Raw genomic sequence first — 98,953 nt, 5'->3', positions numbered from 1 at the left:
CGTTGGGCCGCCGGGCCCCGCCCAGCCACACGTCGAAACGCCCGCCGAGGACACGCGACACCCCGTCGGCGTAACCAGCGGGTATCAGCGCGACGGTGGTGTCGTGCGGGGCGATCCATTCGTGCCCGTAGGAAACCCCCTCACCGATAGCAACCTGCTTGACCAGCGCGACCTCGGCTTGGAAGGTCATCGCGGGCCGCAACCCGAATTCCCCGATATCGGGCACCGGTGTCAGCCCGTACACGGCGATACCGGGACGGACCATATCGAAAGCCAGATCGGGGCGGGTCAGGGTCGCGGCCGAATTGGCCAGATGCACCAGCTCCGGTTCCACACCGTGTTCCTTAGCGGCGGCGATGGCGTCCAGGAAGCGATCACGCTGCACGTCGATCACCGGATGGTGCGGTTGGTCGGCGTGCGCCAGATGGGAGAAGATCGCGCGGAACCGGACGGCGCCCTCGTCGACGAGGGTGCGCAGCAACGCGAGGACCACGGGATATTCGGTGACGGATACGCCGTTGCGGTTGAGCCCGGTGTCGACCTTGAGGGAGACGATCGCGGTCCGGCCGATCCGGCGCGCGGCCGCAGCCACCGCCTCGAGTTGCGCGGCCGAGGACACTCCGATCTCGATATCTGCGGCGATCGCCGCGGCGTAATCGGAGTCGTAGGTGTTGAGCCAGCACAGGATGGGCGCGGTGATCCCGGCCTCGCGCAGCAGCACCGCCTCGTGCACCGTGGTCACGCCGAGCTCGGCCGCGCCTGCGCCCAGCGCCGCCCGGGCCACCTCGACTGCACCGTGGTTGTACGCGTCGGCCTTCACCACCACCATCACTGCCGCATCGCCTGCGTACTCGCGCAGGACCCGCACGTTATGAGCGATGGCATCCAGATCGACGACGGTTTCCACTTGCGCGTTCACGGTGCAAATCCTGCCATCTCCGACAGCGCCTGCGACGCGCCCACCCCTCAGCGCGGCATTGCGCCGAAGCCGGTGACGACCTCGTAGATCGCGGTGTTGGGGGTGGCTTGCGCTCGCGCCGCCTCGGTCGCCGCGGTCATCGGCGAGCTCTGCGCGGCTTTGCGCCATACCTGCACGCTGTCCCAGTGGGCGATATTGACGAGCCGAAAACGCGCGTCGGAGGTCAGCGAACGATGTAACCGGACGTTGCGGAAACCGGCGGAGCGTTGCATATGCCGGGCTCGGTCGGCCCAGTTGGCGGCGAATTCTGTGACAACCCCGGGTTCGATCTCGAAGATGTTCATGAACGTGACACCGGGCCCGGTGAACACACGATCTTCAGGCGAGCGGAAGTCGTGCACCGTCTCATACGTTGCGGAGGAGGCGCGTACCTCGGCGGGCAGGATATCGATATCTTCGGCTACGACCTGCTCTGCGCTGTCCCAGTGCGCGACGGCGACCACTGGGAAACGGGCTTCGGCATCGATGGACCGGTGCAACCACACATCACGGAAGCCGGGCGCTGCGCGCAGCGGCTCGGCGTCGGCACGCCACGAGTCGGCGAACTCATCGATCCGCGATACCGGCATTTCGAAGACGGTGACGACGGTGGCTTCCTGGTCGGTCATGTCGACAGTCTTCACCGCCAACTCCCCCATGGGTCAATGCTTTTCCTGTCTACTGTCGGGAATATCGCACACGTGGACTGTGGTCTGCCCGTCGTCTACGATTCGCCACCGATCCAGGGTTTACCCGGGCCGAGCCTACGGTCACCACGCACCGAGCCGGATCACCGAACGTTCAGTCGCTCTCGAGCCCCTGAGCTCCGCCGTCGATACGCCCGGCGAGGGCACGCAGTATCCGGATCGCGGCGGGTAACTGTCGCAGCAGCGGGGTGGCGGAAATGGGGGCGGCCGCGGGGTGGCCTTCCTTGGCGGCGAGGTTGGCGGCCAAGGCATGCGCGCGAGCGGCAGCCGCGGCCGCCCAAGCAGGTTTGCGGCCGGCGGCGAGCAGCGCCCCGATGATGCCGGACAGCACATCCCCTGCGCCCGCCGTCGCAGCCCATGATCCTCCGGCCTCGTTGACCAGCACCGGCGCACCGGGGGCGGCGACGAGCGTGGCTCGGCCTTTCAACAGCACGGTGACCCGCCAGGACTCGGCGAATTCCCGCACCGCCGCCACCCGGTCGGCGCCCACGTCGCGACCGGCGAGCCGAGCGAATTCCCCCGCATGCGGGGTGAGCACGGTCGGCGCGGTGCGCGACCGCACCAACTCGGGTTCGGCTGCCAGCAGTGTCAGGCCGTCGGCGTCGATCACCACCGGCAGATCGGTGGCCAGGATGCGCGCCAACCGGTCGCGGGCATCGTCGTCGGTGCCCGCGCCAGGACCCGTGACCCACGCCTGTACCCGCCCGGTGGACGGGATGTCGTGCGCGGTGACAACCTCCGGGAAATGCTCGAGCACCTGGTCGGTCGCGGTCCCCGTGTAGCGGACCATGCCCGAGGTGGCGGTGACCGCGCCGCCCGTGCACAGAACGGCCGCGCCCGGGTAGCGGGCGCTGCCCGCGCAGATCCCGGTAACTCCCTGGGTGTACTTGTCGTCGGTGGGAGCAGGCACCGGCCAGCCCGCCCCCACCTCCGCGGGCTCCAAAGCAGCCAACCCTGGTTGCGGCAGCCGTAACCCGATAGGCACCACATCGATTCGGCCGCACCAGGGCGCGGCCAGCGCGTGCACCGGCTTGCGAGCGCCGAAAGCGACGGTGACCTGCGCCCGGACCGCGGGCCCCGAGACCGTCCCGGTATCGGGGTCCACCCCGCTGGGCAGATCGGCGGCCACGATCGGCGCGTCCAATCCGGCAATGATTTCCGCCGCGCGCGGACGTAGCGGGCCGCGCCCAGAGATGCCGACGATCCCGTCTATCACCAGATCCGGGCGGCCTGCTTCCGCCTGCACCCGTCCCCCAGCTTTCCGCAACGCCGCCAGCCCTTCCTGATGAGCGCGCTGCGGGTTCAGCAGTACTGCGGTGACCGCGACACCGCGGCGCCGCAGCGACATACCCGCCCACAGCGCGTCGCCGCCGTTGTCACCGGAACCGACGAGCAACGTCACGGAACGCCCCGCGACCCCTCCGGTGCGGACACGCAATTCTTCGGCCGCCACCCTGGCCAGCCCGTGCGCAGCCCGGCGCATCGGCACTCCCGCCGCCACCCGGGTGAACAGCTCCGCTTCGGCCGCTCGCACCTCGTCGACGGTGAAGTATCCACGCTGACCGGCCATGGGCTCGCACCTCCACTGGTTGATCGGGCGACGACGAATGCAGACTACGCTTGGCGGTCATGCTGTTTCGCCACCACGCCGCGTCTCTTCCGATCGCCGGGCTCGTCCTGGTAGCGGCACTGCTGTCCGGTTGCGGATCCGACTCCGACGCACCCGCCCCGGCAACGACCAGCACTTCGGCAGGCGCGCCCGCACCGGCCCCGGCGGACAGTTCCGCCCGGACCGTCACTGTCGATGTCTCCGATATGAGCTTTGCGCCCGCCGATATCACCATCTCCGCCGGCGACACCGTCACCTGGAAGTTCGACGACCGCTTCCCGCACGGCGTGCAGGGCATCGGCGACAAGGCGATGGCGATCAACAGCCCGCTGTTCGAGCAGGGCGAGTGGAGCCATACATTCACCCACCCGGGCACTTATCGCTACCTGTGCCCCCTACACCCCGATATGCGCGGAACCGTTACCGTCGAATAGTCCCAAACGAGCTCCAAGCCGAGGCGGACCACCCGCGCAGGCGGATCCATCGTTACGACGACAACGACCAGCAGCGACAACGCACAAGGCAGCTGCGCGCAGTGAATCGATGGCACCGCAGCGGGCCCCGACACGAAGCCGGGGTCCGCTTGCCGGTATATCGCCTACTAAACCCGACGCCGCGTGCCTCCCCTGTTCCCCGTTATTCGACGGTGACTGATTTCGCCAGGTTGCGCGGCTTGTCCACGTCGTAACCGCGGGCTTGGGCGACCTCGGCCGCGAATATCTGCAGCGGAACGGTCGACAGCAGCGGCTGGAACAGGGTGGGCGCGGACGGGATCTCGATGAGGTCGTCGGCGAACGGGCGAACCGTTTCGTCGCCTTCCTCGGCGATCACGATGGTGCGCGCACCGCGGGCCTGGATCTCGCGGATATTGCTGAGCAGTTTCGAATGCAGTACCGCTCGGCCCTTCGGGGACGGCATCACCACGATCACCGGCAGACCGTCCTCGATCAACGCGATCGGGCCGTGCTTGAGCTCGCCCGCGGCGAAACCCTCCGCATGCATATACGCCAGCTCTTTGAGCTTGAGCGCACCCTCCAACGCCACCGGGTAACCGACATGGCGGCCGAGGAACAGCACTGTGGGCACCTGCGCAAGTTCGCGGGCGATGGACCGCACCTGCTGAGCGGTCTCCAGCACGCGGCTGACCAGTTTCGGCATCGCCTCCAGCTCGGCGAACTCGCGTGCCACCTCATCGGGGTACTTGGTGCCGCGTGCCTGTGCCAACGCCAAACCCACCAGATAGTTCGCGGTGACCTGCGCCAGGAACGCCTTGGTGGACGCGACACCGATCTCCGGCCCGGCCCTGGTGTAGAGCACAGCATCGGATTCACGGGGGATCTGCGCGCCGTTGGTGTTGCAGATCGCCAACACCCGCGCCTTCTGCTCCTTGGCGTGGCGCACCGCTTCCAGGGTGTCGGCGGTCTCACCGGACTGGGAAATGGCCACGACCAGCGTCGACCGGTCCAGCACCGGGTCGCGGTAGCGGAACTCGCTGGCCAGCTCCACCTCGACCGGCAGCCGCGTCCAGTGTTCGATCGCGTATTTGGCGAGCAGACCGGAGTGGTAGGCGCTGCCGCAGGCGACGACGAACACCTTGTCCACATCGCGCAGTTCCTGATCGGACAGGCGCTGCTCGTCGAGGACGATCCGGCCGGACCCGCCGGGCCGCTGATCGAAATGCCCCATCAACGTGTCCGCGACGGCGGCGGGCTGCTCCTCGATCTCCTTGAGCATGAAGTAATCGTGCCCGCCTTTTTCGGCGGCGGCCAGATCCCAGTCGATGGTGAACGGGCGGGTGCGCACACCGTCGCGGGCCCCGGCGAAATCGGTGACACGGTAACTGTCGGCGGTGATCACCACGGCCTGGTCCTGGCCCAGCTCGACGGCCTCGCGGGTGTGTTCGATGAACGCGGTCACATCCGAGGCGAGGAACATCTCGCCGCGGCCAACACCGACCACCAGCGGGGTGGACCGGCGGCCGGCAATGATCTTGTCCGGATGGTCGGCGTGCGTGAAGACCAGCGTGAACGCGCCCTCCAGCCGCCGCAGCACGGCCAGCGCGCTCGCCTCGAAATCACCCGCGGTAGGGCCTTCGGCGTAGGCGCGGGCAACCAGGTGCACGGCGACCTCGGTATCGGTGTCGCTACCCAGTTCGATACCGGCTTCTTCGAGTTCCCGCCGCAACGGGGCGAAGTTCTCGATGATCCCGTTGTGCACGACGGCGACCTTGCCCGCGGCGTCGCGATGCGGGTGCGCATTGCGGTCCGTCGGCGCGCCGTGGGTGGCCCAACGGGTATGGCCCATACCGGTGGTGCCCGCGAAGCTCCCTGGTTCGGCTTCGCCGAGCTCGGCCTCCAGATTCGCCAGCCGACCCGCCCGGCGTTCCACCGAGATCTCACCGTTACCGTCGAGGATCGCCACACCCGCCGAGTCGTAGCCGCGGTACTCCATGCGGCGCAAGGCATCAACGACAACGCCCAACGCGTCCCGGTACCCGACGTACCCAACGATTCCGCACATGGATCACCAGACTACTTATCGGATAACGTTCACGTTGTGTCGGCGTCTGTGAAATCGCTATTGAGCATCCTGACCAGCCGTGGCCCGCACCGGGTGTTGCGCGGCAACCTGGCCATCGCAGGCCAGCCGGGCGTGGTGTACACCCCGGAATCGGGTCGGGACCTGCCCGCTGTCGCGTTCGGGCACGGCTGGCTGACCGGCGCAAACAACTACCGGACCCTGCTCGAGCATCTCGCGTCGTGGGGTTTCGTGGTGGCCGCCCCAGATACCGAGCACGGGCCGATTCCGTCACATCTGGGGCTGGCGACCGATTTGCTCACCTCCCTCGATATCTGTACCGGTGTCCGGCTCGGTGACGGCACGATCAGCGTGCACCCGGACCGTCTGGCGCTCGCCGGACACGGCATGGGCGCGGGCGCGGCCGTCATCGCGGCGTCGCAACGGCGTGTCGGCGCGGTCGCCGCCCTCTTCCCTGCCCCCACCGCGCCCAGCGCCGAAACCATCGCCCCCGATATCGACGCCCCGGCGCTCGTCCTCGCCGGCACCGGCGATATCGATTCGATGAACTCCAACGCCATCGCGCTGGCCGCCGCCTGGCGTGGGCCGCGCGTCCTGCGTGCCCTCGACGGTGCGGGGCGCAACGGTCTCATCGAAGGCCGCCGCGTCCTGTCCGCACTGGGGGCGGGCAAACACGAAGGCAAGACCACCCGCCTCACCCGGGCCCTGCTCACCGGCTACCTGCTGCACACCCTGCTCGGCGACAAAACCTATGCGGCGTTCAGCGACCCGGAAGCATCGATCCCGCACACCCGCCTGGTCGACCCGCTGGCCGAGCCCGAAGAACCGACCACCCCCAGCCCCGCCACTATCGGTCAGCTGGTCTCGCTGCTACGGAAGTAGGCTGTCGGCGCCATCGCTCCGGGAGCCCGGTCGGCTCGGTCTTCGCTGCGGCCGACCGCTGCGGTAAAGGTCGCCCGCAGCATCAGACCAGCCAGCTCTTGCGCTGGTAGTAGGCCGCCTCCTCGTCATCGTCCTCATCGATGGGTGTGACCACATCTTTGGCGCGACGCGCCGCAACAGAACGCGCGATGGCGTCACGTTGCTCACGCGCCTGGGCCGCGAGCCTCTCCTGCTCCTCGGCTTCCAGGCGCGCCTGCTCGGCATCGGCCTCGGCCTGACGCGCCTTCGCCAGCAACTCCTCGCCGTGCTCCTCCCAGAACTGCCGCGCGGCTGCCTCCGACTGTTCTGTCAGCTCTTTACTCTTGGCTGCGGTGCGCTGTTTGATCTCCGCGATTTCTTCGATCAGTCGCGCCGCACGCCGACGGCTTTCCTCACCGATACGCTCTATCTCCGCGGCGTAATCCACCATGCTGCCCCTCCTCGATCGCGAGTTTCCCAGGCTTCACCGTTCACTGACCCATACACCGTGAGGCCGGTACCCACCACGTCCTTCGCCCCGGAACCGGATTTCACCTGGTCACCGCCGGTTCCTTCCGGAGAACCAATTTGCCGATCAGCTCGGCCGAACCAGACCCGCTGGCGCTTGCTTCCGGGTACAGCGAGGGGCTGTTCACAGGGGGCCCGCCTCGGCGAGCCGGGCGCCGATGTCGACATACGGTTCGGTGTCCGGCTCGGACTCGGGTTCCTGCTGGGGTTCGGGTTCCGGCTCAGGTGGTGGGTAGTTCTGCGGCTGATGCTCGCCGTCTTCCTCGCGTTTGCCGTTCGGCGCTCCTGGTATCGATGGTTGTCCGGTTGACTGCGGTTGCTCATCTTCCGGCGTCCCCGGCTCGGACTCATCGCCTTCCGTGGCCTCGTCTGTCTCGTCGGTCACGATTACCGGCCGACCTTGGTCGTCCAACTCCAGCTTGTACTCCTGGGCTCGGCCGTCCTCGCCGGTCACCACCATCTTCAGCTGGCCGTCCGGCCCCATCTCTAGCTTGACCTGCTTACCTTCCAGGTCAAGTCCTTTGTCCTCCTCCGGTTTTCCGTCACCATCAGCGTCCGTATCGGGCTTGCCGTCGCCGTCTTTGTCGGCTTCGCCCTCGATATTCGCCTGTAGTTGTTCGATCGCCTTTTCGACGCCCTCGGTGACCGTGCCGGTCAGCGCACTCAAACCTTGTTCCACTGCCTGGGCAGCCGTGGTCATCAATGGGGTGAGCTGGCTGGTCAACTGTCCGAGTGCGCCGAGACCGTCCAGTAGATTTCCGATCGACGGGGTCTGCGTAGTGGATGGGACCGTGGTCTGAGGTGCGCCGGGTGTGCTCGGCGTTCCCGGCGTGGAGGGAGTCCCTGGCGACGATGGAGTTCCCGGCGTCGATGGGTTTCCGGTCGTGGTCGTTGTGCCTGGCTGGTTCTGGGGCGGCCCCTGTGGGCATGGATATGGAGCTTCGGACAGCTCCCCGAAGGAGTCGATCAGTCTGCCGTAGATGCCCTTGATGTCCTGATCGGCCAAATCGCATGCCTCGCGGAACTTTGCGGTCTTGTCCGGATAGTCCTTCTTGAAGACCTCGTTGAGCCACCGGTGACAGCGGTCTTTGATGGCATCCTCGGCCGGCCCCCACGCCAGGAAACTGCCACCTGCCGTATCGAGGGTTACTGTGAGTCCTTCCATGGAGGTATACGAACCCAGTTCAGGGAATATACGCCTGATCTTTGTCAGCTCACTCTGGTCGGAACCCCACGAGAATCCCATTCCTTCCGCCCCTTGGATGATGACATCAACATCCTCTGGGGTCTTTCCATCAATTCTGACTTCGATTCCGTTCTCCAGGATCTGGAGCACGACTTCCGCTTTACGCTTGACGGCGTCGCGCAACTCTTTCGGGGCCGCATCCATGGCTTTCCATATTTTCTGGACTGCGGTGATATCCGCTGATGCCATGGCCAGTTGCGTAGCCATCATGTCCGAGGCATTTGTAGCCGCCGCCCCTTCCCACACCGATGGGAGCCGTTGCGCGAGCTGCTGTTGCTGTCCGTGCTGTGCTGTCGCTCCGTCCAACGCCTCTTTCAGCGCGCCGGCCGCGTTGCGAATCTTGTCCTCGTCGAGGCCGTTCTGTTCATAGAACCGCTTGTGCAAAGCCTGGTAATCAAGGAAATCCGCGGGCAGATCCGAAAATGCCCTTCTATATCGCGACTCGAAATTCTCGAAATAGAGCAGACTCCGGGAGCCGATATCGAGAAGCTGAGTGACGGTGCCGTCCACAGGAACATGAAACCCGTTGTCTGCCATCGGGTCAGCTCCCGGCGTTGGTGGTGTTGGTGGCGTTCTCCTGGTCCACATTGGAGTAGATGACCTCGGAGGCGCCCACCGCATGTCCGGTGTTGGTGGTGGCCTCGGCCCAGTCCTCCAGCCAGGCACGTACCGCTTCGAGGCCGGTTTGGATCTTCTTGCCCTGCTCGGAGTAGTTCGCCCCCACTTCGCCTGGGCCGACCATATTGTTGGACACCTTCTCGGCCTGGTCTTTCACCACCGATGCGGAACTGTTCAGCTCGTTGCCGAGCTTGCCGAGCTCACCGGTCTGCACCCCTGTGGTCATCGTTCCCCTCCATCGCGCTCTGCCTCGTCGGCCCTGACAGATTCTGGTACCGCCTACTTGATTCGACGCACCTGCAGGCGTTTCGGTTCCATACGATTTCAGCGCCATCGGGTGGGCGAGGGACAGGCGATGCGAGAGATTCGATCACAACGCCGGACGGAGTGCCTACTGGGCGTGAGGCACTACCGTCTGCTCTGGCGACCGGAACCCCTACTCTCCCACTTTCCCCTGATCGGTGCGCACCCATTCCGACGTCCCGTCCGGATGCCGGTGGTACTCCCAGGCCGAGTAGTCGCCGTCTTTCTCGACGGTGGTGGCCTGGTCGGCGTAGCCGTCGAGGTCGGTGTCGGTCCAGACGTTCATGGCGTCGGCGGTGGTGTCGGTGTAGGTGTCGAGGACACCGTCGCCATCGATGTCCTGGGTGGGGTCGGTGAGTTCCACCGGGCCGAGGCCGTCGAGGGACGAGGATGCGTCGAGGTCGGGCATATCCAGGCCGGGGAACTCACCCGAAGTGACCATGGCTCCTCCTGAACGGGACTCGTGTGCGCGCCAGCGTACTTCAGCGGGGTTTCTATCCTGTCATCCATATCTCCCGTGCGCAGCCCCGGCTCAGCGCTGCTTGGGGATGATCAGCCACAGCGCCAAGTACAGGATGAACTGCGGGCCTGGCAGCAGGCAGGACAGCACGAACAGCAGCCGGACCACTCCGGCGCTCCAACCGAAATATTCGGCGATGCCGCCGCATACTCCGGCGATCCATTTGTCGGTGGTCGAGCGGGTGAAGCGGCGGGCAGGGGCGGTCATGTCGGTCTCCCTTTCGGTGTCGATCACTACAACGTCCATGGTCCGCGGATGCACGGGGCGCGGCATCGGTCCCGTTACCGATACCCACCCTGAATTCGGCACGACCGGACTCAGGGTGTTCCCCGGAGCAGGGCAGACTGTTGCGGGTGAGCACCACTTTGCAGGCGCGCGGGCTGTCCGCCGCGCACGGGGAACGCGTCCTGTTCAGCGACCTCGATCTCACCCTCGCCCCCGGGGACGTGATCGGCCTGGTCGGCGCAAACGGGGCGGGCAAATCCACCCTGTTGCGGATGCTCGCCCAACGGCATGGCGTGATCACGCTCAGCCCGCCGGACGCGACGATCGGCTACCTGGCGCAGGAACCGGAGCGGATGCCGGGCGAGACAGTGCTCGAATTCCTCGGCAGACGCACCGGTGTCGCTGCCGCGCAACAGGCGATGGACGACGCAGCCGAACGGCTCGGCAGTGGCGACGACGGCGACGGCGACGGCGACGGCGACGAATACTCGCCCGCGCTGGAACGCTGGCTGGCGCTGGGCGGCGCGGATTTCGAACAGCGCGCCGGGCAGGTCGCCGTGAGTCTGGGCCTGCACGACAGCCTCCCTGATGGGTTGCGCACCCCGATGACGGTGCTGTCCGGCGGTCAGGCCGCCCGGGCGGGCCTGGCGTCGGTGTTGTTGTCCCGCTTCGACATTCTGTTGCTTGACGAGCCGACCAACGATCTGGATCTGGACGGCCTGGCCCGGCTGGAACAGTTCGTGACCTCGGTGCGGGTGCCGTTGATGGTGATCAGCCACGATCGGGAGTTCCTGGCGCGCTGCGTGAACCGGGTCGTCGAACTCGATCTGGCGCAGCAGCAAGTGGGCGTGTACGACGGCGGCTACGAGGCCTATCTGACCGAACGGGAGATCGCCCGCAGGCATGCGCGCGAGGCGTACGAAGAGTACGCCGACACCAAGGCGGGGCTCGAAGCCCGCGCGCAGATGCAGCGCAACTGGCTCGAGCACGGAGTGCGCAACGCACGCCGCACAACCCGCGACCCCAGAAAGCTCGATTCCGACAAGGCCGGGCGCAGAATGCGCGCGGAAGCCACCGAGAAGCAGGCGGCGAAGGCGCGGCAAACGCAGCGGCGGATAGAACGACTGGAAGAGGTGACCGAACCGCGTAAGGAATGGGAACTGCGGATGACCATCGCCGCGGCGCCGCGCAGCGGGTCGGTGGTCGTCACGGCCTCGAACGCGACTGTGACGCGCGGAGATTTCCGGCTCGGGCCGATCACCACCCAGATCGACTTCGCCGACCGGATCGTGCTGACCGGGGTGAACGGGGCAGGTAAGTCGACACTGCTCGCCCTGCTACTCGGGCGAATCACGCCGGAGACCGGCAGCTGTGCGCTCGGTTCGGGTGTGCTGGTGGGCGAGGTCGACCAGGCACGCGGGCGTTTCCGCGGAACCGACACGCTGGCACATGCTTTCGGCACCCAGATGCCCGACTGGCCCGACGCCGATGTGCGCACCCTGCTCGCGAAATTCGGTCTACGCGGCCAGCACGTGCACCGCGCCTGCGACATCCTGTCCCCCGGCGAACGCACCCGCGCCGCACTCGCACTGCTGCAGGCACGCGGAGTCAACCTGCTCGTCCTCGACGAACCGACCAACCACCTCGACCTGCCCGCGATCCAACAGTTGGAGCAGGCCGTAGCGTCCTTCACCGGCACAATGCTGCTGGTCACCCACGACCGCCGCATGCTCGATTCAGTACACGCGACCCGCCGCTGGCACCTGGACAGCGGGCGCCTCACCGAAACCTGATTCCCGATACCGCCTCCAGCGACAGCGGAACATGTGCAGTACATGCCTCAGTTGGCGGCCCGGCTCGCGTTTCAGCCCTCACAGCTGGGAGCGCCGGGACGGACGAACGTCCGACACTCGCGCGTGCACCGCAGGCGCAAGTCGCGAGGGCTGAAACGCGAGCCATCAGGGGCCGCGAACCCGCCGCGACAAAGCCGCGGCCAATATACACAGCATGTACGAGGCTTTGCTCCAGCAGCTACCTGTCCTACGCGTGAGTGTCCTCGCGCACGCCGGTACCGCAGCCGAAGCACCATTCGAGCTCGGTATCGACACTCGCCTGGCACTGGCCGCTGCGGGTCTGATCTTCCTGTCCGCGCTGGTCCTCGGTGTGTGGAAATACCACGGCATGCGCACCTCGCCCGACGGGACCGCGCACGTGTACGTCGATATCGCCCACCGCGCTGCACTCATGTACTCGTTCGCCACCCTGCTGCTGGCGGTGTTCACCGAGCTCAGTGGTTGGCCGACCGCGGTGAATCTGGTAGCCGCCGCGATCGTCGTGGCGTTTTTCGCCGGTGCGATCGCGACCTATGCCTGGCATGGTTACCGCCGCGACACCACCAACCAGTTCCATGGCGAGATCGGGCAGCCGTTGCGGTGGACCATGGTCGCCCTCATTGCGGGAGAAATCGGCGGTTTCCTGGTGCTGTTCACCGGTTTTGTCGCGGAGCAGTTCTGAATCGAGCAGCTCGGCCGCGGAATCAGGCCGTAGCGACTCGTTTGGCAAGATCGTCGGCGAGGTACTGTGCCTGGGTCAGGTCGGTTGCTTCGACCATCACGCGCACGAGCTGCTCGGTGCCGCTCGGACGCAGCAGGACGCGGCCGGTGGCGCCGAGTATCCGTTCGGCCTCTGCGACGGCGTCACGCACATCGGCCGCGGAGGTGGCGGCGGCCTTGTCGGTGACCGGGACGTTCACCAGGACCTGCGGGACCGTCCGCAGCACGGACGCCAGATCGGCGAGGGTGCAGCCGGTGGCGCTCATCCGGGCCATCAGTTTCAGGCCGGTGAGGACGCCGTCGCCGGTGGTGCCGTAGCGCGGGAAGACCACGTGCCCGGACTGTTCCCCGCCGAGCGCGAAACCGCCGCGACGCAATTCCTCCAGCACATAGCGGTCGCCGACCGCGGTGGTGCGGACCGTTATCCCCGCCTCCCGCATGGCGATATGCAGGCCGAGGTTGCTCATCACGGTCGCGACCAGGGTGTTGTCGGTGAGGTCGCCGTCGGCGTGCATGGCAAGGGCGAGGATCGCCAGGATGGCGTCGCCGTCGACGATATTGCCCGCTGCGTCCACGGCCAGGCAGCGGTCGGCGTCGCCGTCGTGGGCGAGGCCGAGGTCGGCGCCGTGCTCGAGCACTGCGCGGCGGACCTGGTCCAGATGGGTGGAACCGCATCCGTCGTTGATATTGAGGCCGTCGGGTTCGGCGTTGATCGCGATCACGGTCGCACCGGCCTCCTGGTAGGCGGCGGGCCCTACTTCCGCGGCCGCTCCGTGCGCGCAATCGACGACAACGGTCAGCCCATTCAGGTCCTGGCCGGTCGCCTCGACCAGGTGTTCGACGTATCGTTCGTGGGTTCCGGCGACGCTGTACTGGTCGGGAACAACCAAACCGTGCTCGGGGGCGCCGACCGCGTTGAGGACCCGGCCGATACCGGCCCCGGTGGGACGCGCTGGGGTTCCGTCGGCCATCAGGGCCTCGATCCGGTCCTCCACTGCGTCGTCGAGTTTGTGCCCGCCCGCGGCGAAGATCTTGATCCCGTTGTCCGGCATCGGGTTGTGCGAGGCGGAGATCATCACGCCAAGGCACGCGTCGTACAAGCCGGTGAGGTAGGCGACGGCGGGCGTCGGAAGCACACCCACCGAAAGCACATCCACACCCGCAGCGGTCAGGCCTGCGGTGATGGCGGCCTCCAGCATCTCGCCGCTGGCACGCGGGTCGCGGCCGACGACCGCGAGCTTGCGTCTGCGGCCGCGATCGCCGCCGAGAACCTGCGCGGCCGCTCCGGAAACCCGTAGCGCCAGTTCCGGGCTCAACGAATCGTTGGCGAGCCCGCGTACCCCATCGGTGCCGAACAAACGTCCCATACTTCGCCCCTCATCGGTGATTCCGCGACGTGCGCGACGCGCCTGGATGCGGTCCGGACCACCGCCGAAGGACCCCACGACGCACCGCAGCAAGTTCATACAGCACGAGAGCAGGCGACCAGCCGGGCTGGAAGCCTGCTCTCGTACAGGTGCCGTATCGGCCTGACCGCGTTTTCCGAATAACACCAGAATGCGGTGGCAGCCGATGCGGCGATGCCGAAATCAGCGCTTCGAGTACTGCGGCGCCTTACGCGCCTTCTTCAGACCGTACTTCTTGCGCTCGGTGGCGCGCGGGTCACGGGTGAGGAACCCGGCCCGCTTCAGCGCGGGACGATCCTCGGGGGTGGCCTGGATCAGCGCGCGGGCGATAGCCAGCCGCAATGCACCGGCCTGGCCCGACGGGCCACCGCCGACCAGGCGGGCGTGGATATCGAAGGACTCGGTGCGCTCGACGGTCACCAGCGGTGACTTGACCAGCTGCTGGTGCACCTTGTTCGGGAAGTAGTCCTCGATGGAGCGGCCGTTCAGCACGAAGTTGCCGGTACCCGGCACCAGCTGCACGCGGACAACGGCCTCCTTGCGGCGGCCGACGCTCTGCACGGGGCGCTCGACCAGCGACGGGACGTAGGTGGCTTCGTATTCGACCTCGTACCCTTCGCCGTCCTCGATCGGCTCGGCCGCGGCGTCTTCGACGACCGCTTCGTCGTACTCGTTGTATTCCTCGGGAGCGGTCACTGGGCCACCTGCTTGATCTCGAACGGAACGGGCTGCTGCGCCGCATGCGGATGGGTCGGTCCCGCGTAGACCTTCAGCTTGCCTGCGATGGCGTTGCCGAGCTTGTTCTTGGGGATCATGCCCTTGACGGCCTTCTCCACCAGACGCTCGGGACGGGTTTCGAGCACCTGTCCGACAGTGCGGGTCTTCAGACCGCCCGGATGCCCGGAGTGACGGTGGATCAGCTTGTCCTGCCGCTTGTTGCCGCTGATGGCGACCTTGTCGGCGTTGATGATGATGACGAAATCGCCACCATCGACGTGCGGGGCGTAGGTCGGCTTGTTCTTGCCACGCAGCAGAGTCGCTGCCTGGACGGCAAGACGGCCGAGCACTACGTCAGTGGCGTCGATGACGTACCACTTCCGGGTAACGTCACCCGCCTTCGGGCTGTACGTAGGCACAGTTCTTCCCTGTCTGTCGTCGGTGCTGCCGGCCCGGTGCGCAACCGAGGTGACTCCCGGCGGCCGGTTGAGACCCGGGCCCCGTCGCTGTCGCACACCAGCTGATCACGATACCAGCCGGGTAGCGCACCGGAGTAACTGGTCAGATATCGATGGGCGGACCCGGATCGACTGCGCCGGGCGGGCCGGGAATCAGGAAACGCAGGGTGTCGATGTCCGGGTGCGCGCAGTCGGGGGTAGCCGTGTCATCGGTGGCCGACGAGGCCCGTTCCCGCAGCGGCGCACCCTGGTCGTCGAGCTGTGCCCTTGCATGTACCGGGGTGGAGCCCGTCTCGCCGGGAGCCTCTGCCCGTTCCTCGGGGGCGGGGTCCACCTGTGGTTGAAGTGAGATCCGCGGTGTCAGTGCGCAGCCGGCCGCACTGTAGCCGAATCCGGAGACCGCGCTGGCCAGCTCGATGGTTTCGCCTTCCGGCAAGCTCGCACCGACTGCTCCCAGGGTCAGAGCGACCGCCCCCGCCACCGCTGGGGCGCCGAACACATTGCCCTTCATTTTGTTCCAGATCATGCCTCTGCCCTGCGAAGCCTCGCCCTCGGCGTGGCTGCTGCGGCCTTGCTCGCCCGTTCCCGGCCGGCCAGTACGACCGGGCGCAGTGCGCTGATCGTCGGGTGCGGTACCGGGCGGGCGGGTGAACCGGCTACCCAGTTGGGCCAGATTCGGCGGTAGGCCGCGGGAGGTATCGCCCGACCCGACCTTGACCGTCATCTCGCTGTCCGGTCCCGACGCGGGCGCGGCGGGCGGCTGCGCCGCGACCGAACTGTAGGACGTCGGACCGGTATGCGGGCCAGGACCGGTGGGACCGCCGCCTTCCTGCCCGGTTAGCGGTGGATACGACGGCCCGCCCGGCGGAAAATTCTGTCCCGGTGGTCCGGCATCGGGTCCAGCCGGGCGTTGAGCAGGCCCGTTCCCGGCTCCGGGGATGCGGCCGCCTTCCGGGCCGTGGGGGTGTGGTCCCCCCGGATCAGGGGCGGGGCGCATCGCTTCCGGTCCCGGCGCAGGCGGCTGCGGCGGACCGGGCGGGTGTTGCGGCGGGTGCGGCGCGGCGTCGGGACGAACCGGTGGGGGCGCAGCCGGTTCGGCATGCCTACCCGTCGACGCCGGCTCAGCCGAGTCGTTCTCGCTCAGCAGGAGATGTGCCGCGCCGAGCACCAGTGCGTGAATGGCATGGTCGGCGTGCTGGAACCGATGCCCCAGATGGTTGCGGAAGGCGTGCCACAGCGGTTCGTTGAAGCGCGCGTTGCCCGCGAGCAGCACGGTCGAGGTGTCCGCGCCGATGGAGCGCGCTGCGGCCATTACCTCCAGCACCGCGTCGTCGGCGGCCTGCGCGGTGCCGGTGGCCTCCCGAGACAGCGGCAGCTCGACCGATTCGGTCGGCTGCTGATCGTCCCCGTGCACCGCGACCACCAGCGCTGTGTGGCCATCGGAGTACACCCCGGTAGCGCCGATACCCTGCGGGTTGCCCGCATCGGGGGACCGCACCAGGCCCAGCGCCCGCACATATCCCGACAGCGCGATCGATTCCGGGATCGGCTCGACCTCCACGTCGAGCTGTTCCACCAGCGCGCAGTAGAGGTCGACCTTCTCGTCCGGCCAGCCATCCGGATACGGCAGCGCGACCACATCGGGTTTACCGCGCAGGTAGTCGCCCATGCTCGCCAGCGGGTTGTACAGCCTGGCGCGGAACACCAGTTCAGCAGGCCAGGTCGCGCCCGCGATCACGATCCGTGGGTGGCCGATGATGTCGCGCACGTCATCGATCGCCCGTCCCAAACCCTGCTGCTGCCGACCCACCCCGGCGGTGTGCAACCGTCCGGACGAATCGGCGAGCAGATAGGCGGGGGTTATGTAGCTACCCTCGACCCGCACCGGGCGGATGGGCACTCGGCCACCGCCCGCGGCCACGGACACCACATCCCGCCCGAGATGTACCGCCCCAACTCGCACCATCACAGGCATCAGTGTGCCTGCTGCGCGCAAGATACGCTCGCCGCCCCGGCGGTCGCGTACCGGCCGGGGCGCGCTCGCTCGGTGACCGGGTTCACGCCGAAGTCTTCTTCAACCGCAACCGCTGCCAGGTCACCACCGACATCACCACGGTGAGCAGCACCAGGACGCCTATGTCGAGAGCCCAGATCTCCTTGCTGTGCTCCCACAGACCATCTGGTTGGGCAGCGGGAAACAGCTCGCGGATATTGACGGTGGACGCCCCCGCCGCATAACCCCAGCGGGACGGGAACAGCCACGACACCTGTTCGAGGACAATCCGGTCGGTGACCGGGATCATACCGCCCGCCATCACCAGCTGGCACATGATCATCACCACTAGCAGCGGCATAACCTGCTCGTTGGATTTGGCCAGTGTGGACAGCAGCAACCCGACCACGACGCAGGAGATTGCGGTCACCGCGATATCGATATAGAGCTCGGCGCTGCCCAAGGCGAGCACCGACCCTTGATCCGGCCGCTTCTTCGCCGCGAGCACGATCCCGACCAGCACCGCCGACTGCACCAGCGCTGCGAGGCTGAACACCACGATCTTGGCCATCAGATACGCCGAAGGCAGGAGGCCGACCGCACGCTCACGATGGAAGATGGTGCGTTCGCCGACCAGGTCACGCACAGTGAGGGTGCAGCCCATGAAGCAGGCGCCCAGGATCAACACCACCAGCAGTTGCTGGGTTTCCCCGCCGCCGTCGCGGACGAAGAAACCCTCCTCGGTCTGCCGCAGCGGCCCCGGCGCGAGCCCGTTGTCGCCAGGCACGACCAGTGTCAGTCCACCGAGCACGAACGGCATCAACACCAGGAACACCAGATATCCCCGGTCGGCCAGGATCAACCGCAACTGTCGTCTGGCCAGTGTGGAGAACTGTTTCCAGCCGCTGGACTGCGGTGGTGAACCCATCGAGCCCTGGCGCGCCGGTGGTGGTGGGGGCGGTATGAACGCCTGCCGCGACCGGTAGGCCGCGAACGCCTGATCAGGGTTCGCGGCGACATCGGCGAAGATCTGCGCCCAGTCGCTGGTGCCGAGGGCTCCCTCGACCCCGGCCGGGTTGCCCGCGTAGGCGGTTTTACCGCCCGGTGCGAGCAACACCACCTGGTCGCACATATCCAGGCAGGCCACCGAGTGGGTCACCACGATCACCACGCGGCCCGCGTCGGCCAGCTCCCGCAGCATCATCATGACCTGACGATCCAGCGCGGGGTCCAGGCCGGAGGTCGGCTCGTCCAGGATCAGCAGCGAAGGGCCGGTGAGCAGTTCCAACGCCACCGACGCACGTTTGCGCTGACCACCGGAGAGCCGGTCTACCCTGGTGCCCGCATGCTCGGTGAGCGAAAGTTCGCGCAGCACACCGTCGATCACCTGCTGCCGGTCGGCCTTGGAGGTATCCGGAGGCAGACGCAGTTCGGCGGCGAAACCGAGGGCCTGGCGCACTGTGAGCTGACGGTGCAGCACATCGTCCTGCGGCACCATACCGATACGGGAGCGCAGCGCTTCGTATTCGGCGTGCAGATTACGGCCCTCGAAAGTGACTACACCCCCGGAGGGCTGGGTGTTACCCGCGACCAACTTCGACAGGGTCGATTTACCCGCGCCGGACGGGCCGATCAGCGCGGTCAGGGTGCCGCGCCCCGCCTGCATGTTCACGTCGACGAGCAGCTGCTTGTTGCCTTCGACGGTGAACCCGACGCCGTGGACGTGCAGGCCTTGTTCGGCGACCGGACGCTGCCGGTGCACGAGCGTGCCCTGCTGCACGACGAAGTCGATATTGCCGATGGTGATGATGTCGCGCTCGCGCAGCACGGTGCGCTGCTGGCGGTGGCCGTTGACGAAGGTGCCGTTGGCCGAACCGAGGTCCTCGATGGTCAGGCCCTCGCTGCCCGCGATCAGGCGGGCGTGTTTACGGGAGGCCAGCGGATCGTTGACGACGATCTGGTTGTCGGAGGTACGGCCGATGGCCAGGCCACCGGGCGGCAACCGGTCGGCGCGGGCGATCGGTTCGGAGGATGCACGGGCGCGCACGGGCGGCACGGCGGCGGTGCTCGCCTTGGCGGTCATGTTGACGTTCGGTTCGGGCGGTTGCGGCGGTGCGGGCGGCGTCGGGGGACCGCCGTGCGGCGGCCTGCCTCCGCCGTGGGGTGGCTGTCCCCCGCCGTGCTGCGGACCCGCGTACTGCCCGGCGCTCTGCTGGGGACCGCTGTGCTGCGGCTGCGGATGCGGTCCGCTGCGGTGTCCCGGTACCCGCTGGCCGCCGGAATGCTGAGGATGAGCGGGATGCGGTTGATGAACCGGCGGACGCGCGTGTGGTGCGGCGGGCTGCTGCGCCGCAGGCTGGTTCGTGGCCTGCCAGTGCGGCTGGGCCGGTCGCTGCTGGGGTGCTGCGGGTGCGGAAACGGGCAATAAATGCAGCAACGGCCCGGTGATCGCGTCACCGAGCCGGATTTGGGTCGGGCGGTCGATCGGGACCGGTTGACCGATCCGCGTCGCGTTGACGAATACGCCGTTGGTACTGCCGTTGTCGGTGAGTACCCACCCTCCCCGTTGAAAGGTCAACGTCGCGTGGATTCGGGAAACCAGCGGACTGTCTACGAACAGCGTCACTTCCGGCGCGCGGCCCATCGTGACGTGCTGGCTCGAATCAAAGACTCGTTCAGTTCCATCATGGCGCACGGTGATGGTCTGCGCCCCCGGTGTAGACATGCAGCGGATACTATTCCATCACCCGGATCCCAGCGGTGCCCCCAGTACTGGCGTCTGCCCCCGGTCCGGCGCGTGAAATGGACGTTTACCCCGGTCGGGGAAGGGGAGGAACCAATGCCGAAACTCCGTGCTGCCGCGCTCATCTCCGCGGCCGTGTGCGCGGTGCTGCTGGTTGCCGGATGCACGCGGTCGGTGGACGGGCGGGCAGTTTCCATCTACGACGATCCTTTTCAGGTCGCGGGCCTTCCCACCACCGGTGGGCCTAACGGGCCGCGCCCCGATGTCCCCGACAGCGAATTGAGTGCCCGCAACGGCGACGGCGGCGAAGTGGACGCCCTGGCACTCAACGCCGTCGAGGACATCCAGACCTACTGGAGTGAGCGTTTCGACCAGGAGTTCGAGGGCAAGTTCACCCCGGTCACCGAACTGGTCTCGTGGAGCGCGAAGGCCTCGCGCGCAGATTCGGTGGAGTTCTGCACCGAAACGACCTACCGCATGGTCAACGCGGGCTACTGCAGGCTGGACAATTCCATTGGTTGGGACCGGGCGCTGCTGTTACCTGCCATGACGGACAGTTTCGGACCGATGGCGGTGGTGATGGTGCTGGCTCATGAATACGGGCATGCCATCCAGAACATGGCAGGCATCGTCGCACGAGACGACCCGGTGATCGTCAAGGAACAGCAGGCCGACTGCTTCGCCGGCGCGTTCATGCGTTATGTCGCCGAGGGCAAGTCGAAGCATTTCACCATCAACACCTCCGATGGCCTGAACTCGGTGCTCGCCGCGACCGTCGCCATCCGCGATTCCGATCCCGACGACCCCGACAGCGTGCACGGTTCGGCGTTCGAGCGGGTTACCGCGGTGCAGATCGGTTTCACCGATGGCCCCAAGGGCTGCAAGGCCATCGATATGGACGAGATCGAGCAGCGTCGTGGTGATCTGCCGCAGAGTTTCGCTTATGACACCGGGCGCGGTGAATACCCGATCACCAAGCAGACCCTGATCGAGCTCAGTAAGGCGCTTGCGGCGATCCTGCCGATCGACGAGGACCCGACCTACAGCTACGACGGCGCGAAGATCGACTGCTCCGACGGCACGAGCACCGCTCCGGTGTCGTACTGCCCGTCCAGTAACACCATCGCAACCGATATCGACGGCCTGGCCGAACGCGGGACCGCCGAAAACGACCTCGATGACCCGCTGCCGGTGAAGGTGACCGGCGATTACAACGGCTACCTCGTCTTCATCGCCCGTTACTCGCTGGCCGTACAACGCGATCAGGGGCTGCGTCTGGTGGGCGCCAAAGCCGGTTTGCGGGCGGCGTGCCTGTCCGGTGTGGTGACCGGGAAGCTCGCCCAGCCCGGCCGCCCGCCCTCACAGGGCGATATCACCTTGGCCGCAGGTGATCTGGACGAGGCGGTTTCCGGCCTGCTCACCGATGGCCTGGCCGCCAGCGATGTGGAGGGCAAAACGGTGCCCAGTGGTTTCGCCCGGGTGGATGCCTTCCGCGCCGGGGTGTTCAACGGGGAAGCCACCTGCATGTCCCGGTATTCGTGACCGGCGCGGCACCGGCCGGTCAGCCGAACGGCGGCGGAGCCAGCGGTTCGAAACGCAGCACACGGTTACCGATCAGGATCTCGGTGCCGGGAACCAGCACCATCGGCTGGTTGGGTGTCAGCCGCACCCAGTCGCGATAGCCGGCCATCCGGATGCGGGTGCCGTTGGTCGAACCGCGGTCCAGCAGGGTCACATCCCAGTCGATGAGCAGCAGCTCGGCATGCGCCCGCGACATCCCACCCGAGCTGTCGTCCACTTTCAGCGGCGCAAGTCCCCGCATGGCTTGCTCGGAATGCTCGGGGTCGCGGCCGAGAACGGTATCCACGGTCAGCACATGGGAGGAACCGTCGTCGAGGACCAGCATGCCCAGCGGTGGCCGCACCACTTCGAGCAGCGGCTGGGTCTGGTCCACCGGCATACCGCACACCGAGCAGAACGCCGAGCGAGGATCGGTGGGATGGGCTCGGGCGCAGGTGAACCCGAGCACCTTCGCGGTGAGCGCTGCGCCCTTCGCGGTCGCTTCCGTCCGCCTGCGCAGCTCGGGGTCCGGCTGCGGCACGAGCTCGGGGCCGCCCTGTTCGGTAGGGGCGTGATGCGGGTCGGGGGCCGATTCCCCCGCCATATCCAGTAGCGAGGTGGCGGCTTCGGTCGGTGTCGCGTCCGGATCGACCGGCTGGTTCGGGGCGGCGGGGCGTTCCCGCGGCTGCGCCGGGTCCAGGCGGGCGGTAGGCACCGGGCCGGTGTCGTCGCGGTCTGCCGGGCGCGGCGAGTGATCGGCCGGAGCGGCCGGGGACGGCGGACGGTGCCGGGCCGCCTCCGTCCAGACGATCACGCCGCGACCCGGCGCGATTCCTTCGACAAGCCAGCCGATTCCGCGTTCGGCGGGCAGATCCGGTATCCGGCCGTCGGAGTCGTCGGCGAACAGGGCGACCGCGTGCGCCGGCGTCGGCACGGCACGGTCGACGGTGAACGCGGCGTCGCTGCCGCGGTAGTGTTCGACCTGCTCGCCGGCTACGACGGCGGTGACCGCGCCATACAGGAAGATCGCTACCTGCTCTGTTCCGGCCGGGGACAGAATGCCGAACTCTATGGCAAGCCCGGGGCTTATCCGCTCGGCATGCTTCGTCAGCCAGCGGGCCGCCTCGCGGGCGATGACCGCGCCGGGTTCGTCCGGACGCTGTTCGACTGCTGCACGCACCAGACCGGCCAGCGATTCCAGGGCGAGCACAGCGGGCGAGTCCGCGGTCGGATCATTACCGTCGCGATGCGCGACCAGCAGTACCGCCCCGGCGACCCGGGCGACGACGTGCCCACCGGCGACAACCTCGACCTGCCGATCCTTCATCGAGCTCGGTCTCTGCCACGGAGCTGGTTCGGGGTGCGCACCACCTGTCCAGGGTATTGCAACAACGACAGCAATGGCCGTCGATACCGGTCTTGGCCGGGTAACTTCGAAAGGGCTGGAGAACGCCGATGTCCGGCAGAACATCGCGGCGCAGTACGCACTACTGGCCAACAGTCTCTGCTCGGGCCTGCCTGCCGCCGTGCCCCTAGCTATGGCGAGGTGCCGGACACGGTATGACCGGGTTGTAGTGATGCGTGTGGTATGCAGATCACAGCGCTGGGCGGCGGTGAAGGCTCCCACAGCGGCGAAACCGATGCACCGGAGGAACAAGCCAGGCGGTCGAAGCCGGCACAGGACGCGTTCCCCGAGCTGCCCGCTGATTGCCGAACCTGTTGTGCGGAAACATGTTCCCATGACGACACGCTGATTTGTCCACATCAGACAGGCGAGGCTAACCTAAGCTTGCTCTATGTGACCGAGCGCGCGATGCGCCGGAAACCACGCTACACCCAACCGCCTACACATGGCTCGAGTTATGCTTTCTCGCTATCTATGCGCGGCGGTTAGGTAAGCCTTGCCCTAGCCCCAACGGAAGCACTAGCTTCGCAGATCGAATCGTCATCGCCCGCTTTTCGACCCGATGCGAAGAAGGGAATGCCTGGTGAAAAGCGTTCTCCCCGAACGTAAGACGTTTCACCCACCCGCGATGGAACATCGCGAACTGTCCGCAGCCGCCGGGCGCGCCGTCCGCGAAATCGCTCATGACATATCACTCGAATTCCTCTCTGCACCAAGCGAAGTTGCGCATACACTGACCGAACCTGCGCTGATCCACCAGATTGCGCGGCGCGCCGGTGAGCTGCCCGTCGAAGCGCGCGCGGTGATGCGACCACCCAGCACCGCAGCGGGCGCCACGATCGTGCACCGCATCCCACTGACCGACGACGAATGCGGGCCCACACCCGCCGACTGGCGCCAAGCGGCACACTGGAGCGGCGAACCGGGCAGGCGCGCCTGCTCTTTCGAACTCGATATCGCGATGCTGCTCCTCGCCGCCTGCGCCGGTGAGCCGTTCGGCTGGCAGGGACAACAGGGCGGCCGACTGGTGAACAACATCGTGCCCGCGGCCGGTCACGAAGACGAACAGTCAGGCGCAAGCAGCTCAACCCTGCTCAGCCCGCATACCGAAGACGCCTTCCACCCGAAACGCGCCAATCTGCTTGCGCTGCTGTGCCTGCGCAATCCGGACCGCATCGGCACCACGGTGTCGTCGGTGCGCAGGGTGGAATTGAGCGCCGGGCAACGCAGCCAACTCAGCATGCCGGTGCTGCCGATCCTGCCCGACGTCTCCTACGGTTCCGGCTACGACCGGGCCACCGCGATGCCCGTTCCCACTCTATGGTCGACGTCCGAAACAACCTCGGATACACAACATATGACCATTCGCTACGACCCGGCATACACCCCACTGGAAGACGCCGACCGCGAATACCGCGACGCCTACGCACAACTCACCGCCGAACTGGAACGCGTCTGCGTCACCGCAGCCCTGCAGCCAGGGGAAATCCTGTTGCTGGACAACGATGTCGCAGTACACGGCCGGGTCCCTTTCATCGCCCGCTACGACGGGACCGACCGCTGGCTCAAACGAGTGAACATCCGGCTACCCCAACGACAGCGCCGCAGTGCCGAATCCGAGGAGAATGGATACGGGCAAGAGCTGGTCGCCCCATTCGGGGCAGCCGGACCGGAGACGGTCGCGGCAGGAGTAGAGCGGGACAGCACAGATGATCGAGGATCCCATGGGCACACGTGACCGGGCGACCCCGCTGCGGGTGCTGAGTCGCAGCGACCTCGCCGATGTACCGGTATCCCCCGCCGAGGTGGTCCGCGCCGTGGAGGACGCCTATCTGGCGCTCGCCGCAGGCGAATCCGACAACCCGCGCAAACTCAGCGTCGCCAACCCGGACGGCTGGTCGGTCGCCTATGCGATGCTCGGCCGCGACGGCCGCCGCCGCGTGGTCGCGATGAAAACCTCCTACAAATTCGATCCGGGTCACGACCGCAGCACCAAGCGGTACTACACCACCATCACCCTCTACGACGACACCACCGGCGCCCCCATCGCGATGATGGACTGTGCCAGGGTCGGCGCGCTGCGCACCCCAGCGGTCTCGGCACTGCTGGTACGGGAAACGATTCGCCGCGACGCCGAAAGTGTGCTGTTGATCGGCACCGGCACCCAGGGCCGCAACGCTCTGCCGCATCTGCTGGCGGCCAATCCGCAACTGCGCACACTGATGCTGTACGGCACCCATCCCGAAGGTATCGAGGCGGTGCACCGGCAGCTGGCCGCATATCAGCCGCACGCGGTGCTGGAGAACGTCGACGATCCACAGGCCGCCGCACGCGCCGCCGACGTGGTACTGGCCACGGCGGGACCGGGCACCGAGGTCGCCCTGGAATCCGAGGATCTGAAACCAGGGTCGGTGGCGGTGCTGGTCGGCTACGGCCTAGCCCCGTCCACCCTGGGCGACGCCGACCGGGTGGTCGCCACCAGTGCCGAGCAGATGGCATTGACCGGTGTCGATATGGCCGATGAGCACGGCGTGCTGCGCGGCGTGGACGCCGAGCTGCCGCAGATCCTCAACCGCCGCGCCGTAGCCAGGCGTAGTCAGGACGAGCGCATCTTCGTCTACAACAGCGGCCTGGTGCTCACCGATGTCGCTGTCGCACATGCCCTGGCCCAGCGTGCCATCGCCGAAGGCCGCGGCACGGAGGTGGCACTGTGGGATTGACCGGAGCCGACGAGGTGACGCCCGATGCCAGGGCGCACCGCCCGGCATCCGACGCGGGCACCGTCGCCGCACCCCTGCCCGCGTACCGCGACGAATGGGAGCGGCGGGCGTTCGACGACCCGAACCTGCTCGGGGACATCGCGTTCGCGGTGAACGGCCCGTTCCATCTGATGTACCCCGAGCGCGTTGGCCGGAATATCCGCGGCTTCCAGGAGGTATTCGCGCAGTCGGGTGTGGCGGGGTCCATCTACTTCGGCAAGAAGGCGAACAAGGCGGCGTGCGTGGCTCGTGCCTGCGCCGAACACGACACCGGTGTGGACGTCGCCAGCGTCGGCGAGCTGACCGCAGCGCTGGCCCAGGGTGTGCGCGGCAGCGACCTGATGGTCACCGGGCCGGAGAAATCCGGCGAGCTGCTCTGGCTGGCGGCCCGGCACGGCGCCCTGATCGCCATGGACAGCATGAGCGAACTCGATCGGGTCGCCGCACTGGGTGTTCCGGTACGAGTGTTGCTGCGGGTGCTGCCGACGGCCTCCGCCAGCCGGTTCGGTATGTCGCCCGAGGAGCTGGAGCAGGCGCAGCGCACCGCGGCCACCACACCATCGGTCCGGGTGGAAGGGTTCAGCTTTCATCTGTCGGGCTACGATCCGGTACCCCGCGCCGAACTGGCCGCCGAACTGGTCGACCGCTGCCTCGCCGCACGAACGCTCGGACATCCGGCCACCACCATCAGTGTCGGCGGCGGTTTCGGTGTCGATTATGTGCCCGGCCCGGCATGGGCGGCGTTCACCGGGCAGGTGAGCAGACGCTGGTTCCATTCCGGCAAGAAATTCCAGTCGTATTACCCGTATCACTTTCCTGAACCCGGACCGGCCATGCTCGCGGCCGTGCTCGGCCACCAGGGGCTGGCGGATCGGCTGCGCTCGGCCGATATCGGTCTGGCGATCGAACCGGGACGTGCGCTGCTCGACCGTGCCGGAAGCACCGTTTTCCGGGTGCAGGGCAGCAAAACCAGGCACGAACACGGGCAGCCGTATCAGCTGCTGACCGTGGACGGGTCCAGCCTGAGCCTGTCCGAACAGTGGTTCGACAGCGAATACCTGCCCGACCCGCTGCCGTGGCCGCCCCGCCAGGGGACACCGACCCCGACCGTGGTCGGCGCCACCACCTGCCTGGAATCGGACATGCTCAGCTGGCGCCGGGTACCGCTACCGAGACCGGCCGCACCCGGCGATCTGCTCGTCTATCCGAATACCGCCGGGTATCAGATGGACTCGAACGAGTCCGCGTTCCACGAACTACCCATTCCGCCCAAGGTGGTGCTTCACGACGCACCGGGCGGCCGGTTCCGCTGGACGCTGGACGCCGGATAGCAGGCACATCGGCTGCATCGATCAGCCGTATCGAATTTTCCCTTTCGACCGAGGAGACCTCCATGCCGCTCGTCACGCGTGTGACGGATCTGATCGGCCGCACCCCGCTGTTCGAGCTGGCGGCCACCGCGACCGGCACCCGGCTGTTACTCAAACTGGAGCAGTTCAATCCCACCGGTGCTGCCAAGATCCGGATGGCCAGGGAAATGGTGCGAGATGCCGAAGAACGCGGTTTGCTGAAAGATGGCGGGCATATCATCGAATCCACATCCGGAAATACCGGGCTCGGATTGGCGGTGGTTGCCGCCGAACGCGGCTACCGTTTCACGGCGGTGGTCGACCACCACGCATGTAAGGACAAACTGCGCGCGATGCAAGCGATGGGTGCGGAATTGGTTTTCGTCGCCGACGCCGGCGACGACAACCTGGCCACCTCGGCCCGGGAGGATCATGCCGAGTCTATGGCCGCTGCCCGCCCCGACGCGTATTTCACCGAACAGCACAACAACGACGCCAATGCCGTCGGCTACTATGCGGTAGCAGAAGAATTGCTGGAAGAGGTCGAGCGCGTCGATATCCTGCTGTCAGCGGTCGGCACCGGAGGTTCGCTGTTCGGCACCGCGACCCGGCTGCGGCAGCTCGGCTGCGTACCCCATGTAATCGGCGTCGAGCCGGTGGGCTCGATCGCCTTCGGCGGGCCGGGCGGACCGTACTGGCAGTCCGGCACCGGCACTCCCCCCGGCGCCACCATCGGCACCGCCGTCGACTACTCGCTGCTCGACGAGGGCGTGAAGGTTTCCGACGCGGCGGCGTTCGCCACCGCCCGTGCCGTGGCCCGCCAGCTCGGGCTCATGATCGGCGGCTCGGCGGGCGGTTCGGTCCATGCGGCGCTGACCCGGCTCGAGGATTTCCCGCCCGGCTCCACCGTGGTCACCATCGTCTGCGACGGCGGCGAGAAATACCTGGACACTGTGTTCGACGACGAATGGATGGCTGCCCGCGACCTGCTCGATCCCGGTCTCGAACACGAGGTACATCAGATGCTGGACCGCTACACCCCACCGGCCCGGCGGCAGCCGCCGTCCCACCGCGCCCCTGCTGAACTGTCCGGACACCGGCCGGAACCGGATCATCTCGCCGGTCAGATGGTGCAGGTACCGTGATCGCGACGCTGGGACGTTACCGCGCCGACGGCCACCGCCTCACAGCGCTGGCCACCCCGATCGCCCTCACCCAGCTCGCCCAGATCGCGGTCTCCACCACCAATATCGCGCTGATGGGCACGCTCGGCGTCGCACAGCTCGCCGCAGGCGGGTTGGCGATGGTGCTGTTCAACCAGATCCGCACCATGTGCGTCGGACTGATCACCGGCAGCGGTAACCAGATCGCCGCCGCCGTCGGCGCGGCAGGCAAAAGCGGCAGCAATGCCGACGATGCGGTACGCGATGTGGTGCGCTCCAGTTTTCTGATCGCCACCGGTGCGGGACTACTCGGCGGCGCGATCCTCATCGGCCTCGGCTGGATGCTGCCCTGGCTCGGGCAGGACCCCGGTGTGCTCGCCGAGGCGCGCCCGATGATGATTGCGCTCGCCCCCGGCCTGCTGCCGTGCCTGTGGTTCCAGGTGCTGCGCCAATACACCGTCGGTATGCAGCGCCCGCAAGCGTTGCTGTTGGTGACGCTCGGCTCGATCGGGCTGAACCTGGCGCTGGCACTGTGCTTCATCCACGGCTGGGCCGGACTACCCGCGCTCGGGCTGACCGGGATCGGTGTGGCCAGCTCGCTGGTCTTCCTGATCACCTTCGCGGTGTTCTTGGCGATGGTGCGCCGCGACAGCGAACTCGGCCGGACTCTGCCGCTGCGACCGTGGCCGGTGCGTTTGGCGACCGTGCGCGCGGAACTGCGGCTCGGCGCCCCGATCTCGCTCACCTACGGCTCCGAAGCCGGAATGTTCTCGGTGCTCGCCCTGGCGATGGGCACTATCGGCCCGGCGGCACTGGCCGCGCACAACGTGGTCTATCAGGTCATCTACATCGTGTTCCAGGTAGCGATCGGCCTCTCGCACGGCGCGTCGATCCTGGTCAGCCATGCGGTGGCGCGTGCGGAAACCGGGCACGCCCGGGTCATCGCCTGGCTCGCGCTGCGGCATGCCGTCGTGGTGGCGGCCGTCACCGGCGTGGCCTACGTGGCGGTACCCGATCTGGTGCTGCGCCCGTTCATGGATCCGGGTGACACCGCCGGTATGGAGATCGCCCGCACCCTGTTGTTGATCGGTATCGTGCTGCAGTTCTTCGACGCCGCGCAGAACATCGGCACCGGGCTGTTACGTGGCCTGGAGGCGACCAGAGCCGGCTTCCGGCTGTCGGTGGTGGGCTACTGGCTCGTCGGGCTACCGACGGCGCTGCTGCTGGCCTTCCCGGCCGGACTCGGTGCACCCGGTGTCTGGTGGGGTCTCACCGCCGGCCTGGCGGCTACCGCCACATTGATGCTGCGCCGGTATTTCGCCATGCTCACCGACCGGGACGGCGTGGAGTTACCCGCCCGCCGGGAACCATTGAACACCCCGAGCTGAGTACGAGCTCGCCGAGTAACGCGGATCGGGGGCTCGGGTGGGTTACCAGGGAAGACCTACCCTAAGTTAGGATTGCCTTCCCAAAGAACTATGCGGAGAGGAGTGGCGCCGTGCGCATTGTTGTTCTGTTCGGCTCGGAGATGGGCACGGCCGAAGCAGTGGCCGAATGCGTGGCCGAGGAGCTGGCCGACCACGATATCTCGGTCTACGACATGACCGACTTCGCTATCGAGGACATCGACAGTGGCGTATTCCACGTCATCGTCTGCTCCACCTACGGCGACGGTGACCTGCCGACCGGCGCGGAACCGTTCTTCGACGCCCTCGACGCGAGCTCCCCCGACCTGACCGGCCTGCGCTTCGCCGTATTCGGGCTCGGCGACTCGGTGTACGGCGACACCTTCAACCGGGGTGGCGAGATCGCGGCCCAGAAGTTGTCCGAGCGCGGCGCGATACAGGTCGGTGAACACGCCCGCCACGATGCATCCACCGAGATCAAACCGAGGGATATGGCGCGCGAGTGGGCGCGGGCGCTGCCGCTGGCGGCGGTTCCGGAACCCGCCCCGGTATGAGCGTGGCGCGGCCATGTGGGCGCAATCGTCTCACTGATGCTCCCGACCAAGGCTCCGGTGAACAGCAGTTCGGTGATCCCATCCAGAACACCATGGGCACCAGGGAAACCCACCGATAACGCCGTGACTGCGACCTACCACGTGCATGCACCCGATATCGATTGCCCTCGGCAGCAGCGGGTTACGGTGACTAGTTCCGCCGCGCACTAACCGAACCGGCTGTCGGCGACGCGATCTAGACTGGAGTGCAGTGCGGCACAGCCGTCGCGCACGTCGAGCCACGAGGTGATGAACATGGCAGCCGGAGCCGGACCTGCACAGCATCAGGATCCATCGACCGACCACCCAGAACTGAATGTCCTGCCGGAATGGCCGCAGGACACGATCGCGGTGCTGGTCACCACGGATCCGGCGCCGCATGCGATCCCGGTGTCCTGGCCCGTTCGTGCAGGCGACCGCACCATTTTCCTCAGCCTCAAATTCGATCGCGGTTCGCTGGCCCGGCTACGGGAACGGCCGCAGATCGCGCTACTGATCCTCGGCGGCGGCAATAACGCCTTTTGCGCGCGCGGTACCGCGAAGGTCATCGCGGAAGAGATGCCCGGCGCCGACGATTACGTCGCGGTCCGCATCGACGTGGACGTGATCGACGATCATCGTCAGTCGGCGTTCGCGGTCGCCAAGGGCATCCAGCGCACCGTGCTCGACGCGAGCGAACTGCACGCCCTGGAGAGCAGAGTGGCGACACTGCGTTCCTGGGTCGAGGAGGGAGAGAATTGAGCGTCACACTGGCCAAAGGCGGCAATGTTTCGCTGTCCAAGCAGGCCCCGAATCTCACCAAAGTAGCCGTTGGTCTCGGCTGGGATGTGCGAACCACTATGGGCGCCGCCTACGACCTGGATGCCAGCGCCCTGGCGACCGGCCCCACCCTGAAAGTGCTGTCGGACAAGCATTTCGTCTTCTACAACAACCTGCGTTCCCCGGAAGGCACCATCGAACACACCGGCGACAACCTCACCGGTGAAGGCGAAGGCGACGACGAGGTGATCAACGTCGACCTGGCGGCCACCCCGCCGACGATCACCAACATCTTCTTCCCCGTCTCCATCCACGAGGCAGATGCGCGCGGCCAGTCCTTCGGCCAGGTCCGCAACGCCTATATCCGCGTCGTCGACGTCAGCACGGGTTCGGAACTGGCCCGCTACGACCTCACCGAAGACGCCTCAACCGAAACCGCCATGGTCTTCGGCGAGCTCTACCGCCACAACAACGAGTGGAAATTCCGCGCCATCGGGCAGGGCTACGCCTCCGGGCTCGCGGGAATCGCCCGCGACTACGGCGTGAACGTCTGATTCGCATCCGAGTGGCACATGGTCGTAACCCACAGGCGTCCATGTGCCACTCGATCGCTGTCAGACAGGCCAGTACTTGCGCCACTCGTCGGCGCCGAGCGCAATACGCTCACCCCGCGCCGCCTCGGCCGCGTCCTCAGCGGCACGGACAGCGGCGACGAAAGCCAATGTCGCCTTGCGTAGGGATTCTTCGGCACTCTCCCGACCGCCGAGCGTGACGCTGCGCAGCGCATCGGGGATCAGATCGTCAGGTAACCCAGCCTTGCTGCTGCGGGCTCGAACCTTTTCGGCAAGGGCAAGGGCAGGTTGGGCCATGGCTATGCCGTCGAGGCAGGAGCGGCGGGATTTTTCCGCCGATTTGCGTTCCTCCCAGGCTTTTTCCTGAGCTGCGATCTTTTCGGCGCGGGAGGCGTCGGGGGCGAGCGCGGCGGCGGTGGCGAGATGAGGGCTGCGGTTGACCAGTTTGGCCACCAACGCGGCGGCGACATCGGCGACGGTGAATTCGCCTGCGGCTTCGGCGATACGGGAGTGGAACAGCACCTGCAACAGCAGATCGCCGAGTTCCTCCTTGATGGTTTCGGCATCCTCGTGCTGGATGGCGTCGAGTAATTCGTAGGTTTCCTCGAGCAGATAGGGACGCAGCGAATCGTGGGTCTGGGTGACCTCCCAGCCACCGAAACGCCACAGGCGGTCCATCACCTCGACGGCTTCAGCCAGCGCGGCAGCAACCGTCGCCGTATCCGAGTCCAACTCCGAGCCGGACGAGCTTGCCAACGGTTCATCCCGCATACGAGATTCCGGGTCCGGGTTCATCGGGCCGCCGACATTTCGGTTTCGACGGCGAGATCCACCGCACCCGCGGGTTTACCGTCGAGTGCGAGCAGCAGATCGGCGACATACTGAAGCAACGCCACATCACGAAGTCGTTGCGCGCCGACACTGTCCTCGACCCGGGGCAGCGGGAACTGCACCACCCCGCTGGCGGCACGATAGGAGGCGCTGGGGTAGATGCGTTTGAGCCGCAGCTGTTTGGAGTCGGGCAGGCTCATCGGGGAGATCTTCACCGTTGTTCCGGTGACCGCGATTTCGGTGACACCGTATTCGCGGGCCAACAGGCGCAGTTTCGCCACCGACACCAGTCGGCCGACCTCGACCGGCAGCGGGCCGTAACGGTCGACGAGCTCTTCCACAACGCCCGTCAGCGCCGCATCGTCCTGGGCGGCGGCCAGCTTGCGATAAGCCTCCAGACGCAGGCGGTCGCTGGCGACGTAATCGGGTGGAATATGCGCGTCCACCGGCAGGTCGATACGCACCTCTTTGGGTTCCTCGGTGGTGATGGGTTTACCGTCGGCGGCGGCGCGGTAGGCCTCCACCGCTTCGCCGACGAGCCGCACATACAGGTCGAACCCGACACCCGCCACATGACCGGACTGCTCCGCGCCGAGGACATTGCCCGCGCCCCGGATCTCCAGATCCTTCATGGCCACAGCCATACCGGCACCGAGGTCGGAGTTCTGGGCGATGGTGGCCAGACGGTCGTAGGCGGTTTCGGTGAGCGGTTTCTCCGGCGGGTACAGGAAATAGGCGTAACCCCGTTCCCGGCTGCGTCCGACTCGGCCGCGCAGCTGGTGCAACTGTGACAGGCCGAGGGCATCGGCGCGTTCCACGATCAAGGTGTTGGCGTTGGAAATGTCCAAGCCCGTTTCGATGATGGTGGTGCACACCAGCACATCGAATTCACGCTGCCAGAAACCCTGTACTGTGCGCTCCAGGGTGTCTTCGTTCATCTGGCCGTGCGCGACGACAACGCGGGCTTCCGGCACCAGCTCGCGAATCCGCTTGGCCGCCTTGTCGATCGACGACACCCGATTGTGCACGTAGAAAACCTGACCGTCGCGCAACAGTTCGCGGCGGATGGCGGCGGTGACCTGTTTGTCGTTGTAGGCGCCGACATAGGTGAGCACCGGGTGCCGTTCCTCGGGCGGGGTGAGGATGGTCGACATCTCCCGGATCCCGGCCAGGCTCATCTCCAAGGTGCGCGGGATCGGGGTCGCCGACATGGTGAGCACGTCGACATGGGTGCGCAGCGCCTTGATGTGTTCCTTGTGTTCCACACCGAACCGCTGTTCCTCGTCGACGATGACCAGGCCCAGGTTCTTCCAGCGCACACCCGTCTGCAGCAGCCGGTGGGTGCCGACCACGATATCGACGGTTCCATCCGCCATCCCTTCGAGCACCTCACGGGATTCCCCGGGGTCGGTGAACCGGGACAACCCCTTCACGGTGACCGGGAAACCGGCGATGCGTTCGGTGAAGGTCTGCAGATGCTGCTGGGCAAGCAGCGTGGTCGGCACCAGCACCACGACCTGCTTACCGTCCTGCACCGCTTTGAACGCTGCACGGACCGCGATCTCGGTTTTGCCGTAACCGACATCACCGCAGACCACGCGATCCATCGGGACCGGTTTCTCCATATCGGCCTTCACCTCGGAGATGGCCGTCATCTGGTCGACGGTTTCGGTGTACGCGAATGCGTCCTCCATCTCCTGCTGCCACGGGGTATCGGGACCGAACGCATGCCCGGGGGCCGCTTGACGCGCAGCGTAGAGCTGCACCAGTTCGCCCGCGATCTCCCGGACCGCTTTGCGCGCTTTACGTTTCGTGTTGGCCCAGTCGGAACCGCCGAGCTTGGACAGGCTCGGCATCTCCCCACCCACATAGCGGGACAGCTGGTCCAGCGATTCCATCGGCACATACAGGCGGTCGCCGGGCTGGCCGCGTTTACCCGGGGCGTATTCGATGACGAGGTATTCACGGCGGGCGCCGCCGACGGTGCGTTCGATCATCTCGACGAACCGGCCGATGCCGTGTTGATCGTGCACCACCATGTCACCCGCGTTCAGGGCGAGCGGATCGACCTGGTTGCGGCGTTTGGCAGGCAGGCGCCTACCGTCGGTGGGCGCGGTGACCCGGTTGCCGGTGAGATCGGATTCGGCGACGATCACCAGTCCGGCGTCGGCGAAAACCAGGCCATCGTGCAGCGACGCGCACAGCACACCGACAACGCCGGGGGCAGGTTCGTCGCCCGCGTCCAACGCGGCCGCGGGTACATCAGCATCACCGAGACGTTCCAGGACACGCTGGGCGGTACCGTGCCCGGCGACAGTCACCACCGCACGCCCGCCGGTGGTGACATGCGCGCGCAGGGACGCGAAAATCGTCGCGACCAGTTCGTCGGAGCCGCGTGCGGTGGGCCCGGCCTGCACCGGAAGCACCACTTCGGCAGGGTCACCGGATTCCAGCGGGCTCACACTCCACCAGGGCAGCCCCCGCTGGTCGGCGCCGGCATGAATATCGGGCAGCGGCCGATAGGCGGAGGCAGCCAGGTCGAGGCCGTGCCCACCCAGCGGGGCATCCCCGCCGAAGGAAGCTGCCGTCCACGACGCTTCGAGGAACTCTTCACCCGTTCGCACCAGGTCGGCGGCGCGGGTGCGTACCTTCTGCGGATCGCAGATCAGCAGGTGGGCTCCGTCGGGCAGGATCTCGGTGAGCAGCCGCAACCCACCCGGCCGCAGCACCGGCAGCAGCGCCTCCATCCCGTCCACCGGAATACCTTCGGCGAGCTTCCCCAGCATCTCCACCAGCGCGGCGTCGGCGGCATAATCCGCGGCGACCACCGCTGCGCGCTCCCGCACCTCGGCGGAAAGCAACAGCTCACGACACGGCGGCGCGACCACGGCATCGACCGACGTATCCGGCAGCGAACGCTGATCGGCGACGGAAAACGGCCGCAACTCGGTGACCTCGTCACCCCAGAACTCCACGCGCACCGGATGGTCAGCGGTAGGCGGGAAAAGGTCAAGGATCCCGCCGCGCACCGCGAATTCACCACGTTTGCCCACCATGTCGACACGCGTGTAGGCGAACTCGACCAGCCGCTCCAGCAGCTCGTCCAGATCACATTCCGCCCCCACCCGCAGCACGACCGGTTCGATATCGCCCAGCCCATCGGCCATCGGCTGCATCAGCGACCGCACGGTTGTCACCACAACCTTCAGCGGTTCCGGGAACACCGGATCCTCCGGATGCGCCAGCCGCCGCAAAACCTCCAACCTGCGGCCCACCGTGTCCGCGCCCGGCGACAACCGCTCATGCGGCAACGTCTCCCAAGACGGGAACTGCGCAACCGCCGCCCCCAACATCTCGGTGAGCTCGAGCGTCAGATCATCGGCCTCCCGCCCTGTGGCCGTCACCAGCACAACCGGCTGCGCCCCAGCCGCCCCGGCTGCACCTGCTGCGCCGGTCAAGGTAGCCGCCACAAACGATCGCGCCGCAGCAGGCGCCACCAACTCCACCGGCGACTTCCCGACCAACTCGGCCACGGTCCGCAACGCGATATCGGCACCGGCCGCCGCGGCCAGTCCCGCCAAAGGTGGACGAGGGGCAGACATGCAGACTCCTGAACGCGAACGAGAATTCGACCGAGCTGAGTTTATTGGCGCGCTGGCGCGCGCAGGTTCGCGCCCCCTTCGTGGCTCGCTTTTCAACGCCCGTGACCCGCGCCTTCGGCGAATGCGCTGCGGTCGCTGAAAAGCGAGCCGGGTCGCGAACGGGCTCGTAAGACTCGCCCTGGACGGGGCTGGGTTGTCGGGAAAGGAGCGTTTCTACGGGACCGTCTCGGGGTGTTGACGGATACCCTACCCCTGAATCGGTCCAGAACAACCTGCCCCTTTCCGCACTCCCGGGCCCAGGTGGTCGCTGCCCAACTCGGGCAACAACCCCGCAGCACACCCGCCGAAACTCCCCTGAACCGCACTCAACCGACCATAACTTCCACGCTCACCCAACCCGTACGGTTTGCGGCCCGGCGAGCCACAAGGGGGCCGCAAACCCGCCGCGACGGAGTCGCGGCCAGTGTTACAGAGTCGCGGTCGGTGTTACGTCACGTACCTGCGTAGTCTCCGTGCGGCGAACTCCCGGAAGTACGCGATCTTGTCATCCGGGACGATCGACGGCAGCAGGAAATACCAGGCCCGTTCCATCCGCGTGGCCATCTGGTCCATCGAATCGGTGCCCACGGCCACGATGTGTACCCCGGTGGTGATCCCTTGGAGGAGCATGCCGATGGTTTCCGGGTCGAGACCTTCGTTGAGGTCTCCTTGCGCAATGGCGCGTTCGGCGAGCAGCCGGTATGTCTCTCCCCACGATTTGGCGATGTTGTCGCCGTTTGCCCCGCGGTAGTCACCGATCTGGTGGGTGAGTTTGAGCATGGCGCCGACCATGGGGTCGTTCACAGAGAGGTCGGCGACGACGTAGGTGATGCCGATGCAGGCTTCGAGCGCGGGGACTCGGGGGTCGAAGAAGCCCTGGCAGGAGCTGACGAGTCTTTCGTTGCCCTGGTCGACGACTGCGCGGGCGAGTTCTTCCTTGGAGCCGAAATGGAAGTACAGGGCGCCTTTGGTGACGTTGGATTGCGCGATGATTTCGCTGAGGCTCGCGTTGGCGTAGCCCAAGCGCAGAAAGACGTCGGCTGCGCCCGCGAGGACGGAGTCGCGGGTGATCTCCGCGCGCGCTTGCCTAGCCATCGTTTCCGCCTGTCATCCTGAAAACCAGCCATCCTGAAGTAGACCGATATCGGTGAAGTTGACCGACTTACCGCCTGAACAGCACCCAAAGGATGGGTGAACCGTACCACCAGCGTGCGCTGAGCCAGTCGATTCGAGCATTCGGCCGGTTCGCGTCTGCGGTTCACCTGGTGTTCTTGATCATTCGTCGTCTTCGCTCGGAGATCATCCGGAGGTTTCGGCCGGCCATTCTGAGCTGAGTTGCGGGTCGGCTTCGAGGTGGCTGAGACCGTTCCAGCACAGGTTGACCAGGTGGGCGGCGACAACTTCCTTGGAAGGTGTGCGTTCGTCGAGCCACCAGGTTGCGGCGGTGGAGACCATGCCGACGAGCGCTTGGGCGTAGAGGGTGGCGAGGGTGGTGTCGAAGCCGCGGCGGTCGAAATCGCCGGCGAGGATATGAGCGACCTGGTTGACGGCTTCGTTGAGGAGGCTGGAGTAGCGGCCGTCACCGGTACCGACGGGCTGGTCGCGGACCAGGATGCGGAATCCGTCGGTGCGCTGCTCGATGTAGGTGAGCAGGGCGAGCGCGACTTGTTCGAGCCGGACTCGGGAGCGGTTCTGGGTGAGCGAGGAGGTGATCATATCGAGCAGCATCGACATTTCGCGGTCGACGACGACGGCGTACAGGCCTTCTTTGCCGCCGAAGTGCTCGTAGACGACGGGTTTGGAGACTTGGGCGCGTTGCGCGATTTCCTCGATGGAGCTGGCCTCGTAACCACGTTCGGCGAACAGGGCGCGGCCGATTTCGATCAGCTGCTGCCGCCGTTGGGTCCCTGTCATACGCGGCCGAGGCAACCGGCTCGGTTCACCCGAAGACAACGCTCCCGCCTCCCTACTCCGGGGTCGTTTGCTCCTGCCGGTGGTGCGCACGACCGAGATTGTCCGCGTCAACTGTGCCAGACAGCGCGTGCTCCCCGGTATCCGGCCGCGCCGACTCCAGATGCGGTTCGACGGATGCACGGTCGGCATGCGAGTATCGTTGCCGTGCCGGGGCGCAGTGGTGGGTTTGCGTGACCCGCCGGTGTGACAATCCGCCGTAGTGTAATGGCAGCACCTCTGATTTTGGTTCAGATAGTTCAGGTTCGAGTCCTGGCGGCGGAGCTCGCGAGCACGGTGACCATCGTTGGCCGAGGGAGATTCATGCCACAGCAGACCGCCGTCGTCGTCCTCGCAGCGGGCGCTGGGACGCGAATGCGGTCGAAGACCCCCAAGGTGCTGCATTCGCTGGCCGGTAGGAGCATGCTCGCGCACGCGTTGTACGCGGCGAACGATATCGATCCGGCCTATCTGGTGACGGTCGTCGGCCACGACCGGGACCAGGTCGGCGCGGCGGTGGACGCAGTCGCGGATGAACTGGGGCGCGTGATCGTTCCCGCCGTGCAGTCCGAGCAGCTGGGCACCGGTCATGCCGTGCAATGCGGCCTGACGGCATTGCCCGACGATTTCACCGGTGACGTGCTGGTCACCTCCGCCGATGTGCCGCTGCTGGACGGCCACACCCTGTCGGCGCTGCTGGACGAGCACCGCAGTTACGCGGAACGGCCCGCGGTCACCGTGCTGACGTTCGTTCCGCCGGACCCGAACGGTTACGGCCGGATCGTGCGTGACGACGACGGCCAAGTCGTGGAAATCGTCGAACACGCCGACGCGACGCCGGAGCAGACCCATATCACCGAGGTCAACTCGGGTGTCTACGCATTCGATGTGCGGGTGCTGCGCACCATGCTCGGGCGGCTGTCCACGGCGAACGCTCAGCACGAGCTGTATTTGACCGATGTGCTGCGGCTGGCGCGCGAGGCCGGGCATCCGGTGCACGGCGCACGGCTGGTGGATGCGGCGAAGGTCACCGGTGTGAACGATCGGGTGCAGTTGGCGGAGGCCGCGCGCACCCTCAACCGCTATCTGCTGGAACGGCATATGCGGGCCGGGGTGACCGTGGTCGATCCGGACACCACCTGGGTGGATGCCGGGGTGCGCATCGCGCGGGACGTGATCTTGAAGCCAGGGGTGCAACTGTTCGGCGCGACAGTCGTCGGCGAAGACGCCGAGATCGGGCCCGACTGCACCCTGTCCGATACGGTCGTCGGGGAAGGCGCGCGCGTCATCCGCACGCACGGCGAGGGCGCGGTGATCGGCCGCTGCGCCACCATCGGACCGTTCGCTTACCTGCGTCCGGGCACCGTGCTCGGCGAATCCGGCAAACTGGGCGCGTTCGTGGAAACCAAGAACGCCGATATCGGTGCGCATTCGAAAGTGCCGCATCTGACATATGTGGGTGACGCGACCATCGGCGAGCACAGCAATATCGGCGCGTCCAGCGTTTTCGTCAACTACGACGGAGTGAACAAACACCACACCACGGTCGGTTCGCATGTGCGGACAGGCAGCGACACCATGTTCGTCGCGCCGGTGACCGTGGGTGACGGCGCGTATTCGGCAGCGGGTACCGTACTGCGCAGAAATGTTCCGCCGGGGGCGCTCGCGGTGTCGGGCGGACCACAGCGCAATATTGAGAACTGGGTGCAGCGGTATCGTCCCGGAACCGCTGCGGCGCGCGCGGCGGCGGAAGCCATCGCGGCAAACGAGATGTCGAGTCAGGCAATCGAGCAGCTAAAGGATGGCAATCAGTAGTGACCGCGTCATGGATCGACAACCAGAAGAACCTGATGCTCTTCGCCGGACGGTCTCATCCTGAGCTGGCCGAGCAGGTCGCGAAGGAACTCGACGTCCACGTCACGCCGCAGACCGCACGCGATTTCGCCAATGGGGAGATCTTCGTCCGTTTCGAGGAGTCGGTCCGGGGTTCCGACGCCTTCGTATTGCAGAGCTTCCCCGCGCCGCTGAACGAGTGGCTGATGGAACAGCTCATCATGATCGACGCGCTCAAGCGCGGTTCGGCGAAGCGGATCACGGCCGTGCTGCCGTTCTACCCGTACGCCCGTCAGGACAAGAAGCACCGCGGTCGCGAGCCGATTTCGGCGCGGCTGGTCGCGGATCTGCTGAAGACCGCGGGCGCAGATCGGATCATCACCGTCGACCTGCACACCGACCAGATCCAGGGCTTCTTCGACGGCCCGGTCGACCATATGCATGCCCAGCTGCAGCTGGCCGACTACATCCGGTCGAATTACAGCCTCGAGCACATCACCGTTGTCTCTCCGGACTCGGGACGCGTCCGGGTGGCGGAGAAGTGGGCGGACTCACTGGACGGCGCGCCGCTGGCGTTCATCCACAAAACCCGCGACCCGCTGGTGCCGAATCAGGTGAAGTCGAACCGGGTGGTCGGCGAGGTCGAGGGCCGCACCTGCATCTTGATCGACGACATGATCGACACCGGTGGCACCATCGCGGGCGCGGTGAAGGTGCTGAAGGAGGCAGGCGCCGGCGATGTGGTGATCGCGGCGACGCACGGTGTGCTGAGCTCGCCCGCGGCCGAGCGGTTGGCCGGCTGCGGCACCAAGGAAGTCATCGTGACCAATACGCTGCCGATCACCGAGGAGAAGAAGTTCCCGCAGCTGACGGTGCTGTCCATCGCGCCACTGCTGGCGCGCACCATTCGTGAGGTGTTCGAGAACGGCTCGGTGACCGGGCTGTTCAACGGCAACGCCTGAGCGCGTACTTCGTGGGGCGGCCCGGACTCAGGTCCGGGCCGCTTGTGTTTGTCATGCTTTCCTCGCACCTCACCATGCGGCGCCTACCGGCCGGCTCAATTTGTGACTCGTATCACAATTCGTCCTGATTACTCGCTTCACCGGTGGTACCCCCGACATGTCGTAACCGGACGAACGAGGAGAGCGCATGAGCACGCCGCAGGACCCGCAGCCGACCGGCAGCGCACCGCAGCCGCCGGACGACGACACCCCCACCCCTCCGTCAGGCGAATCGACGCCCGAGCGGCCAGCCGCAGCCGGTGAGCGGCCGGGAACCGAAGGTACGCCGCGCCCCGCGGGAAGCGACCAGGTGCAGCCACCGTCGCAGAGCACGATGCCGGAACCGGAGGAAGGCGACGCAGCCGCGGCGGGCGGACAGGAGGCGAAACCGGGTGCGGCCGGTGCGCGGCCAGGAGAAACGCCGGGTGGCGAGGTGCCGACGCAAGCGTGGTCGGCGCAACCGCAGGAAAGCGAACCAGGGCAGGCGTGGCGCGCGCAACCCGGCGGGGAACCGCCCCGGCCGGAACCCGGCGGACAGGAGCCGCAGGATGCCGGATGGCATGCCGACCCCGAGACCCAGCGGTTCCGCGCGCAGCCGCGGCAGGGCGAGCGCCCCGAGCAACCGAGGACCGGTGAGCAGCCGTGGGGTTCCGGGCAGCCGGGATCGCTGCCACCTGGCGCCCAGGGGTATCCGGCGGGCGGTGCGTACAACTATCCGCCCACTCCGGGTGCGTCCGGCGAACACGGCACCTGGCAGGGCGGTGAAACCTACGGGCAAGGCGGACAGGCCGGGTACGGCGAACAACCGTACGGGCCAGGGGGTGGGTCGTACGGGCAACAGTACGGGCAGAGGAAAGAGCCCGATCAGGGACCGTATCCGGGGTATCCGCAGCAGTCGTTCCAGCCGTACGAGGACTCGCGGCAGCGGGCCGCCGGGCCACAGACTTATTCGATCGTGGGGTTCGTATGCGCCGCCATCTGCCTGTTCTTCTGCCCGATCGTCTTCGGCGCTGCTGGGATCATTCTCGGGATGATCGGCCACAACAAGGGTGAACCGCTGGGTAAATGGGCAGCGGCCGCCTCGATTGTGGCGCTGGTCATCGGGCTGGTACTCAGCTTCGTCGTCTACAACACCGATATCGTGCCGAACACCTGAGTAACACGATTCCGTACCGAATACTCGAGCATCGGCCCGCGGAAGCTCTCGCCGCTGCTGTGCGGGGTACACACGGCCGCTGATCGACCACCTGCCTGCCCGCGGGCGGTCGGACGTGTCCAGAGCGCGGCGCGCCGCACAGTCAGTACCGCAGCGGCGTCCCCCGCGCGCGCTTGCCTGTCTCTGCCGCAGCAGCAAATCATTGCCCGGCGGCGATATCACGACCACCTGCCTGCACGCGGAGGGTCGGACGTGTCGAGCGCAGCGCGCACCACATCGTCAGTACCGCAGCGGCGACTTCGCGCTGGTGGAAGCGCGTTTACCTGTCTCTGCCGCGGCAGCAGCTCGTTGTCCGGCGGCAGGTATCACGGGGTCCGCCGCTGCCCGGCCGGTCTCAGGTGCGGGCAGCTAGGACCAGCGCGAAACGGTTGTCAGGGTCGCTCCAGGCGCGTTCGACGACGAAACCGGCGGCGCGTAGCTCGGCGTCGAGGGTTGCCAGGCGGAACTTTGCCGAGATCTCGGTGCGTAACTGCTCGCCGCGGGCGAAGCCGACAGTGAGGCCGATGTCGGCGACGGTGACCGTCATATCCTCGGTCGCTTCCAGCCGCATCTCGATCCATTCCGCGTCGGCATCCCATATCGCGACGTGCCGGAACTTCTCCGGGACGAAATCGGCGCCGAGCCGCGTGTTGAGCACATGCAGGACGTTGCGGTTGAATTCGGCCGTGACGCCCGCAGCGTCGTCGTAGGCAGGTACCAGCACGGCGGGGTCGGTGACCAGGCCCGCGCCGAGCAGCAGTTGCTCCCCCGGTTCGAGGACGTCGTGGATGCCGGTGAGGAATTCGGCACGTTCGGCGGGCACCAGGTTTCCGAGGGTGCCGCCGAGAAAGGCGATCATCCGCCTACCGCCGCGCGGCAGCGTGCTCAGGGTGCCGGTGAAATCACTGACCACCCCGTGCACCGTCACACCGGGGTAGCAGTCGGCCATCTCGGCGGCCGCCTCGCGCAGCGCCGATGCCGACACATCCTGCGGAACGTAGGTTTTGAGCGAGCCCTCCTGAGTGAACGCGTTGAGCAGCAGACGGGTCTTCACCGCCGCACCCGCACCGAGTTCGACCAGCACCTGCGGCCTCGCGATGGCCGCGATCTGGGCGGCGATCTGTTCCAGGAGCCCGCGTTCGGCGCGGGTCGGGTAGTACTCGGGCAGTCCGGTGATCTGCTCGAACAATGCGCTGCCGCGGGCGTCGTAGAACCACTTGGGCGGCAGCCATTTGGGGTCGGCGGTGAGACCGCGGCGGGCGTCGGCCCGCAACGCGTCGGTCAGGTCGGCATCGGTCAGGTGGATCTCCACAGTGGGTGCGGTCATCACACGGCCCTTTCGGTCACGGGGTCGTTGTTGAGGGATTCGACAGTCAGCAGGCCGGGTTCGGCGCGCACCACACTGTGCTCTGGAATGCTCTGCCAGCGGGGGTCGGCGTCATAGGGCTCCGAGGCCAGTACCGCGTAATCGTCGGTGACCAGAGCCGACAGGGCGTGTTCCCAGGCGGTGGCCCACAGGCTGGCACCGTCGCCGAGCAGCAGATTCAGCCGGGCGGCGGGCGCATGCGTGACCACGGTGGTGACGAGCAGCCGCAGCGCCGCCAGCGGCGAGGCGATCAGGTCCCGCGGTGCGGCCGGGTCGAGCAGCCTGCGCAGCAGCACCCACAGCGCTGCCGAGTCGGTGGCCGATTCGGCCTCGAGCAGGTCGCCGGTTTGAAGCAGCCGGGTGGCGCCTGCCCTGGTGGCGGCCGCATCCAGATCGGACAGAACGGCGGACGACACCGTCCGCCAGTCGGGGACGACGCCGTTGTGGCTGAATGCCCACTGCTCGTGCAGGAACGGCGCGCACGCACTGCGCTCGACGGGCATGCCGATCGTCGCCGACCGAACGGCAGCCAGCACGGCTGTCGATTCCAGGTGCGGGAGTACCTCCTCCACAGCCGGGTCGGTCCAGATCGGTGCGGGATTGCGGTACCGCGTGACGGGGGGTTCGCCCCCGTGCCACCAGGCGACGCCGAAACCGTCGGCGTTGATGGTCCCGCCGCCACGCATATCGCGCGGCGCCCACGCCTGGGTCCGCAACGAATGCGGGCCGCGGACGAGCAACTCCCCCACCGGGACGGCTGGACCCACATACCCCAGATGCCTACACATCGGCACCGGCCGCGGTCGGTGCCACCGGATGGTGCGTGTCCGGGGCACACAGCCGCGCTGCCCGCTCGGCACCCGCGAGCCAGCGGCCAGCCTTCGTTCGGGTACGTCCAGGGAACAAGCCGCTCACCCCTCCCCTGGACCCAGGTCACGAGCCAGTCGGAAACCGGCGAAGATCTGGCGGCGGATCGGGTGGTCCCAATTACGGAAGGTGCCGCGGCAGGCGACCGGATCGGTGCCGAACGACCCGCCCCGCAGCACCCGATAGTCGCCGCCGAAGAACACCTCCGAGTACTCGCGATACGGGAAGGCCTGGAAACCTGGATACGGTTCGAAACCCGACGAGGTCCATTCCCAGACGTCGCCGATGAGTTGCTGTACCCCGGATTCGGAAGCACCGTCGGGATAGGCGCCGATATCGGCGGGTTCGAGGTGCTGCTGCCCGAGGTTGGCGGTGCCGGGGCCTGGTTCGGTCTCGCCCCACGGATAGCGGCGGGACCGGCCGGTCGCCGGGTCGAAGCGGGCCGCCTTCTCCCATTCGGCCTCGGTGGGTAGGCGTTTACCGGCCCAGTTGGCGTAAGCCTGCGCTTCGAACCAGCACACGTGCACCACCGGCTGGTGCGGGCGCAGCGGGGTCATCGCCCCGAACACGCGCCGCCACCAGTGGCCGCCTGCGTCCTGCTCCCAGAACTGCGGCGCGACCAGACCGGCCTGCTGCCGGTGCGCCCAGCCGCGTTCGGACCACAGTTCGGGCCGCTCGTAACCGCCGTCGTCGAGGAACGCGAGGTACTGCTCGTTGGTGATCGGTGCGGCGTCGATGGCGAAACCGGGCACATGGACGGGATGCGCGGGACGCTCATTGTCCAGCGCCCACGGATCGGTGGAGGTGCCCATGGTGAATTCACCGGTCGGAATCACCACCTCGCCGCGCACCGGCGCGACCGCCTGCGGTGCGGCGGGTGCGGACAGCACCGCGGGGCCGCTGCGCAATTGATGGGTGGCCAGCATGGTTTCGTCGTGCTGCTGTTCGTGCTGGGCGATCATGCCGAACGCGAAACCGCGGTCTACCAGCCGGTCGCCGCGTAACGGACTGCACTCGAGCACATCCCACACCTGCTGGCGCACCGTGCCCACATAGCCGCGCGCCTGTTCGGGGTTCAGCAGCGGCAGCTGCGGCCGGTTGGCGCGGGCGTGCTTGAAGGCGTCGTAGAGCTCGTCGATATCGGCGCGCACGGGTTCGCGTCCGCCGACATCGCGCACCAGCCACAGCTCTTCCTGATTGCCGATGTGCGCCAGATCCCACACCAGCGGGCTCATCAGCTGGGAGTGCTGGGCGACGAGTTCGGCCTCGTCCACGCACGCGGTGAGGGCGATGGTGCGGTTCCTCGCCCTGGTGAGCGTTTCGGCGATACGGTCACGCAGCCGGTCGGTAGAACGGTCGATATCGGGCTGGTGGTGCACGGTCATGGCTGTACTCCGGTCAGTCGCGTATATCCCTGGTGAGTTCCGGTCGCGGGGTTCGAGACGAACTTCAGGCCGACGACGGGCTCCCCGTATCGGCACGGCTTGCCGAGCAGGGAGACGAAGAAGCGGAACTTGCTGCCGTACTCGGCCGTCGCTCGTATCGTGCTGTGCGGTGGGCGGGCGGTTCCGGCCGTCCAGGCGCCGCGCGGCGTGGCCTCGGTATCCGGCGATGCGATCTCGCCCGGGCCTCGCACCGCCTCCGGGGCACCACGCAGGACTGGCTCGGCATGTAGCCGTACCAGCCGTCCGCCGCAGGGACCGGCCGGATCAGAGGGATGAACGGTGCTCCGTCGCGCCGGAAGGTTCTCGAGGTGTGGCAGTGGTCTTCGCACGGGTCGGCGCGTTTGCTCATGCACGATCTCCTGATTCCTCAGGCGGCCTGCCTGCTCGGCAACGCCGGGCCGCGGCATGGATCGCCGGGGCAGCGGCGGTCGTGGCGTGCTCGGCAGCGGTTTCCAGCAGATCGGTGGCGACCGTCCTGATCTGCGGGTCGGCCAGGCCGTGGCGGGCCGCGTCCAGCCAGCGCCCGGCGGTCGGTGCGGCGAGAGTGGAGGCGTCCCGCACTACAGCCGACGTGGACATCAGGGCCTCGATCACGCGTATGGGAACCGACCAGCTGTCGCCGGGCTGCGCGTCCAGATACCGGACCTCGAGGTGGCCTGCGGCCCTGACCGGCGGGAACAGGGTGGTCAGGTGGTAATCGAGATCGTCGTAGCCGGGTCTGCGGCCGACCTCGTCGTCCAGCGCGCCGGATATCCAGTCGGCGAAGGTGGCGCCCGGCGGGGCGCTCCACGCGCATTCACCGTCGGTTTCCTGGCGTGCGGGCGCCGGGCGGCGCACACAGAGCAGCGGCGCGTCCAGCGCCCAGCGCGCGTACCCGGACACCGGGTCCGCCCATTCCTGTACCGGCGGTCTGGTGCGTGCGTAATCCAGGCGCAGCCAGGTGCGCATCCGCTGGGAAGCCCACACGCCCGGAGGCGCGCCACAGAGTGCGGGCGAGCGGGCGAAGGCGGCCAGCAGGGCCGGGCCGATCATGTACAGGGTCTGCCAGCGGGCGGCCAGTTCGGCGGGATCGGTGCCCGCGTCGACACTCACCTGCGTGGCGGCGGTATTACACATCATGAGAGCGCCGAATGGGCCGATACCGCCCAGATAGCGTTCCATGGCGTGATAGCGCGGCAGCCGCAGCATGCGCTGCGGGCGACGGCCGGTGTCGGCGGCGGCCCATACCAGTCGGATCGACTTGGTTCCCAGCAGCTGCCGCAGTAGCCGGGTATCGGAGTCGAGCCGCGCGCACAGGCGGGCGGCATCGGGACAGGCCGCGCTGGACAGTTCGATCTGACCGCCGGGTTCGATGGTGACCCGGCTGCCGCCGGGCAGCGGGCGGGCGGGGGAAGCGGGGGCGATGGTCTGTGGCGCGTAGGGACCCAGTGCGGCGGCCACCAGGTCGAGCGGCGGGCGCGGCGCCACGGCGCCAGGTCTGCGATAGGCGCTGTGCGCGGTGAGCCATTCCAGTTCGGCGCCGATCAGCAGCGGTGGCCCGAGCTTGAAGCACACACCGCCGATATAGGCCTCGGCTGCCGCACGCGATGACAACCCCCTGCGTACCCCTACTACCGACCCATGGTGCTCGAGTGTGACCGCCATGCCAACCTCCGATGCGGTTCTCGTATCGCGGTGCTGCTTCGTCGCAGTTTCGTCTCCGGTAGTGCCTCGGACACGCGGGGGACGTCTGCGCCTCCGATGCGAATATCGCCCGTTATCGGTGTCGCCGGGGCGATGCAGCGCTGGCTATGTGATGTGTGAATCGCGGTGACGTATCGGCCTGTGTGACACCAGAGTAGCGGCGGCCACCGACAAACGACGGCGCCGCGAAGACAGCGCAGGCCGTTAGGCTCGACGGCATGCTGGACGAGCAACGGGTGCGCAGTGATACTCCGGGAGCGGGTTCTGGTTCGGTTTTCCTCGACAGCGCCGGCTCCTCGCTGCCGCCTCGGGAGGTCACCGAAACTGTGATCGCGCATCTGCGGCGGGAGGCCGAGATCGGCGGTTACCAGGCCGCCAACGAACGCCTCGACGACCTGGCCGCGGTGAAGGACGCTATCGCCGAACTGCTCAACACCACCCCCGCGAGCATCGCGCTCAGCGACAGCGCCACCCGGTCCTGGACCGATTTCTGCTACTCCGTCCGATTGCGGCCCGGCGACCGGGTGCTGATCTCCGGTTCCGATTACGCCAGTAACGCCATCGCCGCTCTACAGCACGCCCACGCCAACGGGGCACGAGTGGAGCACATCCCCAGCGACGACACCGGTCAGCTCGACCTGGACGCCTTCGCCGACATGATGGACGAGCGGGTCGCACTGGTGTCACTGCTGCACGCCCCTACCAACGGCGGCCTGGTCAACCCCGTCGCCGAGGCGACCGAGATCGCGCATGCTGCGGGTGCGCTGGTGTTGCTCGACGCCTGCCAGTCGGTCGGGCAGCTACCGCTCGACGTCGCCGAACTCGGGGTGGACGCACTCTCGGCGACCGGCCGCAAATGGCTACGCGGCCCCCGCGGCACGGGCCTGCTGTACGTACGGCCCGAGCTGGCTACCTCCCTGGAGCCCGGGCGGCTGGACCTGCACAGCGCCCAGTGGACGGCCCCGGGCGAATACCGGCTCGCCCCGGACGCGCGCCGGTTCGAATTCTGGGAACACGATGTCGCCGCCCGCCTCGGGCTCGGCGCCGCCGTGCGATATCTGCTCGACCTCGGTCCCGACGTCGTCTACGACGCGATCGCCGCCCGAGCGGCCTACCTGCGCAAGGGCTTGGCCGATATCCCCGGTGTGACGGTGCGCGATCTCGGCGTCCGGCACAGCGGCATCGTCTCGTTCACCCTCGACGCCATCGAGCCGATACAGGTGCGTAACCGCCTGGCCGACCAGAACATCACCGTGACGGTGAGCCACCGCGGCTCCACCCTGCTGGATATGGCCGCCCGCGGTCTCGACTCGGTGGTGCGCGCCTCGCCGCACTACTTCGTCGGCTTCGACGAACTCGACCGCTTCCTCACCGCCGTATCCGTCTTATGACCAGTTCGGCCACCGTTTTTTATCACGGATGGTTAACGCCCGCGGCAGATCGCGGGATAGTTGGTGGGGGCCGATTACCGGCCGTTGGATGTGGGCGAGGAGTGCGAGTTTGAGCAGGTTCACCGACGAGATGTACGCGACAGCGCGGGAATCCGTGCGCGGCCTGGTGACCGGGGAACCGGATACCCCGCTGCGGCAAACCTGGGGACAGATCCACCAGATCGCGCGCCGGATGGCGGGCGGGCTGGCGGCGGCCGGTATCGGCCACGGTGACGCGGTGGGCGTGCTGGCCGGGATGCCGGTCGATATCGCACCCGCCTGCCAAGCGGTATGGATGCGCGGCGCGTCGATCACCATGCTGCATCAGCCGACTCCGCGCACCGATCTGGCCGTGTGGGCTCGCGATACCGAAACGGTGCTGACGATGATCGAAGCACGCGCGGTGGTGCTCGGTGCCCCGTTCGAGGCCGCCGAACCGCTGCTGGTCGAGCGCGGGATCATCGTGGTCCGGATCGACCAGATGCGCGACGGCCCCGACACCGATCCGCTGCCCACCGAGGAATCCGATATCGCGCTACAACAGTTGACCTCCGGTTCCACCGGTTCACCGAAAGCGGTGTGCATCACCCACGGGAACTTCTTCGTCAACGCACACGCCATGTTCAACCGCGTCAAATTCCAGCTCGACAGCGATGTGATGATCAGCTGGCTGCCGCTTTTCCACGATATGGGCATGGTCGGGTTCCTCAGCGTGCCCATGCAATTCGGCGCGGAAGTGGTGTGTGTGACGCCACTGGATTTCCTCGGCAGGCCGATCCTGTGGGCCGAGCTGATCAGTAAATACCGCGGAACTGTCACCGCGGCACCGAATTTCGCGTACGCACTGCTGGCCCGGCGCCTGGCCAAAGCCGAAGACGGAACACTGGATCTTGGCAGTGTCCGCTATATGTGGAACGGTGCCGAGCCGGTTGACCCGGACACCATGGAGGCGTTGGCCGCAGCCGGTAAACGCTTCGGGCTCAACCCTAATGCGCTCACCCCCGTCTACGGTATGGCCGAAACCACCCTGGCTGTCTCCATCCCGGATCCCGGGCGCGGGCAGGTGATCGACGTCGTCGACGCCGATCTGCTGGAAGCCCTCGGTAAGGCGGTTCCGGTGAGCGGCGAAGTTTTCGGTAAACAGCACAATGTGCGCAGGCTGGCGACCTTGGGATATCTGGTCGACGAACTGGAAGGCCGGATCGTCGACACGGAACGGCAGCCGCTGCCGACCAGGTCGGTCGGTGTCATCGAATTACGCGGTCCCGCTGTGACTTCCGGCTATATCACTGTGGACGGGTTCTTGCCCGCTCGAGACGACGACGGCTGGCTCGACACCGGCGATATCGGCTATTTCACCGAAGAGGGCCTGATAGTGGTGTGCGGGCGGATCAAGGACGTCATCATCATGGGAGGTCGCAATATCTACCCCACCGATATCGAACGGGCGGCCGTGCGGGTATCCGGAGTGCGCCCGGGTAACGCGGTCGCGGTGCGATTGGACGCCGGGCACAAACGGGAGAGTTTCGCGGTGGTGGTGGAAAGCAACGACCACCAGAACCCGGACGAGGTCAAACGCATCGAACGCGAGATCGTGCACGAAGTGTTCTCGGAAGTGGGGGTTCGCCCCCGTACGGTCGCGGTACTCGGCCCTGGAGCGCTGCCGAAAACCTCATCCGGCAAGCTGCGCCGCGCCGCCACGGCCGCGCATCTACCCGGCTGAGACCGTCGCGCGATATCCGGTCGGACCCGGCACCGCCCTGCGCTGCACCGGCCGGACATCGCGCGACACGGTAGCGCCTGCTTTCAGTGCAACTGGTTCTGCGCGGCTTCCAACCCGACGCGCAGGAGCAATTCGACGGCGTCGGCGGCTTGTTCCACGATCACCGGAACCTCTTTGCGTTCCGGTGCGGCGAATGGTTTGAGCACATAGTCGGCCGGGTCTTGGCGGCCGGGCGGGCGGCCGATGCCGATCCGAGTGCGCAGGTAATCCCTGGTGGTGAGCGCGCTCGATATCGAGCGGAGCCCGTTGTGGCCGCCTTCGCCGCCCCCGCGTTTGAGTTTGATCGCACCGAACGGCAGATCGAGTTCGTCGTGCACAACCACGACCTCGGCCGGTGGGACCGAAAAGAATTTCGCCAGCGCAGCCACCGAACGACCGGACAGGTTCATATACGACCGCGGTTTGGCGATCAGTACCTGGCGGCCGTCGAGCCGGGCCTGCAACAGATCGGCGCCGGACTTCTTGTGCACGGCAAAACGGCCGCCGACGCGCTCGGCGAGCACGTCGGCGACCAGAAAGCCCACATTGTGCCTTGTGCGCTCGTAGCCGGACCCCGGGTTGCCCAGACCGACGACGAGCGCGGGCGCGGTTTCGGCCATCACAGCATCACAGCATCACAGCGAATCGTCGTCGATCGCGGGAGCGTTCTTATTCGGCGCTCTCGGCCTCGGCCGCTTCGGCCTCTCCGGTGGCCGCTGCGGACGGCGCCTCGATGATGTTGACGATCAGAAGCTCCGGATTGTCGGCCAGGCTGACACCGGAGGGCAGCTCCAGCGCGCCCGCGGTGATCTGGGTACCTGCCGCGAGGTTGTGGATGTTCACCTCGATGGACTCCGGCAGATTCAGCGCATCGGCGGAGACGGCGACGGTGGTGAGTTCCTGGGTGACCAGGGTGCCCGGGCCTGCCTCGCCGGTCAGGGTGACCGGAACCTCGGCGGTGACCTGCTCGCCGCGCTGCACGATCAGCAGGTCGGCGTGCTCGATGTAGCGGCGGATCGGGTGCATCACAACGGATTTGGTGAGCGCGAGTTGCTGCTTGCCCTCGATGACGAGGTTGATCACCGCGTTCGCGCCGTGCTGACGCAGGATGGCGGCGAAGGCCTGGGCGTCGACGGCCAGGTGCTGCGGATCGGTCTGGTGGCCGTACAGCACGGCAGGGACGTTGCCCGCGCGGCGGGTACGACGGGCAGCGCCTTTGCCGAACTCGGTGCGAACGGTCGCTTCGAGAAGGTTGACGTCGGACATGATGGGATCTACTCCTACGGCTCTTCCGGGCTGGTGGTGCGCCGGGCGCAATCGCACCCTGGCTCGGTGGTCTACTCGTCGGGCGAAGACCGAACAGGGACGGCCGGAAGCCGCGCCGCGTCGATCACGGTGTCGCAAAGTCTGCGGTCACCCTCGCCGAGACAACCCGAACACCATAACGCAAGGTCGGCGGCCTCACAGAATCGGGTGGTCAGCGGCAGGTCGGCGGAGGTGACGGCGGCTGGCGTACCCTGGACAGGTTGCCGATCGCCTGCTCGCCCGAAAGGTTGTTGCCGTTGCCCGCATCCACCCAGGGCGCCCTCGCGTCCGCTCCGCGCGGGGTACCCGCCGAGGTGTCGCGGCGCCGCACCTTCGCCGTGATCTCCCATCCCGACGCGGGCAAGTCGACAATCACCGAGGCGCTGGCGCTGCATGCGCGCAAGATCGCCGAGGCGGGCGCCGTCCACGGCAAGGCCGGACGCAAATCGACCGTCTCGGACTGGATGGAGATGGAGCAGGCGCGCGGTATCTCGGTCAGCTCGACCGCGCTGCAGTTCGAATACCGCGCCGCGGGCTCGGATATCGACCATGTGATCAACCTGGTCGACACCCCCGGCCACTCCGATTTCTCCGAGGACACCTATCGGGTGTTGACCGCGGTAGACGCCGCGGTGATGCTGATCGACGCGGCCAAGGGCCTGGAGCCGCAGACGCTGAAACTGTTCCAGGTGTGTCGCCACCGCGGTATCCCGGTGATCACCGTGATCAACAAATGGGACCGGCCCGGGCGGGCGCCGCTGGAACTGCTGGACGAAATCGACGAGCGAATCGGACTCACCCCCACCCCGCTGTTCCTGCCGGTCGGCATCGCCGGTGATTTCCGCGGCCTGCTGCGGCGCGGGCCCGACGGGGAGGCCACCGAATACCTCCACTTCAGCCGCACCGCGGGCGGGGCGACCATCGCAGGCGAGGAAACGCTGAGCACGGAGGCCGCCGAAGCTCGGGAGGGGGAGGCGTGGACCACCGCCGTGGAGGAAAGCGAACTGCTGGCGGCCACCGGGCAGGTCCACGACCAGGAGCTGTTCCTCGCCGGGCAGACCTCACCGGTCATCTATGCCTCGGCGATGCTGAACTTCGGGGTGCGGCAACTGCTCGAAACCCTGGTCGCGTTCGCTCCTGCGCCCGGCCCGCGCACCGATATCACGGGCACACCACGCCAGACCACCGACCCGTTCAGCGCGGTTGTCTTCAAGGTGCAAGCGGGGATGGACACCGCCCACCGGGACCGGCTGGCGTTCATGCGGATCGTGTCCGGGGAGTTCGAGCGCGGCATGGTGGTGACGCACGCCCAGACCGGCCGCCCGTTCGCCACCAAATACGCGCTCACCGTGTTCGGCCGGGAACGCGCGACGATCGACACCGCGTATCCGGGTGACGTCGTCGGCTTGGTCAACGCGACGGCGCTCGCACCGGGGCACACCCTCTACCTGGACAAGAAGGTCGAGTTCCCGCCGATCCCGTCGTTCGCGCCGGAGCATTTCGCGGCGCTGCGCGCGCAGAGCGCGGGTAAGTACAAACAGTTCCGCAAAGCGATCGACCAACTCGATTCCGAGGGTGTGGTGCAGGTCCTGCGCAACGATGTGCGCGGCGAGGCCTCCCCGGTCCTCGCCGCGGTAGGCCCGATGCAGTTCGAGGTGGTCACCGCCCGGATGCAGGCAGAGTTCAACGTCGAGACCCAGCTCGATTTCCTCGGCTATTCGCTGGCCCGGCGCACCGACGCCGCATCCGCCGCGGAGCTGGACCGCCAGCGTGGGGTCGAGGTGTTCACCCGCAGCGATGGAGTGTTGCTCGCCCTGTTCAGCGATAAATGGCGGCTGCAGTACATCCAGAAGGAAATGCCGAAGCTGACCCTGGAACCGCTGGTCGCCGCTACCGACTGACTCCGCTAACCTGCCTCGCGCGCTTCGTCGGCCCCCGGGTCGCGCCGGACGGTTTCGATACCGGTCTCCCTGGCGATCAGACCCCAGCGGCTCGACGTCAATCGCAGGCTGGGCAGGTCGCTGAGCGAAAGCACCACCTCGTAGGTGCGCTCGTAGCCGGTGTGGGCGATACGCCAGCGGCCGTCGTCGCAGCGCACGTAACGGTCGTTGTAGAAGGCGGCGCCGCGCAGCAGCATATTGTGCGCGGGGATCAACACCGTATCGGCGAGGTACCAGGTGCCGGTCGCGGTGTCGCCGTCGATATCGATTTCGGGGTGCTCGCAGCGATGTTCGGTGATGACGTTCGGGCCGAGGGTGTTTCGCATGAACGTCAGATACGCCTCACGCGACTCGAACTCCAGGTATTCGCTGTAGGTTGCGGTCACCTCCGGGATCATCGTGTCGGCGAACTCGTCCCACAGTTTGGTGTCGAGGGTGCGCAGATACCGGAATTTCAACCGGCTGATCGCGGCCAGATCGTCGGTGCCCGCGGGCGCGTGCTCGGGCAGGGGGGGTGGTTTCATTCCGGGTCGCGGCGGTCCCATGGTCAGCGGTGGTTCCGGCCCGGCCTCCACTCTGGGGGGGCCGCCGATCTTCGCTCCGGCTTCCAGTGCTGCCGCGAGCGCTGCGCCCGCCGCGTCGGTCGGCTCGATGCCCGGCACGGCATTCGACGCGGTTTGCGGCTGCGCCTCGCCCTGGTCCATATCTCCACGATCCCACCGAAATCGGCGGTATAGCGAGGTTGACCAGATCTGTATCAGATCGCGACCAACCGGGAGCGCATTCTCACCCGCCGAGGGTGAAGCAGGTCTGGCAGAAATCAGCACCGAATTCGGTCAGGCGCAAGCTTTTGCGGACGATTTTCGGCGCGCGGCCCGCCTGTTTCAACGCGGCCTCGACCACCGGCTGCACCTCGAGCACCATGTACCGGCTCAGCACCACCGGGTCGTCGGAGTTACGGGTGAGGCCAAGCCGGTTGAGGTTGATCAGATAGGAACGGGCCCGGTCCGGGTACCGCACCCCTGCCTGCTCCGGTACGGAGGTCAGATCGCCTGCCACCAGCTCCGAGCCGATGCCCAGCGGCCGATTGGTGCGCACATCCACCGACGGCTGCGGACCGTTGAGCGCCATGAACCGCAGGATGCGCGCCTCGTCGGGGGCCAGCTCGTCCAGGATGCGGTCATAGGCGGGGTGCACCTCCTCGGTGAAGTACACATCAGCCGAGCGGGCCAGCAGCGCATCGCCGCGGTGGCGTAGCTCCGCCACACTCGCCGACCGCAGATACGACCCCATCGCGATACCCTGCTGTGGTGGGGCCTGGGAAGTCGGCACATAGCTGACGATCTCGCGCACCGACCCCTCGGTGACGCCGAGCGCACTGCGCGCGATCGACCGCAGGGCGTTACCGGTGCGCTCGGCGATCTCGGCCGAGGATTCACCGTCGAGGGCGGCCTGGGTGATCTCTCTGGTCATCTCGTAGGAGGTGTTGACCGCCCACTGACCGCCGCGCACCACGGTGCCCGCCGCCAGCCCCGCCGCCCGGAACACGCCGCGAATCAGCCGCGCCTCGTTGCTGATCTGTCGCTGCTCGACATCCGAGCTGCGTTCCACAGCGCGGGAACCGGCCCGGGTCACATCCTGTCCGGTCCTGTCGTCTGCCACGTCCTACTCCGATATCGCCCAGGTGAACGAGTCCCGCCCACCGAATTATTGTCCACTGATCACGATCGATCGTGATCGGTTGTGTGTCGCGCCGACGTCTGCGAACCCTACCTGTGCTGTGGCACACTCTGGCGGCACTGTCGGCCACGCTACTGACGTGGTGCTAATTTGAGGTGCCGGTGTGGCGGCGACCATCGGGGGCAGGAGGGTGACAGGGTGTTGGAGAGTCTGTTCGGGGTCCACCCGACAATCCTCCTGGAGTTGCTGACCATCCCGTTGTTCACCGGTGTCATCGGCTACATCACCAACTGGACCGGCGTGTTGATGCTGTTCCGGCCGATCGGTTTCCATGGTGTCCAGGTGCCCGGGCTGCGCACGCTCTACCCGTATCTGCCCAAACGCATCCAGGTGCTGCCGCTGCTCAGCTACGACGGCCGGTTCGGCTGGCAGGGCATCGTCCCGTCGCGGGCGGACAAGATGGCCAGCATCGCCGTCGATAAAGGGCTGTCGAAACTGGGCAGCGTCGCCGACTTCTACCGCGAGCTCGAACCCGACGCCCTCGCCGAACATCTGACGGTGATCGCCGACACCCAGATCCGCGATATCGTCGAAGACCTCCTGCGCCGCGAGCACCCTCAGCTCTGGTACAACCTGCCCATCCAGGTGCGTGAGATGGTGCATGCCAGGGTGCGCCAGCAGCTGCCGGACATCCTGCGGGAACTCACCGAGGAACTCGGCGCCAATATCGATCAGCTGCTCGATGTCAAGCAGATGGTCATCCGCTACTTCCAGGCCCGCCCGCAGCTGCTCAACCAGCTGTTCCAGGTACTCGGCGCCAAAGAGCTGCGGTTCATGCAGAATTTCGGCTTCTATTTCGGCGCGCCTATGGGTGTTGTGCTGGTCGCGATCCTGCATCTGACCGGATGGCCGACGCTGGCCGTGCTGCCGATCGGCGGGGTGGTCATCGGCTGGGTGGTCAACTGGGTCGGTCTGAACATGATCTTCGCCCCGGCCTATCCGAAGTGGTGGTGTCCGTGGCGGCAAGGTCTGCTGATCAAACGGCAGCCCGAGATCACCGAGGGCTACGCCGAGCTGGTGTCGACCCAGGTGATGACCGTGGCCAATATCGGCGACGAACTGCTCAACGGCCCGCGCTCGGACCGCACCCTGCAGATGCTGGAGGACACCCTGCGCCCGGCCGCCGACCGGGCGCTCGGCCGGGCCCGCGGCGCGGTGAAATTCATGCTCGGCAACCGCGAGTACCACTCGCTGCAGGCCACGCTGACCAATGAGGCGATGGCTATCGCCCCGATCGCCTTCGCCGACCCCGATTTCAACGTCCGGCAGGGCAAGCAGATCAGCGGCTATATCGCCAAACAGATGGCCGCGCTGTCACCGGACGATTTCGTCGATATGCTGCGCTCTGCCATCAAACAGGACGAATGGCTGCTTTTCGTCCATGGCGGTGTGCTCGGACTCTTCGCCGGATACGCTCACATTCTGGTCTTCGGGACAGGAGTAGCGACGACATGGCTGTGACCGATGCCCACTGAACTACCCCCTGAGCCGCACAGCGCGGACGGCAGCGCTGCCGAAACGCCGATGACGCCGCTGGGCCGGGAGGTGCCGCCGGAGGAAAACACGCGACGCGGCCGGACCGGCCCGCGCCCGCCGCTGACTCCGGCGACGACGGTACGCGCCGCCACCGGATTGGCCGGAGCGGCCTGGACGGCGATGTCGGGCGCGGCACGCTGGGGTGTCGGGACCGCGCTCGAAGTGACCGGGTCCATCATGCGGCAAAGCATGGCGGGGGTGCCGCCGAGTGAGATACGCGCTGCGGCCGCCGGCGAGGTCCGTGACGCCCTGCGCCGGGCGCTCGGGCTGCAAGCGGAGCCGGTGACCGGACTCAGCGCCGAAACCCCCGGATTCGCCGGGATCTCAGCCGCGCTGACCTCCGATGAAACACGAATCCTGCGGCTGCTGCACCTGAACGGCCCGCAGCCGTATCTCGAGATACCCGATGAACGCACCCGCGACCCCCACGCAGAGCACGCCGAAACCGGTATCACGCTCCTCGGGGAGCACGCCGGATTACGGTCCCCGGACCGCACCCAGCATTATCTGGCGAACCTGCGCCGCCTCGGCCTGATCGATATCACCGAGAACCCGGTGGGGGACCCGGAGCGTTATCAACCGCTGGAGGCGCAGGCATCGGTGCGCGACCGGCCGGAATTACACACCACGTTGTACTACCGCGATATCGAGCTCACCGACTTCGGCGCGGATTTCGCCCGGGCTTGCCTGCCCGTGCCGGAGGAGGGGCCGACAGCAGAATGGGACTGAGCCGGGGGCGCGTTCAGACCTCTTCGGCGAGTTCGAGCCAGCGTTCCTCGGCGGTTTCCTTCTGGGCCAGCACCTGTTTGAGTTCCGTGCCGAGGGTGACCAGCCGCTCCGGGTCGGTCGCGGCGTCGGCGAGCGCGGCGTGCAGCCGTTCCTCCTGCTCGGTGAGTTTGTCGATGGACCGTTCCAGCTTGCTCAGTTCCTTGCGGGCGGCGCGGTAGGCGGCTGCGTCGGTCACCGGCTCGGACTGCGGTACTGCCTGCTTCGCTGCGGCCGATTTCGCCGCCGAGCCCTTCGGGGCGTCAGCCTCCCTGCCTGCGGTTTCGGCGCGACGACGCAGGTATTCCTCGATACCGCCCGGGAGGTTGGTGAGCTTCCCGTCGCCGAACAGCGCCCAGGTCGAATCGCAGATCCGCTCGATCAGATAGCGGTCGTGACTGATCACCACAAGGGTACCCGCCCAACTGTCCAGCAGGTCTTCCAACTGCTGCAGGGTGTCGATATCCAGATCGTTGGTCGGCTCGTCCAGCAGCAGCACATTCGGTTCCGCCATCAGGATGCGGGTGAGCTGCAACCTGCGCCGCTCCCCGCCGGACAGATCACGCACCGGGGTGCGCTGCCGGGCCGGGCTGAAACCGAGCCTCTCGGCCAGCTGCCCGGCCGAGATCTCGGTGCCCACTTTGCTGCCGTCGCCCAGCGTGATCCGCATGGCGACCTGCTGGACCGCCTCCAGCACCCGCATATCGGTGGGCAGATCGTCGAGTTCCTGCCGCAGCCAGCCGATGCGGACGGTCTGTCCCTGCACCCGTGTGCCGGTGACCGGAGCGACGTCGCCGGCGAGGGCACGCAGCAGCGTGGTCTTACCCGAGCCGTTCACCCCGACCAGGCCGACCCGTTCCCCTGGCGCCAGCCGCCAGGTCAGCTCGTGCACGAGTTCGCGGCCGTCCGGCGTGGTCAACGTGGCGTCTTCGAGTTCGACCACCACCCGGCCCAGCCGTTTACGGGCGAACGCGGCGAGCGAGACGGTATCGCGGGGCGGCGGCACATCGGCGATCAGCGCCTCGGCGGCCTCCACCCGATAACGCGGTTTGGAGGTGCGCGCCTGTGGGCCGCGCCGCAGCCAGGCCAGTTCTTTGCGCGCCAGATTGCGCCGCCGCGCCTCGGAGGCGTCGGCTTGCCTGGCCCGTTCGGCGCGGGCGAAGATCCAGTCGCCGTACCCGCCCTCATAGGTTTCCACCTTGCCGCCCACAACCTCCCAGGTGCGGGTGGCGACGGTGTCGAGGAACCAGCGGTCGTGGGTGACCACAACCAGGGCACTGCGGCGCGCCAGCAGATGCCCGGCCAGCCACTGCACACCTTCCACGTCGAGGTGGTTGGTCGGCTCGTCGAGCACCAGCAGATCGAGTTCCCTGACCAGCGCGGCGGCCAGCGCAACCCGGCGGCGTTCGCCACCGGACAGGTTGGTGACCGGGGTGTCGAGGCCGAGTTCGGCGATACCGATCCCTTCCAGAACCGAACGGATACGCGGGTTGGCGGCCCATTCGTGTTCGGCGAGATCCCCGTCGAGTGTGTCCTCGGCCAGGCCGGCGAGCACCACGGAGCCGACGGTCGCGTCCGCGGGCAGCGTGCCGCGCTGGGTCACCACTGCCATCCGCAGCCCACCCAGCCTGCTCACCCGGCCACTGTCGGGTTCCTCGATACCGGTCAGCACCTCGAGCAGGGTGGTTTTACCGCCGCCGTTGAGGCCGACCACCCCGATACGTTCGCCTTCGTGCACCCCCAGCGACACCGCGTCCAGCAGCGGTGTGATCCCGAAACTCTTACTGACCTGCTCGAGGTTGATCAGGTTGGCCATGAATCCTTCCGTTGCTGCTAGCCGCGCAAAAAACAGCGCGCCCCAGGCCAGCGTACCGACGGGAATCCAGTGAGCCCGCGGCTGTGTCACGACCCCGCGTTTGCCGGACCGCGCCAGAACCGCGCTTGTTGAGCTGCGATACGCACCGCGCCCGCCGGGCTCACCACGAACCGCGCTTGCCGGACGCCGGCTTGTGCCACGAACCGTGCCCGCCATGCTGTGTTACGAACCGCGCTTGCCGGGCTGGGGTCCCTCGGAACGTGCGGTAGGCCCTTCGGGGCCGGGGCTCCCCAGGATACGCGCGCCGGGTACAGGGCCGGTCGCGGTGCGTACGCTGCGGCTGACTCCGGCTCCGGCGAGTTCGGCCGCCACCGCGACTGCCGCGTCGGCCGATTCGCACAGGAACGCACAGGTCGGTCCGGAACCGGAGACCAGTCCGGCCAGCGCGCCCGCAGTCACGCCCGCGCGCAGGGTGCGGCGCAGCTCCGGTTTCAGTGACAGGGCGGCCGCCTGCAGGTCGTTGCCCAGCAGGGGCGCCAGTTGTTTCGGGTCGCCGGAGGCCAGTGCCTGCATCAGCTGCTGCGGTTCGCCCAGCCGCGGTGGGTTGCCGTACGCCCGCAGCCGGTCCAGCTCGGTGTACACGGCCGGGGTGGACAGTCCGCCTTTGGCCAGCGCAAGCACCCAGTGAAAGGTGCTGCGCGACAACACCGGAAGCAGGTGTTCGCCGCGGCCGGTTCCGAGCGCGGTGCCGCCGTGCAGCGAGAACGGGACATCGCTGCCGAGTTCGGCGGCGATGGTGGCGAGATCGTCGCGATTGAGGCCGAGCTCCCACAGCTCGTTGAGGCCGACGAGCGCGGCGGCGGCATCAGCGCTGCCGCCCGCCATACCGCCCGCCACCGGAATCCCTTTGTTGATGGTGATCTCCACCAGCGGAGCCCGCCCGCCCAGGTGGGCCAGACGCACCGCGGCCTGCCACACGAGGTTGGTGCGGTCGGTGGGTACTTCGGCCGCCGACTCCCCGGTGACCCGCACGGTCAGCGATGCCGCCGGGGCGAGCTCCAGATCGTCGGTGAGGGAAAGCGCCTGGAAAACGGTGGTGAGATCGTGGTATCCGTCCGAGCGGAGATCACCTACTCCGAGGTGGAGGTTGACCTTCGACGGCGCCCGCACGGTTACGGGACTGGGCACTACGGACAGCACAGTATTCAAGCCTAACGGCACAGCCGAGCGAAGCTCGCCCGCAGCCTGTGCACGGCCGCAGCAAAGACGCAGGTACGCACGCCGCACACCCAGAGCAAAGGCGGCAGCCAGGCAGACCACACACAGCCACGCAAATGCGAGAGGCACACAGAAGAGCGCATGGCCGGAGCGAAGGCGGAGGTACGCCTATACGGTGGATGCGGCGGCGGCGCGGCGCGCGGGAACCTGCCACTGACTTGCGGACCGGCCACAACACGCGAATCCCGGACATACGGTGTTGCCGGGAACGAATTTCGCACGCCGAGGTCAAGCGACGGTCGCTGGGCGCAGGCGTAGCCGGATATCCGACCGCATCCAACCGCTAGCCGGGTCGCCGTCGCATTCGGAACGCATGATGCCCCGAGGACCGGCACGGTTACCGCCGACCATGGCGGGGGCGATGCAGCCACGACGTGCTCGGACGCTGCACCACTTGCGCACGATTACCCCTAGGGGGTATATTGAATCGCGTCGGGATACCCCCCGCCCGTATGAAGCGAAGGAGTCGGACATGTCCACCAGTACCTACACCGTTACCGGTATGACCTGCGGACACTGCGTCAACTCGGTGAAAACCGAAATCGGCAAGATCGACGGTGTCACCAGCGTGGACGTCGACCTCGCCTCCGGCCGTGTGCGGATCGACAGCACCGCACCGGTAGCCGATACCGACGTCGCCGCAGCTGTGGACGAAGCCGGATACGAACTCGCCAAGTGAGGCCGTTCGGAGCCGACGCCGATCGCGGGCGGATCATCGGTCCACCTCCGCGTCCGGCGTCGGTTCACGTCCGGCAGCGACCTCGGCTACCGCGGTGAATCCTCACGCCTGCGCGGCGAGCCTGACAAACGCCGCCGTGTCGAGGGTTTCCCCGCGAACGGTCGGTGCGATACCGGCGGCGGTGAGGCGCCGTTCAGCTTCGGCGGGCGAGCCCGCCCAGCCGGACAGGGCGGCGCGCAGGGTTTTGCGGCGCTGAGCGAACGCGGCATCGATGACCTCGAAGACGCGGCGGCGATAGTCGTCGTCGACCGGCCACGGCGATTCGGTGAAGCGGTCGATCCGCACCAGTCCCGATTCGACCTGCGGCACCGGCCAGAACACCTGACGCCCCACCGCCCCGGCCCGGCGCACCCTGCCGAAGAAACCCGCTTTGACACTCGGCACCCCGTACACCCGACCACCGGGAGCGGCCGACAGCCGGTCGGCGACCTCGGCCTGCACCATCACCAACGTGGTCGCGATACTCGGGAACTCGGCCAGCAGATGCAGTAGTACCGGTACCGCCACGTTGTAGGGCAGGTTCGCCACCAGCGCGGTCGGGACAGCGGGCAGATCGGCCGCGCGCACCCGCAGCGCGTCACCGTGCACCACATTCAGGCGGGAGGTCAGTTCCGGCGCGCGCTGCGCTGCCGTCTCCGGCAGGCGCCCGGCCAGCACCGGGTCGATTTCGACGGCAATCACCCGGTCCACCACATCCAGCAGCGCCAACGTCAGCGAACCGAGCCCAGGTCCGACCTCGAGCACTGTATCCGCGCGCCCCACCCCGGCGGCGGTGACGATCCGGCGCACTGTGTTGGCGTCGTGCACGAAGTTCTGCCCCAGCTGTTTGGTCGGACGCACCCCCAACTGCTCGGCCAAAGCCCGCACCTCGGCAGGGCCGAGCAATGCGGCCTTCCCGCGGGCAGCCGCCACATCAACAGCCCCGGCACCTGCAGCATCATCGACTCCGGACACCGCCAAAACCTACCAACCTCCCCGCAACCCCTCCGCCTCGATGGGCCCGAGGGATCAGTCGAGGCCGAGGCGACCGGTGCAGGCAGGCCAGGCGTCCCAGCCCTGGCGCTCCCGGGTGACCTCGGCGATCGCGATCTGCTCTTCGCGGGTGGCGAGGTCGGCGCGTGGGGCGTAACGCAGGCCGCCCTGTCGCTCCCAGGTGCTCTGGTCGAACTGGATACCGCCGTAATAGCCGTTGCCGGTATTGATCTTCCAGTTACCGCCTGCCTCACATTCGGCCAGCGCGTCCCAGATATCACCGTTGCGCACCGGGGGCACTTCGGTGCCGGGTTTGGCGCCCTTGCGCACAGTTCTGGGCTGTGCCGTCACGATCACCTCGGAGGAGATCTCCTCGCGGCCGACCTCCTGACCATTGACGGTGGTGATGGTGAAGGTGACGTCCTGAACACCGGGTTTGCCCTCGGTTTCGACGACCGTGCGGCTCATATTGAGCGTCGGATCCTCGATCGTGTTCTCCGGCGGCGGCAGCGGCAGCCGTTCGGTGCGCTGCTCGACCTGCTTTCTGGTCACCGTAATGCGCATACCGTCGGTCAGCGGGGTGTCGGCGGCGGGCTCCACGGTGTCGTGCTCCCGCAGGGGCGCGCCCGCTGCGGCGAGCAGTGCACCGACGGTCGGGGCGGCTAGGCGCAGGTCAACGGGCGCGGCCGCGCCGTCGACCAGCGATATCGTGCGCGGGGTGGCGACCACGAGTTCGCTGCCGGTGAGGTCGATCGGCGTGTCGCGGTCGGCAGAAACGTAGGCGTCGTCCTCGATACCGAGTTCTTCGAGCACTGCACCGGCCGTCGCACCGGTGGTCCACACCTGTTCGGCTTCGCCGTTGATGGTGAGCTGGATCGGCCTGGCACGGTCGAGGGTGATGGTGGCGCCGTCGGCCACGGCTGATCCGGGGTCGGGCGAGACCACGTCCCGCTCGGTCAGTTCGTATCCGGCGTCCTTCAGCACCCCGCGCACATCGCGGCCCATGGTCGCATAACTGGTTTCCACTCCGTCGACCACGACCGTCACTGTTTTACGGTTCGCGATCGCCATCCCGGCGCCGACGATCAAGGTCAGTAGCAGAGCCGCGATCGCCGCGTACAGCAGTGGCGAGCGGGAGGAATTGATCCTCGTGAAAGGCGACACGATCACGGGACGATAACGAAGCCTCAGCTCGCCGACAACAGCAAGAGCTGGAGCAGCAGGTTTTCACATTACGCGCAGGTATAGACGCCGCAGGTAGATAACAAACCCGGCATAGATTATGAGATAGATCACACCGCAAATTCTCGAGGTAACCGCTCCCGCAAGGAGGGCTACCGAATTCCGTAAACGCGTTTCGCGTTGGCGGTGCTGATCTCGGCCAGCTCGCCCGGATCCTGACCGCGCAGGCCCGCCAGCGCGCGCACGGTGTAGGGCAGGCAGTACGGCTCGTTCGGCGCACCACGATATGGGTGCGGGGTCAAATACGGGGCATCGGTTTCCACCAGCAGCTGCCCGTCTGGCACCACCTGCGCGGCCTCCCGCAGGTCTCTGGCATTGGTGAAACTCACCGTTCCGGAGAAACTCAGCAGATATCCCTCCGCCACACAGGCCAGCGCCATATTCGTATCCGAAGAAAAACAGTGAAATATCACCGTTTCCGGTGCGCCCTCGTCAAGCAGCACGGCCAGCAGGTCGTGATCGGCTTCCCGGTTGTGGATCATCAGCGGTTTTCCGATCCGTTTCGCCAGGTCGATATGCCAGCGGAAACCCTCGATCTGGGTGTCGATATCCGCGCAGCCCGCCAGTTTCCCTGGCCAGTAGTAATCCAACCCGGTCTCCCCGACCGCAACCACCCGCGGGTCACCAGCCAGCTTCTCCAGTTCCGCCTTCGCCGCGTCGTCGAGAGCGTTCGCCCTGGTCGGATGCAAGGCGACGGCCGCGTACACCCGTTCGTCGGAGTTCGCGGCTGCCACCGCCCAGCGGGCCGCGGCCAGGTCGTCGGCGACGGTGACAACCCGCCCCACCCCGGCCGCCGCAGCGCGGTCCACCATCACCGCCACCGATTCGGCATCGGTGGCTCCACACGCATCGAGATGGGTGTGCGCGTCGATCAGCGGCGGCAGCGGTTCGGGCAGCGGCGGCGCTGGGCGCTTGGCGCTCATCGACCCACCCCCACCGGCCCGGACGCGACGCGGGGACCCGACGGCAATATCACGCGAGCGAAAAAAGGCACGCGCATTACAGTAGACACACCATGAACGCAGCCGACCGTCCCGCCTTCTACATCACAACGGCCATCGCCTACCCGAACGGAGCGCCGCATATCGGGCACGCGTACGAGTACATCTCGACCGACGCCCTCGCCCGGTTCAAGCGACTGGACGGGTACGACGTGTTCTTCATGACCGGAACCGATGAGCACGGGCAGAAAATGCAGCAGACCGCGGCCGCCGAGGGGGTGCCCGTCGAGGAGCTGGCCGCTCGCAACTCCGATGTGTTCGAGCAGATGGACAAAGCCCTCGACATCTCCTACGACCGGTTCATCCGCACCACCGACGAGGATCACCAGGCCGCAAGCATCGCCATCTGGGAGCGGATGCTGGCCAACGGCGATATCTATCTGGACAACTACTCCGGCTGGTACTCGGTGCGCGACGAAGCGTTCTACACCGAGGAAGAAACCACCCTGCTCGACGACGGAACCCGGGTCGCCACCGAAACCAACACCCCGGTCACCTGGACCGAGGAATCCAACTTCTTCTTCCGGCTGTCGGCTTATCAGGACAAACTGCTCGCCCTCTACGACGAGCACCCCGATTTCATCGCCCCAGCGACCCGCCGCAACGAGATCGTCAGCTACGTCAAGGCGGGCCTGAAGGATCTGTCGATCTCCCGCACCACCTTCGACTGGGGTGTCCCGGTGCCCGGCCATCCGGACCATGTGATGTACGTGTGGGTGGACGCGCTCACCAACTACCTCACCGGCGTCGGCTTCCCCGATACCGAATCGGCGGCGTTCACCAAGTACTGGCCGGCGGACGTGCACATCATCGGCAAGGACATCACCCGCTTCCACACCGTGTACTGGCCCGCGTTCCTGATGTCGGCCGGTATCGAACTGCCGCAACGGGTGTTCGTGCACGGGTTCCTCTACAACAAGGGCGAAAAGATGTCGAAATCGGTCGGCAATGTGGTCGACCCACTCGAACTCGTCGACGCCTACGGCCTGGACGCGGTGCGCTTCTTCCTGCTGCGCGAGATCTCCTACGGCCAGGACGGCAGCTACAGCCACGACGCGATCGTCGGCCGGATCAACGCCGACCTGGCCAACGAATTCGGCAACCTGGTGCAGCGCAGCCTGACCATGGTCGCCAAGAACTGCGGCGCGGCGGTGCCGACGCCCGGCGAGTTCACCCCCGAGGACCAGGCGCTGCTCGACCGGGCGGGCGGCCTCCTCGAGCGCTGCCGCGCCGAATTCGACACCCAGCAGATGCACTTGGCGCTGGAGGCGATCTGGCTGACCCTCGGCGAGACCAACAAGTACTTCTCCGCACAGGCACCCTGGGCGCTGCGCAAATCCGGGACCGAAGCGGACCTGGCCCGGATGGCGACGGTGCTGTACGCCACCCTCGAAGTGGTGCGTATCGTCGCGATCCTGGTGCAGCCCGTGATGCCGGGCTCAGCGGCCAAGATCCTGGACCTGCTGGCCCAGACCGACCGCACCTTCGCCGATATCGCCACACCGCTGGTCCCCGGCACCCCGCTGCCCGCCCCGGAGCCGGTCTACCCACGCTACGTGGAGCCCAAAGAGGATTAAGGCGTACCTCCGCATTCGCTCCGGGCGTGCGCTTTGAGGTGCGCCTACCGCATTCGCACGGCTATGAGAGGTCTGCCTACACCGTCTTTGCTCTGACCGTGCGGCCTGCCTGCCTTCCTGTATTCGCTCTGGCGTGCGGTCTGTGGACGGTCTACGTCGGCCCGCGCCGTCAGGACCAAGGGGCGAGAATCCGGGTCAGCTGTGCCGTGAGGGCCGCTTGGAGGTACGGGCCGAAGCTGATCCGGGCGACGCCTTGGGCGGCGAGTTCGGCCTTGCCCGGCACATCCGGTGCGTCCGGCAGCGCGATCGCGTTCACCGGAAGCGGCAGTTCCGAGGTCAGCCTGCGCATAACGGCCTCGGAATGCCTGCCGACCGGGTACAGCACGTCGGCACCTGCGGCGGCGGCCAGTTTCAATCGTTCGATGGCGCGGTCCACCCGGTCGCTGTCCTCGCCTTCGCGGCGCAGGAACAGGTCGGTGCGGGCGTTGATCACCAGGTGCACGCCGGCGGCGTCGGCGTACTGGCGCAGTCCGTGCACGAAATCGGCGTGCTCCTGCGCGCCGCGCAGCCTGCGGTTCTCGCTGTGCACGGTGTCTTCGATATTGAGCCCGGCGCCCCCTACCTCGAACAGACCGTCGACCAACTGGGCGGGCTGCAGGCCGTAGCCGGATTCGATATCCACCGATACCGGCACATCGACCGCGTCGGTGATCTGCCGGACTCGGGTGAGCAGCTCCTCGAAGGTCATCCCTTCGTTGTCGCTGCGTCCGATCGAATCGGCCACCGGATGGCTGCCGACGGTCAGTGCCGCAAAGCCCGCGGCCACCGCCTGTTGCGCCGACCAGGCGTCCCATACGGTCGGCAGCACGACCGGATCACCCGGGGTATGCAGTTCGAGGAGCACTTTGGCGCGGCTTTCCAAAGAAGTCATACCCCGATCATTCCCGCGAGACCGCCGTAGCGCACGCGATACGCCTTCCCGGCAGGTCAGTGCGGGCCGGTGTGGTCTCGCGGTGGGTCAGCGGTTCGCGGAGCGCCGAGCGGCCAGCACCGCATCGTAGAGTTCTCGCCGGGAAACGCCTGCGACCGCGGCTATCTCGGCGCTCGCGTCCTTCAACCGCAGGCCTGCGGCGGCACGTTCCTCGACTTGGGCGACAAGTTCGGCGGGGTCGGCCGCGCCGGGGCGGGCACCTTCGACGACAACGGTGATCTCGCCGCGCACACCGGCTACCGCCCATTCCGCCAATTCGGCAAGGGTGCCGCGGACTACTTCCTCGTAGGTTTTGGTGAGTTCCCGGCACACCGCCGCGCGCCGGTCACCGCCGAGGATGTCGGCGGCATCGGCCAGGCAGTCGGCCAGCCGATGCGGGGCCTCGAAGAACACGCAGGCCCGCGGCTCGGCACTCAAGGTGTGCAACCACTCCTTGCGCTGCCCCGCCTTGCGGGGCGCGAAACCATCGAAGCAGAACCGGTCCACCGGTAGCCCCGACAGCGCCAGCGCGGTGGTGACCGCCGACGGCCCGGGCAGGCAGGTCACGTCGAGCCCGCGGGCGACGCAGGCGGCGACCATCCGGTATCCGGGATCGCTCACCGACGGCATCCCGGCGTCGGTGACCAGCAGCACGGTGCGCCCGGCCGCGATCTCGTCGGTCAGGGCGGGCACGCGCGCGGCCTCCACATGGTCGTAGAAGCTGATCACCCGTCCGGTGATCTCCACCCCCAGCGCTTTCGCCAATGCCCTGGTACGGCGCGTGTCCTCGGCCGCGACGATATCGGCGCTGCCGAGCGCATCCCGCAACCGCTGCGACGCGTCGCCGATATCACCCATCGGTGTGGCCGCCAGCACCAGCACACCCGTCGAGCCCGATACTGTCGACCCTGATCCGTCTACCACCGCACTCCCGCCTCGACCCGGCCCCGGTGGGCTCGTCGTCACCCATGGCAGCGTATCCACCCGCCGGTCCGGGCTCCCGCCGCGCATCCACCGCAACTGACGCGGTCGCGCACAGCATACGATCGGGGCGTGACACAGGTGACCGACCAGCGCTCGACCGTGCCCGCGCGGCCTCTGCGTTCCTGGTCGAGTCCCGCCCCGCTGCGCCCCTCCCCTGATATCGGTCCCACCGACACCGTGCGCGGCTGGGTGGTCACCCTGTTCCTGACCGCAATCGCGGCGGTGACCCGGTTCACCATGCTCAACTATCCGACCGATGCGGGCACCCCGGTTTTCGACGAGAAGCACTACGCACCACAGGCCTGGCAGATGCTGACCGGCGGCGGGGTGGAGGACAACCCGGGATACGGGCTGGTGGTGCATCCCCCGGTCGGTAAACAGCTGATCGCGCTCGGTGAGGCGCTGTTCGGCTACAACGGCTGGGGCTGGCGGTTCTCCGCCGCGGTCGCCGGGACCCTGCTGGTGCTGCTGGTGATCCGGATCGTGCGCCGGATGACCCGCTCCACCCTGCTCGGCGCGGTCGCGGGGATTCTGCTGATCGCCGACGGGGTGATGTTCGTGTCCTCCCGGATCGGGATGCTCGATATTTTCCTCGCACTGTTCGGCACCGCGGCCTTCGGCTGCCTGATCGTCGACCGCGACGAGGTGCGCGCTCGGATCGCCAAGGCCGACCTGGAGGGCCGGATCGGGGCCAGCCCGTGGGGGCCGCGCCTGGGGGTGCGCTGGTGGCGGTTCGGAGCGGGAGTGCTGCTCGGGCTCGCGTGCGGCACCAAATGGTCCGGGCTGTATTTCATCGCCGCGTTCGGGTTGCTCAGCGTGTTCTTCGATCTGGCGGCGCGGCGCGCGTACGGGGTGCGCAAGCCGGTGCTTGGTACCGCGCTGCGCGATATCGTGCCCGCCCTGTACGCGCTGGTGCTGATTCCGATCGGGGTGTATCTGGCCTCGTACGCGGCCTGGTTCAGCAGCGAGACCGGGGTGTACCGGTACATGCCGGGCAACCCGAACGCACCCGAGGACAAGATCGGCACCGGCGGTTTCTGGTCACATATCGTCCCGGACGCGCTGCGCTCGCTGTGGTATTTCCACTCCAGGACGCTGGAATTCCATTCCGAGCTGACCAACTCGGCGGGCAACCATCATCCGTGGGAGTCCAAACCGTGGACCTGGCCGATGGGGTTGCGGCCGATGCTGTACTACTACGCCGACAACGGGGTCACCGGATGCGGGCAGACCACCTGCGTCAAGGCCGTGATGCTGGTGGGCACGCCCGCGATCTGGTGGGTGGCGCTGCCGGTGCTGCTGTGGGGGCTGTGGCGCTGGGTGGTCCGTCGTGACTGGCGTTATGCGTCGGTGCTGACCGCTTACGGTGCCGCACTGCTGCCCTGGTTCCTCGCCCTGGACCGGCAGATGTACTACTTCTACGCGGTGGCGCTGGCCCCGTTCCTGGTGATGGCGCTGACCCTGGCGCTGGGCGATCTCCTCGGCACCGCACGGCGAACAATAGCGCGCGGGCCCGCCGCGACCGGCACCCGTACCGAACCGAGCGAGCGGTACAGCCTCGGACTGCTCACCGTCTGCCTGTACCTGGGCCTGGTGATCGCCAACTTCATCTGGCTGTGGCCGATCCTGACCGCGCTGCCGATCACGCCAGGTAACTGGCAAGATCATCTGTGGCTGCCCAGTTGGCGGTGAGCACGGTGGATCCGCGAGTGCTCACTGTCCGGCCAGGGCCGCTTTGATGTAGTTCAGCGCGGCCTCGTCGTCGAGGCCTAGCCTGCGCACCGCCGCCACATAGTCGGTGGCGGCGCGTCCTGCGGCGTCGCGAGTCGGGTCACCGGATGAGGCGATGAACGAACCGAGCCTGCCGCGGGTCTGCACCACCCCGTCCTGTTCCAATTCGCGATAGGCGCGGGCCACCGTGTTCGGCGCCAAGTTCAGTTGCCCGGCCAGCGCGCGCACGGTCGGGATCTTCGTGCCCGCCGCCAGCTCACCGGACCGTACCCGGGCGAGCACGGCCTGCCGCAGCTGTTCGTACGGCGGTATTGCGGAGTCGTGGGACACCGTGATGTCGAACATATGCCCTCGTTCAGGTTTCGTCTCTGGCCAGCGGGCAGGACAGGCAGCGGGGGCCGCCCCGGCCGGAACCCAATTCCGATCCGGGGATGGGCAGCACCTCGATACCGGCGTCGGCCAGCCTGGTATTGGTCATCTCGTTGCGTTCGTAGGCGATCACAACCCCGGGCCGCAGGGCCAGGGTGTTGTTGCCGTCGTCCCACTGTTCCCGTTCGGCAGTGACGCCGTCGAGTCCGGTATCGATCACCCGCAGCTTCCCGATGCCCATGGCCTCGGCCGCGGCGGGCAGAAACGGGTCGGGGCCGCGCAGCAGCACCCGGCCGGAACCGCGGTCGTGGTCGGCGGCGCGCTGGATGGTGTAGGCGGTGAGCGTTTCCCGGACCGCTGCGTACATCACCACGGCATCGGTGTCGACCATGGTGCACACGGTGTCCAGGTGCATGGTGGCGCGGTTCTGCGCGATCGGGACCACCAGCACGGTATGGGCCAGCTCGTCGTCGAACAGGCTGCGGGCCAGCGCTTCCGCCCCGGCGGGTGAGGTGCGTTCGCCGACACCGACCGCGACAACACCGGGAGCGAGCAGCAGGACGTCACCGCCTTCGATAGGCGCGGTATGAGATTCGTAGGCGCGCCGCACCCCGAGGAACCGGGGATGGAACGCGTAGATCAGATCGGTGAGCGAGGTTTCGCGTGCCCGCGCGGGCAACGCCAGCGCGGTGATCGCGACCTTCGGGCCGACCCAGAACGACGAGTCCCTGGTGAACAGTAGGTTCGGCAGCGGGTCGATGACGAAATCCCCGCCGTGGTGCATGCGGCGCACCAGTGAAGTATTGGCGATATCGCTGGAGCCGAACGGTAGTTCGTCGAATGTCATCCCCGCCATCAGGATCTGGGCCAGTTCCGGCGCGGGCACACCGCGCAGGTGGGCGGAGAGTTCGTCGGCGAGCGTATGACCGAGGCGGCGCGGGTCCACCGCGGCCGCTATGCCCTGGATGCGGGCGGCACCGCTGACGGCGAGGGTTTCGGCGAGGAGATCGGCCAGCAGCAGCACTTCCACCCCGTGCTCGCGCAGTACGCCCGCGAAGAGGTCGTGTTCGGCCTGTGCGCGTTCGACCCACGGTATGCCGTCGAACAGCAGCTGATCGTTGTTGCGCGGGGTGAGCCTGCGCAATTCGTCGCCGGGTCGGTGCAGCAGCACCGCGCGCAGCGCGCCCACCTCGGTGTTCACTCCCAGCGTCCGGCCGGGTTCCGCGGCGGACCCAGTGCTTGGCCGGCTCGGGCGGCCGGGTACGGCTTCTGCTCCCATGATCCGACCGTAGTTCGCGCGCGGCCTCCGAGCACGTAACATGCGCCGCAGATGCGCCGGTTTCGGCGAATTCGCAGGGTTTCGCCAACCGGGCGGCCGAACGGTGATCGATCCGTTTCCGCACAGCACCCAGCTAACCTAAAGTATGGTTTAGCTAAAGGAGGAGTGCATCATGTCGACAGCGGATTGGCGTGCCAAAGAACTGACCCCCGGTCAGTTGTCCGAGCGTAGCGGAGTCGCGGTTTCCGCGCTGCACTTCTACGAACGCGAGGGACTCATATTCAGCAGGCGCACCAGCGGCAATCAACGCCGCTATACGCGGGAAACGCTGCGCCGGGTCGCGTTCATCCGCATCTCCCAACGAGTCGGCATACCGCTGAGCGAGATCCGGGCCGCACTGGACCGGCTGCCCGAGGGACGCACCCCCACCCGCCGCGACTGGGCGACCGTATCCACCGCCTGGCAAGCCGATCTGGACGAACGCATTGCCCAGCTGGTGCGGTTACGCGACAACCTCACCGGCTGCATCGGCTGCGGCTGTCTGTCGCTCGGCAGCTGCAAACTGGTCAACGAATACGATCATCTGGGCGACGAAGGTCCCGGCGCGCGCGTGCTCGATGTACACCTCAACTGTCCTGACGATATCGGCCGTCCCCGCTCGGAGCACGAACCGGAACAGCCGGATTCCTGCGCGGTCAGCTCCGATCCGGAGAATCCGTGCGCGCCGTCGGCTTCCCCTGAACCGGCGGCTTCGGCGAGCCCTGGTTCAGCGACTTCTGCAACCTGCTGAACTGGACATTGGCCTGACGCATCAGGAACTCGTACGGGAAGGCGAATTTACGCTTCCACCAGTAGCCGAACCTGATATCGAACGAGGTATACACCAGGAACCGGTTGCGTTCGATTCCCCGCAGAATCGCGGTGGCCACCTGCTCGGGCGATGCCGCATGCCGGGTGAAGCGGTTCATCAACCGCTGCACCCGCGGATCGTCTTTGTCCGCACCGACCAGATCGAAGCTGTGCACCAGTGGTGTGTTCACCGCACCCGGTGCCACCACATGCACCGAAATATCGTGCTGGGCCAACTCGAACCGCAACACCTCCGACATACCGCGCAAACCGTATTTACTGGCGCTGTAGGCGGCATGCCAGGGCAACGCGAGCAACCCGGCCGCCGACGAAACATTGACCAGCGCGCCGCCGCGCCCGGCCCGCACCATCGGCGGGACGAAACGTTCCACCACATGGATCGGCCCCATCAGGTTGACGTCGATCATCCGTCGCCAATGCCGCAGTTCCAGATTGTCCACCGTGCCCCAGACGGAAGTGCCTGCCACGTTCATCACCACGTCGAGGCTGCCGTGCGTCTCGTGCACCCGGGCGGCGAATTCGGCGACGGCATCGGCATCGGTGATATCGAGCGCCTCGGCGGCGAGCACTGTACCGCCCGCCTGTTCGATCTCGGCGACGGTCGCGTCCAGCCCGGCGGCATCGATATCGGTGAGAACCAGCAGCGCCCCGTGGGCGGCCGCAGCCAGCGCGGTCGCTCGTCCTATCCCACTCGCGGCGCCGGTGATCAGCGTTTTTGCATCCCGTAACGATTTCCGGCGGCCTGCCCGCACGCGACCCATCCCTGGCACTCCCGATCATCTCGATGGTGAACGTCACCGCAGAGTACCGCCCGGCACAGCCCTATCGGGTCGTTCCGTGCCCGTTCAACACGTCAGCGGCGCCCTGGCTGCTCCCGGGCAGATCCAGGTTCAACGGGATACGCCCGAGCGCCAGATGCTCCTCCGCCTCGGCGGGGGGCATCGGCCGGGCGATCAGGAACCCCTGCGCTCGGTAACAGCCCAATCCGACCAGGGTGCGGGCCGCGACCGGCGTCTCGACACCTTCGCCGACCACCCCGAGCCCGAAGGAGCCGGCCAACCCGATGATCGACTTCACGATCGCCAGATCGTCGGTGCTGGAGCCGAGCCGCTGCACGAAGCCACGGTCGATTTTCACCGCGTCCACCGGCAGCGCCTTCAGATGCGACAGCGAACTGTAGCCGGTGCCGAAATCGTCGATGGCGATCTGCACGCCCATCCGCTTCAAACCGCGCAGGGTGACCTGGGTGCGGGCCAGGTCCTGCACCACGACATGTTCGGTGATCTCCAGGCAGATCGAGCTGCCGTCGATACCGAAAAACCGCAGGATGTCCTCGATCCGCTCCACGAAATCCAGGCTCACCAACTGCACCGGGGACACGTTGATCCGCATCACCATCTCCGCAGCCAGCCCCTGCCTGCGCCATTCGGCGAACTGCGCGCACGCCGACCGGATAACCCAGCGGCCCAGTTCACCGGCCAGATTGGTGGCCTCGGCCACGGTGACGAACGCGCCAGGCGGCAGCAGACCCCTGGTCGGGTGCAGCCAGCGCACCAGCGCCTCCATGGCGACGATACGGCCGGTGCGCAGATCCACCTCCGGCTGATAGTGCAGGATCAGCGAACCGTCGGACACCGCGCCGCGCAGGTTGAGCTCGACATCGTCCTGTAGTTCGAACTGGGCGCGCATGGCGTCGGTGAAGATCGCGACCCCGTTGCCGCCGCCCGATTTGGCCGACAGCAGCGCGTGATCGGCGCGGCGCAGTACCTCGGCGACCGTGGTCTGCCCCGGGATACCGACCGCAACGCCGACGCTGGCCCCGCGACTCACCGATTCACCGCCGACGGTGACCCGCCTGCCGATGAGCTGCTGGATGCGGATCGCCTCGTGTTCGGCGGCGACCGCATCCATCGGTTTCGCGGGCACGATAACGAATTCGTCACCGCCGAGGCGGGCGATCATATCGTTGGGGTCGAGATTGTCCCGCAGCCGCGAGGACAGGGTGCGGATGAAGTTGTCGCCCGCGGTGTGGCCGAGGAAATCGTTGAGTGCCTTGAGCCGGTCCAGGTCGAGGAAGAACGTCGCGACCGGACCGGACCTGCCCGCCTGCAGCCGCTCCTCCATATAGTCGAGCAGCGCGCGCCGGTTCGACAGCCCGGTCAGATCGTCGTGCAACGCGATGAACCGCAGCCGTTCCTCGGCCACCACCCTGGCCTGGAGCTGGGCGAAAAGCGCGGCTATCGCTTTGAGCACATTCAGTTCGCGCGTGCTCCACTCGCGGTCGCCGACCTTGATGAAACCGAGCAGACCGGTGGATTCACCGCGCGAGACCAGCGGCACCGCAGCGGAGGTGACATTGGGCAGACCGGAAGCACGGCGGATGGTCTCCTGGTAGTCGGTATCGCGGCGGGTCACCAGGAACGGTTCGGTGGTGTGCTCCAGCGCGCGGAAGACCGAATCCGCTTTATCGAAATACACCACTTTCAGTGGGTCGGGGTCGGGCACTTCCTCCCGTCGCGGCCATTCCGCGACCAGCACGGTCGCGCGTCGTTCGCGATCGGTATGCCGCACGTAGCTGAAATCCACGTCGAAGTATTCGACCAGTATGGACAGCACGCGCTCGGTCGCCGACACCATCGTGGTGGCATCGACGCCCATCAGCTCTGCGGCGACCTCAGTCACCAGCGAGTCGAGCGTCCGCCGAGGCACCTTGTCTCCGATCGCGCTAACTGCGGGTGTCCGCGCCCGGCACCGGACGCCGCCTGCTGCGCACGCCAGCCGCAGCCGCGTAACTCAGGCGAAGTACCAATGCCATGGTCTCATATTCCGGCACTCCCAGCAGCTCCAGGAAACGGCCTTGAATGGTCGCCAGTGTATCCGCGTACGCGGGAGAAATCGCCTCGAGTTCGCCGCGGCGGCGCGAAAAAAGAAATACCGGCGACATCGGCTGCACCGCCAGACCACGCCGTTCGGCCTGAATCCACAATCGTTGAACTGCCGCTCCTGCCGTCGCATACCCCGCCAGCACGTGGGCATCCGCAGCCTGGGTGTCGGGGAAAGTCACCACAACGATCGCGGAACTCGAAGTAACCCGATCGCGCGCATAGTCGCCGAGCGCCGCACCCGCCGACCACTCGTGCAATTGCGCCATCACATCGGCGCGTCGGCCTATTTCCAGCGCCGCTCGCTCGTCCGGCGTCAACTCCAACGATCGGGTATCGATACCGGTTGCCAGGTCATCGCCCGGCCAGCGCATTTCGGCGAACATCTCGCGATGCAGCCGGGGCGTCAGATATCGGATCCGATCGGATTCGGCGAGCAGCGCGGCGGCCGCGTGAATGGAACCGGCGTCGGTGACCGCCCGCAGCACCGCCCCCTCGGCATGTACCGCCGCAGCGAGCTCACCGAGCACGTCGTCGGGGATGGGGGCGCCGTAACCGAGGCGCCGGTTCGTCTCCCTGCGCAGCGCCAGCGGATAGTCGGCGGCCAGCGCGGCGTCGGACTGCCCGGCCCCGCGCAGCACCGCGGTGAGCGGCGGCGCGCCCGGCTCGCCGGATTCGATCAGTTCGTACGGACCGAGCAGGTGGTGCGCGGCCGCGGCGACCCTGGCGTTGTACAGCGCGGCGCCGACCGCCACGGCACTGCCTCGGTAGCCGATATCCATCGCTGTTGTGTACTGCGGATCGAGTTCGATGCGGATCGCACCGCGGTCTACGCGCAACGTCCACGGCTGGGCATTACCGCCCGACGGCGCGCGCTGCGCGCATTCGAGCACCCGGCCGATGTCGTTACCGGAGGGCGCGGTGATATCGCGGGTATCGCGGTCACCCCGCTGTGTGTCGTCGGTCAGCGGCGGCTGGGCCAGTTCGTCCAGCGCGCGGTCCAGATCGACGCGAGTTCGCCCGGACATCAGCGGTGCGCCCAGACCGATCTTGCGGATCGCTGCGGTGACGCTGGCCGCGCCGAGCATGACATCACCGGCCAGTTGCGGCCAGCTGGTGAGCGTGACCCCGACTTCGACCATGCTGGCCGCCATCCGTGCCGACAGGTCACGCGGTCCCATCAGCCTCACCACATACGGCGCCTTGTCCCGGGTGGACAGTCCGCGCAGCCGGGCCGCTTTGGTCTCGCCGAGCAGGCCGTGGAACGGCTTGCGGTCGGGTTCCAGATCGAAGCGCTCCACATCGAGCAGTCCGCGGTCACTGGTTTCCATCACCAGGGGAATCCGATGTCTGCGTGCGGCTTCGCGCATCGTCAGCTTGATATCGAGCGAGTCACATTCCTCCACAACGACCGAAAGACCGTCGACGAACTCGTCAGCGGTGTGTTCGTCGATACCGGCGCCGCGCACCTCGACCGGGAGATACGGATCGAGTTCGGCAATCCGGCGCGCTGTGACGATCGCTTTGTTGACGGTGATATCGAACAGGGTCGCGGGAACGCGATTGAGATTCGTCAGTTCCAGCTCGTCGAAGTCGGCGAGCCGCAGTGAGCCGCATACCCCTTCTTGGGCAAGGGTGTAGGCGATCGCATGGCCGACGCTCTGCCCGACGATGCCGATCGACAACGCCGACAGCCGGTCCTGTTCGTCACGGGTGAGCTTGTTGCGGTTGCGATCCAGCCGTATCGCACGGAAGGTGCGTGCACCGGGCAGACCGAGCACACTGCGCCGCCAGGGGTAGTACACCCAGCGATCGGATTCCGGGCCTTCGCCGCAGTCCGGCGGGTCGGCCAGCCGGGAGAACTCCGCGTCCAGCAAACCGCGCAGATCGATGAATTCGATCTGCGGATCGGCGCGGAGTTCGGTGAGCACGCGGGCGTCTTCGATCTCGTTCGGGTCCAGGATCAGCGGCCGGTATTCCACCCCCAGATCAGCCTCAGCAACCATAACTGCGACGTCCCCCTGTTCTGTGTCCTCTGTGTCCGGACAACCTGCGCGCCCGGGCCGGCGGGCTGTCGGCGATCCCCATCGCGCGTAGTTCCCCGCACATCAACAGGTACTGCAATCTGTCGGCGAACATCCGGCACATCCGGGTGTCCCACCAGATCGGCACCGTCCGGTAGCGGGAGTCCGGATAAGGCACCGAGGGAATGGCTTCGGCCGCGATACCGCCGCTGCCACGGTGCCTGCCTGCGGTGAAGGAGGCGACCGTGGCGAATCCGTAGCGGGCGCCGAGCAGCCGAGGCGCGTGTGCGATACACCGGGATATGGCTGCGGACAGTTCATTTCGCGCGGGTACCTCGCGTGCCACCCATGCGCTGCGGGCCTCGACCACACCGTCGGGTATCCGGCGGGCGAACATAGTGCTCAGCTCCGCCGCACCCGGCCGCCCTTCCCACGGGGCAAGAGATTCGACCTCGGCGACCCAGGAGTAGGGGCCCTGCACCCGGACGCCGCCGACGACTTCACCCCAGGCGTCGGTAGCGGCGAAAAATACTGCGGTGCAGCGACCGTCGGCGATCGTGTCGTATGCGAGCGCTCGCTGTATGCCGTAGTGCCGGTAGACATCCAGTGCACCCTGCAGATAGCGATCCCACAGGTGCGGCGACCGGTCGGGAGTACTCACCCAGAAGCCGTAACCGGAGGCATTGTCGCGGAAGCGCAGAACCCGTCCGGAGCAAGGGAGTTCGTGGCCGACTGCGATCGTTTCGACAGCCATTGACGTTCCTACTCTGTTGCCGCGCATAAGCGCGGGGGGGTCGATCTCGTTCGGCTGCCCACCCGACGCCCCGGCACATCGGTGGGTTGCCTAGGGCAGTATCCGTCATCGAACCAGAATTGACCAGACGACTGGTTAATCTCCCGAAAACTGCTTAGGCAGCGTTCCATATTCGCAGGTCAGACCGGTCAAAGCCAAATGAACACATAACCACCAGACCGGTTGGTTCTAGATTAGCTAACCCTCAGCTAGCCCGGGCGCGCGGTCACCGCACCCACCGGCGGCCAGATCAGGTCGCGATAGAGATGAACAACTCCACCGACTCGGGCCCATGCCACACCTCGATCTCCTCGCGGTAGGCGCGGGTGATCCCGGCGGATGCGGTCGCATCGTCGACCTGCGCCCAGACGTCCTCCACCGGATCGTGGTAGTCGCCGTTGGGCTGGAAACGGGCGTAGACGCCCTTCGGAACACGAACCAGCACATCGCCGACCGGCGCGGCATCGGGCGCCGGGTATTCGAAACAGACCAGGGCGTTATAGGTTCCCGTCGGGGTGCGGACGTACACGGTATACATCGGACGGTCGGCGTCCGCCGCCGAGTGACCACCCACCCGGTCCACCAACCGGTCCTTGAGGAATTCGATCAGCTCACTGTTGCTGACCTTGAAACTCGGGCGCACCTTCGGCACCACCAGACCGCCGTAGACGGCCGCGTCGCGGACCACGATCGAGTACGTCATCGGGGATCGACCGCCAGGTACAGATCGATCTTGTACGCGTGCGGATAACACTCGAGATCGCCGGTATGGGTGCGCTTGATCTGATTGTGTTCCTCGGCGTAGGCGATCTGCGCCCACAGGCTGGTCATGATCTGGGGGAAGTTGCCGACCGAGGAGAAGCGCGCATACGCCCCCGCGGGCAGCCGGGCGACCAGATGCCCCCGCGTGACCTGGTCGAACGAAGAGCACTGATATCCGACGATCTGGGTGTTGTAGGTCCCTAGATCGGTGGCGTAATCGGTGTAGGCGGTGGCCAGCGGGCCGCCGAGTTCATGGTGCAGCACCGAGGACCACGCGCCTTCCAGATCGTGGTCCCGCAGTTCCCCGAGCGCGCGTTTGGGGCTGCGCACCGGCAGCCCGGCAACCCACGTCTCGTCCCGCTCGACGATTTCAAACTGCATGGAAACGACTCTCTCGCGATGAATCGGGGGCGACGCCAATATCCGGCCGACCAGAAATGCCCATGTTATCAACCAGTACAACAATCGGCCGTGATCACAACCTCCCCCGGTTCACCACGCCGAACTGGACCAATGTCCGAGAATATTCGACCGGTATGGTCGAATCAGCAGAGTGTGCCGCAGCATCGCCGAGCTGGACAGTATCGTCACCACCTGCCGCGCCTGCCCGCGCCTGGTCGCCTGGCGGGAGCTGGTGGCCCGCGAGAAACGCGCCGCGTTCCGGGACGAGACGTACTGGGGTCGCCCCGTGCCGGGCTTCGGCCCGCCCGACGCCAGAATGCTGATCGTCGGGTTGGCACCGGCCGCGCACGGCGCCAACCGCACCGGCCGCATGTTCACCGGCGACCGCAGCGGCACGGTGCTCTACGCCGCGCTGCACGCCGTCGGCCTGGCCAACCAACCCGTCGCCCGGCATCGCGACGACGGCCTGCGCCTGCTCGGTGTGCGCATCACCTCTCCGGTGCGCTGCGCCCCGCCGGAGAACAAACCCACCCCCGCCGAACGCGACCGCTGCCGCCACTGGCTCGATACCGAATTGGAACTGCTCTCCCCCACCATGCGGTCGATCGTCGTACTCGGCGCCTTCGGCTGGCAGGCCCTGTTCCCCGCCCTCGCCGACGCAGGCTGGGCGGTGCCGCGCCCCCGCCCGAAGTTCGGGCACGGCGCCCACGTCCTCCTCGAACCCGCCTCCCGCGACCGCGCTCCGCTACATCTGCACGGCTGCTATCACGTGAGCCAGCAGAACACCTTCACCGGCAGGCTCACCCCCGCGATGGTCGAGGACGTACTGAGCAGGGCCGCCGCCAACGCCGGACTCCCGCATCGACCGTGAACTGCCGCAGCCCGAGACGCTGACCGCGCAATCCGGGTAGCGTCGACTGCACAGCCCTCGCTCGTCCAGAAAGCATCACCCGTGACCGACCCCGCACCAGTGGACCAGGTGTCCGCCCTGCGCCGCTGGACGGATTGCGGCGCGCTCTGGCGAGTCGTGGCCCGCCGCCCCGGCTCCGTCACCATCGGCCTCTACACCTGCACCGGCGGCGAGGAAGTCGACCGCATCGTCTCCGACGACCCCGCCGTGCTCGCCTATATCGGCAATCGCGAATCCAGCGACGACTGATCCGTTCCGCTATCGACAGTTATTGGAACACGTTCGCGAACAATAAATTCCGTGCATTCTATCGCTATTCCCAAAAATGGTGACGACACCTGATGTTGCGCCCCAATTCATTGCCGAACCCCTGCCTGTAAACCAGGCGTTCGGCTGAATTTCATCCGGCGTCGTTACGAATGCCCTTATGACAGGGAGAGCACTTCGCCTGCGGTCGTACAGACCAAGCAACATGCAGGTCATCGACCGCGACGAGTGACACACCGCACCGATGCGACCGTTCGCGTTACCAGGACATAGGACCCCACTCTTCGGCACTCGCCGCCGACGCCGCCTGATCTGCGTTGCGTTGGCGTTCTTCGCGATGCTGGTCTTTCCGGGCACGGTCGGCGCGGTGGCGACTGCGCAGGACGGGAGCTCGAGTATCCCCTCCTCGCGGATGGACGCGGTGGCTTGGATGGGTATCCGGGATTCGTCCGGGGTGCCGTTGGCCGACTATCTGTTCGTCACCGACGAAGGCAGTCTGCTAGAGCCGGGCTCCTTGAGCCTGTGGGCGCTGCTCGGGTTGGAGTTCGCCGGATACATGATCATCGTGACAACCGCGATCTGGTTCATCGGCTACGCATTGAGTTTTCGGTGGCTAGATGTGTTCGCGGCGGCTTTGCACGGGGTAGCGAACGCCCTGGCCGACCAGATCGCCACGCCCGTCGTATTGGTGACAGCCGCGACGATCGGCGCGTTTTTCGTGGCCTGGTTCGTGATCCGCGGTTTCTACGCGAAAGCCGCGATGCAGACGGTCACCATGGTCGCAGTCGCGATACTCGGGGCGGTGTTTCTGGCCGATCCGCTCGCCGATGCGGTGTCGTCCGACGGTTTACTCGCCAAAGGACGCGATCTGGGCATTACGGTCGCCGCCGGTCTCGATGGCAACGGCAACGCACACCCGGATCAGTTGGTGGGAGAGATGCAGGCCGAGCTGGCCGACGGTTTGGCCCGTTATCCCTTGCAGGTCTGGAATTTCGGGCATGTCATCGACGAGCAGCCCGCCTGCGCACATGCCTGGTCGGTGGGGTTGACGACCGGCGATACCGACCGGGTCAAGAGCGGGATCGAAGCGTGCGGCGACCTGGCGGCCTCAGCCAAGACCGCCGAGCCCACCGCGGGGCAACTAGGCACCGGTCTGCTGCTATTGCTGTCGGCCACCGTCCTGCTCGCGTTCGCTGTTGTACTCGGCGGCCTGATCATCCGGGCCGGAATGAGCACGATCTACCACGCATTCCTGGCGGTTTTCGGTTTCGCGGCGGGCGGGTTCGTGTACGGCCCCAGCCAAACACTGCTGATCCGCAATCTTGTCGAAATCTTCCTCGCCGCAGCGAAGATGTGCGCCTACACCGTATTTCTCGGGGTGTACCTGCTGTTCCTCGGCAACCTGTTCCGGCAGGCAAGCGGCCAGGTGATGCCGGTGATCGTTATCGCCGCGTTGGTCGAGCTCGTTGCCATCGTCCAGCTGTGGCGACTGAGCAGAGGCATGTCGGACGGGTCGTCCTGGATCACCAGCCGTTTCGCCAGGGCGGTTCAGGGACGAAGCGGCAGCGAAGACACCGCGGCGGTGGCCGACGCGAACGCTTCCGGCGCCGGCATTTCCGGGGTCGGCATCCTCGCCTGGGCCACCACCCTCAACACGGTGAACAGCTCTCCGCTCACGGCCTGGCTGGCCGGGCGTACCGTCAACCCGCTGAACCCGTTGGCCCGCGGACACAAGGCTTCCACCCGCGCAGACGCAATAACCGCACCATATCGTGTGGACGAGTACCTGCACGCACATCTGGCCCGGCAGAGCTGGCTCATGGCGGCTGTTCAGGAAGCCGGGAAACACGGCGGGATCGGCACCGAACTCGGGGTGGCCCGCGCCTTGAAAACACTGATCGACTACCGGGTGCCCGGCGAACACCTCGTGTCGACGCTCGTGGCCGCAGGGGCGACCGGGCAGATGATCGACGACGCCATGCGCGCACGCGGTGTACGGGACAACACCCGGTCGCAGAACCCATACGGTTTCCGGGCCGCGCAACAAGCCGTAGCCACCGGCTACGCCGTGGGGAATCACATCGGCGATCCGGCGATCCGGGCCTTCGCCGCTCAGGCGGCGGTCGCCGCGGACGGCCTCGTCCGGCACACCAGCCCCCTGCCCTCGGGCGCAAGTCTCGACAACGCGTTCATCGCCAAGGTCGAACAGAACTGGGATTCGGCACGGGCCCTGCGAGCCGCGATCACCGCCGACGAGTGGAACAGCGTCGGCCGCGATACCCGTCGCGCCATCGCGGGGCGCGTAGCGCGGGACCACTTGGCAGCGGCCAAAGCCTATTACCAGGACCCGACGGAACTACACCGCGCGGCCCTGGACAGAACCACCATGCGCATCGCGAACCTGGATCACCTGACCCTGGACTACGGTCTCGACCCCTGGGACCCGTAATCCGCGCCGTCTTCCCCATAGCTGCCGCCCGGGGCCGCCGGGCTGCTGGACCCTGCCCGAAGGCATCGCTGCCGGTATATTCGCCGCCGAGCTCAGGCTGCTCAGCCGACCCTCCACGATCGGGAAGACAACGCTCACCGCTGGGCTGCGGTGCACGTAGCATCGAGCAGGGTTGTTCGGAGGCGAAGAACGGCCGAACCAGTAGGCATACGACACGGGCCGGCCCGGGTGCCGGTCGACGATCTTGCCGAGGTAATGAAGGAGAAGTCGCCGCACAGGCGGGTTTTCCGCCAGCGGATGAAGGAGGACCCTATGAGAGAACTCCACCCCGACGTCCGCGCCGCACTCGCCCTGTCCCGGGAGTTGCGGCACCGCATCGCCGACGTGCGCGAACGGGCCGATGCGATCTTCGCACGTCGCCCGTCCCCGAGCGGTCTGGTCATTCCCGAGGTCGACGCCAGGGGACGGTTGCGGGACCTGTACCTGGCGCCCGGAACCTGCGACCGGTTCGACAATCAGGAACTGGCCGCCGACATCATGGCCGCTATCACCGAGAGCACCGCGGACGCCCAGCTGCAATACCAGATCGCCATGAACGATGCCGGCAACCGACCGCGACCACTCGCGGAGATCATGCGGGAGTGGCGGGCCGCGCCGGAGCAGCCGATCCCCAACTTTGGGAAGGCGGAACAATGAACCAGAGATAGATGGCGGAAGGATTCAACCGAGCATGCCCGATTACATGGATGTTCGGCCGGATGAGCTACTCAGAGCTGCTAAAGAGCATGAGCTGGCCGCTGCCAGAATTCGGAAGTGGGGAGAAATCCCACATGCTTGGCTCGCCGAGTTCCCCTCTGGCTACGGCACGATTGCCGACCCGGTCCGAGCGGCTCTGACGGACTACTACGACAGACGTCACGCCGCTGCGGAACACCTCGCCGCCAACCATGAGCAGTCACGAGACGCACTGCTTGCAGCGGCAGCGGCATTCGAAGACAACGATCAGAACTCCGGGGGCTACATCAACCAGTCGTCTGGTTTCGCCGACGCAGTCCCGGCCGGTCCGACCCCCGGCGCGCTCCCCGATTCCGCCCCGCACGTGCGCCCGGGTCCGGACACACCGATGGTGAACGGCACGCAACCGGCACAGCCTTCCGCATCCGTACCCGATACCGCGAGCGTTCCCGACCAGACCGGCCACTCCGTGCCGGCTTCCACGCCACCTGTCACTTCAGCTGCGCCACCCACCACATCCGATCCGTCACCCGCCACATCCGCCTGGTCACCCTGGTCACCCACGGCATCCACCCCGACACCCACCCCATGGGTGCCGCAGCTCGACGGGAGTGCACCCACCGGGCCCACGCCGCTTTCGGTCGGCATGCCGGAGCCCGGCACCGCCGATATACCGGGAGGCACAGCCACCGACGCGAACGGTTTCACGGGCATGCCCTCAGGGCCGGCGCCGCTGCCGACCGGCCCGATCCCGGCGGCGCCCGTCCCCAGCGGTGCAAACATGAGCGGCAGGATCCCGGCGCCCTTGCCGACCGGCCCCTTGGCAGCAGCGGTACATGCGGACAAAGACCGGCAGTCACTACCGTCGCTCGTGGTGGGTGAGCAGGTCGACGATGATCTGCTGCTCGCCCGTACCCTGCTCGGCGCGATCCTCGCCGAGGTAGCAGATTCGACACCTGGTCTGGAGTGGGCGGTGGGGGTAGGACGCACTTCCGACGGGCCCCTCATTCTGCTGACCTCCACCGAGGGGCGCGGCTGGCTGCCTCCCGGACTGTTCCTGCCCGTGGAGGTCGTCCTCCCGTGGCGGTGGGACTTCGTCCTCGAACCCACGAAACGGGAGGCCATCACCGCACTGGAAGGCACAAGCGACCCGGCCCGGATACTCGCTGAGATCGGTCTGCTGGAGGGTCGCTGGATGAACGCCCGGATCAGCGCCCTGGTGTCGTCCACGGCAATCCCGGACAACCTGCGCGCGGCTCTCGGCGACAACGTCGCCCTCGAGGGCTGGGTGCCCGCAGCCGAGTCGGCCGTCGACCTCAGCTCGCTCGGTGCCGGATTGGTCGATCGGCTCGCGCTATCCGGCCCGAAAAAGCTGGCGCACCAGGCAGCTCAGGTATCCGAATCCAATATCAAAGCCACCTGCCTCGAGTTGGCGCGCGCCGCGGACGCGCAGGTGAGCACCGCCGTCTCTGTCGGCGACGGGCGGGTCTCCGAACACCGTGCCTGGCGGCGACAGATTCTCGACGCGCTGCGCTCCGGTCGGCCGGTTCCGGCGAGTTGGTGGGACCAGATACGGGTCGCCGATGGTGTGTTGGCGGCGGCACTGCAGTCACGGCGAGTGGACGTGTCCCACGTTCCTGTCGGCGCCCGCCTGGACACCCCCGGCACCGCAGCCCTGCGCAGCATGGTTTTCGAGCGCCGCGCCGTCGAACTGCTGCTGTTACTCGCGGCAGGTGAACCCGACCGGCAGACTCTACGCGATGCGTACTACACCTATGGCCAGATAGTTGAGCATCCATTGTTCTCGGCGGCGGGTGCATCGGCGGTGCAGGCGACGAACACGACCGGCACAGGTACGGCGGTCCCGGGTCTCGACAGTGGCCCCCGTATCGATCCCGGCGTTCCCCGTCTCAACTCCGTCAGCGTTGGTTCAGCTGGTCGCGGTGGGGCTCCTCCGCCCATAGCTGACATTCTGAAAGGTCAGGAGGGGGCCGCGGGCTCCAGCGAGCAGAGGAGAGCCTGATGGGAGCGGCAGAAGATGCTGTCCAAGAGATAGAAGGTTATGACAGTGAGGGGGGGTGGTACGGCAACGACGGCATGGCCGGGGACGGCGAAGCCCAAAAATCGCTGGATGCGCTGGACGAATTGAATGCAGCCGATTTCGAGACGGCCATGGAGCAACTCGACCCCGGTGTCATACAGAAGCTTGTCAACGCCAGCCGCTATCAGAACTTGGACGAGAACGACAAATACCGGGAGCTCGTCAACGCACTTCACACCGGTGACACAACAGATGTCGTCGCAGCCAAGAACGAGCGGGAAGAAGAGGCCGAAGAGATTGAATTCGGGGAGTACGAAGAAGAACTTCCCAGCGAGGACGATCAAAAGCATCTACATGAAGTAAAGCTGCATATACCGAGAGGCGCCAGTGAGGATCTTATAGCGCTGATCCAGGACACCGAGTTCACGATGCAGTGGGGGTTCGACACACTCGGCGCCCGTAACCCGAAGGCCGCACCGGACTTCAGCAACATCCTCGACGACGAAAGGATCACATCCCCGGAGGGCTGGGGAGAAGTAATAAACCATGAAGACGACTTGAAAACCCAACTGGAAAACCGGCAGAATGACCACGAGACCGAACTCGAAAAAGTCGACGTCAAGACCGAAGACTCTGCGGTAACAAACAGCCAAACCTTCAAGAATTTGAAGGGCATCAAGGACTACCTCAACCAACAACTCGAATTCGAGTTCGAAAATACTGAGCATGAAACGAAGCTCAATCGGGACGGAGACAACCTCATATACAATCTGGGCGGGAGGGATACGGAGGGCAACCCGCTCAAGATCACCGCCTACAAGAAAGGCGAGGACGGCAAGTTCTATCTGACTGCAGAGGCCGAACAGCGGTTCTATGTCAAGGCTATCGATGATAGAGCCGCGGAATGGGACGAAGAGTACGCAAAAGCGACCAAGAAATTCCAGGACGCGGCCCTTGACATCGACGATCCCACGCCGCCCACACCCACGCCGACACCCGTACCCACACCCGTACCCACACCCGTACCGACACCTGTACCGACACCTGTACCGACGCCCACGCCGACACCTACCCCCACGCCGACACCCACACCCTCCGACCCGAACGATCCCACCAATCCGGGCGACCCCACCAACCCGGATGACCCCACCAACCCGGATGGCAAGCCCACTCCCGGCAGCCCGGAGGATATCGACGACCTGCTCAATGCACCCCCGGACTATGGTTCCGACCCCAGCAAGCAGGAAGAGGAGGGCGCAACCGATTCCTCGTCGAACGACTCAGGGCAGAACACCGACCCCGGCACCGGAGCCCAGCCGACCGTCCAGCCCGCCGCTGCTTCCGGCGGCGGCAATCCTGGCCTCGGCATGATGCCGCTGATGGCAATGATGGGGATGATCCCCCAGATGATGCAAGCAATGCAGGAGAGGCGGGAGGAAGACGACAGACGCAAGGAGGAGCGCGAAGAAGAAGCGGCGCAGCAGCAACAACAGCAACAACAGGTTCAGCAGGCGGCTGCCCAGTCTCCGCCCACAGGTGTCACCGCGCCCGCTCCCACCGACGCCCCACCGGTCATCAATGCCAATGGCATGGTGGATGCCCAACTCCCCAACGGCACCACCCAAAAGGTGTCCAGCACCGTCGCCGAGGCTCTCAACAGAGCGGTCAACAACCCCAACGGCAGCGACGCCCGCGCCGCCTACGCGGGAACTCCAGGCGAAGCCACGCCTGGCGCCCCCTGGACTGCCGTCGACGCCAGCAATCTGCGCACCGGTGACGTAGTTCAATGGGAAAACCGCAGCGCCCTTGTCGTCGTCACCCCAGACGGTCTGTACACCATCACCAGCGGTCAGATGGTCCCGCTGGACACCAACAACCCCGTCGACGACGGCCGCGGCAGTTACGGCGCGTTCCAAGGCTTCTTCCACCCGTCCGGTGTCGACACGGCTACCGGACCGACTCAGGAGGCGCCGCCCGATCCGCCCGCACCGCCCACTCAGCAGCGCTCCGCACCTGCCACCCCGCCCGCAGTCCCAGCCCCGCCCCCCCTCGAGCAAGTCTGACGATAGTGGTGGGTGGGGCTGCCGGCGAATACCTGGTGGATGTGGCCGAGCGGTTGGCGCTGGGTTGCGACCCGGCGTCCACTCGGGCCATGGTGGAACGCGCCTGTGGCGGACAGCTGGATGCACGAGCGCCGGATGGCGGCCGAGCCAGCACGCTGACTCTCTCCGGTATTCCGTTAGAAGTCAGTGTGTCCGGTGGCCGAGGAGAGTACACACCTGCCATTCGCTATACCACGGAGAACGCGACGCAGGAGACACGGTTCGGCTCGCGCGTCACCGCTCAAATCGCCGCGATCCGTGATCTGGTGGCTTGGTTGCCGAACGGAGACGAGACAGTCGCCGACATGCTGCAATCCTTCGTCACGACGCTGTATCCCGACCCCGCGAAAGTCCCGGCCCTATATCGCTCGGCCACATGGATAGGGATCGTCCAGCACACCTCGGCACCGCATCATGCAGCTCGCCTGAAGGTATACGGCATTCCGACGATCGTGCCAGGGGCACTGCACCGGTTGCGCAAGGTATGGCCCGGCTTCGCGGAATTGGCGTCCGTACCCGACGACGGGAAGTTCATCAAACCTGCTGGCGTCGCAATCGAGGTGGACGCGCACGGTGCGGTGAACCACAAGATCTACCTGAGGGCCCGGTACAACGATGTCGCCGTGCCGATGAAACTGACCCGCTACTTCGGCGATGCGGCATGGGAAGTGCTGTCCGAACTCGTCCGGTGTGGCGTCGATGCGGCCAGGTTCCACCGGCACGACATCTTGGTCTGCTGTACACGCAGTGAAGACACCTCTACTTTCACGCTCTACCTGGGTGCACGGCGAGGCACCGACCTGACCGGGGTCGTGAGCGGACTCGCGTCCCGCCACCACGGCAGCGCCCACGCCGTCGAGGCCCTCGCCCAGGCAGCAGAGTCCTGTGGTGCGAGTTGGCGTTACGCGGGAGTCGGACTGGGCTTCTCCGCCGACCACGGCATCGACAAGCTCAATGTCTACGGCACACCCACCTGGAGTGACGGCTAGCGCGTGAATGTTCGCCACGTCAGCTCACCGGGCAGACCATCTTCGCAACGGCGGCTACACCACCCGCTGCCCCAGGGAACAATGCATGCTCGATGGTTGCGTGCCGTAGCCAGGGCTGGGCGCTGCCGAACCAGCGGGTGTAGGCGGCCTGGGAAGAGCAGCCTGAGACAAAACATCCCTGACCTTCTTCTGGTCAGGGGTTTCTATCGTGAAAGTTGCGGAACCTTACTCGAAAACTGAACCACAGCTCGGGGTCCAGGGCGAAGCCCTCCGGGCGGGCCTGAGGTTGCACCCCCAGAAAATACGACGGAGCGAGACCGTTCGCGCTTTCCGCGAACACACCTCGCCCCGAGTGGAGTGGAGCTAAGGGGAATCGAACCCCTGACCTTCTCGATGCGAACGAGACGCGCTACCAACTGCGCTATAGCCCCGTGCGGTTCCGCGGAACCGCGCTGTGCCACTCTAGCAGGAGACCCGGCCAGACTCCGAATCGAGGTGTTTACCTGCGGTAACGGTAGGTGGTCACGCACCGGCGGCGCGGCGTATGTCGCCGCCGGCTGCGCGGTGCCTTGCGGCGCGGGCCGCGGTGGCGTCGTAGGGGTCGAGGTGCTCGAAGGCGGGGTCCTCGTCGTCGAAGTCGAGCAGTTCGGAGCGGCGGCGCAGGGCGCGCGCGGTGTCGCGGTCCATCCCGCGATGCGGTACTCGGCTGGTGTACTCGGTGTCGCGCGGGTTGCGGCGCTCCCGTTCGCGGCTGAGCCGGGCGCTGCGGCGGCGGCGGATCTCCTCTTCCATCCTGACCTGCCTGCGCAGGTAGGCCAGGTAGGTCACCAGCACGGTGGCGGTCAGCGCGCAGCCCCACCAGAAGTTCGGGGAGACCGCGACTGCGAGCCCGCCGCACAGGAGGGTGCCCAGCACCAGCGCGAGCACGGCGCGCTGGCGGAAGGTGTAGCGCGCGGCGCGGGCAATGGCATCGGCCTCCGGGTCGAAGCCGCCGCGGCCCCTACGAGAGGGGACGAAATCGGGTTCGTCTTCGGGGTAGGGGGCGGCCAGGGGCGCCGGAGACCTGGCCGGTGGGATACGAGCGGGCGGGGGCCGGGTCGGGTCGTGCACGGTATCTCCGGGGGCCGCGAAATCACGGTCGTCACGGTCTTCGACACACAGCTCACGATCGGTGCTGTCCGGGCCTGCGATCTCCGAGTCGCCGGTCTCGGGATCGGTGTTATCGAAATCGTCGACAAAATCGGCAGTGTCGGCAGCGTCGTATTCGGGGGCGTTGTCCCAGAGATCGTCGTCGACAGGCGCGGCCGCTGTACTGCCGGTGGTCTCGTCCGGGTCCAGGCCGGCGGCTGCGTCGGCCGCCACGGTGGTCTCTTCGTCAGCCTCGGTGACGGGCTCGTCGGCCGATGTCGTCATCCGATCCTCCACATCATCGGCGTGATGACGCTTCCTGTGCGCTCGGGTGAGCCGCCGCGACCGGACGCTGTCGCGCCCGGCGGCATGCCCACTTCTGGTGCGCCGCTTGGAACCTCCGCGATGCAGTACGCGGGTTGCCAGTGCGGCGTCGGTGGTCCTTCGAATTCTCGGGTGGCGGTCGGCAAGGATCGGGAACAGGACGAAGACCCAGAGCACGACCAGGCCGATCCAGAGGATCGAATTCGGCATCGTCGTCAGCACCTCCGTCGCGCCTGGTCGAGTCCCGGCCCACGCCGTGAACCGTGCGTGCCCCCGCCGCGGTTTCCTCCTCTATGGCTCGGTCGCCGGATGCGGCGCGGGCTCCCCGCCGATGGCACAGGGCGCACCACCGTCGTCCGTAGGTTAATTCCGAGTAGGGGTGCGACACGGCAGGCGCGCCGTGCACATAGGCCACATGCGTCACATTTCCACCATGGGCAGTCCTCTCGCACGATTTTCCCGTCACCGGGTCACTTCCGCGTCAACCGCCCTTCTCGCGCCAACCGGTCCACAACCGTCCCGGTCAGCTCCTCCGCTGTCAACCCGACCAGCAGATGATCCCGCCACGCACCGTCGACATCGAGATACCTACGCAACAGACCTTCTTCGCGGAACCCGACATTGCGCAACACCGCCTGACTGGCCAGATTCTCCGGCCGCACCGTTGCCTCGACCCGGTGCAGCCCGACGGGGCCGAAACAATGATCCAGCCCGAGCCCCAACGCCGCGGTCGCCACGCCCTGACCGCCGAGATCCTTGGCCACCCAATAGCCGATCCAGGCCGAACGCAGCGCGCCGCGCACGATATTGCCCACCGTCAACTGTCCGCTGAAAGCCCCGTCCACCTCGATCACCAGTGGGATCATCGCGCCCCGACGGGCCTCGGCCTTGAGGCTCGACCACAGCGGGGGCCAGTTCGATGCGTGGTTGCGCGCCTCCCAGGCGCCCCGGCCGGTGGGCTCCCACGGCTCCAGATGTTCCCGGTCACGCAACCGGATCCGGCTCCACGCCGCCGCGTCCCGCAACCGCACCGGCCGCAGCGATACCTGCCCGGCCGCTACGCGCACCGGACCGAGATGAGCAGGCCAGCCAGGATGCTGAGCGGCCCGGAATACGTTCATCGACTCCACTTCTCAGCCGCGCTGCGCCAGAAAAGCGACCCGGACCTTGTCTCCGGTGCGGATCTCGGTGTCGTCGGGGTCGACCACGATCAGGCTGTTGGCCTCGGCCAGCGTGGCGAGCAGATGCGAAGACGGGCCCGCCCCGTTACCGAGCGGCTGCACCAGGTATTCGCCGGTGGCCTCGTCCCGCATGAGCTGGGCACGCAGATAGCCCTTGCGCCCGGCCATGGACTGAATGGGGGTGATGGTCCTGGCCCGGATGATCCGGCGCATCGGCTGCCTGCGGCCCAGCGCGATCCGGATCAGCGGCCGCACCATCACCTCGAACACCACCAGCGCGCCGACCGGATTGGAGGGAAGCAGGAAGGTCGGCACCTCGTCGCGACCGAGCCTGCCGAAACCCTGTACCGAACCGGGATGCATGGCCACACGCGCGATCTCGAGCTCACCGAGACCCTCCAGCGCCTCCCTGACCTGTTCGGAGGCCCAGCCGCCGACCGCTCCGGCGATCACCACTACCTCCGAACGCACCAACTGGCCTTCCACCACGTCACGTAGCCGGCGCGGATCGGTATCGACGATGCCGACCCGATTGACGTCCGCGCCCGCATCGCGCGCGGCGGCCGCCAACGCATAGGAGTTCACGTCGTATACCTGGCCGGGACCCGGCGTGCGGTCGATATCGATGAGCTCGCCACCCACCGAGATCACCGACAGCCGGGGCCTGGGATGAACCAGCACCTTGTCGTGCCCGACGGCAGCGAGCAGGCCGACCTGCGCGGCGCCGATAATGGTGCCCGCGCGCACGGCGATATCGCCGGGCTGCACATCGTCGCCGACGCGGCGCACGTAATCACCGGAGCGCACCGGTTCGTACACCTTGATCCTGGCGCGGCCACCGTCGGTGTAGTCCAGTGGCAGCACGGCGTCGGCCAACGTCGGCAGCGGCGCGCCGGTGTCGACGCGCACGGTCTGGCGGGGCTGCAACCGGATCGGCTGACGGGAACCGGCGATCACCTCTCCGACCACCGGCAACGTCAGATCCACCAATTCGCCGTCTTCGTCCCGGATATCGGCTCCGGCGGAGGCGACATCGACACTGCGGACGGCGTACCCGTCGATGGCTGCTTGATCGAACCCTGGCAGCGGACGTTCGGTGACCACGTCCTCGGCGCACAGCAGGCCCTGAGCTTCGGAGATCGCGACCCGGACCGGCCGGGGCGCGACCGCCGCGGCCGTCACCTTGATCTGCTGATCCTCAACCGAGCGCATCCAGCCCTTCCCGATGTTCTTCGCACTGCGGCGATCTCAAACGTTGGCGGTGAGTTGCGGACTCCAGTCCGAACTCAGCCGGCGCTGCAGCCACTCACGCAGCGCGGGACCGTAATCGTCCCGTTCCAGCGCGAAATCCACCGCAGCACGAAGATAGCCGCCGGGGTTTCCCAGATCATGGCGCGACCCACGATGCACCACCACATGAACCGGATGGCCTTCGGCGATCAGCAAGGCGATCGCGTCGGTGAGTTGCAGCTCATTGCCTGCGCCCGGCCCGATCCGCCGCAGCGCATCGAAGATCGCGCGGTCGAGCAGATAACGTCCGGCCGCGGCGAAAGTCGACGGGGCTTCGCCCAGGCTCGGTTTCTCCACCATGCCCTTCACCCGCAACACATTCGGGTTCTCCGCGTCGGGGACGGGCGCGACATCGAAGACACCGTAAGCGCTCACCTCGTTTTTGGGCACGTCGATCGCGCACAGTACCGAGCCGCCACGTTTTCGCCGCACCCGGTTCATCACATCCAGTACCCCGCAGGGCAATACGAGATCATCGGGCAGCAGAACAGCCACCGCGTCTTCGTCGGAATCGAGCACGGACTCGACCTGGGCAACGGCATGACCGAGCCCGAGTGGTTCATCCTGTACCACCGAAGTCACATCGAGCAGGCCGGGAGCTTTGCGCACTTTTTCCAGCAGATGGAATTTGCCGCGTTCGGCGAGCGTGCTCTCCAGCACCAGATCCTCGACGAAATGCGCGACAACTCCGTCTTTACCGGGTGCCGCGACGATCACCAGCCGCTTGGCGCCGGATTCGGCAGCTTCCGCGGCGACCAGTTCGATACCGGGTGTGTCCACCACCGGCAGCAACTCTTTGGGAACTGTTTTGGTGGCGGGCAGGAAACGAGTTCCCAACCCGGCCGCCGGCACAATGGCGGTGCGGAAACCAGTTTCCGCCGCCGGGGATAAACCGTTACCCTGCTCTCCGGCTTTTGCTGTCATATGCACACCCTATCGGTCGATATCGCCGCCCAAACGGCTCGACGCCGCCGCGACACGGACTTTCCCAGCCGGCCGGTATCGGCATGAGCCTATGGTGATCAGTGTGAAGATGCCCGGTGAGCGCGATAAACATGCCTGGCGCGGCGATATTCTGGCGCGGCGGGCCGCGCTGGCCGAGTCCGAACGTCTGGCGGAAGCGACGGCTCTGGCAGCTACGGCCGGGCATATCGATCCGGGTGAATGGGTGTGCGCCTATGTTCCGGTCCGCGGAGAACCTGGTTCGACCGCGATGCTGGACGCTTTGCGCACGGCGGGCGCCCGAGTGCTACTTCCGGTGACCGGGCAGACCGGGCCGCTGGAGTGGGCCGAGTACACCGGGACCGCACACCTGCGACGGGCCAGGTTCGGGCTGCTCGAACCCACGGGGCCCGCGCTGCCTGCCGTGACGATCGCCCGCGCCGAGTTGATCCTGGTGCCTGCGCTGGCGGTGGACCGGCGTGGGGTGCGGCTGGGCCGGGGCGCAGGCTACTACGACCGGACGCTGCTCGCCGCCGACCCGGCAGCCCGCCTGGTCGTGGTGGTACGTGACGAGGAAGTGGTCGAGCGGCTCCCGGAGGAGGCGCACGATGTGCGGATGGGCTGGGCGCTGACGCCCTACGGTGGGTTGCGTCGGCTCGGCGAGCCCGATACCGCAGCCGGGGCCGACCACCACGGAGCCGGGCGGCAGGGACGGCACTGACGGTCTCCCGGGCAGCAGGCAGTGACTTTTCGGACAGTGACGTTCCGAACAGCGGTTTTCCGGATAGCGCGGAATGAAAGGCCCGGCTAGCGGTGTTGGCACTGTCAGCTGTAGAGTGCTAGACCGACGAAAGACCGCGGAGGATCCAGTGCCAACCTATTCATACGCGTGCACCGAGTGTGATAACCGCTTCGACATCGTTCAGTCCTTCACCGATGAGGCGCTGACCGTCTGCTCGGAGTGCTCAGGCAAGCTGCGCAAGTTGTTCAACTCGGTGGGCATTGTCTTCAAGGGCAGTGGCTTCTACCGCACCGACAGCCGCGGGGGGTCCGTTCAGTCCGCATCCAGCAGCGATTCCGCCAAGTCCGACAGCGGGTCGAGCAGCTCATCGGGCTCGGACTCGTCATCGGCGAATTCGTCGTCCTCTAGCGCAGGCTCCGCACCGGCTGCCGCCGCCAGCTGACGGGCAGCGGCAGCGGCAGAGTTCGCTACCCGCTCGACGTCTTCCTGGCCGAGTTCTCCACAGCCCGCGGGTTGTCCACAACCGGCTGTGTAGCAGGCGATGAGCTGTGATATCAGCCATACGATCGGCGTATGTCCCGATCATTCACCCCGTCGCGCCGAAGCACCCGGTTCGGGCAACTCGGCCGGGGTCGCCTCGGCCACGGCGAAACCTGGCGGGAAACGCTGTGGAACCGCCCGTCGTGGGCGGACGGAACGCTGGCCAGGCGCGTGCTCGCCGCGGTGTTCGCACTCGCCGCGATCGTGCTGTTCCTCCGCGGGACCGCAGACAGCGAGCGCGTCCCGGTGCTGGTCGCCGCCCGCGACCTACCGCCGGGTCATCTCTTGCAGACTTCCGACCTGCGCACTGCCTCGTACGAACCGGGCGCATTACCCGCAGGTGCGGTCGGCGATCCGAGCACGCTGACCGGGGCTGTCCTTGCCGCGGCGATGCGCGCCGGCGAAGTCGTCACCGATCTGCGCGTGGTAGGGCCGCGGCTGGCCGCGACAGCCACCGGTACGAGCGACGGGCGGATCGTGCCCATCCGGCTCGCCGACAACGCCGTCACCGGCATCCTGCGGGGCGGTGACCGGGTGGACGTGATCGCCGCCACCGAATCCGCGCCGATGAATGCGCGCATATTGGCCAGCAACGCCGCCGTGGTCTTGGTCTCCGGCTCACCGAAGCATCAGGAGACCCGTTCGAGCACCGCCGAACGGGTCGTGCTGGTGGCGATGAGCTCCCGGGACGCGGCGACGGTGGCGGCGGCCTCCCTGAGCACTGCCCTCACGGTGGTATTCCATTGAGCTCTGCACGACAAGGGGCCTGCCACCATGAGCGGCAGGCCCCTTGGGGATTCCTGATTGCGGGCTCGACTCAGCCGAGGCTGAAGGGCTGGCCCCACAGGGTGACGACCGACACGACGTTCTCGGTCTCGACCTTGACCTGCACGAACGAACGCGCCTGCGCGTAGCCGGCGCAGCCGCTCAGGCCGATGGTGGAGTCGGCCCAGGTCACGCTGCCGCTGTTGCCCTTGAACTTGTTACGGCGCTCGTGTTTCTCGTTGCCGTAGTCGTCCGGCTCCTCGATGTCGAGGATGTAGAACGATGTGGCCTGACCGGGTCCGAGAGACAGCTCGCCGCCACTCTCGGCGCCGATGCCGACGGACTCGCCGTCCCAGGTGCCCTCAGCGGAGGCGCCGCCTTCGACTCCGCCCCCGGCGATATTGACCTGGCAACCGACGACGTAGCCGGGCCGGATCTCGCCGCCCTCGACGTTCTCGCCCGCGATCTCCACCTGGGCGCTCCCGGAGACCCAGGCATTGCGGTGCACGGGGGTGGCACCCATGGACGGGCTGATGGTGGCCGATTCACCGACCATGCGAACGGTCACCGCGGTGCCATCGGGCAGCGTCTCCACAATCTCGCCACCGGGCAGCGGAACGAACGTATCGGCGTTGGCGGCACCGGTGGAGAACAGGCCCATCGCCACGGTGGCGGCGGCGCCGACACCGGCGAGGCGCGCCATTTTCTTACGGTTGATCATTGTGTATTGCCCCTCTGGGGTTGAAGTCGCAGCAGCGAATAAAGATGTGGTTGGTGATGACGGCTCACCACGGGCCGGGGTAGCGACCGGTGCTGAGTCAGCCGATGCTGAACGGCGCCCCGTAGAGGGTGGTCTTGGAGTAGTGGTCGCCGATGATCTCGACCACGGTGTAGGCGCGCGCCTGCGCGTAACCGGCGCAGCCTTGCAGCTGGATCTCCACGTCCTGGTACTGGATCGAGTAGGTGCCCGCCTTCGGGATGTTCTTCAGCTCGATCTGAACGAACTTGACCTCGCCGGGGCCGAGCTCTAGGCCGATGGAGCCGCCCACCGATCCGCCGTCGAGGTCGATACTGCCGGACATACCGGCGCTGATCGCGTCGTCGCCGATGCTGACCTGGCAGCCGACGATGTAGCCGGTGTTCAGCTGGGAAAGGCCGTGCGTCGAGGAGTTGTTGGTGCCGGGAGCGCCCGCCGGGCCGTTCTCCGGGCCGGGTTCACCTTCGGGAGTAGCGGTGACATCGGCGGTCGCGGTGCCGGACACCCAGACCACCCGCCCCGCGCCGTTGGCAGCCATGGACGGGGAGATCAGGGCGCTTTCCCCGATGCGCTTGACGGTGACGCCGGGTCCGGCCCGCTCACCGTCGGGCAGCGGGACGAAGGTATCGGCATTGGCGGCACCGGTGGAGAACAGGCCCATCGCCACGGTGGCGGCAGCGCCGACGCCCATGGCGCGTGCGCCGCGACGCAGACCGGTGGTGCGGTTCTTGCTCATACTTCCCCTCATCAGGTTTCAGCGAGACCAACCTCGAGCACCGAGGATGGAGTGCCTACTAAAAGGCTCAGTAGGAGCTTCGGCGATCGCCTTGTCCGCCAGATGAACCCGAAATAGCACAACTGGTGAACTCTGGAGGACGCTGCCGCTGCCGGAGCATGTCGCCATAGTGAGGGGAAGGTTGCGGAAAAGTTACGCCGTCTCCCAGCCGGGTCGATCCTGCAACCTTCAGACGCTGCAATTGCCCTGGTAGACAATGCGATAACCCCAGGGTACGGGCTCGTCACTGTGGTGACGAGCCCGTACCCTTACCAAGGCTGGGGATTTGCTTGCGCCCGGCTGGAGATCAGTCCGAGCAGTAGGAGATCAGCCCAAGCTGAACGGCTGGCCCCACAGCGTCACCGTGCTCCGCACATGCTCGGTCTCGACGGAGACGCTCACGAAAGCGCGCGCCTGCGCGTAGCCGCCGCAACCGGTCAGGCCGATGGTGGAGTCGGACCAGGTGACCGAACCACTGTTGCCGTTGAAACGGTTTCCGGTTTTGTGGTCCTCGTCCCCGTAATCGTCCGGTCCTTCCAGATCGAGCAGGTGGAAGGACTTGGCCTGGCCCGGACCGAGAGTGAGCTCGCCACCGGTGTTGGCGCCGACGCCGGGAACGACGCTTTCGCCGTTGCTCCAGTCGACGGAGCCTTCGACGCCGCCCGACGCGCCGCCGCCGGAGATGTTGACCTGGCAGCCCACCACATAACCGGGCCGGATCCTACCGCCCTCAGCGTTCCCACCCGCGATCTCCACCTGGGCACTCCCGGAGACCCAGGCATTGCGATGCAGCGGGGTGGAGCCCATCGACGGGCTGATGGTGGCCGATTCGCCGACCAGTCGCACCGTCACCATGGTGCCGTCGGACAAGGTCTTCACGATCTCGCCGCCCGGCAGCGGAACGAAGGTATCGGCATTGGCGGCGCCGGTGGAGAACAGGCCCATCGCCACGGTGGCAGCAGCGCCCGCACCAGCGAGACGCGCCAATTTCTTACGGTTGAACATGGTTTCACCCTTCGAGGGTCGAGTTTCGCTGCACGCGAAGAGGATTCGTTTCGGGCTCGACGGCGTCGAGGGCGCGGCCGGTTGCGGACCGCCGCGCGGCGCTCGCCGCAGACGTCTGCTCAGCCGATGCTGAAAGGCTGGCCGTACAGGGTCGTCTTCGAGTAGTGGTCACCGACGATCTCGACCACGGTGTAGGCACGCGCCTGCGCATAACCCGCACAACCCTGGATCTGGATCTCGGTGTCCTGGTACTCGACCGAGTAGCGGCCGGGCTGCAGAATGTCCTTGTAGTCGATCTGCACGAACTTGACCTCACCCGGGCCCAGATTCACCCCGATCGAGCCGCCGACCGAGGCGCCGTCGAGGTCGATACCACCCGACAGGCCCGCTCCGATCGCGTCGTCGGCGATGCTCACCTGGCAGCCGACGATATAACCGGTGTT

The 98,953-nt window shown here is 66.9% G+C and carries 85 protein-coding genes, 2 tRNA genes and 1 pseudogene (1 of these 88 running past the window's edge); 36 read left to right on the top strand and 52 right to left on the bottom strand.

Features of this window, described 5'->3' with window-relative positions; all coding sequences use genetic code 11:
* The 3 genes from alr to B0T44_RS10155 all read right to left on the bottom strand — a co-directional run.
* Positions 1-928: alanine racemase (gene alr / locus B0T44_RS10165; RefSeq protein WP_254893674.1), on the bottom strand; the 928-nt coding region annotated here is incomplete at its 3' end.
* Between the two features lie 38 nt (positions 929-966).
* A complete protein-coding gene (locus B0T44_RS10160) occupies positions 967-1,602 on the bottom strand; it encodes an antibiotic biosynthesis monooxygenase family protein (RefSeq protein ID WP_175648016.1) in 636 nt (211 codons plus the stop codon).
* A 157-nt stretch (positions 1,603-1,759) separates the two neighbouring features.
* Positions 1,760-3,235, bottom strand: coding sequence for an NAD(P)H-hydrate dehydratase (locus tag B0T44_RS10155; protein ID WP_077116829.1), 1,476 nt, complete (start codon positions 3,233-3,235; stop codon positions 1,760-1,762).
* 59 nt (positions 3,236-3,294) lie between these two features.
* On the opposite strand from B0T44_RS10155, the gene B0T44_RS10150 reads away from it, so the two are divergent.
* A complete protein-coding gene (locus B0T44_RS10150) occupies positions 3,295-3,708 on the top strand; it encodes a plastocyanin/azurin family copper-binding protein (RefSeq protein ID WP_077116830.1) in 414 nt (137 codons plus the stop codon).
* A gap of 202 nt (positions 3,709-3,910) precedes the next feature.
* Here B0T44_RS10150 and glmS read toward each other — a convergent pair whose 3' ends face one another.
* Positions 3,911-5,794 carry a glutamine--fructose-6-phosphate transaminase (isomerizing) gene (gene glmS / locus B0T44_RS10145; protein ID WP_077116831.1) on the bottom strand — a complete coding sequence of 628 codons (1,884 nt, stop codon included), beginning with the start codon at positions 5,792-5,794 and terminating at the stop codon, positions 3,911-3,913.
* 36 nt (positions 5,795-5,830) lie between these two features.
* Between glmS and B0T44_RS10140 the strand changes: the two genes are divergently transcribed.
* Positions 5,831-6,694, top strand: coding sequence for a dienelactone hydrolase family protein (locus B0T44_RS10140; protein ID WP_077116832.1), 864 nt, complete (start codon positions 5,831-5,833; stop codon positions 6,692-6,694).
* A gap of 82 nt (positions 6,695-6,776) precedes the next feature.
* Here B0T44_RS10140 and B0T44_RS10135 read toward each other — a convergent pair whose 3' ends face one another.
* From B0T44_RS10135 to B0T44_RS10115, 5 genes are all read right to left on the bottom strand, one after another.
* Complete coding sequence (locus tag B0T44_RS10135) at positions 6,777-7,163, bottom strand: hypothetical protein (RefSeq protein WP_077116833.1); 387 nt, start codon at positions 7,161-7,163, stop codon at positions 6,777-6,779.
* A gap of 201 nt (positions 7,164-7,364) precedes the next feature.
* Positions 7,365-9,023 carry a hypothetical protein gene (locus B0T44_RS10130; protein WP_139347810.1) on the bottom strand — a complete coding sequence of 553 codons (1,659 nt, stop codon included), beginning with the start codon at positions 9,021-9,023 and terminating at the stop codon, positions 7,365-7,367.
* 4 nt (positions 9,024-9,027) lie between these two features.
* Positions 9,028-9,330 carry a hypothetical protein gene (locus tag B0T44_RS10125; protein ID WP_077116835.1) on the bottom strand — a complete coding sequence of 101 codons (303 nt, stop codon included), beginning with the start codon at positions 9,328-9,330 and terminating at the stop codon, positions 9,028-9,030.
* A 210-nt stretch (positions 9,331-9,540) separates the two neighbouring features.
* Positions 9,541-9,849, bottom strand: coding sequence for a DUF6802 family protein (locus tag B0T44_RS10120; RefSeq protein ID WP_077116836.1), 309 nt, complete (start codon positions 9,847-9,849; stop codon positions 9,541-9,543).
* A 90-nt stretch (positions 9,850-9,939) separates the two neighbouring features.
* The gene (locus B0T44_RS10115; RefSeq protein WP_077117013.1) at positions 9,940-10,134 is read right to left on the bottom strand and encodes a PspC domain-containing protein; all 195 of its coding nucleotides are present in this window, start codon (positions 10,132-10,134) and stop codon (positions 9,940-9,942) included.
* A 146-nt stretch (positions 10,135-10,280) separates the two neighbouring features.
* Here B0T44_RS10115 and B0T44_RS10110 point away from each other — a divergent pair, with 146 nt between their 5' ends.
* Both B0T44_RS10110 and B0T44_RS10105 read left to right on the top strand, forming a co-directional pair.
* Positions 10,281-11,945, top strand: coding sequence for an ABC-F family ATP-binding cassette domain-containing protein (locus tag B0T44_RS10110; protein ID WP_077117015.1), 1,665 nt, complete (start codon positions 10,281-10,283; stop codon positions 11,943-11,945).
* A gap of 214 nt (positions 11,946-12,159) precedes the next feature.
* On the top strand, positions 12,160-12,666 hold the full coding sequence (locus B0T44_RS10105; protein ID WP_245839323.1) for a hypothetical protein: 507 nt from the start codon (positions 12,160-12,162) through the stop codon (positions 12,664-12,666).
* A 22-nt stretch (positions 12,667-12,688) separates the two neighbouring features.
* Here B0T44_RS10105 and glmM read toward each other — a convergent pair whose 3' ends face one another.
* The 5 genes from glmM to B0T44_RS10080 form a co-directional block, all read right to left on the bottom strand.
* Positions 12,689-14,071, bottom strand: coding sequence for a phosphoglucosamine mutase (glmM, locus tag B0T44_RS10100; protein WP_077116838.1), 1,383 nt, complete (start codon positions 14,069-14,071; stop codon positions 12,689-12,691).
* Between the two features lie 222 nt (positions 14,072-14,293).
* Positions 14,294-14,806 (bottom strand): 30S ribosomal protein S9, encoded by a 513-nt coding sequence (gene rpsI / locus B0T44_RS10095; protein WP_077116839.1) that lies wholly within the window; start codon positions 14,804-14,806, stop codon positions 14,294-14,296.
* Positions 14,803-15,246, bottom strand: coding sequence for a 50S ribosomal protein L13 (rplM, locus tag B0T44_RS10090; protein ID WP_077116840.1), 444 nt, complete (start codon positions 15,244-15,246; stop codon positions 14,803-14,805). The genes rpsI and rplM overlap by 4 nt, the downstream gene beginning before the upstream one ends.
* A 142-nt stretch (positions 15,247-15,388) precedes the next feature.
* The gene (locus B0T44_RS27980) at positions 15,389-17,254 is read right to left on the bottom strand and encodes a hypothetical protein (protein ID WP_254854188.1); all 1,866 of its coding nucleotides are present in this window, start codon (positions 17,252-17,254) and stop codon (positions 15,389-15,391) included.
* 88 nt (positions 17,255-17,342) lie between these two features.
* The gene (locus tag B0T44_RS10080; RefSeq protein WP_077116841.1) at positions 17,343-20,003 is read right to left on the bottom strand and encodes an FHA domain-containing protein; all 2,661 of its coding nucleotides are present in this window, start codon (positions 20,001-20,003) and stop codon (positions 17,343-17,345) included.
* Positions 20,004-20,117: 114 nt separating this feature from the next.
* Between B0T44_RS10080 and B0T44_RS10075 the strand changes: the two genes are divergently transcribed.
* Positions 20,118-21,563, top strand: coding sequence for a neutral zinc metallopeptidase (locus B0T44_RS10075; protein WP_077116842.1), 1,446 nt, complete (start codon positions 20,118-20,120; stop codon positions 21,561-21,563).
* A 19-nt stretch (positions 21,564-21,582) separates the two neighbouring features.
* Here the strand turns inward: B0T44_RS10075 and B0T44_RS10070 are convergent, their stop codons facing one another.
* Positions 21,583-22,908, bottom strand: a complete 1,326-nt coding sequence (locus B0T44_RS10070; RefSeq protein WP_077116843.1) for an FHA domain-containing protein — start codon at positions 22,906-22,908, stop codon at positions 21,583-21,585.
* Between the two features lie 661 nt (positions 22,909-23,569).
* Between B0T44_RS10070 and B0T44_RS10065 the strand changes: the two genes are divergently transcribed.
* The 8 genes from B0T44_RS10065 to B0T44_RS10030 all read left to right on the top strand — a co-directional run bounded on the left by B0T44_RS10065 (position 23,570) and on the right by B0T44_RS10030 (position 31,569).
* Entirely contained in the window at positions 23,570-24,724 is a 1,155-nt protein-coding gene (locus B0T44_RS10065) for a TauD/TfdA family dioxygenase (protein ID WP_077116844.1), read from the top strand.
* Entirely contained in the window at positions 24,696-25,706 is a 1,011-nt protein-coding gene (locus B0T44_RS10060; protein ID WP_175648017.1) for an ornithine cyclodeaminase family protein, read from the top strand. The genes B0T44_RS10065 and B0T44_RS10060 overlap by 29 nt, the downstream gene beginning before the upstream one ends.
* Positions 25,697-27,076, top strand: a complete 1,380-nt coding sequence (locus B0T44_RS10055) for an alanine racemase (RefSeq protein ID WP_245839318.1) — start codon at positions 25,697-25,699, stop codon at positions 27,074-27,076. Before B0T44_RS10060 ends, B0T44_RS10055 begins: the two co-directional genes overlap by 10 nt.
* A 62-nt stretch (positions 27,077-27,138) precedes the next feature.
* Positions 27,139-28,239, top strand: a complete 1,101-nt coding sequence (locus B0T44_RS10050) for a PLP-dependent cysteine synthase family protein (protein ID WP_081511881.1) — start codon at positions 27,139-27,141, stop codon at positions 28,237-28,239.
* Complete coding sequence (locus tag B0T44_RS10045) at positions 28,239-29,645, top strand: MATE family efflux transporter (protein WP_425436844.1); 1,407 nt, start codon at positions 28,239-28,241, stop codon at positions 29,643-29,645. Before B0T44_RS10050 ends, B0T44_RS10045 begins: the two co-directional genes overlap by 1 nt.
* Before the next feature lie 110 nt (positions 29,646-29,755).
* A complete protein-coding gene (locus B0T44_RS10040; RefSeq protein ID WP_077116846.1) occupies positions 29,756-30,217 on the top strand; it encodes a flavodoxin domain-containing protein in 462 nt (153 codons plus the stop codon).
* Positions 30,218-30,511: 294 nt separating this feature from the next.
* Complete coding sequence (locus tag B0T44_RS10035; RefSeq protein WP_077116847.1) at positions 30,512-30,997, top strand: hypothetical protein; 486 nt, start codon at positions 30,512-30,514, stop codon at positions 30,995-30,997.
* Complete coding sequence (locus tag B0T44_RS10030; RefSeq protein ID WP_077116848.1) at positions 30,994-31,569, top strand: TerD family protein; 576 nt, start codon at positions 30,994-30,996, stop codon at positions 31,567-31,569. The genes B0T44_RS10035 and B0T44_RS10030 overlap by 4 nt, the downstream gene beginning before the upstream one ends.
* Before the next feature lie 60 nt (positions 31,570-31,629).
* On the opposite strand, the gene B0T44_RS10025 is transcribed toward B0T44_RS10030, so the two are convergent.
* The 4 genes from B0T44_RS10025 to B0T44_RS10010 form a co-directional block, all read right to left on the bottom strand.
* Positions 31,630-32,265, bottom strand: coding sequence for a nucleoside triphosphate pyrophosphohydrolase (locus B0T44_RS10025; RefSeq protein WP_245839345.1), 636 nt, complete (start codon positions 32,263-32,265; stop codon positions 31,630-31,632).
* Positions 32,266-32,378: 113 nt separating this feature from the next.
* Entirely contained in the window at positions 32,379-36,020 is a 3,642-nt protein-coding gene (mfd, locus tag B0T44_RS10020; RefSeq protein ID WP_077116849.1) for a transcription-repair coupling factor, read from the bottom strand.
* 486 nt (positions 36,021-36,506) lie between these two features.
* Positions 36,507-37,154, bottom strand: a complete 648-nt coding sequence (locus tag B0T44_RS10015) for a TetR family transcriptional regulator (RefSeq protein ID WP_077116850.1) — start codon at positions 37,152-37,154, stop codon at positions 36,507-36,509.
* 204 nt (positions 37,155-37,358) lie between these two features.
* Positions 37,359-37,973, bottom strand: a complete 615-nt coding sequence (locus B0T44_RS10010; protein WP_077116851.1) for a TetR/AcrR family transcriptional regulator — start codon at positions 37,971-37,973, stop codon at positions 37,359-37,361.
* A gap of 250 nt (positions 37,974-38,223) precedes the next feature.
* Here B0T44_RS10010 and B0T44_RS10000 point away from each other — a divergent pair.
* The 4 genes from B0T44_RS10000 to B0T44_RS09985 all read left to right on the top strand — a co-directional run bounded on the left by B0T44_RS10000 (position 38,224) and on the right by B0T44_RS09985 (position 41,999).
* A tRNA-Gln gene (locus B0T44_RS10000) sits at positions 38,224-38,294 on the top strand.
* Positions 38,295-38,333: 39 nt separating this feature from the next.
* Complete coding sequence (gene glmU / locus B0T44_RS09995; protein ID WP_077116853.1) at positions 38,334-39,824, top strand: bifunctional UDP-N-acetylglucosamine diphosphorylase/glucosamine-1-phosphate N-acetyltransferase GlmU; 1,491 nt, start codon at positions 38,334-38,336, stop codon at positions 39,822-39,824.
* A complete protein-coding gene (locus B0T44_RS09990) occupies positions 39,824-40,804 on the top strand; it encodes a ribose-phosphate diphosphokinase (RefSeq protein ID WP_077116854.1) in 981 nt (326 codons plus the stop codon). The genes glmU and B0T44_RS09990 overlap by 1 nt, the downstream gene beginning before the upstream one ends.
* Before the next feature lie 187 nt (positions 40,805-40,991).
* Positions 40,992-41,999, top strand: coding sequence for a hypothetical protein (locus B0T44_RS09985; protein WP_077116855.1), 1,008 nt, complete (start codon positions 40,992-40,994; stop codon positions 41,997-41,999).
* Between the two features lie 394 nt (positions 42,000-42,393).
* Here B0T44_RS09985 and egtD read toward each other — a convergent pair whose 3' ends face one another.
* The 5 genes from egtD to egtA all read right to left on the bottom strand — a co-directional run bounded on the left by egtD (position 42,394) and on the right by egtA (position 47,360).
* Positions 42,394-43,365, bottom strand: a complete 972-nt coding sequence (gene egtD / locus B0T44_RS09980; protein WP_175648018.1) for an L-histidine N(alpha)-methyltransferase — start codon at positions 43,363-43,365, stop codon at positions 42,394-42,396.
* Positions 43,365-44,192, bottom strand: coding sequence for an ergothioneine biosynthesis protein EgtC (gene egtC, locus B0T44_RS09975; RefSeq protein WP_077116857.1), 828 nt, complete (start codon positions 44,190-44,192; stop codon positions 43,365-43,367). Before egtC ends, egtD begins: the two co-directional genes overlap by 1 nt.
* Before the next feature lie 123 nt (positions 44,193-44,315).
* On the bottom strand, positions 44,316-45,656 hold the full coding sequence (gene egtB, locus B0T44_RS09970; protein WP_077116858.1) for an ergothioneine biosynthesis protein EgtB: 1,341 nt from the start codon (positions 45,654-45,656) through the stop codon (positions 44,316-44,318).
* Entirely contained in the window at positions 45,653-45,907 is a 255-nt protein-coding gene (locus tag B0T44_RS09965; protein ID WP_077116859.1) for a hypothetical protein, read from the bottom strand. The genes egtB and B0T44_RS09965 overlap by 4 nt, the downstream gene beginning before the upstream one ends.
* 154 nt (positions 45,908-46,061) lie before the next feature.
* Entirely contained in the window at positions 46,062-47,360 is a 1,299-nt protein-coding gene (gene egtA, locus B0T44_RS09960) for an ergothioneine biosynthesis glutamate--cysteine ligase EgtA (protein ID WP_077116860.1), read from the bottom strand.
* 257 nt (positions 47,361-47,617) lie between these two features.
* On the opposite strand from egtA, the gene B0T44_RS09955 reads away from it, so the two are divergent.
* Both B0T44_RS09955 and B0T44_RS09950 read left to right on the top strand, forming a co-directional pair.
* Entirely contained in the window at positions 47,618-48,790 is a 1,173-nt protein-coding gene (locus tag B0T44_RS09955; protein WP_077116861.1) for an aminotransferase class V-fold PLP-dependent enzyme, read from the top strand.
* Positions 48,791-48,899: 109 nt separating this feature from the next.
* Positions 48,900-50,552 (top strand): fatty acyl-AMP ligase, encoded by a 1,653-nt coding sequence (locus B0T44_RS09950; RefSeq protein WP_077116863.1) that lies wholly within the window; start codon positions 48,900-48,902, stop codon positions 50,550-50,552.
* A gap of 83 nt (positions 50,553-50,635) precedes the next feature.
* Here the strand turns inward: B0T44_RS09950 and pth are convergent, their stop codons facing one another.
* Positions 50,636-51,211, bottom strand: a complete 576-nt coding sequence (gene pth, locus B0T44_RS09945; RefSeq protein ID WP_077116865.1) for an aminoacyl-tRNA hydrolase — start codon at positions 51,209-51,211, stop codon at positions 50,636-50,638.
* Positions 51,212-51,260: 49 nt separating this feature from the next.
* A complete protein-coding gene (locus B0T44_RS09940; protein WP_077116867.1) occupies positions 51,261-51,857 on the bottom strand; it encodes a 50S ribosomal protein L25/general stress protein Ctc in 597 nt (198 codons plus the stop codon).
* 296 nt (positions 51,858-52,153) lie between these two features.
* Here B0T44_RS09940 and B0T44_RS09935 point away from each other — a divergent pair, with 296 nt between their 5' ends.
* The gene (locus B0T44_RS09935) at positions 52,154-53,797 is read left to right on the top strand and encodes a peptide chain release factor 3 (protein ID WP_139347812.1); all 1,644 of its coding nucleotides are present in this window, start codon (positions 52,154-52,156) and stop codon (positions 53,795-53,797) included.
* A 5-nt stretch (positions 53,798-53,802) separates the two neighbouring features.
* Here the strand turns inward: B0T44_RS09935 and B0T44_RS09930 are convergent, their stop codons facing one another.
* Both B0T44_RS09930 and B0T44_RS09925 read right to left on the bottom strand, forming a co-directional pair.
* Positions 53,803-54,360, bottom strand: coding sequence for a nuclear transport factor 2 family protein (locus B0T44_RS09930; protein ID WP_077117025.1), 558 nt, complete (start codon positions 54,358-54,360; stop codon positions 53,803-53,805).
* A gap of 262 nt (positions 54,361-54,622) precedes the next feature.
* A complete protein-coding gene (locus B0T44_RS09925) occupies positions 54,623-55,498 on the bottom strand; it encodes an Abi-alpha family protein (RefSeq protein WP_077116868.1) in 876 nt (291 codons plus the stop codon).
* Positions 55,499-55,714: 216 nt separating this feature from the next.
* On the opposite strand from B0T44_RS09925, the gene B0T44_RS09920 reads away from it, so the two are divergent.
* Positions 55,715-57,037, top strand: a complete 1,323-nt coding sequence (locus B0T44_RS09920; RefSeq protein ID WP_077116870.1) for a DUF445 domain-containing protein — start codon at positions 55,715-55,717, stop codon at positions 57,035-57,037.
* 3 nt (positions 57,038-57,040) lie between these two features.
* A complete protein-coding gene (locus B0T44_RS09915) occupies positions 57,041-57,841 on the top strand; it encodes an Abi-alpha family protein (protein WP_077116872.1) in 801 nt (266 codons plus the stop codon).
* Between the two features lie 13 nt (positions 57,842-57,854).
* Here B0T44_RS09915 and B0T44_RS09910 read toward each other — a convergent pair whose 3' ends face one another.
* Entirely contained in the window at positions 57,855-59,693 is a 1,839-nt protein-coding gene (locus B0T44_RS09910; protein WP_077116874.1) for an ABC-F family ATP-binding cassette domain-containing protein, read from the bottom strand.
* A 222-nt stretch (positions 59,694-59,915) separates the two neighbouring features.
* Complete coding sequence (locus B0T44_RS09905) at positions 59,916-60,893, bottom strand: 4-(cytidine 5'-diphospho)-2-C-methyl-D-erythritol kinase (protein WP_077116876.1); 978 nt, start codon at positions 60,891-60,893, stop codon at positions 59,916-59,918.
* Between the two features lie 550 nt (positions 60,894-61,443).
* Between B0T44_RS09905 and B0T44_RS09900 the strand changes: the two genes are divergently transcribed.
* Positions 61,444-61,650: a heavy-metal-associated domain-containing protein gene (locus tag B0T44_RS09900; protein ID WP_077116878.1), complete on the top strand. Its 207-nt coding sequence runs from the start codon at positions 61,444-61,446 to the stop codon at positions 61,648-61,650.
* 102 nt (positions 61,651-61,752) lie between these two features.
* Here B0T44_RS09900 and rsmA read toward each other — a convergent pair whose 3' ends face one another.
* The 3 genes from rsmA to B0T44_RS09885 all read right to left on the bottom strand — a co-directional run bounded on the left by rsmA (position 61,753) and on the right by B0T44_RS09885 (position 64,847).
* Positions 61,753-62,622: a 16S rRNA (adenine(1518)-N(6)/adenine(1519)-N(6))-dimethyltransferase RsmA gene (rsmA, locus tag B0T44_RS09895; RefSeq protein ID WP_139347820.1), complete on the bottom strand. Its 870-nt coding sequence runs from the start codon at positions 62,620-62,622 to the stop codon at positions 61,753-61,755.
* A gap of 96 nt (positions 62,623-62,718) precedes the next feature.
* Positions 62,719-63,846, bottom strand: coding sequence for a resuscitation-promoting factor (locus tag B0T44_RS09890; protein ID WP_077117029.1), 1,128 nt, complete (start codon positions 63,844-63,846; stop codon positions 62,719-62,721).
* Positions 63,847-64,016: 170 nt separating this feature from the next.
* Positions 64,017-64,847, bottom strand: a complete 831-nt coding sequence (locus B0T44_RS09885; protein ID WP_077116880.1) for a TatD family hydrolase — start codon at positions 64,845-64,847, stop codon at positions 64,017-64,019.
* Positions 64,848-64,933: 86 nt separating this feature from the next.
* Here B0T44_RS09885 and metG point away from each other — a divergent pair.
* Positions 64,934-66,502, top strand: a pseudogene (gene metG, locus B0T44_RS09880) (methionine--tRNA ligase); the annotation flags it as partial.
* Positions 66,503-66,671: 169 nt separating this feature from the next.
* On the opposite strand, the gene B0T44_RS09875 reads toward metG, so the two are convergent.
* On the bottom strand, positions 66,672-67,433 hold the full coding sequence (locus B0T44_RS09875) for an isocitrate lyase/PEP mutase family protein (RefSeq protein WP_077116884.1): 762 nt from the start codon (positions 67,431-67,433) through the stop codon (positions 66,672-66,674).
* 87 nt (positions 67,434-67,520) lie between these two features.
* Positions 67,521-68,396, bottom strand: a complete 876-nt coding sequence (gene rsmI, locus B0T44_RS09870) for a 16S rRNA (cytidine(1402)-2'-O)-methyltransferase (protein ID WP_254893672.1) — start codon at positions 68,394-68,396, stop codon at positions 67,521-67,523.
* 129 nt (positions 68,397-68,525) lie between these two features.
* Between rsmI and B0T44_RS09865 the strand changes: the two genes are divergently transcribed.
* Positions 68,526-70,148, top strand: a complete 1,623-nt coding sequence (locus tag B0T44_RS09865) for a dolichyl-phosphate-mannose--protein mannosyltransferase (RefSeq protein ID WP_077116886.1) — start codon at positions 68,526-68,528, stop codon at positions 70,146-70,148.
* A 21-nt stretch (positions 70,149-70,169) separates the two neighbouring features.
* On the opposite strand, the gene B0T44_RS09860 is transcribed toward B0T44_RS09865, so the two are convergent.
* Positions 70,170-70,532 carry a GntR family transcriptional regulator gene (locus tag B0T44_RS09860; RefSeq protein WP_077116888.1) on the bottom strand — a complete coding sequence of 121 codons (363 nt, stop codon included), beginning with the start codon at positions 70,530-70,532 and terminating at the stop codon, positions 70,170-70,172.
* Between the two features lie 10 nt (positions 70,533-70,542).
* Positions 70,543-71,835 carry an arginine deiminase gene (locus B0T44_RS09855; RefSeq protein ID WP_081511875.1) on the bottom strand — a complete coding sequence of 431 codons (1,293 nt, stop codon included), beginning with the start codon at positions 71,833-71,835 and terminating at the stop codon, positions 70,543-70,545.
* A 172-nt stretch (positions 71,836-72,007) separates the two neighbouring features.
* Between B0T44_RS09855 and soxR the strand changes: the two genes are divergently transcribed.
* Positions 72,008-72,625 (top strand): redox-sensitive transcriptional activator SoxR, encoded by a 618-nt coding sequence (soxR, locus tag B0T44_RS09850; protein WP_425436843.1) that lies wholly within the window; start codon positions 72,008-72,010, stop codon positions 72,623-72,625.
* On the opposite strand, the gene B0T44_RS09845 is transcribed toward soxR, so the two are convergent.
* From B0T44_RS09845 to B0T44_RS09820, 6 genes are all read right to left on the bottom strand, one after another.
* A complete protein-coding gene (locus B0T44_RS09845) occupies positions 72,531-73,466 on the bottom strand; it encodes an SDR family oxidoreductase (RefSeq protein WP_081511873.1) in 936 nt (311 codons plus the stop codon). The genes soxR and B0T44_RS09845 overlap by 95 nt on opposite strands.
* Positions 73,467-73,527: 61 nt before the next feature.
* Entirely contained in the window at positions 73,528-75,363 is a 1,836-nt protein-coding gene (locus B0T44_RS09840; RefSeq protein ID WP_254854191.1) for a putative bifunctional diguanylate cyclase/phosphodiesterase, read from the bottom strand.
* Positions 75,364-75,430: 67 nt separating this feature from the next.
* Positions 75,431-77,593 (bottom strand): Rv1355c family protein, encoded by a 2,163-nt coding sequence (locus B0T44_RS09835; protein WP_077116890.1) that lies wholly within the window; start codon positions 77,591-77,593, stop codon positions 75,431-75,433.
* Positions 77,583-78,365: a hypothetical protein gene (locus B0T44_RS09830; RefSeq protein WP_077116892.1), complete on the bottom strand. Its 783-nt coding sequence runs from the start codon at positions 78,363-78,365 to the stop codon at positions 77,583-77,585. The genes B0T44_RS09835 and B0T44_RS09830 overlap by 11 nt, the downstream gene beginning before the upstream one ends.
* 289 nt (positions 78,366-78,654) lie before the next feature.
* Complete coding sequence (locus B0T44_RS09825; protein WP_077116894.1) at positions 78,655-79,107, bottom strand: effector binding domain-containing protein; 453 nt, start codon at positions 79,105-79,107, stop codon at positions 78,655-78,657.
* A complete protein-coding gene (locus tag B0T44_RS09820; RefSeq protein ID WP_077116896.1) occupies positions 79,104-79,547 on the bottom strand; it encodes a GyrI-like domain-containing protein in 444 nt (147 codons plus the stop codon). The genes B0T44_RS09825 and B0T44_RS09820 overlap by 4 nt, the downstream gene beginning before the upstream one ends.
* Positions 79,548-79,710: 163 nt before the next feature.
* Between B0T44_RS09820 and B0T44_RS09815 the strand changes: the two genes are divergently transcribed.
* From B0T44_RS09815 to B0T44_RS09770, 7 genes are all read left to right on the top strand, one after another.
* A complete protein-coding gene (locus B0T44_RS09815) occupies positions 79,711-80,439 on the top strand; it encodes a uracil-DNA glycosylase (protein WP_077116898.1) in 729 nt (242 codons plus the stop codon).
* 81 nt (positions 80,440-80,520) lie between these two features.
* On the top strand, positions 80,521-80,727 hold the full coding sequence (locus B0T44_RS09810; RefSeq protein ID WP_175648019.1) for a hypothetical protein: 207 nt from the start codon (positions 80,521-80,523) through the stop codon (positions 80,725-80,727).
* Positions 80,728-81,082: 355 nt separating this feature from the next.
* On the top strand, positions 81,083-83,194 hold the full coding sequence (locus B0T44_RS09805) for a hypothetical protein (protein ID WP_175648020.1): 2,112 nt from the start codon (positions 81,083-81,085) through the stop codon (positions 83,192-83,194).
* Between the two features lie 312 nt (positions 83,195-83,506).
* On the top strand, positions 83,507-83,890 hold the full coding sequence (locus B0T44_RS09800) for a hypothetical protein (RefSeq protein WP_175648021.1): 384 nt from the start codon (positions 83,507-83,509) through the stop codon (positions 83,888-83,890).
* Positions 83,891-83,924: 34 nt separating this feature from the next.
* Positions 83,925-85,952 (top strand): type VII secretion target, encoded by a 2,028-nt coding sequence (locus tag B0T44_RS09795; protein ID WP_077116901.1) that lies wholly within the window; start codon positions 83,925-83,927, stop codon positions 85,950-85,952.
* Positions 85,952-88,033 carry a hypothetical protein gene (locus B0T44_RS26480; RefSeq protein WP_139347815.1) on the top strand — a complete coding sequence of 694 codons (2,082 nt, stop codon included), beginning with the start codon at positions 85,952-85,954 and terminating at the stop codon, positions 88,031-88,033. The genes B0T44_RS09795 and B0T44_RS26480 overlap by 1 nt, the downstream gene beginning before the upstream one ends.
* A gap of 5 nt (positions 88,034-88,038) precedes the next feature.
* Complete coding sequence (locus B0T44_RS09770) at positions 88,039-89,061, top strand: hypothetical protein (protein ID WP_081511869.1); 1,023 nt, start codon at positions 88,039-88,041, stop codon at positions 89,059-89,061.
* 358 nt (positions 89,062-89,419) lie between these two features.
* On the opposite strand, the gene B0T44_RS09765 is transcribed toward B0T44_RS09770, so the two are convergent.
* From B0T44_RS09765 to B0T44_RS09745, 5 genes are all read right to left on the bottom strand, one after another.
* Positions 89,420-89,492: transfer RNA gene (locus B0T44_RS09765), tRNA-Ala, on the bottom strand.
* A 91-nt stretch (positions 89,493-89,583) separates the two neighbouring features.
* On the bottom strand, positions 89,584-90,723 hold the full coding sequence (sepX, locus tag B0T44_RS09760) for a divisome protein SepX/GlpR (protein WP_077116907.1): 1,140 nt from the start codon (positions 90,721-90,723) through the stop codon (positions 89,584-89,586).
* A gap of 260 nt (positions 90,724-90,983) precedes the next feature.
* Complete coding sequence (locus B0T44_RS09755) at positions 90,984-91,634, bottom strand: GNAT family N-acetyltransferase (RefSeq protein ID WP_077116908.1); 651 nt, start codon at positions 91,632-91,634, stop codon at positions 90,984-90,986.
* A gap of 12 nt (positions 91,635-91,646) precedes the next feature.
* Positions 91,647-92,906, bottom strand: coding sequence for a molybdotransferase-like divisome protein Glp (glp, locus tag B0T44_RS09750; protein WP_077116909.1), 1,260 nt, complete (start codon positions 92,904-92,906; stop codon positions 91,647-91,649).
* A 36-nt stretch (positions 92,907-92,942) separates the two neighbouring features.
* On the bottom strand, positions 92,943-93,908 hold the full coding sequence (locus B0T44_RS09745; protein ID WP_077116910.1) for a UTP--glucose-1-phosphate uridylyltransferase: 966 nt from the start codon (positions 93,906-93,908) through the stop codon (positions 92,943-92,945).
* Between the two features lie 91 nt (positions 93,909-93,999).
* Between B0T44_RS09745 and B0T44_RS09740 the strand changes: the two genes are divergently transcribed.
* The 3 genes from B0T44_RS09740 (at position 94,000) to cpaB (ending at position 95,955) form a co-directional block, all read left to right on the top strand.
* Positions 94,000-94,647, top strand: coding sequence for a 5-formyltetrahydrofolate cyclo-ligase (locus tag B0T44_RS09740; protein WP_081511868.1), 648 nt, complete (start codon positions 94,000-94,002; stop codon positions 94,645-94,647).
* Positions 94,648-94,795: 148 nt separating this feature from the next.
* A complete protein-coding gene (locus tag B0T44_RS09735; RefSeq protein WP_077116911.1) occupies positions 94,796-95,110 on the top strand; it encodes an FmdB family zinc ribbon protein in 315 nt (104 codons plus the stop codon).
* Positions 95,111-95,241: 131 nt separating this feature from the next.
* Positions 95,242-95,955 (top strand): Flp pilus assembly protein CpaB, encoded by a 714-nt coding sequence (gene cpaB, locus B0T44_RS09730; RefSeq protein ID WP_077116912.1) that lies wholly within the window; start codon positions 95,242-95,244, stop codon positions 95,953-95,955.
* A 70-nt stretch (positions 95,956-96,025) separates the two neighbouring features.
* On the opposite strand, the gene B0T44_RS09725 is transcribed toward cpaB, so the two are convergent.
* The 4 genes from B0T44_RS09725 to B0T44_RS09710 form a co-directional block, all read right to left on the bottom strand.
* The gene (locus tag B0T44_RS09725; RefSeq protein ID WP_077116913.1) at positions 96,026-96,694 is read right to left on the bottom strand and encodes an MspA family porin; all 669 of its coding nucleotides are present in this window, start codon (positions 96,692-96,694) and stop codon (positions 96,026-96,028) included.
* Positions 96,695-96,791: 97 nt separating this feature from the next.
* Entirely contained in the window at positions 96,792-97,466 is a 675-nt protein-coding gene (locus tag B0T44_RS09720; protein WP_077116914.1) for an MspA family porin, read from the bottom strand.
* Positions 97,467-97,832: 366 nt separating this feature from the next.
* A complete protein-coding gene (locus B0T44_RS09715) occupies positions 97,833-98,510 on the bottom strand; it encodes an MspA family porin (RefSeq protein WP_077116915.1) in 678 nt (225 codons plus the stop codon).
* A 119-nt stretch (positions 98,511-98,629) separates the two neighbouring features.
* Positions 98,630-98,953: the final stretch of an MspA family porin gene (locus tag B0T44_RS09710; protein WP_077116916.1), read on the bottom strand. The gene runs 351 nt beyond the window's last position; 324 of the gene's 675 nt are visible here — the last part of the coding sequence; the start codon falls outside the window, past its right edge — the gene reads right to left on this strand; the stop codon is at positions 98,630-98,632.

This window comes from Nocardia donostiensis (assembly GCF_002081715.1).
GTDB classification, from domain to species: domain Bacteria; phylum Actinomycetota; class Actinomycetes; order Mycobacteriales; family Mycobacteriaceae; genus Nocardia; species Nocardia donostiensis.
Note: the sequence above shows the minus strand (reverse complement) of the source record. Positions and strands in the feature narration are given on the sequence as shown.

Bases quoted from the DNA above. Each gene is read 5' to 3' on its own strand.
- B0T44_RS09840 (WP_254854191.1), bottom strand. From the start codon at position 75,363: ATGGGCGTCGATGCCACCACGATGGTGTCGGCGACCGAGCGCGTGCTG.
- B0T44_RS10150 (WP_077116830.1), top strand. From the start codon at position 3,295: ATGCTGTTTCGCCACCACGCCGCGTCTCTTCCGATCGCCGGGCTCGTC.
- B0T44_RS10080 (WP_077116841.1), bottom strand. From the start codon at position 20,003: ATGTCTACACCGGGGGCGCAGACCATCACCGTGCGCCATGATGGAACT.
- B0T44_RS09825 (WP_077116894.1), bottom strand. From the start codon at position 79,107: ATGACGTACTCGATCGTGGTCCGCGACGCGGCCGTCTACGGCGGTCTG.
- B0T44_RS09835 (WP_077116890.1), bottom strand. From the start codon at position 77,593: ATGGTTGCTGAGGCTGATCTGGGGGTGGAATACCGGCCGCTGATCCTG.
- B0T44_RS09755 (WP_077116908.1), bottom strand. From the start codon at position 91,634: ATGAACGTATTCCGGGCCGCTCAGCATCCTGGCTGGCCTGCTCATCTC.
- B0T44_RS10135 (WP_077116833.1), bottom strand. From the start codon at position 7,163: ATGGTGGATTACGCCGCGGAGATAGAGCGTATCGGTGAGGAAAGCCGT.
- B0T44_RS10060 (WP_175648017.1), top strand. From the start codon at position 24,696: ATGATCGAGGATCCCATGGGCACACGTGACCGGGCGACCCCGCTGCGG.
- B0T44_RS09910 (WP_077116874.1), bottom strand. From the start codon at position 59,693: ATGGCCAACCTGATCAACCTCGAGCAGGTCAGTAAGAGTTTCGGGATC.
- B0T44_RS09985 (WP_077116855.1), top strand. From the start codon at position 40,992: ATGAGCACGCCGCAGGACCCGCAGCCGACCGGCAGCGCACCGCAGCCG.
- B0T44_RS09715 (WP_077116915.1), bottom strand. From the start codon at position 98,510: ATGTTCAACCGTAAGAAATTGGCGCGTCTCGCTGGTGCGGGCGCTGCT.
- B0T44_RS09740 (WP_081511868.1), top strand. From the start codon at position 94,000: ATGGTGATCAGTGTGAAGATGCCCGGTGAGCGCGATAAACATGCCTGG.
- egtB (WP_077116858.1), bottom strand. From the start codon at position 45,656: ATGACCGTGCACCACCAGCCCGATATCGACCGTTCTACCGACCGGCTG.
- B0T44_RS10070 (WP_077116843.1), bottom strand. From the start codon at position 22,908: ATGAAGGATCGGCAGGTCGAGGTTGTCGCCGGTGGGCACGTCGTCGCC.
- B0T44_RS09930 (WP_077117025.1), bottom strand. From the start codon at position 54,360: ATGAAACCACCCCCCCTGCCCGAGCACGCGCCCGCGGGCACCGACGAT.
- egtA (WP_077116860.1), bottom strand. From the start codon at position 47,360: ATGGCGGTCACACTCGAGCACCATGGGTCGGTAGTAGGGGTACGCAGG.
- B0T44_RS10025 (WP_245839345.1), bottom strand. From the start codon at position 32,265: ATGGACCGCCTGTGGCGTTTCGGTGGCTGGGAGGTCACCCAGACCCAC.
- glmS (WP_077116831.1), bottom strand. From the start codon at position 5,794: ATGTGCGGAATCGTTGGGTACGTCGGGTACCGGGACGCGTTGGGCGTT.
- glp (WP_077116909.1), bottom strand. From the start codon at position 92,906: ATGCGCTCGGTTGAGGATCAGCAGATCAAGGTGACGGCCGCGGCGGTC.
- soxR (WP_425436843.1), top strand. From the start codon at position 72,008: ATGTCGACAGCGGATTGGCGTGCCAAAGAACTGACCCCCGGTCAGTTG.
- cpaB (WP_077116912.1), top strand. From the start codon at position 95,242: ATGTCCCGATCATTCACCCCGTCGCGCCGAAGCACCCGGTTCGGGCAA.
- B0T44_RS09845 (WP_081511873.1), bottom strand. From the start codon at position 73,466: ATGGGTCGCGTGCGGGCAGGCCGCCGGAAATCGTTACGGGATGCAAAA.
- B0T44_RS10120 (WP_077116836.1), bottom strand. From the start codon at position 9,849: ATGGTCACTTCGGGTGAGTTCCCCGGCCTGGATATGCCCGACCTCGAC.
- glmU (WP_077116853.1), top strand. From the start codon at position 38,334: ATGCCACAGCAGACCGCCGTCGTCGTCCTCGCAGCGGGCGCTGGGACG.
- B0T44_RS10075 (WP_077116842.1), top strand. From the start codon at position 20,118: ATGCCGAAACTCCGTGCTGCCGCGCTCATCTCCGCGGCCGTGTGCGCG.
- B0T44_RS10035 (WP_077116847.1), top strand. From the start codon at position 30,512: ATGGCAGCCGGAGCCGGACCTGCACAGCATCAGGATCCATCGACCGAC.
- B0T44_RS10015 (WP_077116850.1), bottom strand. From the start codon at position 37,154: ATGGCTAGGCAAGCGCGCGCGGAGATCACCCGCGACTCCGTCCTCGCG.
- B0T44_RS10130 (WP_139347810.1), bottom strand. From the start codon at position 9,023: ATGGCAGACAACGGGTTTCATGTTCCTGTGGACGGCACCGTCACTCAG.
- B0T44_RS10155 (WP_077116829.1), bottom strand. From the start codon at position 3,235: ATGGCCGGTCAGCGTGGATACTTCACCGTCGACGAGGTGCGAGCGGCC.
- glmM (WP_077116838.1), bottom strand. From the start codon at position 14,071: ATGGGACGTTTGTTCGGCACCGATGGGGTACGCGGGCTCGCCAACGAT.
- B0T44_RS09915 (WP_077116872.1), top strand. From the start codon at position 57,041: ATGCCCACTGAACTACCCCCTGAGCCGCACAGCGCGGACGGCAGCGCT.
- B0T44_RS09745 (WP_077116910.1), bottom strand. From the start codon at position 93,908: ATGACAGCAAAAGCCGGAGAGCAGGGTAACGGTTTATCCCCGGCGGCG.
- B0T44_RS10105 (WP_245839323.1), top strand. From the start codon at position 12,160: ATGTACGAGGCTTTGCTCCAGCAGCTACCTGTCCTACGCGTGAGTGTC.
- egtC (WP_077116857.1), bottom strand. From the start codon at position 44,192: ATGTGTAGGCATCTGGGGTATGTGGGTCCAGCCGTCCCGGTGGGGGAG.
- B0T44_RS09955 (WP_077116861.1), top strand. From the start codon at position 47,618: ATGCTGGACGAGCAACGGGTGCGCAGTGATACTCCGGGAGCGGGTTCT.
- B0T44_RS09805 (WP_175648020.1), top strand. From the start codon at position 81,083: ATGCTGGTCTTTCCGGGCACGGTCGGCGCGGTGGCGACTGCGCAGGAC.
- B0T44_RS09820 (WP_077116896.1), bottom strand. From the start codon at position 79,547: ATGCAGTTTGAAATCGTCGAGCGGGACGAGACGTGGGTTGCCGGGCTG.
- B0T44_RS09885 (WP_077116880.1), bottom strand. From the start codon at position 64,847: ATGAGCGCCAAGCGCCCAGCGCCGCCGCTGCCCGAACCGCTGCCGCCG.
- B0T44_RS09940 (WP_077116867.1), bottom strand. From the start codon at position 51,857: ATGTCCGACGTCAACCTTCTCGAAGCGACCGTTCGCACCGAGTTCGGC.
- B0T44_RS09720 (WP_077116914.1), bottom strand. From the start codon at position 97,466: ATGAGCAAGAACCGCACCACCGGTCTGCGTCGCGGCGCACGCGCCATG.
- B0T44_RS10125 (WP_077116835.1), bottom strand. From the start codon at position 9,330: ATGACCACAGGGGTGCAGACCGGTGAGCTCGGCAAGCTCGGCAACGAG.
- B0T44_RS10115 (WP_077117013.1), bottom strand. From the start codon at position 10,134: ATGACCGCCCCTGCCCGCCGCTTCACCCGCTCGACCACCGACAAATGG.
- B0T44_RS26480 (WP_139347815.1), top strand. From the start codon at position 85,952: ATGGGAGCGGCAGAAGATGCTGTCCAAGAGATAGAAGGTTATGACAGT.
- B0T44_RS09875 (WP_077116884.1), bottom strand. From the start codon at position 67,433: ATGACTTCTTTGGAAAGCCGCGCCAAAGTGCTCCTCGAACTGCATACC.
- B0T44_RS09860 (WP_077116888.1), bottom strand. From the start codon at position 70,532: ATGTTCGACATCACGGTGTCCCACGACTCCGCAATACCGCCGTACGAA.
- pth (WP_077116865.1), bottom strand. From the start codon at position 51,211: ATGGCCGAAACCGCGCCCGCGCTCGTCGTCGGTCTGGGCAACCCGGGG.
- B0T44_RS09725 (WP_077116913.1), bottom strand. From the start codon at position 96,694: ATGATCAACCGTAAGAAAATGGCGCGCCTCGCCGGTGTCGGCGCCGCC.
- sepX (WP_077116907.1), bottom strand. From the start codon at position 90,723: ATGCCGAATTCGATCCTCTGGATCGGCCTGGTCGTGCTCTGGGTCTTC.
- B0T44_RS10050 (WP_081511881.1), top strand. From the start codon at position 27,139: ATGCCGCTCGTCACGCGTGTGACGGATCTGATCGGCCGCACCCCGCTG.
- B0T44_RS09795 (WP_077116901.1), top strand. From the start codon at position 83,925: ATGCCCGATTACATGGATGTTCGGCCGGATGAGCTACTCAGAGCTGCT.
- B0T44_RS09855 (WP_081511875.1), bottom strand. From the start codon at position 71,835: ATGGGAGCAGAAGCCGTACCCGGCCGCCCGAGCCGGCCAAGCACTGGG.
- egtD (WP_175648018.1), bottom strand. From the start codon at position 43,365: ATGACCGCACCCACTGTGGAGATCCACCTGACCGATGCCGACCTGACC.
- B0T44_RS09800 (WP_175648021.1), top strand. From the start codon at position 83,507: ATGAGAGAACTCCACCCCGACGTCCGCGCCGCACTCGCCCTGTCCCGG.
- B0T44_RS09900 (WP_077116878.1), top strand. From the start codon at position 61,444: ATGTCCACCAGTACCTACACCGTTACCGGTATGACCTGCGGACACTGC.
- B0T44_RS09830 (WP_077116892.1), bottom strand. From the start codon at position 78,365: ATGGCTGTCGAAACGATCGCAGTCGGCCACGAACTCCCTTGCTCCGGA.
- mfd (WP_077116849.1), bottom strand. From the start codon at position 36,020: ATGTCTGCCCCTCGTCCACCTTTGGCGGGACTGGCCGCGGCGGCCGGT.
- B0T44_RS10010 (WP_077116851.1), bottom strand. From the start codon at position 37,973: ATGACAGGGACCCAACGGCGGCAGCAGCTGATCGAAATCGGCCGCGCC.